Origin of the sequence: Pseudomonas sp. PA-7-1E, assembly GCF_021605325.1 — a bacterium.
GTDB classification, from domain to species: domain Bacteria; phylum Pseudomonadota; class Gammaproteobacteria; order Pseudomonadales; family Pseudomonadaceae; genus Aquipseudomonas; species Aquipseudomonas fluorescens_BV.
Map to the genome: position 1 here is coordinate 1 of NZ_WKFA01000009.1, position 112758 is coordinate 112758.

The 112758-nt window shown below is 59.8% G+C and carries 110 protein-coding genes (1 of these 110 only partly in view); 59 read left to right on the forward strand and 51 right to left on the reverse strand.

Annotated elements, in window-relative coordinates; translation table 11 throughout:
- The 3 genes from GIW79_RS08120 to GIW79_RS08130 form a co-directional block, all read right to left on the reverse strand.
- The coding region (locus tag GIW79_RS08120; protein WP_442968583.1) for a DUF6531 domain-containing protein at positions 1 to 2171 on the reverse strand (2171 nt) is incomplete at its 3' end.
- Between the two features lie 222 nt (positions 2172 to 2393).
- Positions 2394 to 3863, reverse strand: coding sequence for a methyl-accepting chemotaxis protein (locus tag GIW79_RS08125; RefSeq protein WP_197900869.1), 1470 nt, complete (start codon positions 3861 to 3863; stop codon positions 2394 to 2396).
- Positions 3864 to 3959: 96 nt separating this feature from the next.
- Complete coding sequence (locus GIW79_RS08130) at positions 3960 to 4766, reverse strand: TatD family hydrolase (protein ID WP_054897912.1); 807 nt, start codon at positions 4764 to 4766, stop codon at positions 3960 to 3962.
- A 236-nt stretch (positions 4767 to 5002) separates the two neighbouring features.
- Between GIW79_RS08130 and GIW79_RS08135 the strand changes: the two genes are divergently transcribed.
- From GIW79_RS08135 to GIW79_RS08145, 3 genes are all read left to right on the forward strand, one after another.
- A complete protein-coding gene (locus GIW79_RS08135; RefSeq protein ID WP_034126720.1) occupies positions 5003 to 6424 on the forward strand; it encodes a transglycosylase SLT domain-containing protein in 1422 nt (473 codons plus the stop codon).
- Between the two features lie 104 nt (positions 6425 to 6528).
- Entirely contained in the window at positions 6529 to 6963 is a 435-nt protein-coding gene (locus GIW79_RS08140; protein ID WP_003189852.1) for a DoxX family protein, read from the forward strand.
- Positions 6964 to 7222: 259 nt separating this feature from the next.
- The gene (locus tag GIW79_RS08145; RefSeq protein ID WP_034126721.1) at positions 7223 to 7531 is read left to right on the forward strand and encodes a hypothetical protein; all 309 of its coding nucleotides are present in this window, start codon (positions 7223 to 7225) and stop codon (positions 7529 to 7531) included.
- Here GIW79_RS08145 and GIW79_RS08150 read toward each other — a convergent pair.
- From GIW79_RS08150 to GIW79_RS08160, 3 genes are read right to left on the reverse strand one after another with little or no spacing between them, the layout of a single operon-like run.
- Positions 7518 to 9278 (reverse strand): Gldg family protein, encoded by a 1761-nt coding sequence (locus GIW79_RS08150; RefSeq protein WP_181124408.1) that lies wholly within the window; start codon positions 9276 to 9278, stop codon positions 7518 to 7520. The two genes, GIW79_RS08145 and GIW79_RS08150, sit on opposite strands and share 14 nt — an antisense overlap.
- Positions 9279 to 9294: 16 nt before the next feature.
- The gene (locus GIW79_RS08155) at positions 9295 to 10020 is read right to left on the reverse strand and encodes an ABC transporter permease (RefSeq protein ID WP_054920162.1); all 726 of its coding nucleotides are present in this window, start codon (positions 10018 to 10020) and stop codon (positions 9295 to 9297) included.
- Positions 10017 to 10943: an ABC transporter ATP-binding protein gene (locus GIW79_RS08160; protein ID WP_057976642.1), complete on the reverse strand. Its 927-nt coding sequence runs from the start codon at positions 10941 to 10943 to the stop codon at positions 10017 to 10019. Before GIW79_RS08160 ends, GIW79_RS08155 begins: the two co-directional genes overlap by 4 nt.
- A 240-nt stretch (positions 10944 to 11183) precedes the next feature.
- Between GIW79_RS08160 and GIW79_RS08165 the strand changes: the two genes are divergently transcribed.
- Positions 11184 to 12224: a hypothetical protein gene (locus GIW79_RS08165; RefSeq protein ID WP_054897906.1), complete on the forward strand. Its 1041-nt coding sequence runs from the start codon at positions 11184 to 11186 to the stop codon at positions 12222 to 12224.
- A gap of 126 nt (positions 12225 to 12350) precedes the next feature.
- Positions 12351 to 12830, forward strand: coding sequence for a transcription elongation factor GreB (gene greB / locus GIW79_RS08170; protein WP_054897905.1), 480 nt, complete (start codon positions 12351 to 12353; stop codon positions 12828 to 12830).
- 37 nt (positions 12831 to 12867) lie between these two features.
- On the opposite strand, the gene GIW79_RS08175 is transcribed toward greB, so the two are convergent.
- Entirely contained in the window at positions 12868 to 15378 is a 2511-nt protein-coding gene (locus GIW79_RS08175; protein ID WP_236453392.1) for an ABC transporter permease, read from the reverse strand.
- Positions 15378 to 16061, reverse strand: a complete 684-nt coding sequence (locus tag GIW79_RS08180) for an ABC transporter ATP-binding protein (protein WP_003189864.1) — start codon at positions 16059 to 16061, stop codon at positions 15378 to 15380. The genes GIW79_RS08175 and GIW79_RS08180 overlap by 1 nt, the downstream gene beginning before the upstream one ends.
- A 10-nt stretch (positions 16062 to 16071) precedes the next feature.
- Between GIW79_RS08180 and GIW79_RS08185 the strand changes: the two genes are divergently transcribed.
- The 3 genes from GIW79_RS08185 (at position 16072) to GIW79_RS08195 (ending at position 18073) form a co-directional block, all read left to right on the forward strand.
- Positions 16072 to 16677, forward strand: a complete 606-nt coding sequence (locus tag GIW79_RS08185) for an arylesterase (RefSeq protein WP_034126728.1) — start codon at positions 16072 to 16074, stop codon at positions 16675 to 16677.
- 58 nt (positions 16678 to 16735) lie between these two features.
- On the forward strand, positions 16736 to 17029 hold the full coding sequence (locus GIW79_RS08190; protein ID WP_003189866.1) for a hypothetical protein: 294 nt from the start codon (positions 16736 to 16738) through the stop codon (positions 17027 to 17029).
- A gap of 78 nt (positions 17030 to 17107) precedes the next feature.
- Complete coding sequence (locus GIW79_RS08195; protein ID WP_003189867.1) at positions 17108 to 18073, forward strand: L,D-transpeptidase family protein; 966 nt, start codon at positions 17108 to 17110, stop codon at positions 18071 to 18073.
- Positions 18074 to 18245: 172 nt separating this feature from the next.
- On the opposite strand, the gene oprI is transcribed toward GIW79_RS08195, so the two are convergent.
- Positions 18246 to 18497 carry an outer membrane lipoprotei OprI gene (oprI, locus tag GIW79_RS08205; RefSeq protein WP_003172710.1) on the reverse strand — a complete coding sequence of 84 codons (252 nt, stop codon included), beginning with the start codon at positions 18495 to 18497 and terminating at the stop codon, positions 18246 to 18248.
- A gap of 612 nt (positions 18498 to 19109) precedes the next feature.
- Between oprI and GIW79_RS08210 the strand changes: the two genes are divergently transcribed.
- Entirely contained in the window at positions 19110 to 19391 is a 282-nt protein-coding gene (locus GIW79_RS08210; RefSeq protein ID WP_003189869.1) for a GNAT family N-acetyltransferase, read from the forward strand.
- A 69-nt stretch (positions 19392 to 19460) separates the two neighbouring features.
- Here GIW79_RS08210 and GIW79_RS08215 read toward each other — a convergent pair whose 3' ends face one another.
- Together GIW79_RS08215 and GIW79_RS08220 are read right to left on the reverse strand one after the other, a co-directional pair.
- A complete protein-coding gene (locus tag GIW79_RS08215; protein ID WP_003189871.1) occupies positions 19461 to 20537 on the reverse strand; it encodes a 3-deoxy-7-phosphoheptulonate synthase in 1077 nt (358 codons plus the stop codon).
- A gap of 130 nt (positions 20538 to 20667) precedes the next feature.
- Positions 20668 to 21102 carry a hypothetical protein gene (locus GIW79_RS08220; protein WP_057976648.1) on the reverse strand — a complete coding sequence of 145 codons (435 nt, stop codon included), beginning with the start codon at positions 21100 to 21102 and terminating at the stop codon, positions 20668 to 20670.
- On the opposite strand from GIW79_RS08220, the gene GIW79_RS08225 reads away from it, so the two are divergent.
- The 5 genes from GIW79_RS08225 to cysB all read left to right on the forward strand — a co-directional run bounded on the left by GIW79_RS08225 (position 21101) and on the right by cysB (position 25006).
- Complete coding sequence (locus GIW79_RS08225) at positions 21101 to 21487, forward strand: hypothetical protein (RefSeq protein WP_034126730.1); 387 nt, start codon at positions 21101 to 21103, stop codon at positions 21485 to 21487. The two genes, GIW79_RS08220 and GIW79_RS08225, sit on opposite strands and share 2 nt — an antisense overlap.
- Positions 21484 to 22446, forward strand: coding sequence for a putative 2-dehydropantoate 2-reductase (locus tag GIW79_RS08230; RefSeq protein ID WP_236453386.1), 963 nt, complete (start codon positions 21484 to 21486; stop codon positions 22444 to 22446). Before GIW79_RS08225 ends, GIW79_RS08230 begins: the two co-directional genes overlap by 4 nt.
- Before the next feature lie 15 nt (positions 22447 to 22461).
- Positions 22462 to 23379 carry a 5'-nucleotidase gene (locus GIW79_RS08235; RefSeq protein ID WP_198790752.1) on the forward strand — a complete coding sequence of 306 codons (918 nt, stop codon included), beginning with the start codon at positions 22462 to 22464 and terminating at the stop codon, positions 23377 to 23379.
- Positions 23380 to 23427: 48 nt separating this feature from the next.
- Positions 23428 to 23928: a universal stress protein gene (locus GIW79_RS08240; RefSeq protein ID WP_034126733.1), complete on the forward strand. Its 501-nt coding sequence runs from the start codon at positions 23428 to 23430 to the stop codon at positions 23926 to 23928.
- Between the two features lie 103 nt (positions 23929 to 24031).
- The gene (gene cysB, locus GIW79_RS08245) at positions 24032 to 25006 is read left to right on the forward strand and encodes an HTH-type transcriptional regulator CysB (RefSeq protein WP_003189876.1); all 975 of its coding nucleotides are present in this window, start codon (positions 24032 to 24034) and stop codon (positions 25004 to 25006) included.
- 123 nt (positions 25007 to 25129) lie between these two features.
- On the opposite strand, the gene GIW79_RS08250 is transcribed toward cysB, so the two are convergent.
- Together GIW79_RS08250 and GIW79_RS08255 are read right to left on the reverse strand one after the other, a co-directional pair.
- Positions 25130 to 25612: a GreA/GreB family elongation factor gene (locus GIW79_RS08250; RefSeq protein ID WP_034127037.1), complete on the reverse strand. Its 483-nt coding sequence runs from the start codon at positions 25610 to 25612 to the stop codon at positions 25130 to 25132.
- 14 nt (positions 25613 to 25626) lie between these two features.
- The gene (locus GIW79_RS08255) at positions 25627 to 25995 is read right to left on the reverse strand and encodes a hypothetical protein (protein ID WP_054920156.1); all 369 of its coding nucleotides are present in this window, start codon (positions 25993 to 25995) and stop codon (positions 25627 to 25629) included.
- Positions 25996 to 26127: 132 nt separating this feature from the next.
- On the opposite strand from GIW79_RS08255, the gene earP reads away from it, so the two are divergent.
- Together earP and GIW79_RS08265 are read left to right on the forward strand one after the other, a co-directional pair.
- Positions 26128 to 27261, forward strand: a complete 1134-nt coding sequence (earP, locus tag GIW79_RS08260) for an elongation factor P maturation arginine rhamnosyltransferase EarP (protein WP_236453383.1) — start codon at positions 26128 to 26130, stop codon at positions 27259 to 27261.
- Positions 27262 to 27310: 49 nt separating this feature from the next.
- Positions 27311 to 27883, forward strand: coding sequence for an elongation factor P (locus tag GIW79_RS08265; protein WP_032892737.1), 573 nt, complete (start codon positions 27311 to 27313; stop codon positions 27881 to 27883).
- Positions 27884 to 27948: 65 nt separating this feature from the next.
- On the opposite strand, the gene GIW79_RS08270 is transcribed toward GIW79_RS08265, so the two are convergent.
- The 3 genes from GIW79_RS08270 to GIW79_RS08280 all read right to left on the reverse strand — a co-directional run bounded on the left by GIW79_RS08270 (position 27949) and on the right by GIW79_RS08280 (position 30541).
- Positions 27949 to 28368, reverse strand: coding sequence for an organic hydroperoxide resistance protein (locus tag GIW79_RS08270; protein WP_034126737.1), 420 nt, complete (start codon positions 28366 to 28368; stop codon positions 27949 to 27951).
- Positions 28369 to 29056: 688 nt separating this feature from the next.
- A complete protein-coding gene (locus GIW79_RS08275; RefSeq protein ID WP_060764714.1) occupies positions 29057 to 29509 on the reverse strand; it encodes a MarR family winged helix-turn-helix transcriptional regulator in 453 nt (150 codons plus the stop codon).
- Between the two features lie 81 nt (positions 29510 to 29590).
- Complete coding sequence (locus GIW79_RS08280) at positions 29591 to 30541, reverse strand: LysR family transcriptional regulator (protein WP_089042688.1); 951 nt, start codon at positions 30539 to 30541, stop codon at positions 29591 to 29593.
- A gap of 108 nt (positions 30542 to 30649) precedes the next feature.
- Here GIW79_RS08280 and GIW79_RS08285 point away from each other — a divergent pair, with 108 nt between their 5' ends.
- The gene (locus tag GIW79_RS08285; RefSeq protein ID WP_236453380.1) at positions 30650 to 31399 is read left to right on the forward strand and encodes a sulfite exporter TauE/SafE family protein; all 750 of its coding nucleotides are present in this window, start codon (positions 30650 to 30652) and stop codon (positions 31397 to 31399) included.
- Here the strand turns inward: GIW79_RS08285 and GIW79_RS08290 are convergent.
- Positions 31389 to 32270 carry a LysR family transcriptional regulator gene (locus tag GIW79_RS08290; RefSeq protein ID WP_072448173.1) on the reverse strand — a complete coding sequence of 294 codons (882 nt, stop codon included), beginning with the start codon at positions 32268 to 32270 and terminating at the stop codon, positions 31389 to 31391. The genes GIW79_RS08285 and GIW79_RS08290 overlap by 11 nt on opposite strands.
- 70 nt (positions 32271 to 32340) lie before the next feature.
- On the opposite strand from GIW79_RS08290, the gene GIW79_RS08295 reads away from it, so the two are divergent.
- Entirely contained in the window at positions 32341 to 32547 is a 207-nt protein-coding gene (locus GIW79_RS08295; protein WP_236453377.1) for a DUF1127 domain-containing protein, read from the forward strand.
- A gap of 45 nt (positions 32548 to 32592) precedes the next feature.
- On the forward strand, positions 32593 to 33822 hold the full coding sequence (locus GIW79_RS08300; RefSeq protein WP_236453375.1) for a winged helix-turn-helix domain-containing protein: 1230 nt from the start codon (positions 32593 to 32595) through the stop codon (positions 33820 to 33822).
- Between the two features lie 97 nt (positions 33823 to 33919).
- Here GIW79_RS08300 and GIW79_RS08305 read toward each other — a convergent pair whose 3' ends face one another.
- The gene (locus GIW79_RS08305; RefSeq protein ID WP_054897897.1) at positions 33920 to 35266 is read right to left on the reverse strand and encodes a class II 3-deoxy-7-phosphoheptulonate synthase; all 1347 of its coding nucleotides are present in this window, start codon (positions 35264 to 35266) and stop codon (positions 33920 to 33922) included.
- A 123-nt stretch (positions 35267 to 35389) separates the two neighbouring features.
- Here GIW79_RS08305 and GIW79_RS08310 point away from each other — a divergent pair, with 123 nt between their 5' ends.
- On the forward strand, positions 35390 to 36145 hold the full coding sequence (locus tag GIW79_RS08310) for a spermidine synthase (protein ID WP_034127149.1): 756 nt from the start codon (positions 35390 to 35392) through the stop codon (positions 36143 to 36145).
- A 127-nt stretch (positions 36146 to 36272) separates the two neighbouring features.
- On the opposite strand, the gene GIW79_RS08315 is transcribed toward GIW79_RS08310, so the two are convergent.
- Entirely contained in the window at positions 36273 to 37064 is a 792-nt protein-coding gene (locus GIW79_RS08315; protein WP_236453372.1) for a crotonase/enoyl-CoA hydratase family protein, read from the reverse strand.
- A 423-nt stretch (positions 37065 to 37487) separates the two neighbouring features.
- Here GIW79_RS08315 and GIW79_RS08320 point away from each other — a divergent pair, with 423 nt between their 5' ends.
- On the forward strand, positions 37488 to 39161 hold the full coding sequence (locus GIW79_RS08320) for a DEAD/DEAH box helicase (protein WP_014717677.1): 1674 nt from the start codon (positions 37488 to 37490) through the stop codon (positions 39159 to 39161).
- Positions 39162 to 39354: 193 nt separating this feature from the next.
- Here the strand turns inward: GIW79_RS08320 and GIW79_RS08325 are convergent, their stop codons facing one another.
- Positions 39355 to 40122, reverse strand: a complete 768-nt coding sequence (locus GIW79_RS08325; protein ID WP_236453369.1) for a DODA-type extradiol aromatic ring-opening family dioxygenase — start codon at positions 40120 to 40122, stop codon at positions 39355 to 39357.
- Positions 40123 to 40225: 103 nt separating this feature from the next.
- On the opposite strand from GIW79_RS08325, the gene GIW79_RS08330 reads away from it, so the two are divergent.
- Complete coding sequence (locus tag GIW79_RS08330) at positions 40226 to 40882, forward strand: thiopurine S-methyltransferase (protein WP_236453366.1); 657 nt, start codon at positions 40226 to 40228, stop codon at positions 40880 to 40882.
- A 197-nt stretch (positions 40883 to 41079) separates the two neighbouring features.
- Here GIW79_RS08330 and htpX read toward each other — a convergent pair whose 3' ends face one another.
- Both htpX and GIW79_RS08340 read right to left on the reverse strand, forming a co-directional pair.
- Positions 41080 to 41967 (reverse strand): protease HtpX, encoded by an 888-nt coding sequence (gene htpX, locus GIW79_RS08335; RefSeq protein WP_003189904.1) that lies wholly within the window; start codon positions 41965 to 41967, stop codon positions 41080 to 41082.
- Positions 41968 to 42271: 304 nt separating this feature from the next.
- A complete protein-coding gene (locus tag GIW79_RS08340) occupies positions 42272 to 43483 on the reverse strand; it encodes a pyridoxal phosphate-dependent aminotransferase (RefSeq protein WP_044273990.1) in 1212 nt (403 codons plus the stop codon).
- Between the two features lie 202 nt (positions 43484 to 43685).
- Between GIW79_RS08340 and msrB the strand changes: the two genes are divergently transcribed.
- Together msrB and GIW79_RS08350 are read left to right on the forward strand one after the other, a co-directional pair.
- Positions 43686 to 44078, forward strand: a complete 393-nt coding sequence (gene msrB, locus GIW79_RS08345; RefSeq protein WP_034127154.1) for a peptide-methionine (R)-S-oxide reductase MsrB — start codon at positions 43686 to 43688, stop codon at positions 44076 to 44078.
- A gap of 150 nt (positions 44079 to 44228) precedes the next feature.
- A complete protein-coding gene (locus tag GIW79_RS08350) occupies positions 44229 to 44714 on the forward strand; it encodes a glutathione peroxidase (RefSeq protein WP_034127155.1) in 486 nt (161 codons plus the stop codon).
- Positions 44715 to 44735: 21 nt separating this feature from the next.
- Here GIW79_RS08350 and GIW79_RS08355 read toward each other — a convergent pair whose 3' ends face one another.
- Positions 44736 to 47045, reverse strand: a complete 2310-nt coding sequence (locus GIW79_RS08355) for a hybrid sensor histidine kinase/response regulator (protein ID WP_034127156.1) — start codon at positions 47043 to 47045, stop codon at positions 44736 to 44738.
- 163 nt (positions 47046 to 47208) lie between these two features.
- Between GIW79_RS08355 and GIW79_RS08360 the strand changes: the two genes are divergently transcribed.
- Both GIW79_RS08360 and GIW79_RS08365 read left to right on the forward strand, forming a co-directional pair.
- Positions 47209 to 48099, forward strand: a complete 891-nt coding sequence (locus GIW79_RS08360; protein ID WP_034127157.1) for an ATP-binding protein — start codon at positions 47209 to 47211, stop codon at positions 48097 to 48099.
- Positions 48096 to 48578, forward strand: coding sequence for a GAF domain-containing protein (locus GIW79_RS08365; RefSeq protein ID WP_054897893.1), 483 nt, complete (start codon positions 48096 to 48098; stop codon positions 48576 to 48578). Before GIW79_RS08360 ends, GIW79_RS08365 begins: the two co-directional genes overlap by 4 nt.
- 69 nt (positions 48579 to 48647) lie before the next feature.
- On the opposite strand, the gene GIW79_RS08370 is transcribed toward GIW79_RS08365, so the two are convergent.
- From GIW79_RS08370 to GIW79_RS08400, 7 genes are all read right to left on the reverse strand, one after another.
- Positions 48648 to 52283 carry a transporter substrate-binding domain-containing protein gene (locus GIW79_RS08370; protein ID WP_106117824.1) on the reverse strand — a complete coding sequence of 1212 codons (3636 nt, stop codon included), beginning with the start codon at positions 52281 to 52283 and terminating at the stop codon, positions 48648 to 48650.
- 8 nt (positions 52284 to 52291) lie between these two features.
- A complete protein-coding gene (locus tag GIW79_RS08375) occupies positions 52292 to 52918 on the reverse strand; it encodes a response regulator transcription factor (RefSeq protein ID WP_034127160.1) in 627 nt (208 codons plus the stop codon).
- Positions 52919 to 53167: 249 nt separating this feature from the next.
- Positions 53168 to 53569, reverse strand: coding sequence for a response regulator (locus tag GIW79_RS08380; RefSeq protein WP_034127161.1), 402 nt, complete (start codon positions 53567 to 53569; stop codon positions 53168 to 53170).
- Positions 53570 to 53730: 161 nt separating this feature from the next.
- Entirely contained in the window at positions 53731 to 55062 is a 1332-nt protein-coding gene (locus tag GIW79_RS08385) for a deoxyguanosinetriphosphate triphosphohydrolase (protein WP_034127162.1), read from the reverse strand.
- Between the two features lie 164 nt (positions 55063 to 55226).
- Positions 55227 to 55568 (reverse strand): hypothetical protein, encoded by a 342-nt coding sequence (locus GIW79_RS08390; RefSeq protein ID WP_034127163.1) that lies wholly within the window; start codon positions 55566 to 55568, stop codon positions 55227 to 55229.
- Positions 55565 to 55969, reverse strand: a complete 405-nt coding sequence (locus tag GIW79_RS08395; RefSeq protein ID WP_005786473.1) for a phage holin family protein — start codon at positions 55967 to 55969, stop codon at positions 55565 to 55567. Before GIW79_RS08395 ends, GIW79_RS08390 begins: the two co-directional genes overlap by 4 nt.
- A 2-nt stretch (positions 55970 to 55971) precedes the next feature.
- Complete coding sequence (locus GIW79_RS08400) at positions 55972 to 56286, reverse strand: DUF883 family protein (RefSeq protein WP_003189926.1); 315 nt, start codon at positions 56284 to 56286, stop codon at positions 55972 to 55974.
- Between the two features lie 345 nt (positions 56287 to 56631).
- Between GIW79_RS08400 and GIW79_RS08405 the strand changes: the two genes are divergently transcribed.
- On the forward strand, positions 56632 to 57840 hold the full coding sequence (locus GIW79_RS08405; protein WP_034127164.1) for an ammonium transporter: 1209 nt from the start codon (positions 56632 to 56634) through the stop codon (positions 57838 to 57840).
- Here GIW79_RS08405 and GIW79_RS08410 read toward each other — a convergent pair.
- Entirely contained in the window at positions 57827 to 59563 is a 1737-nt protein-coding gene (locus GIW79_RS08410; protein WP_034127165.1) for a cation:proton antiporter, read from the reverse strand. The two genes, GIW79_RS08405 and GIW79_RS08410, sit on opposite strands and share 14 nt — an antisense overlap.
- Positions 59564 to 59801: 238 nt before the next feature.
- Here GIW79_RS08410 and GIW79_RS08415 point away from each other — a divergent pair, with 238 nt between their 5' ends.
- The 3 genes from GIW79_RS08415 (at position 59802) to GIW79_RS08425 (ending at position 61408) form a co-directional block, all read left to right on the forward strand.
- Positions 59802 to 60038 (forward strand): glutaredoxin family protein, encoded by a 237-nt coding sequence (locus GIW79_RS08415; RefSeq protein WP_034127166.1) that lies wholly within the window; start codon positions 59802 to 59804, stop codon positions 60036 to 60038.
- 74 nt (positions 60039 to 60112) lie between these two features.
- Complete coding sequence (locus GIW79_RS08420; protein ID WP_003189932.1) at positions 60113 to 60448, forward strand: hypothetical protein; 336 nt, start codon at positions 60113 to 60115, stop codon at positions 60446 to 60448.
- Between the two features lie 69 nt (positions 60449 to 60517).
- Complete coding sequence (locus GIW79_RS08425; protein ID WP_054920131.1) at positions 60518 to 61408, forward strand: pseudouridine synthase; 891 nt, start codon at positions 60518 to 60520, stop codon at positions 61406 to 61408.
- 55 nt (positions 61409 to 61463) lie between these two features.
- Here GIW79_RS08425 and GIW79_RS08430 read toward each other — a convergent pair whose 3' ends face one another.
- Both GIW79_RS08430 and mobA read right to left on the reverse strand, forming a co-directional pair.
- Positions 61464 to 61685 carry a YgdI/YgdR family lipoprotein gene (locus GIW79_RS08430; protein ID WP_003189935.1) on the reverse strand — a complete coding sequence of 74 codons (222 nt, stop codon included), beginning with the start codon at positions 61683 to 61685 and terminating at the stop codon, positions 61464 to 61466.
- A gap of 79 nt (positions 61686 to 61764) precedes the next feature.
- Complete coding sequence (gene mobA, locus GIW79_RS08435; protein ID WP_236453354.1) at positions 61765 to 62367, reverse strand: molybdenum cofactor guanylyltransferase MobA; 603 nt, start codon at positions 62365 to 62367, stop codon at positions 61765 to 61767.
- Between the two features lie 76 nt (positions 62368 to 62443).
- On the opposite strand from mobA, the gene moaB reads away from it, so the two are divergent.
- Positions 62444 to 62983, forward strand: a complete 540-nt coding sequence (moaB, locus tag GIW79_RS08440; protein ID WP_034127168.1) for a molybdenum cofactor biosynthesis protein B — start codon at positions 62444 to 62446, stop codon at positions 62981 to 62983.
- Entirely contained in the window at positions 62967 to 64193 is a 1227-nt protein-coding gene (locus GIW79_RS08445) for a molybdopterin molybdotransferase MoeA (RefSeq protein ID WP_057976687.1), read from the forward strand. Before moaB ends, GIW79_RS08445 begins: the two co-directional genes overlap by 17 nt.
- 315 nt (positions 64194 to 64508) lie before the next feature.
- On the opposite strand, the gene GIW79_RS08450 is transcribed toward GIW79_RS08445, so the two are convergent.
- The gene (locus tag GIW79_RS08450) at positions 64509 to 64838 is read right to left on the reverse strand and encodes an EscU/YscU/HrcU family type III secretion system export apparatus switch protein (protein WP_034127170.1); all 330 of its coding nucleotides are present in this window, start codon (positions 64836 to 64838) and stop codon (positions 64509 to 64511) included.
- Positions 64835 to 66412 (reverse strand): flagellar hook-length control protein FliK, encoded by a 1578-nt coding sequence (fliK, locus tag GIW79_RS08455; RefSeq protein WP_236477365.1) that lies wholly within the window; start codon positions 66410 to 66412, stop codon positions 64835 to 64837. Before fliK ends, GIW79_RS08450 begins: the two co-directional genes overlap by 4 nt.
- 200 nt (positions 66413 to 66612) lie before the next feature.
- Between fliK and ccmA the strand changes: the two genes are divergently transcribed.
- The 11 genes from ccmA (at position 66613) to phnN (ending at position 74998) form a co-directional block, all read left to right on the forward strand.
- The gene (gene ccmA / locus GIW79_RS08460; RefSeq protein ID WP_236453351.1) at positions 66613 to 67248 is read left to right on the forward strand and encodes a cytochrome c biogenesis heme-transporting ATPase CcmA; all 636 of its coding nucleotides are present in this window, start codon (positions 66613 to 66615) and stop codon (positions 67246 to 67248) included.
- Positions 67245 to 67913, forward strand: coding sequence for a heme exporter protein CcmB (gene ccmB, locus GIW79_RS08465; RefSeq protein WP_014717701.1), 669 nt, complete (start codon positions 67245 to 67247; stop codon positions 67911 to 67913). Before ccmA ends, ccmB begins: the two co-directional genes overlap by 4 nt.
- Before the next feature lie 87 nt (positions 67914 to 68000).
- Positions 68001 to 68756: a heme ABC transporter permease gene (locus tag GIW79_RS08470; RefSeq protein ID WP_096142955.1), complete on the forward strand. Its 756-nt coding sequence runs from the start codon at positions 68001 to 68003 to the stop codon at positions 68754 to 68756.
- Positions 68753 to 68929: a heme exporter protein CcmD gene (gene ccmD / locus GIW79_RS08475; protein ID WP_034127174.1), complete on the forward strand. Its 177-nt coding sequence runs from the start codon at positions 68753 to 68755 to the stop codon at positions 68927 to 68929. The genes GIW79_RS08470 and ccmD overlap by 4 nt, the downstream gene beginning before the upstream one ends.
- The gene (gene ccmE / locus GIW79_RS08480; protein ID WP_014717703.1) at positions 68926 to 69384 is read left to right on the forward strand and encodes a cytochrome c maturation protein CcmE; all 459 of its coding nucleotides are present in this window, start codon (positions 68926 to 68928) and stop codon (positions 69382 to 69384) included. The genes ccmD and ccmE overlap by 4 nt, the downstream gene beginning before the upstream one ends.
- A gap of 3 nt (positions 69385 to 69387) precedes the next feature.
- Positions 69388 to 71376, forward strand: coding sequence for a heme lyase CcmF/NrfE family subunit (locus GIW79_RS08485; protein WP_032892675.1), 1989 nt, complete (start codon positions 69388 to 69390; stop codon positions 71374 to 71376).
- A complete protein-coding gene (locus tag GIW79_RS08490; protein WP_236453348.1) occupies positions 71373 to 71909 on the forward strand; it encodes a DsbE family thiol:disulfide interchange protein in 537 nt (178 codons plus the stop codon). The genes GIW79_RS08485 and GIW79_RS08490 overlap by 4 nt, the downstream gene beginning before the upstream one ends.
- Entirely contained in the window at positions 71906 to 72379 is a 474-nt protein-coding gene (locus GIW79_RS08495) for a cytochrome c-type biogenesis protein (protein ID WP_020301388.1), read from the forward strand. The genes GIW79_RS08490 and GIW79_RS08495 overlap by 4 nt, the downstream gene beginning before the upstream one ends.
- The gene (gene ccmI, locus GIW79_RS08500) at positions 72372 to 73562 is read left to right on the forward strand and encodes a c-type cytochrome biogenesis protein CcmI (RefSeq protein ID WP_054920117.1); all 1191 of its coding nucleotides are present in this window, start codon (positions 72372 to 72374) and stop codon (positions 73560 to 73562) included. Before GIW79_RS08495 ends, ccmI begins: the two co-directional genes overlap by 8 nt.
- Before the next feature lie 16 nt (positions 73563 to 73578).
- The gene (locus tag GIW79_RS08505; protein WP_034127179.1) at positions 73579 to 73986 is read left to right on the forward strand and encodes a lipoprotein; all 408 of its coding nucleotides are present in this window, start codon (positions 73579 to 73581) and stop codon (positions 73984 to 73986) included.
- A gap of 439 nt (positions 73987 to 74425) precedes the next feature.
- Positions 74426 to 74998 carry a phosphonate metabolism protein/1,5-bisphosphokinase (PRPP-forming) PhnN gene (phnN, locus tag GIW79_RS08510; RefSeq protein WP_236455147.1) on the forward strand — a complete coding sequence of 191 codons (573 nt, stop codon included), beginning with the start codon at positions 74426 to 74428 and terminating at the stop codon, positions 74996 to 74998.
- Between the two features lie 291 nt (positions 74999 to 75289).
- Here the strand turns inward: phnN and GIW79_RS08515 are convergent, their stop codons facing one another.
- From GIW79_RS08515 to gcl, 9 genes are all read right to left on the reverse strand, one after another.
- The gene (locus tag GIW79_RS08515) at positions 75290 to 76495 is read right to left on the reverse strand and encodes an MFS transporter (RefSeq protein WP_054898370.1); all 1206 of its coding nucleotides are present in this window, start codon (positions 76493 to 76495) and stop codon (positions 75290 to 75292) included.
- Between the two features lie 251 nt (positions 76496 to 76746).
- Entirely contained in the window at positions 76747 to 77748 is a 1002-nt protein-coding gene (locus GIW79_RS08520; protein ID WP_034127182.1) for a sulfate ABC transporter substrate-binding protein, read from the reverse strand.
- A gap of 93 nt (positions 77749 to 77841) precedes the next feature.
- A complete protein-coding gene (locus tag GIW79_RS08525) occupies positions 77842 to 78666 on the reverse strand; it encodes an ion transporter (protein WP_014717713.1) in 825 nt (274 codons plus the stop codon).
- Between the two features lie 31 nt (positions 78667 to 78697).
- On the reverse strand, positions 78698 to 79573 hold the full coding sequence (locus GIW79_RS08530) for an urea transporter (RefSeq protein WP_089042703.1): 876 nt from the start codon (positions 79571 to 79573) through the stop codon (positions 78698 to 78700).
- Between the two features lie 131 nt (positions 79574 to 79704).
- The gene (gene pyk, locus GIW79_RS08535) at positions 79705 to 81120 is read right to left on the reverse strand and encodes a pyruvate kinase (RefSeq protein ID WP_014717715.1); all 1416 of its coding nucleotides are present in this window, start codon (positions 81118 to 81120) and stop codon (positions 79705 to 79707) included.
- On the reverse strand, positions 81110 to 82390 hold the full coding sequence (locus GIW79_RS08540; RefSeq protein ID WP_197901431.1) for a glycerate kinase type-2 family protein: 1281 nt from the start codon (positions 82388 to 82390) through the stop codon (positions 81110 to 81112). Before GIW79_RS08540 ends, pyk begins: the two co-directional genes overlap by 11 nt.
- A gap of 157 nt (positions 82391 to 82547) precedes the next feature.
- Positions 82548 to 83438 (reverse strand): 2-hydroxy-3-oxopropionate reductase, encoded by an 891-nt coding sequence (locus tag GIW79_RS08545; RefSeq protein ID WP_034135176.1) that lies wholly within the window; start codon positions 83436 to 83438, stop codon positions 82548 to 82550.
- Between the two features lie 126 nt (positions 83439 to 83564).
- Positions 83565 to 84347 (reverse strand): hydroxypyruvate isomerase, encoded by a 783-nt coding sequence (gene hyi, locus GIW79_RS08550; protein ID WP_014717718.1) that lies wholly within the window; start codon positions 84345 to 84347, stop codon positions 83565 to 83567.
- Positions 84348 to 84357: 10 nt separating this feature from the next.
- Positions 84358 to 86133, reverse strand: coding sequence for a glyoxylate carboligase (gene gcl / locus GIW79_RS08555; protein WP_003189987.1), 1776 nt, complete (start codon positions 86131 to 86133; stop codon positions 84358 to 84360).
- A gap of 256 nt (positions 86134 to 86389) precedes the next feature.
- Here gcl and GIW79_RS08560 point away from each other — a divergent pair, with 256 nt between their 5' ends.
- A complete protein-coding gene (locus GIW79_RS08560) occupies positions 86390 to 86830 on the forward strand; it encodes a GlcG/HbpS family heme-binding protein (protein WP_236455149.1) in 441 nt (146 codons plus the stop codon).
- 131 nt (positions 86831 to 86961) lie between these two features.
- Here GIW79_RS08560 and GIW79_RS08565 read toward each other — a convergent pair whose 3' ends face one another.
- Complete coding sequence (locus GIW79_RS08565; protein ID WP_054898376.1) at positions 86962 to 87420, reverse strand: REP-associated tyrosine transposase; 459 nt, start codon at positions 87418 to 87420, stop codon at positions 86962 to 86964.
- 203 nt (positions 87421 to 87623) lie between these two features.
- Positions 87624 to 88229: a TetR/AcrR family transcriptional regulator gene (locus GIW79_RS08570; RefSeq protein ID WP_032897537.1), complete on the reverse strand. Its 606-nt coding sequence runs from the start codon at positions 88227 to 88229 to the stop codon at positions 87624 to 87626.
- A gap of 134 nt (positions 88230 to 88363) precedes the next feature.
- Here GIW79_RS08570 and GIW79_RS08575 point away from each other — a divergent pair, with 134 nt between their 5' ends.
- Positions 88364 to 89278 carry a DUF808 domain-containing protein gene (locus GIW79_RS08575; RefSeq protein WP_034127188.1) on the forward strand — a complete coding sequence of 305 codons (915 nt, stop codon included), beginning with the start codon at positions 88364 to 88366 and terminating at the stop codon, positions 89276 to 89278.
- Between the two features lie 56 nt (positions 89279 to 89334).
- Here GIW79_RS08575 and GIW79_RS08580 read toward each other — a convergent pair whose 3' ends face one another.
- Both GIW79_RS08580 and GIW79_RS08585 read right to left on the reverse strand, forming a co-directional pair.
- Positions 89335 to 90123 carry an MlaA family lipoprotein gene (locus tag GIW79_RS08580; RefSeq protein WP_054898378.1) on the reverse strand — a complete coding sequence of 263 codons (789 nt, stop codon included), beginning with the start codon at positions 90121 to 90123 and terminating at the stop codon, positions 89335 to 89337.
- Positions 90116 to 91414 (reverse strand): serine/threonine protein kinase, encoded by a 1299-nt coding sequence (locus GIW79_RS08585; RefSeq protein WP_032892643.1) that lies wholly within the window; start codon positions 91412 to 91414, stop codon positions 90116 to 90118. Before GIW79_RS08585 ends, GIW79_RS08580 begins: the two co-directional genes overlap by 8 nt.
- Before the next feature lie 233 nt (positions 91415 to 91647).
- Between GIW79_RS08585 and GIW79_RS08590 the strand changes: the two genes are divergently transcribed.
- Positions 91648 to 92016: a hypothetical protein gene (locus tag GIW79_RS08590; RefSeq protein ID WP_014717724.1), complete on the forward strand. Its 369-nt coding sequence runs from the start codon at positions 91648 to 91650 to the stop codon at positions 92014 to 92016.
- Between the two features lie 106 nt (positions 92017 to 92122).
- Here GIW79_RS08590 and GIW79_RS08595 read toward each other — a convergent pair whose 3' ends face one another.
- Entirely contained in the window at positions 92123 to 93676 is a 1554-nt protein-coding gene (locus GIW79_RS08595) for a glycoside hydrolase family 17 protein (RefSeq protein ID WP_236455151.1), read from the reverse strand.
- Positions 93677 to 94008: 332 nt separating this feature from the next.
- On the opposite strand from GIW79_RS08595, the gene GIW79_RS08600 reads away from it, so the two are divergent.
- The 3 genes from GIW79_RS08600 (at position 94009) to GIW79_RS08610 (ending at position 97059) form a co-directional block, all read left to right on the forward strand.
- The gene (locus tag GIW79_RS08600; RefSeq protein WP_003233255.1) at positions 94009 to 94860 is read left to right on the forward strand and encodes a glycine betaine ABC transporter substrate-binding protein; all 852 of its coding nucleotides are present in this window, start codon (positions 94009 to 94011) and stop codon (positions 94858 to 94860) included.
- A gap of 232 nt (positions 94861 to 95092) precedes the next feature.
- On the forward strand, positions 95093 to 95404 hold the full coding sequence (locus GIW79_RS08605) for a DUF485 domain-containing protein (RefSeq protein WP_003190001.1): 312 nt from the start codon (positions 95093 to 95095) through the stop codon (positions 95402 to 95404).
- Positions 95401 to 97059 carry a cation acetate symporter gene (locus GIW79_RS08610; RefSeq protein ID WP_236455153.1) on the forward strand — a complete coding sequence of 553 codons (1659 nt, stop codon included), beginning with the start codon at positions 95401 to 95403 and terminating at the stop codon, positions 97057 to 97059. The genes GIW79_RS08605 and GIW79_RS08610 overlap by 4 nt, the downstream gene beginning before the upstream one ends.
- Before the next feature lie 246 nt (positions 97060 to 97305).
- Here the strand turns inward: GIW79_RS08610 and gltA are convergent, their stop codons facing one another.
- Positions 97306 to 98595, reverse strand: a complete 1290-nt coding sequence (gene gltA, locus GIW79_RS08615; protein ID WP_014717728.1) for a citrate synthase — start codon at positions 98593 to 98595, stop codon at positions 97306 to 97308.
- Positions 98596 to 98960: 365 nt separating this feature from the next.
- On the opposite strand from gltA, the gene sdhC reads away from it, so the two are divergent.
- The 10 genes from sdhC to brnQ all read left to right on the forward strand — a co-directional run bounded on the left by sdhC (position 98961) and on the right by brnQ (position 112080).
- Positions 98961 to 99335, forward strand: a complete 375-nt coding sequence (sdhC, locus tag GIW79_RS08620) for a succinate dehydrogenase, cytochrome b556 subunit (protein ID WP_014717729.1) — start codon at positions 98961 to 98963, stop codon at positions 99333 to 99335.
- Positions 99329 to 99697, forward strand: a complete 369-nt coding sequence (gene sdhD / locus GIW79_RS08625; RefSeq protein WP_003172805.1) for a succinate dehydrogenase, hydrophobic membrane anchor protein — start codon at positions 99329 to 99331, stop codon at positions 99695 to 99697. Before sdhC ends, sdhD begins: the two co-directional genes overlap by 7 nt.
- Positions 99698 to 99700: 3 nt before the next feature.
- On the forward strand, positions 99701 to 101473 hold the full coding sequence (gene sdhA / locus GIW79_RS08630) for a succinate dehydrogenase flavoprotein subunit (protein WP_010211741.1): 1773 nt from the start codon (positions 99701 to 99703) through the stop codon (positions 101471 to 101473).
- Positions 101474 to 101484: 11 nt separating this feature from the next.
- Positions 101485 to 102189, forward strand: coding sequence for a succinate dehydrogenase iron-sulfur subunit (locus tag GIW79_RS08635; protein WP_003172807.1), 705 nt, complete (start codon positions 101485 to 101487; stop codon positions 102187 to 102189).
- 262 nt (positions 102190 to 102451) lie between these two features.
- Complete coding sequence (locus tag GIW79_RS08640) at positions 102452 to 105283, forward strand: 2-oxoglutarate dehydrogenase E1 component (RefSeq protein ID WP_034127191.1); 2832 nt, start codon at positions 102452 to 102454, stop codon at positions 105281 to 105283.
- A gap of 44 nt (positions 105284 to 105327) precedes the next feature.
- Complete coding sequence (gene odhB, locus GIW79_RS08645; protein ID WP_034127192.1) at positions 105328 to 106551, forward strand: 2-oxoglutarate dehydrogenase complex dihydrolipoyllysine-residue succinyltransferase; 1224 nt, start codon at positions 105328 to 105330, stop codon at positions 106549 to 106551.
- A 98-nt stretch (positions 106552 to 106649) separates the two neighbouring features.
- Complete coding sequence (lpdA, locus tag GIW79_RS08650) at positions 106650 to 108086, forward strand: dihydrolipoyl dehydrogenase (RefSeq protein ID WP_003190010.1); 1437 nt, start codon at positions 106650 to 106652, stop codon at positions 108084 to 108086.
- Positions 108087 to 108290: 204 nt separating this feature from the next.
- Positions 108291 to 109457: an ADP-forming succinate--CoA ligase subunit beta gene (gene sucC, locus GIW79_RS08655; RefSeq protein WP_003190011.1), complete on the forward strand. Its 1167-nt coding sequence runs from the start codon at positions 108291 to 108293 to the stop codon at positions 109455 to 109457.
- The gene (gene sucD / locus GIW79_RS08660; protein WP_003190013.1) at positions 109457 to 110338 is read left to right on the forward strand and encodes a succinate--CoA ligase subunit alpha; all 882 of its coding nucleotides are present in this window, start codon (positions 109457 to 109459) and stop codon (positions 110336 to 110338) included. Before sucC ends, sucD begins: the two co-directional genes overlap by 1 nt.
- A gap of 428 nt (positions 110339 to 110766) precedes the next feature.
- A complete protein-coding gene (brnQ, locus tag GIW79_RS08665) occupies positions 110767 to 112080 on the forward strand; it encodes a branched-chain amino acid transport system II carrier protein (protein ID WP_197900603.1) in 1314 nt (437 codons plus the stop codon).
- Positions 112081 to 112169: 89 nt separating this feature from the next.
- Here the strand turns inward: brnQ and GIW79_RS08670 are convergent, their stop codons facing one another.
- Positions 112170 to 112758, reverse strand: partial view of a dermonecrotic toxin domain-containing protein gene (locus GIW79_RS08670; protein WP_236455670.1) — the final stretch only. 3173 nt of this gene lie beyond the right edge of the window; 589 of the gene's 3762 nt are visible here — the last part of the coding sequence; its start codon lies off the right edge, out of view; it ends in the stop codon at positions 112170 to 112172.

Sequence of the window (112758 nt, forward strand, 5' to 3'; positions counted from 1 at the left end):
GGGTCTTGCTCGACGGTCAGCCGGCCCTGGTCGTCGTAGGATTTAAAGTGCGTGGCGCCGTCCGGATCAATCCTCTGCACCAGCCGCGCCCGCTGGTCATGGACATACACCTCCTGGCTACCATCGGAGTTATGCACCGTGACACGCCCGTCATCGCCCCAGGCATAGCGCGTGTCCATCTGCGAAAAACTCGCCCAATGCCGAACGCAGCGCGCCGCCTTGCCCGCGTGTTCCCATTCCCAATAGAAACTCGCGCCTCCGGCCAACTGCCGCTCGAGAATGACGTGCTGATCGTCGTACCGATAACGCTCGCTTTCACCGACGGCATTGGTCGCACACACCAGTCGGCCAGCTTCGTCATAGGCGTAGGAAACGATGTTCTGCTCGGTTTCCCAAACGTAGGGCTCACGCCCTTTGGCGCGATGCACCTGGTAGTCCACCGCGACAATGCGATCCAGCTCATAACGCAACAGCAACGAGCGCCCCGCGCCGTTATCCAGCCGTTCAATCCGCCCAGAACGATCCCGGCAAAGGCGCAGCCGGTTGTCATACGCATCGCTGATGGTTGTCAGCACACCGTCGCGGAAGTGGTAGAAACGCGAGGCTTGGGCCAGCACCAGTTCATCAGGCGAGGCTCCCAAATAGATCGCCGCTTCGGCCAGGCTATTGGTGATCGCCGGCCGAGAAACGGTGGGCAAGGGCAGGGTAGTCGAGCGGTTCTCATGGTCGGTCCACACCACCGAATCGCCCGACACCACCAGCCGATGAGCCAGCCCATGACTCCAGCCAAACCCCAACCCACACTCGACTTCCACCGCACTGGTGCGGTACAACCGCGTCCACTCAAACGGCAAGATCCCATCCAGCGCGCCGTCGGTAAGGGTCAGCAATTCCTCGCCGGTGACCATCGACACCGGGCAACCGTGGGTGACGGTTTTATCCGCTGGCGCCGCCGCATCCCCCTTCGGGTTCGACGCCACAGCCGGCACATCATCGACAGGCTCCTGACGAACCAACGTGGTGCGCTGGGTCTTGCCGCGCACCATCGACACCGGGTTCGAAACCAGCGTGTCGCCTGCCTTCAACGGCACCACTGGCACCGCCTTGACCGGCGTCGCCGCACTGCTCAGCAACACCGGCTTTGCGGCCTCCACATGGGGCTCCAGCCGAGGCCCCGCCACCTGCTTGGCCAGCAATTCCAACAACGCCCGCGCCCGCCCGGACTTGACGCCACTAAGCATCTGAGCACCCAGGCGCAGCTGCACCCCAATGCCTCGCGTGGCCCAGATCAGCAGCAAGTTGATCAGCACTTCGCCGGTGATTTCACCCAGCAGTTCATATATGTCGGGCGGCGGCAGCATGCGTATCCAGGCCACCAGTGCCGATAGATAGATGAACAACAGCGGCTCATCACTGAGTACCAGCAACCCCTTGGACAGCGTGTCTTTGCCCAGCTTGAGCAGCGCATTCAGCTCGGCCTCGGACAGGTATTTCAGCAACGTTTCGCTGTTGGTCTTGAGGTTGGCGAGCAGGTCGTACAGCTCGGTGATGTTGTCCCACAGGTTATAAAGCGCGTTGCCCAGCCCGGCAGCAAAGGCCACGCCCTGTAAGGCACTGCGCTTGTAAGCCGGCGCTTTGGCAAAGTCTGCCCATCGAGGCTTGAAGTGCTCGGCCCATGCCGTGCGCAAATCCGTTTCCAGCCCGGCGATCACAGACTCATAGGACGCATACAGCGCCTGGACGTGAACCTTGGAAACAGTGGGATAAAAGGTGATTTCGTACTGTTGGTCGCGGCTACAGTCGCTGACTTCAAGAATGCCGCTGGGGCCAATGGTCCGATGCAGTGGCGCGCCTACCGGGCTGCCGTCCTGTGCAACGGCTTGCAGCCTCACGGGCGTGTTGCCGATAGGCACGAACTGCGTGCTTTCGAACAGATGCACCAGCGTCAGCCCACCCTGGGCTTTGCATTGAGCGACGGTGCGGCTGGGTTTGTCGGAAGAGATCGGCGCGACCAGTGCGACGTCTTCCCCAACCTTGAACACCTGCTCCACGCTAAGTGCCGAACCACTTAAAAAGCTGTCGGTCCACTTATCAAAGGTATTCAGGCAGGTGCGGAAGTCCGCGAATACGCGCTCAACCTTCGGCGCTTCGGGATCCATCGGCACCAGCATCAGGTTGGCCAGCACCGAGATCAAGAGACAGCCCCATTCATCAGGGCTCTAACGAACACCAGCATCTGCAATCCCTCGCACTGTTTGATCAGGCGAGGGACTTTGCAGCGGATGTCAGGTAAAAGAAGTCGGCGTTATGCGCGAAAATAGCGAGGAAATTTCGTCTTAACTTCAGTTAAACCGAGGCTTGGTCGTAGGAGTCGGATTACAGCTGGAACAGTCTTACAACTTCAACTGCCCAATCGCCTTGCTCAACTCCCCGGCCAACGTCGCCAGTTCATTGCTGGTAGTCGCCGATGCCACGGTTTGATGTACGGTGTTTTCGGTCACATCGCGAATGCTCACCACGGCGCGGTTCATCTCTTCGGCAACATGGCTTTGCTGCTCGGCGGCCACGGCGATCTGGGTGTTGCTTTCGCGCATCTGTGCCACGGCCCCGGTGATTTCAGCCAAGGCCACACCAGCTTCCTGGGCCTGCTGGACGCAGTCATCGGCCTTGAATGAGCTTTCCTGCATGAAGTCCACGGCGTCGCGGGTGCCGGCTTGCAGCGCCGAGACCATGCGAGTGATTTCGTCGGTGGAGCTTTGCACACGCTTGGCCAGGTTGCGCACTTCGTCGGCGACTACCGCGAAACCGCGACCCATTTCCCCGGCGCGGGCGGCTTCGATGGCGGCATTGAGGGCAAGCAGGTTGGTCTGTTCGGCGATGCTGTGGATCACACCGACCACGCCGTTGATTTTCTGGCTGTCTTCGGCCAGTTTCTGGATCATTTCGGCGGTCTGCTGTACCCCACTGGACAGCCCGGCGATCGAACGCTGTACCCGGGTGACCACTGCCTGGCCGCTGCCGGCGAGGGTGTCGGCGGACTGCGACAAGTCACGGGTGGCGCCCGCGTGCTGGGCGATGTGGTAGACGGTGGCGGTCATTTCGTTGATGGCGGTGGCGGCCTGGTCGGTTTCGCTTTGCTGGCCCAGCATGCCGTGTTGCACCTCGTTCATGCTGCTGGCCAGGCGTGCGGCGCCGTCGTCCAGTTGCCGGGCGGTGCGTGCCACGGTATTGACCACGCGCTGGTAACCGGCTTGCATGGCGTTGAAGGCGCTGGCCATCTGGCCGACTTCATCCTTGCAGGCCAACGGCACCCGCGCCGACAGGTCACCAGTTTTTTCAACGTGCAGCATTACATCCTTGAGGGTGTTGAGCTGACTGAGCAGGAAGCGGATCAACAACTGCGAGGCGCCGAGCATGGCCAGCATCAGGACTGCCACGGCAACGGCGTAATTGGCGAAGCGTTCACTGAACACCTGGCTCAGGCTCGGCGCGTAGGCGAGGACTGCGACCTGCTGGCCGTCGGCCCGGCTGATCACCTCGGCGCCGATCAGCGGGTTTTCACCGAACAACGGCATAGGGTTGAGTTCAGTCCAGCCGTTGGCAGTGTTCAGGGCGGGCAGGTCCTGGGGGATCTGGCCTTTGGAAAATGCGAGCCAGTGCTCACCAGTGGGCAAGGTTCTGTCGGCTGGCCAGGCGCTTAGCAAGCGTCCCTGAGCCTGGGCCGATGCCTGTGACGCCTGGCTACGCGCCTGTTGTTCCAGCTGTACCGCGTACAGCACCAGCAGCAGGGTGGTGATGAAGGCGACCGCATTGACGGCCCAGAATTTGTATTTGAGCGAGATATTGCTAAGCCAGGCACCCATGGAAGGTTTTCTCTGATAGCGGAAACGGTATTGGCAAGGTGCCATTATTGTGCCGCTATTCAGAACAGCGCTTTTGATATGGGTCAATGCGCCGCATCAATCGATGGCAGGCAAGCCGAAAAAGCGCCGGGCGCACGCGGTGCTGTGCAGCGCCAGGTCTTCCATTGTTTCGTTACGGTGCAAGGCCACTTCGCGCAGTACTTCGGGCAGGTAAGCCGGTTCATTGCGACCATTCTTCGGCTTGGGGCGCAGGGTGCGTGGTAGCAGATAGGGCGCATCGCTTTCCAGCATCAGACGGCCTCGGGGAATATCCCTGACCAGTGAATGCAGGTGGGTGCCACGGCGTTCGTCGCAGATCCAACCCGTGATGCCAATGTGCAAATCCAGGTCCAGGTAGCTGAACAGTGCTGCCTGTTCGCCAGTGAAGCAGTGCACCACGGCGGCTGGCAGGTGGTCGCGGTAGTCCTTGAGGATCTCCAGCAGACGCTGGTTGGCATCGCGCTCATGGAGAAACACCGGCAGTTGCAGCTCGACGGCCAGGGCGAGGTGTTCTTCGAGGACTTTTTCCTGCTGGGGGCGAGGGGAGAAGTCCCGGTTGAAATCCAGCCCGCATTCACCCACGGCGCGCACTCGGCTGTCGCCCAGCAAGCTGCGCAGGCGTTGGGCGCTGTCGCTGTTCCAGTCGCTGGCAGAGTGAGGGTGAATACCGGCGGTGCTGAACAGGCGCTGGCCGCTTTCGTCGAGCTTTACACACAGTTGCAGGGCCTGTTCGCTGCCCTCGACGCTGGTGCCGGTGAGTACCAATTGCTGCACGCCAGCGGCGTAAGCGCGTTCGAGAACGGCCGTGTGCCTCTCGTCGAAACTGGGGTTGGTCAGGTTGACGCCAATATCAATGAGTTGCATGGTGCTATCTCCGCCTGCGGCCGGAAAGCATATCAGAGCTGTAGATTGATAAGAAAAACCAAGAACTACAACGCGTTAACGCTGTCTTTGAACGTCGCAAGCGACATTGTGGTGGGCCGATTGCCTACCACCGTGGCGCCGTTGCACGCCTTGCCAGCGCATAAAGCGCTCTGTTTCTGACCACCAGCACGTCGTTATTCGCGAAGGTGCTGGCCAGTTTTCTTTTCGGAGAGCGGATGATCCGACCCTCGGCGTTGCTTATGTTGTGCCTGACGTTGCTGCTGCCCATGGCGGCGGTCGCACGTCTGGATGGGCCGCTGCAAGTGGCCAAGCCCGGCAAGGTCCGCGACCTCGCGCAAATTCGCTCCAGCCGCACTCTGCGCGTATTGGTCAACCAGAGCCGCAACAGTTCCGGTGAAGTGCAGGGCCAGGCCATCGGTGTCGAATACCATCGGTTGCGTGCCTTCGAGCAGTACCTCAATGGCCATGCCCGTGATGGGCAGGCCATCAATCTCAAGATCATCCCCAAGGCCAAGGACCAGTTACTCGGCGCGCTGGCCCGTGGCGAGGGCGACCTGGTGGCGCCCGGTGAGTTGCTGGACGTGAAGGGCGTGCACAAGGTCAGCGCCAGCGACCCGATTGTCAGCGATGTGCCGTTGTGGCTGGTGGGCGTCAAGGGTGAACGACGCTTTACCAGGCTGGAGCAACTGTCAGGTCGCACGCTGACGCTGACCACGGGCAGTGCGGCGGCGGATGCCATCAGTCAGGTCAATCAAAAACTGGCTCTGCACAAGCGCCCCCCCGTGAAAGTCGAATGGGTTGACCCCAGCCTGGCGGTGGAAGACGTCCTGGAGATGGTGCAGGCCGGGATTTTTCACCTGACGATCGTGGAAAAACCCATTGCCCAACGCTGGTCGAAAATTCTGCCCAAGTTGCGCTTTGACAAGCAGGTGGTGATCAGCGAGCCGGGCGACGAGTTCTGGTTTGTGCGCCAGGATGCCTCGATGCTGCGCGCCAGCATTGATCGGTTTCTCAAGACCTATCACACGCCTTCCGACCAGGATGTGGCATTCCAGCGTATCTATCGACGCCTCTACCAGGTCCGTAACCCGTTGGCGCGGGCTGACCGCCAGCGCCTGGAAAAACTGCGCCCGGTCCTGCAAAAACATGCACGTGAGCAAGGTATGGACTGGCTGAACCTGGCGGCGTTGGCGTTCAAGGAGTCTTCCCTGGACCCAGGCGCACGCAACAGCGGCGGCCCTACCGGCCTGATGCAGATCACGCCGTCGGCGGCCCAACGGGTGGGGGTCAACAATATCGAGACGCTCGACAATAATGTGCAAGCGGGGGCACGTTACCTGGCGATGATCCGCCGCAAGTTTTTCGCCAGCCCCAAGCTCAATGAGCGTGAGCGCATGGCCTTTATGCTAGCGGCGTACAACATGGGGCCGGAGCGAGTACAGGGCATGCGCACCGAGGCCAAGCGCCGTGGGCTTAACCCCAATCAGTGGTTCTTCCAGGTTGAACGCATTGCCATGGAGCAGGTAGGGATGGGCGGCGTCAGCTATGTTAATAGCGTCAACAAGTATTATTTGGCGTTCGATCGGCAGCGGGAGTCCTTGGAGCCGCCCGCGGCTAAAATTGCATCGCGTAAATAATCGAATTTTTAGATGTCAATTAGGCAATATTTTGGCTTTTATCATTGTTTAAACTGATTAATATAGCGGCCAACCAACCCCTACCTGGAAAAGGATTTACCCCCATGAGCCCAATGATTACCCGTGTACTGTCCACTCGCGCCGGTTATGGCCTGACTATTCTGCGAATTTTCGTCGGCATCATCTTCGCTGCCCACGGTTCGCAAAAACTCTTCGGCTGGTTTGGCGGTGGTGGCCTGGCGGGCACCGCACAATGGATGGAAAGCATCGGCCTGGCGCCGGGCACGCTGATGGCGCTGCTGTCGGGCGGTACCGAGTTCTTCGCCGGCCTGGCCCTGATCATCGGTTTGTTGGTTCGCCCTGCCGCATTGGGCCTGACCTTCCTGACACTGGTGGCGATTTTCTCTGTACACATCCACAACGGGCTGTTCATGGCCAACAACGGTTATGAGTTCGCACTGGCGTTGCTCGGCGGCGCGTTGGCGGTGTTGTTGGAAGGTGCGGGCAAATTGTCTGTCGACCGCGCGATCACTCACTGATCGTTTAGCAAGCTGTACAGAAGGCCCGCTGATGCGGGCCTTTTCGTTGCCCGGGATTCTTGACACTGCCCCACCGGCTTCTCTAGGATGCTGCTCATGCGCCGATTTAAACAGCTAATTGCGGGGCGCCACTGGGACTCAATGCAGCCCGACAGAAGCACGCTTGCTCACGCAGGGCGTTCTTCGAAATACCGCTAAAGCGCTGGTTCGGTGTTGCCTCTCACCTGCCCGCAGACTTTTGAGGCAGAGACACGACACGATGAATGCACTACGCCCTCTCATACGCCTGGCCCCGATCACCGCGGACCTGACTCAACGCAATCCGAAAATCCTTCTGGGCGGTAAGCACCAGCCGACGCTGCTGCGTTATCTGGACGGCTGGCCACGCCGTTCCGGTCGACCTTCGGCGTTCCTGATCCAGTTTGTTGAAGACGGCGATTCCCTGGCCCGTTTTGCCAGCGATAGTTTCGACCTGGCAGTGATCCAGGCACCGAATGCCAGCAACGCCGTTGAGGTGATCCATCAACTGACACGCATTGCCCGCCAAGGCCTGATTACTCGTCGCTGAGCGAGTGGTGATAGGCCGCCAACGTAGATGTTCGACGCCTTCGCTGGTATAGGAAAAGTACCCAGGCAATCAGGCACAGCAGCAGCGGTATTGTGGCGACCATCAGCCATTGCAGATATCGTTCGAAACGCAGCAGCGGGGCGTATGCCTGGGTCTTGAGCGCCTGCAACTCGATAGGCAATTGCAGGCGCTCTTTGTTGAGTGCCTGCAACTGGGTAGTGGTATCCACGGCTTGGGTCATGAGGCTGGTGTGGGGTGGGTTCAACCTGCGCCATGCTTGTTCTGTCTGCTCAAGTCGTCGCTCCATCGCAGTCGCACTTTTGCGATAAGCCTGTGCGGCTTTGTCGCGCATGTGTTCTAGCCTGCGCAGTGGTTGGCGCATCACACGGGATTGAATATTTCTGAGTGCCTCGGGCGCCGCCAGATTATCCAACGTGTTCAATACAAACTGCGCGTTGCCGTTGGGTAGGGCGTTGTTGAGCGTGTCCGCGAGCAAGTCCGTGTCGGCCACGATCACCATCTGGATCTGTTCTGCCCTCTGCAGCCCGGGCGGCTGGCCCTCCAGGCCGTCGGGAAACGCTGAATAAGCGGGCCCGTCAAGGCGGGCGGCGATGACATGGCGCTGTCCTGAAGTCGCTGATTCATCTATGAGTGAGTCGAACGTGGTAGCGGAAGCAAAGCGTTCTGCGTCCACCAATGCCGATTGGCGTGAGCTCAGCAGAAGCGGGGTCAACAGCGAGCGGCTTTTGGGGGCCAAGGAGAGCGCGCCGCTGCTCGATACGATGACCGAATGCAGTCCCCAGGTGCTGATATCCGACCTGGTCATTGCCTGCCTTGGCAGATGTAGCCTGGCCGGGTGCAGTACCGCGGGCATTCCGGTGTCGGGCGTTGCTGATGAGGCATAAAGATTATCGACCAGCAACTTGTCCGCAGGCATCTGGATACCCCATGCGGTCAGCAGCGCATCCAGCCTGGCGTTTGTGGATATGGCGTCGGCGCCTATCTCGCTCACCGGGTCGATGAACATCATCAGCTTGCCGCCTTTGAGTACCCATTGCTCAAGGGCATATAGGGCTCGACCAGATAGAGCGTGTGGCTGTACAACCATCAGTGTGTTCATGGAGGGCGGTACTTGGGTGATGTTCGCTGCCAATTCCACCACACTGAATTGCTCGCGCATCAACTCCAGTAACCCACCGGCCGATTTGTCCAAGGGCAGTCCCGACAGTAGGCCAACAGTGGGGCGATCAGGGTGCATCAACTTGTAGATCAGGTGGCTGATTTCATACTCGAGCAATGATTCATGCTCAGGGCTGAACGCTTGGATGCGTTGGGCGCCCTGGCCGGCACGCGTACCGATAAGGCCAAGGAATCCTTGTGTGTCATCAAGGCCAAACAAGCTGGCTTTATAGGCGTCCTCAGAGAACGGGGTGGGGTTGATAATATGTAAGTTGATCATGCCGTTGGCAGCTTTTTCGAATTCCTTGAGCAAGTCTTCCACGCGCCGGCCATAACGTTTCAATACCGGTTTTTTTTGCGGTGCATTGAGGGTGTTGAAGAAATATAAGTCCAGTTGGCTTTCAAGTGAAACGAGTAATTGCCGCGCCGATGGCGATAGGGTGTGGGTGTTTTCTTGGGAAAAGTCCCAACGGACAGTTGGCAGTTTGGGTACCCAGACTAAATTGAATGCCAGAAACAGTAGTGATATGACGATCAATGTCATACCCGCGCGAAAAGCGGATCCCATCAGTGGCGTTCCTATGTCAGCTGTTTCTGTAGTTGAGTGTGAGGGTGGTCGCAAACAGAAAAGCCAAGATCATGCTTATGAAGTACAGGCAGTCATGCAATGTCAACTTGCCGTTATCCATCGCGCTGAAGCGGGAAATCGGATCAAGGGATATCAAACTGTCGATAATCCATATGGGGGTCTGCTGTTCCAGTGCATCCAACATTGAAGATATCCCACTGGCGGCCAGCAACAAGCACAGCGTCAAGAGGGAAATCATAACGCGTTGGTTCGTCAGCACACAGGCAAAGCAACCTACAGAGAGATAGCTTCCCGCCAATAACCAACTGGCGAAGAACTGTGATGCGATAACGGTATTGTCGGGGGTGCCAAGGTAATTGACAGCCATCACCCAAGGGAAATTAAGCATCAAAGCGATGCCACAGACGATCCATGCCGCCATAAACTTTCCAACCACTCGCTGCGTCGGAGTGACGGGTAAGGATTTCAATGTGTCGCAAAAGCCGGTATTGGATTCGTCTGACCATAACTGCGTCGATAAAATCGGTACCAGTAGCAGATAGAGCCAAGGATGCAGTTCGAAGAACGCCTGCAAATCGCTGCTGTTTTGTTCCAGCCAGTGATGGCTGTGCAACCCCAGCGTCGCACCCAGCACGAGAAAAACCGCCACACTCAGATAAGTGCTCGGTGACGAGGCAAAGCTGGCGAGTTGTCGTTTGAAAATGATGGCTAGCAGTCTCAAGGATTTACCTCATGGCTCAGATGGTGAACGACATCGTTCAGGCGACCCGGCTCCAGATTCATTGACGTTATGTTCCAGCCACGGTGGGTAATGAGCGCGTTGATTGAAGGGAAGATGGAGTGCCCGGGCATGGCCAGAACAGTCACCTTGCCGGGGGCATGCCGGTCTTCTTCGATGCCTGCGACGCCAGGTAATACGGCAAGCGCCAGCAAATCCAGCGGGGTGTCCGCCGCCAGGGTCACCGCTTGGAAATGCCGGGAGCTGCGTTGCAGATCCGGCAGTGAAGCGTCGGCCACCAGGCGGCCGTCGGCGATGACTAAGGCACGGGTGCAGGTATCCGCTAACTCTTGGTAACGGCGGGAGGCGATGATGATCGTCATTTCCTCGGTCAGGGATTGGATGAGTGCCCTGAACTTGAGCCGTTGATCAGGACATAGTCCCTCCGTAGGCTCATCCAGCAGAAGCAGGCTTGGGGAGTGCAGGAGTGCCTGGGCCATTGCGACTCTGCGCTTCAAGCCAAGTGGAAGCACATCGATCGGGCAGTTGAGCACGGGCAGCAGTTCCAGTCGCGTGACTACTTGCTCGACTCGACTGCGCTTTTCAACACCGCTCAAACCGCGAATAGCGGCAATAAAATTGAGCATATGCCTGACGGACATCCTGTGATGATTGAGGCCGTCCTGGAGTTGATAGCCAACGACTTTTTTGGCTTGGAGTGAATGGGTCTGGGTACTGAAGCCTTGGATAGTGATTTGTCCTGAAGTAGGTTTGATTGCCCCGGCAATCAAACTCAGCAGTGCTGTTTTTCCTGCACCACTCTCTCCCAGCAGGGCCACACACTCCTGGCGCTGGGCGCAGAAGGAGAGGTTGGTGATAACGCTTTTTTTGCCCAGCTGTTTTGTCAAGTTGCTTATCTCGATCATATTTTTACCGAATAAGTTTTGCAGGGCGTGTGAGAGGTGCCGGCCGTATGGGAGAGAGCTTTAAAAAGGGTACGTTCAATAAAGTGGCTTGGGAACGCGAGGCGTAACTAATAAGAAGAATCCTACGTTCGGCTCGATAATTCGCTGAAACAATTGTTTTGTTTGGAAGACTTATTAAAGCTCGGATGTTTATCTGGTGTTTATATAAGGTTTTTTCTTTTGTAATGAGGCCTGATTGCCATGATGCTTCTACGTACTCTTGTTCTTGAACGTAACGACGAAGACGCGCCCGTTAACGGCGCGTTGCTGTGTGGGTTCGCTGTCACGCAAACCGGGTCCAACTTTCTCGTGTATAGCCTGGATGAGGAGACCGAACCCGGTCACTCCCGGGTCTATATCGCGGTATTACGTAAAAAGCTCGAACGCTATTTTCTGGGGGGGGTTGATTCAAAAGAGGACCTGCAATCAGCGATGCAGGTCTTCAAGCAGATCCTGATGATGGCGGCCGCGTCAGGTTCGAAGGCAAGCTCGATTGGCGACGCTGAGGTTCCCTTTCACTTTATTGACTTGAAGGGCTGCCGGCTGCCGCCTGCCAGGCCCGAGGATCATCACTCGGTGATCATCAAGAAGGCATTGGTCATGAAGGTGATCACCTTGGGTATGTCTGCGCCGGCGTTGCCTGCGATCGAAAGCAGCGCAGTGATCGTGCCGTCCATTCGCTTTTCGTCGCAAATGGTTGCGCCTCCCCGAAATCCGCGCGCACCCACGGCTGTGCCGCAGCCTGTGGATGAAGACACCTTTGAAGAGCCGGCGCAGTCGCTGGCCGCGATACCGCAGTTGCAGGTCAAGACCAGTGCGCCGCCTGTCCCGGATGAACAAAATGACAGTCAGTTTGAGCCAAACAACCTGCGGCTGGAGCCACCCGAGCCCGACCACTTGGACCCGCCTGCCCACCTGGAACATACCTCTTTGCTTGAAATGGACAGCGCGCTGAGCAATCTGGCCAAGGTCGCCCAAGAGTTGACGCAAAAAAAATGCGCCGTCCTCGAGAAAGAACAAATGCTTGAACAGTGGCAGGCGTCCCTGCAACAGCAGCAGAGCCAACTGGATGAAAAAGGCCGTGAACTTGAGCAGCGCCATACCTATTTGCAGAAGCAGGGGTTGGAGGTCAGTCAGAAAGCCGAAAAGCTGACAATGATGATGTTGCAGTTGTCCGGCATGCGCCAGCGCATGCAGGGCATGCTGCTTGAGTTGGATCAAGTCCTGGAGGGCCATGGGTGAGGTTACAGGGGGCGCCGGCCTGGATACTTTCCAGGGTTCATTTATCATCAGTCCCAGCCAGCCGCTGCCTGGGCATGATGCCCTGGCGTATCGGCATCATTAGACATTGCCTGGGGATGTGAGCGTTTGAGTACCAAGCTGATTACCAAAGAGGGTCATGAAGCGCTGAAAAAAGAGCTGGATTACCTATGGCGTGAAAAACGTCCGGATACCACGCGCAAAGTGACCTGGGCAGCCTCCCTGGGAGATCGCAGTGAAAACGCCGATTACCAGTACAACAAGAAGCTGCTGCGCGAGATCGACCGACGGGTGCGTTACCTGCGCAAACGCCTGGAAGACATGCGGGTGGTGGAGTACATGCCCGAGCAGGAGGGCAAGGTGTTTTTCGGCGCATGGGTCGAAATCGAAAACGAACAGGGCGAGGCCAAGCGTTTTCGCATCGTGGGTTATGACGAGATCTACGACCGTATGGATTACATCTCCATCGACTCACCCATGGCACGGGCCCTGCTGCGCAAGGAGGTGGATGACGAGGCAGTCGTACAGACCCCAGGCGGAGAGGTGTGCTGGTGGATCACCAAGATCGAATATGTAAAGCCGGCCTGATGGCACGTACCCTTGGCAGAGTACGCGCCATCGGGGGTCAGCTTTCGCGCAGAACGGTCAGCGGGCTGGCATTCAGTGCGCGGCGCGTGCCAAATACCCCGGCAGCGCCAATCAGCAAGGCACCGATTACGGGCAGCAGTAACAACCACGGGTGGGGATGCCACGCCAGGTCAAATGCATAGCGGTACAGCACCCAGGTCACCAGTTCGGTGCCCAGTGCCGCCAACAAGCCGCTGACGGCGCCCAGCAGGCCGAACTCAATGCGTCGGGCCTTGACCAGCAACTTACGCTCGGCACCCAAGGCGCGTAGCAATGCACCTTGGCGGATTCGTTCATCCAGGGTGGCCTGCAGGCCAGAGAACAACACCGCCATGCCCGCCGCGAGGACAAACAACAGCACGTATTCGACTGCCAGCGTTACTTGGGCAAGGATGCTGCGCAACTGCTCCAGCAGGGCCTCGACCTGCAGGATAGTGACCGCCGGGAAGGCCCGTGACAGGTCGACGATCTGTTGGTCATGGCCGGGAGCCAAGTAGAAGCTGGTCAGGTAGGTCGCTGGCAGATCCTTCAAGGTGCCCGGTTGGAAAATCATGAAGAAGTTGGGCTGGAAGTTATCCCAGTTGATGGTACGCAGGCTGGTGACCCGCGCTTCACGATTTTCCCCGCCGATGGTGAACAACAGATGGTCGTTGAGCTTGAGCTTCAAGCTCTCGGCCACTTTGGCTTCCACCGACACGCCATGAACCCCGTCAGTGGGTTGCGCCGACCACCAGGTACCTGCCGTCAGGACGTTACCCGCTGGCAAGTCGGCCGCCCAAGTCAGGCTCAGGTCACGTTGAGTGGCACGGTCGCCACTGGAGTCCTTGCTGACAATCTCCTGCACGGGTTCGCCATTGATGCTGATCAGGCGCCCTGGCACCACCGGGTAGAGCGGCGCTGCTTGTGCCTGGACGTCCAGCAGGCGGGCGCCAAAGGCGTCCTTGTCGGCTGGCAGGATATTCAGGGCGAAGTAGTTGGGCGCATCCTTGGGCAACTGGTTTTGCCAGGTGTCGAGCAATTCGCCCCGCAACAGCGCGATCAACCCCATGGACAACAGGATCAAGCCAAAGGCCAGGGATTGGCCCGCTGCCGCCAACGGGTGACGCAACAATTGGCCCAGGCCCAGGCGCCACGGCAGGGGGGCGCGAGCCAGTAGCCGCCGCAGGCTCTGTAGCAACAACAGCAGCAAGCCACCCAGGAGCAGCGCAGCGACTACACCGCCACCGAGTAACGCGAAGGTCAATACCAGGTCCAGGCTCAGGCGCCACATGATCAGGCCCAAGGCAAACAGTGCCGCGCCGTAGACCATCCAAGTACTTGAAGGAATAGGCAGCAAATCGCGGCGCAATACCCGCAGCGGTGGTACCCGCCCCAGTGCGGCCAGCGGCGGGAGGGCGAAGCCGGCGAGGGCCACCAGCCCGGTGCCGATCCCGGCGACAGCCGGCAGCAACCCGCCTGGCGGTACGTCGGCGGGCAGCAGGTCGTGCAGGAAGTAGAACAGGCCAAATTGCGCCAGCCAGCCGAGCAGGGCGCCGGCCAGGCTTGCCAGCAAGCCCAGCACGCTCAGTTGCAGGCTGAACAGCAGCATGGCTTCACGGCGCGACAGGCCCAGGCAGCGCAACAACGCGCTGGCATCGAAACGTCGACTGGCGAATCGGTTGGCCGACAGCGCCACGGCCACGCCAGCCAGCAGCACGGCCACCAGGCTGGCCATGTTCAGGTAACGTTCGGCCTTGCCCAGCGCGCCGCCGATTTGCTGGTTGCCATCGCGGGAGTCCTGCAGCCGCTGGTTGGCAGCCAGGCCCGGTTTGACCAGGTCGCGATAGGTTTGCAGCGCAGTGCTGCCTTGTGGCGCACGCCATAGTTCGCGGTAGCTCACACGGCTGCCTGGCTGGACGACACCGGTGGCGTCCAGGTCCGCCAGGTTGATCATGACCCTGGGCGTGAGGCTGTAGAAGTTCCCGGCCCGGTCGGGCTCGTAGGTCAGGATGCGCGCCAGGCGCAGGGTCTTCATGCCGACATCGATGCTGTCGCCGATTTTCAGGCCCAGCGCCGTCAGCAATCGTGCTTCCACCCAGGCGTCACCGGGTTTGGGACCACCGCCAGGGGTTTGCGTACCGAATGGCTCGGTGCTGCTTTTAAGCTCGCCGCGCAAGGGGTACTGCTCGTTGACCGCCTTGATGCTGGAGAGCTGGATGCCATTATCGGTGGCGATAACGCTGGAGAACTCCACGATACGAGCGTGATCCAGGCCCAGTTCGGTCCCGGATTTGATTTGCTCGGTACGGGCCGGCGAGCTGCCTTCGAGCACCAGGTCGGCGCCGAGGAATTCGGTGGCGCGCAGCAGCATGGCGCCGTTGAGGCGCGCACCAAAGTAGCCGATGGCGGTGCTTGCAGCCACGGCCACCAGCAGGGCAAAGAACAGCACGCGCAATTCGCCGGCGCGGGCATCGCGCAGTAACTGACGCATGGCAAGGCTGAACAGACGCAATAGCGGCAAACGTGCCATCAAGGCTCCAGGGGCGCGACCATCAGGCCGGCTTCAAGGCGGATCAGGCGTCGGCAACGGTGGGCCAGGCGCTCGTCGTGGGTGACCAGTACCAGGGTCGTACCGCTCTCTTTATTCAACTCGAACAGCAGATCGCTGATGCGCTCGCCAGTGTGGCTGTCGAGGTTGCCGGTGGGCTCGTCGGCAAACAGCACGTCCGGTTCGGCGGCAAACGCGCGGGCTATCGCCACGCGTTGTTGTTCGCCACCGGACAGCTGACGGGGCGAGTGGGTCAGGCGCTGGCCCAGGCCTACGCGCTCCAGCAGGTGTTTGGCTCGCTCGCGGGCGTCCTGGCGACCGTCCAGCTCCAGCGGCAGCATCACGTTTTCCAGTGCATTCAAGCTGTCGAGCAATTGGAAGGATTGGAATACGAAGCCCACATGTTCGGCACGGATGCGTGCGCGCTGGTCTTCGTCGAGGGTGCTCAGGGCTTGCCCGGCCAGGGTGACTTCGCCGCTGCTGGGCAGGTCGAGGCCGGCCAGCAGGCCCAGTAGCGTGGATTTGCCGGAACCGGAGCTGCCGACGATAGCCAGGCTATCGCCCTTGTTCAGTTCCAGGCTCAGTTCGTGCAGGATAGTCAGTTCACCTTCCGCGCTGGGAACCACTTTGCTAAGGTTTCGCGCGGTGAGAATGCTTGCGCCCATGGAGAATCCGATGCGAGTGTGGTTTTTGAGTGCTGGCCTGGCCTTGATGTGCATGGCCCAGAACGCAGCGGCGGGTACAGTCCTGATCGTTGGCGATAGTATCAGTGCCGGTTTCGGCCTGGATACCCGCAAAGGGTGGGTCGCGTTGCTGGAGCAACGGCTCAAGCAGGAGGGTTTTGACGATAAAGTGGTCAATGCTTCCATCAGTGGCGACACCAGCGCGGGAGGCCTCGCGCGGCTGCCAGCGGCGCTTGCAACGCACAAACCGGACGTTGTGGTGATCGAGTTGGGTGGCAACGATGGGTTGCGCGGCCAGCCGCCTGCGCAATTGCAACAAAATCTTGCTTCGATGATCCAGCAGTCCCGGGACAGCGGCGCCAAGGTGCTGCTGTTGGGCATGCAGATTCCGCCCAATTACGGCAAGCGCTATGTCGAAGCCTTTGCCAAGGTATTCGGTGATGTGGCACAGAAAGAAAAGGTGCCGTTTGTGCCGTTTTTCCTCGAGGGCGTGGGTGGCCATCCGGAGTTGATGCAGGCTGACGGGCTACACCCGGCAGTCGCGGCGCAAGACAAGTTGCTGGAAAATGTCTGGCCAACGCTAAAACCGCTGTTATGACGCTTTTCTACCGGCAGGCTTTCGGCTAAGGTGGCGCCCCCCCGATTTGGAGCCCTCGATGTCGCGCCCTGCCTGGTCCCTGTTTAACTACCAACTGATCGAGCCGGACGAGCAGCTGGACCTGTTCGCCTGCCAGGAAGTGCGGGTGCATTTGGTGGCGCGTCAATTGGAACTGGGCGGCTCGATCGATCGCACGCTCTGCGGCACTCTATTGCCGGCACAGCCACGCTGGTCATCGGTCAACCGCTCGATTTTCCAAGACCAGCGACTCTGCCCGTTATGCCGGGCAATTCTCGAATCGCAAAAGCGCGGCACGCCTCCGATCTGGCCGGAGCTGCGCTTCGAGCTGTAAAACAGCTTGAAGCTTGGCACTGCGAAGCCGTATACAATCAATTTTTCCCCACCCGTCGTCTTGCGAAGGATTTTCCGGATGTTGTCGCGCCTTTCCGTCGTCACCTGCTGCCTGTCTCTTGCTGCGCTTTGTGCGGCGGGTTCGGCGGCGGCCTTGCAGTTGCCCTTGCCGCCGCCCGGTGAGGACATTGTTGGCCAGGTCCAAGTGATCAAGGCCAAGTACGAAGACACCTTTGCCGACCTTGGCACCACCTACGACCTGGGCTATTCGGAAATGGTTGCGGCCAACCCGGGTGTCGATGCCTGGTTGCCGGGGGCGGGCACCGAGATTGTGCTGCCGACACGCTTTATCCTGCCGCCCGGGCCGCGGGAAGGCATTGTGATCAACCTGGCGGAATACCGGCTCTACTACTATCCAAAAGGCCAAAACGTCGTCTATACCTTCCCCCTGGGCATTGGCCGGGAAGGCTGGGGTTCGCCGATCGCCCATACCAGTATCATCGCCAAGACGCCGAACCCGACCTGGACGCCACCGGCCTCGATCAAGGCCGAACACGCCGCCAACGGTGATCCGCTGCCCAACGTGGTGCCTGCCGGCCCGGACAATCCGCTGGGGCCCTTCAAGTTCACCCTGGGCACGCCGGGTTACCTGATTCACGGCTCCAACATGAAGTTTGGTATCGGCACGCGCACCAGCCACGGTTGCTTCCGCATGTTCAATAACAACGTGTTGGAAATGGCGGGCATGGTGCCGGTAGGCACGTCAGTGCGCATCATCAATGATGCGTACAAGTTCGGCAGCAGTGGTGGCAAGGTTTACCTTGAGGCTCACACGCCGTTGAACGATGACGGTACGCCCTCGGTGGTCGACAAGCACACCGCGGTCATCAATGCGTTGCTCAAGCGCGAAGACCTGTCCAATAACCTGCGGGTCAACTGGGACCAGGTGCGTGATGTGGTCGCCGCCGAGGATGGCTTGCCGACCGAAATTGGAGTGCCAGGCGCGGCGCCCGTGGCCTCAAGTACCCCAGCCGACCTGCTGTAGGAGCGAGCTTGCTCGCGAAAAACCTGAGGGCGCCGCTGACATTCAGGACGCCCGCGTTATCGTTGACCATCTTCGCGAGCAAGCGCGCTCCTACAGGTGGCGCGGGCCAAATCAAAGGCAAAAAAAAGCCGACCCATAAATGGATCGGCTTGATAACAACCCCGAAGGATTATTACTTGCGGCTTGCTTTTTCAAGCATGCGCAGAGCGCGCTCGTTAGCTTCGTCAGCAGTCTGTTGTGCTTTTTGAGCAGCAGCCAGAGCTTCATCAGCTTTACGGTAGGCTTCGTCTGCACGGGCCTGGGAGCGAGCTGCTGCGTCTTCAGTTGCAGTCAGACGAGCTTCGGTTTCTTTGGAGACGCTGCTGCAACCGGTAGCCAGAACTGCGGCCAGAGCCAGAGCAGAGAATTTCAGAACGTTGTTCATCGTGTTCCCCTTCAAGGACTTTCAATTTAATGGCTACTTTCTCAGAGTGAGCTAATAGCCGGCGTACATACTACCCATTACTTGTAGTAAGTAAACTGACGTTGCGCAAGAAGCAAAAAAAATTCTTGTGCTGAATCTATTTTGGCTAATCTTTTGGCGGTCTGTATGAAAACTGTCCAGATTTTTGCACCTCGACGAACATTGGATCCAGGCTGAAAGGGCCGGCCCGCATGTGTTAAGCCTTGTAAACAGATGAAATTTTATATAACGAAGCGGGGCACTTTGGTTGCGCTTGGCTTTACTGCGCAAGGCATCTTTCGCGCATCTAGAGGTGACTTTAAGTGCGCCAGTTCGTCTCAAGGTTCAACTGCCGGCAATGTTCAGGCTATCGGTCACCGGTTGATCGAGGCCCTTTCTATATCCACCAGCGGCAGGGGATGACGAGTGCGCCTTGAGCAATTTCAGGATTGGTGCCTACTATTCCCTATGTGCTGGTTGTGAGCGCTCACGGTTTTCTCGCTGTCGAAACCGGCACGGGGTGGCGTAGATGTTCCTTCGCCGGAAAAACATCGGTAAGGTAGGGTCGTTAATTCAGACCCGCGAGGAGTAGTGATGAGCGAGGCGTTGTCCATCCACCATGACCAGGCTGGTCATCAGTTCGAGACCAATGTGGACGGTCATCGTGCCTACCTGACCTACATGGACCTCGGGAAGCAGACCCTGGATATCTATCGCACCTTCGTGCCCAACGCACTGCGGGGGCGAGGCATTGCGGCTGCGTTGACCGAGGAAGCCTTGAAGTTTGCCGAAGAGGCTGGCTACACGGTGATCCCCTCATGCTCCTATGTCGAACGCTATATGGAGCGCCACCAGCGCCATGCTGCGAAGCTGTAACTGACCAGTTGCCAATAAAAAACGCCGGGCTTGGCCCGGCGTTTTTGTGTGCGCGAAACAGGTATTGGCTCAGGTGCGTTTGCGCTGGGGCAACACGTCCTTGAGTTTGGCATGCATGCTGCGCAGGGTGGTTTCAGTGGCCGACCAGTCGATGCAGGCATCGGTGATCGACACGCCGTATTGCAAATCGGCCAAGTCTTTTGGAATCGCCTGGCAACCCCAGTTCAAATGGCTCTCGACCATCAAGCCGATGATCGACTGGTTGCCCTCCAGGATCTGGTTGGCGACGTTCTCCATCACCAACGGCTGCAACGCCGGGTCTTTGTTGGAGTTGGCGTGGCTGCAGTCAACCATGATGTTTGGCTTGATCTTGGCCTTGTTCAGTGCCTGTTCGCACAATGCGACGCTGACCGAGTCATAGTTGGGCTTGCCATTGCCGCCACGCAGCACCACGTGACCGTAGGCGTTGCCCTTGGTCGTCACGATGGACACGCCGCCTTCCTGGTTGATACCCAGGAAACGGTGAGGGCTGGAGACCGATTGCAGCGCATTGATCGCCACGGTCAGGCCGCCGTCGGTGCCGTTCTTGAAGCCTACGGCCGAGGACAGGCCGGACGCCATTTCACGGTGGGTCTGGGATTCGGTGGTACGTGCGCCGATGGCCGACCAGCTGATCAGGTCCTGCAGGTATTGCGGGGAGATCGGGTCGAGGGCTTCGGTTGCGGTGGGCAGGCCCATTTCAGCCAGGTCCAGCAGCAGCTTGCGACCGATGTGCAAGCCATCCTGGATTTTGAAGGAGTCGTCCAGGTATGGGTCGTTGATCAAGCCTTTCCAGCCGACGGTGGTACGCGGTTTCTCGAAATACACGCGCATGACCAGGTACAAGGTGTCGGACACCTCTGCCGCCAGCACCTTGAGGCGCTCGGCATATTCGTGGGCGGCCTTGAGGTCGTGGATAGAGCAGGGCCCGATCACCACGAACAGGCGGTGGTCGGTGCCGTCGAGAATGTCACGGATGACTTCGCGGCCCTTGGTGACGGTCTGCAGGGCAGCGTCGCTCAGGGGGATTTCGCGCTTGAGCTGATCGGGGGTGATCAGGGTCTCGTTGGATTCAACGTTAAGGTCATTGATCGGTAAATCAGCCATCGTGTTACTCGCCAGGGTCACGGGTGCCGGCCGCCAGCTATCCCCGTGCGGCGGGCACAGCATGATTTGAATGCAGGGGGGAGGAACCTTAGCGCGTAACACGGGCCCGCGACAATGGGCAAAGCCCGGTTTAATCCAGCGCTGGCTGCACAATCGCCTCATGGGAGAACTCGCCAGCATGGCGCGACACCCAGTCACGGGCCATGGCTTCAAGTTGCGCAGGCGTTGGCTCGGCATCTTCGTGCAGGCGGCAGTAACGCTCGATCTGGCACACTTGCTCACCCATTCGCGCACCGAACAAGGCGTGTTCATCGGTAAAGCAAATACCGATGCGATAGCCCTGTTCGACTTTGCGGCACCAGGCGACATAGCCCGGATAACGGGCGCTGGGCCCCAGGGAAGGGATATGCAGATCAACCGCCGTGCCGGCGCGCCAGGCACGTGGCCAATTGCAGGCGACGCCGCCGCGGCCGATAGTATGCAGGCGTTGGCGGGGCAGGGCGGGAGAGGGACGTTGGATCAACTCGACAGCGACATCATCAGGGTGAGGTAAAAAACGACCCATGTACACGGACTCCGAGCGCCGTCCAGTTGACGGCAATGGCAGCAGTATAGTGAAGGAACTGGAATTGACCGACCTGGATATTGACCAGCAATTGCTGGGATTGCCAGGTATTTCGCTGGTAGTGTTCACCAGTGTCGGTTGTGCCAGTTGCCGCTGGGCACGCCAGCAGTTGCCTGGCTGGCACTTGCCGGTGGACCGCGTGTGCTGGGTGGATGCCGGGCACAACGGCGGTGCGGTGGAACGCTACCAGATCTTTCATTTGCCGGCGTTGTTCTTGGTGTGCGAGGGTCAATTCCTTGGGCAATTACAGGCACGTCTTACAGCATCCGACCTCGCTGAATGCGTAAACCAGGCGCTCAATCGAATACCAGAGGATTTGCCATGACAGCAGTTGCAGCCCCGTCGCCACGCATTGGCATTATCGGTACCGGTGCCATTGGTGGTTACTACGGACTGATGCTGGCGCGTGCCGGCTTCGATGTGCATTTCCTGTTGCGCAGCGAATATGCCGCGGTGAGCAGGCATGGCCTGCACGTCAACAGTACGGTGCATGGGCAACTGCATCTGCATCCGGTGCAGGCCTATGCCAGCGCCGCCGACATGCCGCCGTGCGACTGGCTACTGGTGGGCACCAAGTCCACCGGCAATGTGGACTTGGCGCCAACCATCGCCCAGGTGGCGGCGCCGGACGCCAAAGTGGTGCTCTTGCAAAACGGCCTCGATGTGGAAGACAGCCTGCGTGAACACCTGCCGCCGTCGCTACATCTGTTGGGCGGCCTGTGCTACATCGGTGTGCACCGCTCGGCCCCCGGTGTGGTCGAGCATCAGGCGCTGGGCCGGGTCAACCTGGGCTATCACAGTGGCACGGCGGCCAACGATGAGGTGCGGCAACAGGCGATTGTCGAAGCCGGCGCCGGGCTGTTTCATCAAGCTGGCATCGAGTCCCAGGCCATGGCCAATGTGGATCTGGCGCGTTGGCACAAGCTGGTCTGGAACGTGCCGTTCAATGGCCTCTCTGTGTTGCTGGGTACGGGCACCACGGCCATGATGGCAGATGAGTCCAGCCGCGAGTTGATCCAGGCGCTGATGGCCGAGGTGGTGCAGGGCGCTCATGCCTGCGGGCATGAAATTCCTGCCAGTTACGCTGGGCAGATGTTCGCCATGACAGAAACCATGGACGACTACCTGCCCAGCATGTACCACGACCATCTGCACAAGCGGCCGCTGGAGCTGGCGGCCATCTACGCCCGCCCCTTGGCCGCTGCCAAAGCGGCCGGTTGCGAACTGCCACGCATGCAGGCGCTCTATCAGGCCTTGAGTTTTATTGATCGGCACAACCGCTGATTGGGGGGAACTACCATGGTGAAGGGATTGGCTGACAAACTGGTGCTGGCGATTTCCTCACGAGCGCTGTTCGACCTGAGTGACAGCCACAAGGTTTATCTGGCTGAAGGGGTCGAGGCTTACCGCAAATACCAGATCGAGCACGAGGAAGAAACCCTCGAGCCTGGCGATGCCTTCCCGCTGGTCAAGAAGCTGCTGAGCCTGAATGCCAGCCTGGGGCGTGCGCGGGTCGAGGTGGTGTTGGTGTCGCGCAACAGTGCCGATACCGGGCTGCGGGTGTTCAACTCGATCCAGCATTACGGCCTGGATATTTCCCGCGCCGCTTTTGTAGGCGGGCGTAGTCCCTATCCCTATTTGGCCGCCTTCGGTTGTCATCTGTTTCTCTCCACCCATGCTGAAGATGTGCGCAGTGCCCTCGATGCCGGGTTTGCGGCCGCGACGATTTTGTCCGGCGGCCCGCGCCGCGCTTCCAGCGAAGAGCTGCGCATCGCATTCGATGGCGATGCCGTGCTGTTCTCCGATGCGTCCGAGCGTGTCTACCAGGCCGGCGGGCTGGCAGCCTTCCAGGCCAGCGAGCGAGAGTCGGCGCGCCAGCCTTTGCACGGCGGTCCGTTCAAGGGCTTCCTGGCGGCACTGAACCTGTTGCAACGCGAGTTTGCCGATGAGGCCTGCCCGATCCGTACCGCATTGGTCACCGCACGTTCGGCACCGTCCCATGAACGCGTGATCCGCACGTTGCGCGAGTGGGATATCCGCCTGGACGAGTCGCTGTTCCTCGGTGGCCTGGAAAAATCCGCGTTTCTGGAAGCCTTTGCCGCCGATGTGTTTTTCGATGACCAGGCCGGCCATTGCGAGAAAGCCAGGGAGGTAGTGGCCACCGGGCACGTGCCCCATGGCATCAGCAATGAGTTGAGAATCCAGACCGAGAGCTAGCTGCTAAGCTCATTCAATTCCCGCCATCCTGGCAGTCCAGGAGGTTTTATGATTCGCTCGATGCTGTTTGCCACGGACCTCGGTCTGTATGCACCCTATGTGATGCAACATGCAGTGGCGCTGGCGCGAACGTTCAAGGCTGACCTGTATGTGATCCACGTGGTCGAGCCCATTGGCTTGTTCGCCGAATCGGTGTTGCAGAGCTACCTTGATGAAACCGCCTTGAGCGAATGGCAGAGCAAGGGGCTGAGCACGGTGATGGCGACGATTGAACAGCGCGTGCTGGACAGCTTTCGCGAGGAGTGGGAGGAAGGGGAACAGGACCTGCAATGGATTCGCTCGGTCAAGGTTATCCAGGGGGACCCTTGCGAGGTGATTCTCGACCAGTTGCGAAAACTGTCCGTCGACTTGCTGGTCGTAGGCAGTCATAGCCAGGCAACCGGCGTGGCCGTCCCCCTTGGGCGTACCGCCGCACGGGTGTTGCAGTTGTCCCCGGTGCCGGTTTACCTGGTGCCGTCGCTGCAGCGTCGGCGCAGTGACGATAGTTGATCGGTAAAAACGATAAAAAGTTCTAGATTTATCCGTTAAACCTTTAATATAGTTATATACCGTCGCTGATACCCGTGGCGTCTATCTGCTTTGAGGGATTCATATGAAGCTTCAACAACTGCGCTACATCTGGGAAGTGGCGCACCACGACCTCAACGTTTCCGCTACCGCTCAAAGCCTCTATACCTCGCAGCCTGGTATCAGCAAGCAGATCCGCCTGCTCGAAGACGAGTTGGGCGTCGAAGTCTTCGCACGCAGCGGCAAACACTTGACCCGCGTCACTCCAGCTGGCGAGCGCATCATCACCACCGCCGGCGAGATCCTGCGTAAAGTCGAAAGCATCAAGCAGATCGCCCAGGAGTTCTCCAACGAGAAGAAAGGCACCTTGTCGATCGCCACCACTCACACCCAGGCGCGCTATGCATTGCCGCCGGTGATCCGTGATTTCATCAAGCAATACCCGGACGTAGCGCTGCACATGCACCAGGGGTCGCCGATGCAGATTGCCGAAATGGCCGCTGACGGCACCGTCGATTTTGCCATCGCCACCGAGGCCCTGGAATTGTTCGGCGACCTGGTAATGATGCCCTGCTACCGTTGGAACCGCTGCGTGGTTGTGCCCCAGGGGCACCCTTTGGCCAAGCTGCCGAAGCTGACCCTGGAAGCCTTGGCTGAATACCCGATCGTGACCTACGTGTTCGGCTTTACCGGCCGTTCCAAGCTCGACGAAGCGTTCAGCCATCGCGGCCTCACGCCCAAGGTGGTGTTCACCGCTGCCGATGCCGACGTGATCAAGACCTATGTTCGCCTGGGCCTGGGCGTCGGGATCGTCGCCAAGATGGCGGTCGACACCAACCTGGACAAAGACCTGGTGGTGCTGGATGCCAGCGAATTGTTCGAGTCCAGCGTGACCAAGATCGGTTTCCGTCGCGGTACCTTCCTGCGCGGCTTCATGTGCGACTTCATCGAGAAGTTCGCACCGCACCTGACCCGTGAAGTGATGGCCAAGGCGATCCAGTGCCACAACAAGCAAGAGCTGGAAGAGTTGTTCGACGGCGTTGAATTGCCCGTCCACTGACCGCGATGACCCTGTAGGAGCGAGCTTGCTCGCGAAGATCGCCAACGTTAACGCGGGGCGCCAGGTAGCATGCAGCGCCCTTGCGTTTCTTCGCGAGCAAGCTCGCTCCTACAGGGGTGTAGGTTATCTGGCCTCGGTAACCGTAAAGTGCTGCCGAGCGCCGGCCACCAGAATCTCCACCTCTTCATCGATACGCTTGCCCAGCAGGCCTTTGCCCAACGGCGAGCGCGGCGTGATGACGGTCACCGGTTGCCCGACCACATCCACTTTCAAACCCGCTGCATCCGGCGCCAGGAACAGCCATTGCTGGCGACCGTCCTCGTCTTCCAGGCCCACCAGCGTGCCTATCTCTATCCCGCGTCGATCATCGTATGCACGTAGCTGCAGTTGCTGGCACAGTACCAGCGATTGCTTGATCTCCTCCACTCGCCGGGCCTGCCCGGTGGCCAGGTACGAAGCCTCCAGGCCGAGGGTGTCGTATTTGTTCTCGGCAATGTTTTCTTCGTGGGTCGCGGTTTCGTAGGCGGTCTGCGCGGCGCGTTGGACGATGTCGAGGTCGACGGTGAGCTTTTCCAGGATCAACTGGAGCACGGCGTGTTTATTCATGGCGGTATCTGGCATCAATCGCAGAATTGCAGGACATTGGCCCGCGTCTTTTCATTGGGGGCGTTCTGGTCTTGTTGCAGCCAGAACTGGCATTTGGGGTTGGACAGGTTACGCGCGTTGCTTCGGGCCTGGTCCAGGGCCTGTTGTTGTGCCTGTTTTTGCAGGTTCTGTTGGTACTGTTCGAACAGACGGTTCGGTGGCTGCGGCTCAACCATCGCCGGTTTGCCCAATTGCTGAACCGCCTGTGCCACCGGCGCCAGGCTCTGGGGGAACAGGTAGCGAGACGCCAGCCAGGTGGTCAGCGCAATGGCGATAAACCCTAGCCACACGCCTGCGGCAATCGCGATGCAGAGTTTGAGCAGCGATAACGGACGGTCAGACATAAGAGCCTCCTGGCAGGCATTGACGGCATGACGGTGATTGTCGCACAGCCTCCGTGCAGAATAATCGCGATCAAGCCTTCTGCATCCACGCATTTATGCGGACAATCGAACCTTTGATCGATGGAGCCCGGAATGAAAGCCCGCTGGGATATTTTTTGCAGTGTCGTCGACAACTACGGCGACATCGGCGTGACCTGGCGCCTGGCCCGGCAGTTGGTGGTGGAGCATGGCTGTGACGTGCGCTTGTGGGTCGATGACCTGCGGGCCTTCGAACGCATGTGCCCGGACATTGATGTGCAGGTGGGCCAGCAATGGCAAGAGGGCGTCGAAGTGTGTCACTGGCCGGCCGAATGGCCAGGCGCGCACCCGGCCGATGTGGTGATTGCTGCGTTCGCTTGCCAGCTACCGCCTCAGTACATGGACCGCATGGCCGAGTGTGAACGTGCGCCATTGTGGATGAACCTGGATTACCTCAGCGCTGAAGACTGGGTGGTGGGTTGTCATCGCTTGCCTTCGGTGAAGTACAAAGGCGTGCAGAAATACTTTTTCTTCCCCGGGTTTCGCCCTGGCACTGGCGGCCTGTTGCGTGAAGCCGGCTTGTTGGAGCGACGCCAGGCGTTTCAACAGGACGCCGCCGCGCAGCAACAGTTCCTGCAAAGCCTGGGCGTTGCTCCGACGGCCGGCGCGCGTTTGATGTCGCTGTTTGCCTATGAGAATGACGGGTTGGCCGGCTGGCTGGACGTGCTGGCAGCCGATGGGCGTGGGACGCACTTGCTGGTGCCGGAAGGGCGCATTCTGGGGGATGTGCAACGCTGGCTGGGGGTGAGCAGTTTGTCGGCGGGAGACATTCAGGTGCGCGGCGCGCTGACCGTTCAGGTCATTGCATTCGTGCGTCAGGAGCAATATGACCGATTGCTATGGTGCTGCGAATTCAACGCCGTACGGGGCGAAGACTCGTTCGTGCGTGCCCAGTGGGCGGGGAGGCCAATGCTATGGCACATCTACCGCCAGGACGAAGACATCCACCTGGACAAGCTCGATGCCTTCCTGGAACTGTACACTGCCGCACTTTCACCGGCCGCCAAGGCTGCCGTCTTCACGCTTTGGCAAGCCTGGAACGCTGATGGCGATATGGCTCAGTCCTGGAAAATGCTGCTGGAACACTGGCCCGAGCTCACCCAGCACGCTGAGAAGTGGTGTCTGGAACAAGGCTTGCAGGCCGATCTTGCGACGGCGCTGGTACAGTTTTATGAAAGTTGGATATGATACGCCACCTTGATTTTTGTCAATCCCATCCAAATTTCGGATATACGCAATGAAAACTGGTAAAGAACTGAAACCCGGTACAGTGATCCGTCTCGAAAACGACCCTTGGCTGGTTCAGAAAGCTGAGTTCACCAAGTCTGGTCGTAACAGCGCAATCATGAAGACCAAGCTGAAGAACCTGCTGACCGGTTACAAGACCGAGATCGTCTACAGCGCCGATGACAAACTGGACGACGTAATCCTCGACCGCAAAGAAGCGACCCTGTCCTTCATCAGCGGCGACACCTACACGTTCATGGACACTACCGACTACACCATGTACGAGCTGAACGCTGAAGATATCGAAGCCGTTCTGCCGTTCATCGAAGAAGGCATGGAAGACGTCTGCGAAGCTATCTTCTTCGAAGATCGCCTGGTTTCCGTAGAGCTGCCGACCACCATCGTGCGTCAGGTTGACTACACCGAAGGTTCCGCTCGCGGTGACACTTCCGGCAAGGTGATGAAGCCTGCCAAACTGAAGAACGGTACCGAGCTGAGCGTTGCAGACTTCATCGAAATCGGCGACATGATCGAGATCGACACCCGTGAAGGTGGTTCGTACAAAGGTCGCGCCAAGAAGTAATTCTGGCCCCGGCGATACGAAAAAAGCCCGACTTTGAGTCGGGCTTTTTCATGGGCGTCTGTTTTTCAGACCGTTACATGCAAGCGCACATCAACGTTGCCACGGGTGGCGTTGGAGTACGGGCAGACCTGGTGCGCGGCGTCGACCAGGCTTTGCGCGTCATCTTGGGCCAGGCCCGGCAGGCTGACATGCAGGTCGATATCCAGGCCGAAGCCGCCAGGGATCTGGCCGATGCCAACGTGGGCGGTGATCGAAGCGTCATCCGGGATTTTGCGTTTGGTCTGGCTGGCAACGAATTTCAGTGCGCCGATAAAGCAGGCGGAGTAGCCGGCAGCAAACAATTGCTCGGGGTTAGTGGCCTGGCCACCGGCGCCACCCAACTCCTTGGGAGTCGACAGTTTGACGTCGAGGATATTGTCGCTGGAAACGGCGCGACCATCACGGCCGCCAGTGGCGGTGGCTACTGCGGTATAGAGCGTTTGCATGGGGCGTTCCTCTGTATGTTTAGCGCTAAACATTTGCGCGCTAAGTAGTTGGTGAGGTAAATGTATAGCGCTAATGTTTAGTGCGCAAGTTAATTTTTCAGTTTTTTGGCTGATTGAAAAAATTGAGGGCACCGCAGAGCAAAAAGTGGGAGCTGGCTTGCCTGCGATTGCGGTGTGTCAGTCAATGCATTGTTGACTGATGTACCGCAATCCCAGCATAGGTATCTACATAACTCTGTTAGCTCAACGGTAACCACGATGCGAAGCGAGCCGCTCTTTATCTTGATCTGCTTTTGATCTTAGGCGCCCCGTTAAACCACGCTGGCGGATTACAGGCACACCGAGCCTGGGCGAGGTGCCGAGTGGTGGGGCAAGAGCGTTTTGCTTACTTTTGTCTGGGCCGGCATTCCGGCTTTTCAAAAGTGAGCCGCTGTAAAAGCGGAACCCTAAGTGGCCGTTACCGCAGGAATGGATATGTACACGGTCCAACTGTGTTGACTGTCAGGCCGTCTTCGCAGGCAAGCCAGCTCCCACATTGGATCGCGGGGCATCAGTTATATCTGTGTCGGCTGCCAGGCCGTCACGGGAGCAAGCTCCCTCGCCACAGATTTAGCGTCGTGCCGAAGTTGTGTAGATACCTATGGCCATCGCAGGCAAACCAGCTCCCACTTTTTAGGTGTGTGTTGCGTCAGAGGCTGGTTTGCAGATTGGCGCGCAACGCGATCAGGTCTCCTTGCAGCTTGCGCAATTGCTCCAGCGCCATCCCGCTGGCGCCCAGGATGCATTGCGGAACATCCTTGGCCTTCTCCTGCAAGGCGCGCCCGGTGTCGGTCAGTTCCACGACTACCACTCGTTCATCTTCGCGGCTGCGGGTACGGTTGAGCAGGCCCTCGGCTTCCAGGCGCTTGAGCAGTGGCGTCATGGAGCCTGGGTCCGTCAGCAGGCGGCTGCTGATTTCGCTGACGGTCAATTCATCCTCTTCCCACAGCACCATCATGGCCAGGTATTGCGGGTAGGTCAGGCCGATGGCTTGGAGCAGCGGCTTGTAGACCTTGGTCATCAGCAATGAAGTAGAGTGCAGGGCGAAGCACAGCTGGTTGTCCAGCAACAGCGATTCGCAAGGATCAGGGTTTTTGCTCATGGTGGCGTCTCGAAAAAGCATGTCTGGCCTGGAATCTAGCGGGCAAATCTTTAATGCGCCAGGTAATTCTTGCCGGAGGCGTCAGACCAAGCCACTTTGCAATGCCTGATCCCAGGGCGGCACCGGGCTGAAACGGGATTTGAGATATTCAAGCAACAATCGGCTGCGCGCATTGGGCTGTTGCTCCAGGCGCAGCGCATAAATGCCGGCGGTTTCCGGGCTCGGCAAACCGTCTTCACAAAACAGCGGCAACAGTTCACCGCGTACCAGGTATTCACTGGCCAACCAGGTCGGCAGGTGAGCGATGCCCAGCCCGGCCAGTGCACCCGAAAGCAGGGCTTCGGCATTGTTGGCGCTCATGCGGATGCGCCGGGGGCGATAGGTGGTGCGACGCCCGTCCAGTTCGAAGCGCCAGGCGAACATTGGCGCCAGCCCGTCCCAGTCCAGGCCATCATGTTCGCTCAGCTCTCGAGGATGGGCCGGCGTGCCACGGCTTTTCAGGTACGCGGGGCTGGCGCAGGCGATACGCACAATGCTCGCCAACGGCGTAGCGACCAGCCGGGTATCGACAATATGCCCAGCGCGCAGAACCAGATCGACCTTGCCCAGATGCGCGCCCTGCATATCGACAAAGCTGTCGATCAAGTGCAGGTGCACGTCCAGTCCTGGGTACAGGTTTAAAAAGTCCGCAATGACCGGCGCCAGATGCCGGCGGCCGAATGCTGCGGGCGCATCGACCCGTATCAACCCCTCCGGCGCATGGCTCAGCGAGACCGCTTCAGCCCGCGCCAGCTGCAACTCGCTGACAATCCGTCGTGCCCGCTCGGCAAAGGCCAGGCCCGCCGAGGTGGGCACCACCGCATGGGTGCTGCGTTGGAACAGGCGGCTACCCACGGAGCTTTCCAGGCTGTCGATGCGCCGGGCCACGGCGGAAGGTGTCAGCGGATGGCGGCGTGCGGCGGCGGAAAAGCTGCCGGCTTCCAGCACATCCAGAAACAGGCTGAGTTGGTCGGTCAAGGTGTTGGGGTTCATGGCTCGACGCTTATGCGAGATTGGCACAGCCATTGTGCGTTGCTGTGCGTTTCCGCGCCAGAGCCGACTGCGTAGCATGCAAAGCTTGGAATTGCGGAGTAGCGAGCGGTGTGGGATCTAGTGATGTACTTGGCATTGGGTGCGGCGTTGGGCACCGTGGGTGGGCTGTTTGGCATCGGCGGCGGGCTGATTGCTATCCCGGTACTCGGCGTGTTGTTCGGGCTGGATCAGCAAATTGCCCAGGGCACCGCTTTGGTCATGGTCGTGCCGAACGTGATGCTCGCCCTGTGGCGCTATCACCAACGTAACCGCATCGAGTTGCGTCACGCCTTACCCTTGGGTGTGACCGGCTTTTGCTTTGCCTGGCTGGGATCGATCTGGGCGGTGGGGCTGGATGCGGGCGCCATGCGCATTGGTTTTATTGCGTTCTTGGTGGCGCTGTCTGCCTACAACCTGCTGCGCATGTTTACCCGCAACGCGCCGCCCACCACGCAAATGCGTTATTCCTGGCCCTGGCTTGGCGTCTTGGGCGCGGTATCCGGCTCCATGGGCGGGCTGTTCGGGGTCGGCGGCGCGGTGGTGGCCACACCGGTACTCACCAGTGTGTTCGGCACTACTCAAGTGGTTGCCCAAGGGTTGTCGTTGGCCTTGGCGTTGCCCAGTACCGGTGTGACCCTGGTCACCTATGCCTGGCACCACGAGGTGGACTGGATGATCGGCCTACCGCTGGCGGTGGGTGGCCTGCTGAGTATCAGTTGGGGCGTGAAAGTGGCTCATGCCTTGCCGGAGCGCCTGTTGCGCGGCCTGTTCTGTGGCTTTTTGGTGGTGTGCGCGGTGATGCTTACCTTTAAAGTTTGAAGCCTTCGACGATGTAGTCCGCCAGGCACTCGGTGATCGGCGAGGTCATCTGCGGGTTACGCAGCAAGCGCAGGTTCATCGACGGCAAAGTCGGGAAGCCTTCGTCGCTGCCGAGCACTCGCAGGTCGTCGGTGACCAGGCTTTCCATGCTGACCATCGCCGCCAGGCCCGCACTCACCACCGCCAGGATCGCTGCTCCGTTAGAGCTGTGATAGGCCAGGCGATAATCTCGCCCGGCCGCGTCCAATGCCGCACGTGCCCAATGGGTGTACAGGCACTCGTCGCCGGACACCGCCAGAGGCAGGGCATCGTGCTCCTCCACACAAAAGCACGGTGATGCTGCCCATACCATGCGTTCGGTACGCAACAACTCACCCAGATCATTGCCGGGCTCGCGGCTGATTACGGTCAGCGCCAAGTCCCGCCGTTGCATCAATACGGTCGATGCTTCGCAGTGCATTTCGATTTGAATCAGTGGGTAGGCTTTGGAGAACTGTTTCAGGATCCCTGGCAGAAAGCGCATCACATAGTCATCCGGCGTGCCGATGCGCACCAATCCCACCATATGCGGCTCGCGCAGGGTATTGAACACTTCACTGTGCAATTTCAGGATGCGCCGCGCATAACCCAGCAGCACCTGGCCTTCGGGCGTGAGCCGTACCTGCCGGCCATCGCGCTCGAACAGTTTGCGCTGCAACACGTCTTCTTCCAGACGCTTCATCTGCATGCTAACCGCCGATTGAGTGCGATTGACCGTCTCGCCGGCACGGGTGAAACCGCCCTGGTCGGCAATGGCGACGAAGGTGCGCAGCACGTCTGTGTCGATGCTGGGATAGGCGGACAATTGATCAATCTCTGAGATGTAATGCATAAGAAACATTCGTTGGATTGATCATAATGCCAAGCACACACTGTCGTCATCCCCACTGGAGGGCGAGAAGATGAAAGGTCAAAAAGGTTTCATATCGACGGATAACTGGCTGTTTGCTGGGCTTTTTCACACATTCGCGCGTTGGCAGCTGTTGCATCAGGAGCGGCAGATGCTGGCGACCCTGAGCGATGACGCACTCAAGGACATCGGACTCAATCGCGCCGACGTCGAGCAGGAAAGCCATCGGCATTTCTGGGAAGATCCGCTGCGAAAATAAGCCCGGATGCAGTAGGGTAGGGGGCGAGGTTCTATGGAGATTGCCATGCCCGCCGACCTGTGTATTTCACTCAAGCAAGCTCGACGCATGGCGCTGGCTGCCCAAGGGTTTTCCGGGCGCCAGGCGCCTGCACAGATAAAGGCCACGCACCTCAACCGCTTGATCGAACGCCTGGGCGTTTTACAGATCGACTCGGTCAATGCGCTGGTGCGTTCCCACTACCTGCCCGTGTTTTCCCGCCTTGGTTCTTATTCCCCATCGATTCTTGAGCAGGCGGCCTGGAGCCAGGGGCGGCGGCGTTCTCTGTTTGAATACTGGGGGCATGAGGCGTCACTGCTGCCCTTGGCGCTGTACCCGTTGATGGGTTGGCGCATGGAGCGCGCCCGGCAAGGGCAGGGGATCTATTCGCAGATGGCACGTTTTGGCCGTGAGCAACAGGCGACGATTCAGCGCGTGTTGCGCACCGTCGAACAGCAGGGCGCCGTGGGGGCGGGTAGCTTGTCGACCCGCGAGGAGCGTGCCGGTCCCTGGTGGGATTGGAGTGATGAAAAGCACGCGCTGGAATGGCTCTTCGCCGCTGGCCTGGTCACGGTTGCCGGTCGTCGAGGGTTTGAGCGGCTTTATGATCTGCCCGAGCGTGTTATTCCCGCAGAGGTGCTCAGGGTCTCCATGAGTGAAGGTGAAGCGCAGCGTGGCTTGCTGTTGCACAGTGCGACTGCATTGGGTGTCGCCACTGAAAAAGACCTGCGCGATTATTTTCGCCTCGACCCCGCCGACAGCCGCAACCGCTTGGCCGAGCTGGTTGAGGATGGGCAACTGCTGGCGTGCCAGGTGCGGGGCTGGAAACAACCAGCGTATTGCCTGGCGGCGCCCAAACTGCCGCGCAACGTGCCGGCCAGTGCATTGTTGTCGCCGTTCGATTCGCTGATATGGGAGCGCAGCCGCACCGAGCGCTTGTTCGACTTTCGCTATCGCCTGGAGATCTACACTCCGCAAGAAAGACGCGTGTACGGCTATTACGTCCTGCCGTTTCTCCACAACGAACGCATTGCCGCACGCGTCGACCTGCGGGCCGAGCGTGCCCATGAGCGCCTGGCCGTGCATGCCGTGCACGAGGAAGAACCTGGGCTGGATGAGGAAGGTATGTTGGCGCTGGCCTTGAACCTGCGAAAGATGGCCGACTGGCTAGGGCTGGAACAGATCCAGCTCAATTGCCAGCGGCCCAGTGCTGCCCGGTTGAGGGCTGCGATGCTGAACCGGGATGTCAGCCTTTAAGGCCCCTATCGCGGGCAAGCCCGGCTCCCACAGAGAAACGCGTTCAAATGTGGGAGCCGGGCTTACCCGCGATGGCGTCATCCCCGTCGATAAAACGTCAGCGCTTTACCTGTTTCAAGGTCTCGGCAATCAGGAACGCCAACTCCAGCGACTGATCGGCATTCATCCGTGGGTCGCAATGGGTGTGGTAGCGGTCTGACAGGCCATCTTCGGTGATCGGTCGTGCGCCGCCGATGCATTCGGTGACGTTCTGCCCGGTCATCTCGATATGGATCCCGCCGGCATAGCTGCCTTCTGCCTGGTGCACCTGGAAGAAATCCTTCACTTCGCCAAGGATCTGCGCAAAGTCGCGGGTCTTGTAGCCACTGCTGGCCTTGATGGTATTGCCGTGCATTGGGTCGCAACTCCACAGCACCTGCTTGCCCTCGCGCTGCACGGCACGGATCAGGTTGGGCAAATGGTCGCCGACCTTGCCTGCACCCATACGGGCAATGAGGTTGAGGCGGCCGGGGTCGTTATCCGGGTTGAGGATGTCGATCAGGCGGATCAGGTCCTCCGGGTTCATGCTCGGTCCGACTTTCACGCCGATCGGGTTGTTCACCCCGCGCAGGAACTCGACATGGGCGCCGTCCAACTGACGGGTACGGTCGCCGATCCACAGCATATGCGCCGAGCAGTCGTAGTAATCGTTGGTCAGGCTGTCGCGGCGTACGAAGGCTTGTTCATAGTTGAGCAGCAACGCTTCGTGGGCGGTGAAGAAGCTGGTTTCGCGCAATTGCGGCGAGCTGTCCATGCCACAGGCGCGCATGAAGGCCAGGGTTTCGTCGATGCGGTCGGCCAGTTGGCTGTACTTTTCGGCGAGGGCGGAGTTGGCGATGAAATCCAGGTTCCATTTGTGCACTTGGTGCAGGTCGGCAAAACCGCCCTGGGCAAAGGCGCGCAGCAGGTTGAGGGTGGCGGTGGACTGGTGGTAGGACTGCAACAGGCGGTCCGGGTCTGGCACGCGGCTTTTTTCGTCGAAGCCGATGCCGTTGACGATATCGCCACGGTAGGCGGGCAGGGTGATGCCGTCGATGGTTTCATCGTTGGCCGAACGTGGCTTCGCGAACTGGCCGGCCATGCGCCCGACTTTCACCACCGGGCAACCGGCGGCGAAGGTCATGACAATGGCCATCTGCAGCAGCACCTTGAAGGTGTCGCGGATCTTCGCGGCGGAAAACTCGGCGAAGCTCTCGGCGCAATCGCCACCTTGCAGCAGGAAGGCACGACCCTGGGTCACTTCGGCAAACTGACGGCGCAATTCGCGGGCTTCGCCGGCAAACACCAGGGGCGGGTAGCTCGCCAGGCTCTGCTCCACTTGCTCCAAGTGCGCGGCGTCCGGGTATCGGGGTTGCTGCTGGATCGGCAGGGCTCGCCAGCTATCGGGACTCCAGGGGTGGCTCATCATGAACTCGTTTGCAGGTGGATGTTAGGGCGTCAATGTTAGCAGCAATTAGTGCGTGACCTGTGGTTGCCGCTTGGCCGACAATCGCGCCTTTGTCGTGCGGTAAACCCTTTAGGAGTAGTGATGAGCGAGGAGCGTGTCGAGCGCCTGCTGGCCGAAGTCCATGATGAATTCGGCATGATCCGTGTGCTTGAAGTGGCTGATTACCGCTTTCTCGAATTTGGCGACGCCATCGAGCAAAGCTGTGTGTTCACCGCTGACCCGAGCTGGCTGGAGTACGACTACACCCGCGCGATGCTGATCGGCGCGTTGTGCCATGAACAGCCGGAAAGTGCGTTGTTCCTCGGCCTGGGCGCGGGCACGTTGACCCAGGCATGCCTCAAGTTCCTGGCGCTGGAGGATGTCGAAGCCATTGAGCTGCGCCCCGATGTGCCGCGCCTGGCGATTGAATATCTGGGGCTGGATGACGATCCGCGCTTGTACATCCGCATTGGTGACGCGCTGCAATTGCTCGACAGTGCTGAATCGGCCGATCTGATTTTCGTCGACCTCTACACCGATGTCGGCCCGGGCGTGGGGCATCTGGCCTGGACCTTCCTGGAAAACTGTCAGAAGAAACTCAACCCCGGCGGCTGGCTGGTGATCAACCAGTGGGCCACCGATGACGGCAAACCGCTGGGGGCGGCGTTGCTGCGTGGGTTGTACCACAGGCATTACTGGGAGCTGCCGGTGAAGGAGGGCAATGTGATTCTATTGGTGCCTTCGGAGCTGGATCAGGTGCTGGACCTGGATGCGCTGTCAGCCCGCGCCGAAGCCTTGGCGCCGCGATTGGGGTATTCGTTGCAGCCGTTGATCAAGGCGATTCGGCCAGCAACTTAGTTGTCAGTTCGGACGCTTTCGCGGGCAAGCCCACAGTCGAATTGCACTCTGTGTTGAAATGCAATCCCCTGTGGGAGCGGGCTTGCCCGCGAAGAGGTCCTCACTGCCGACGGCTAATTCAGTTTGTTCAAATCCCCTTGAACACCCCGGGCCGATTCTCGATCATCGCCCGAACTCCCTCCTTGGCATCCTCACTGTTGAGCAGTTTGTCCACCATGGGCGGTAGCGCGGCGGCTGCGACGGCCTCACCCTCCATACGCGCCAAGCGTGCCGACATCAACGTTGCCTGCACACCCAGCGGCGCCTGGCGCGCAATGCGGTTGGCCAATTCAATGGCACGGGGCAACAGGTCTTCACTGGCCATCACTTCCTGCACCAACCCCAGGCGCAGGGCCTCATGGGCGTCGAATTCGTCGCCGGTGAGCAGCCAGCGCATCGCATTGCCCCAGCCGGCAATCTGATGGAAGCGCAATGTCGCGCCGCCAAACGGAAAGATGCCGCGTTGCACCTCCATCTGGGCAAAGCGGGTATTGCTGGCGCAGAGGTTGATATCCGCCGCCAGCATCAACTCGATACCAATGGTCAGGCAGTAACCTTGGACGGCGACGATCACCGGTTTGCTCACGCGCGGGCCGGCAAACACCCCCCACGGGTCGCACCCTCCCAGCGGCGGTTGCCAGCCGCCGGCCATTACGCCGCTGACATTGGCCAGGTCCAGCCCTGCGGTGAAGTGATCGCCATGGGCAAACACCACGGCCACCCGTGCGTCATCGTTTCGATCAAATTCGCCATAGGCCAGGCTCAGTTCATTGAGCAAATCCAGGTCAAAGGCGTTGCGCTTGGTCACGCGGTCCAGGCCTAGCAATAGAACATGGCCCTCAAGTGCGCGGCTGACACGGCTACTGCTGGCTTGATTCATCGGGTGTGCCCTCGGGGCGCAGGTGAGGTTTCAGACCAAAGGGTCTCAATGGGTGGGTGAACCGTTTAAGCTCGATGACCAACAGGGCCGGGCCTTTGAAAAATAGACCCTGGCGCACGGATCTGCAAAGCGCGTGACCCAGTGCGGTTTATCGGCGCCTGGCGATAAAAAAAGCTCCCTTTTTCAGCTATTTCCGGTATAGTGCGCGCCGGCCTTTAACCGGGCCGCGTTTAGGTAGCGCAATTCCCCGAAGTCAGCTTCGGCTGCACGTCCGCACAGCGGACTCTTCCTTGACGAATCTTTTTCATTCATTCGTTTTCGCAAATCCCCGCCGACAAAGCAGCCAGGGCGACTCTTGAGTCTCAACACGGCATGCGCAGCTTTGGAGCATGGGTCTTTGCGGATGCACTTAGAGGCAGACCCATGACCCAGGAAACCGGCGGCTTCGCCGCTTTTAATCTTAACCCGAATATTCTTGCAGCCGTCGCAGCGACCGGCTACGAAGAACCTTCGGCGATTCAGCAGCAATCGATCCCGATCATCATGGCCGGTAAGGACATGATTGGTCAGGCGCAAACCGGTACCGGTAAAACCGCCGCGTTCGCCCTGCCTATTCTGCATTGCATCGATCCTGCCAAGCGCGAGCCGCAAGCCCTGATCCTGGCGCCAACCCGTGAGTTGGCGCTGCAAGTAGCAACCGCCTTTGAAACCTACGCCAAGCAAATGCCGGGTGTAACTGTTGTGGCCGTTTACGGCGGCGCGCCTATGGGCCCACAACTCAAGGCAATCCGCAATGGCGCACAGATCGTTGTCGCCACTCCGGGCCGTCTGTGCGACCACCTGCGTCGTGACGAAAAAGTCCTGTCGACCGTGAACCACCTGGTTCTGGACGAAGCTGACGAAATGTTGAAGCTGGGCTTCATGGATGACCTGGAAGTCATCTTCAAGGCGCTGCCAGCGACCCGTCAGACCGTACTGTTCTCGGCTACCCTGCCGCAGTCCATCCGTGCCATTGCCGAACGCCATCTGCGCGATCCGGAGCACGTGAAGATCCAGACCAAGACCCAGACCGTTACCGCGATCGAACAGGCTCACCTGTTGGTTCACGCTGACCAGAAGACCTCGGCTGTATTGAGCCTGCTGGAAGTCGAAGACTTCGACGCCCTGATCATGTTCGTGCGCACCAAGCAAGCGACCCTGGACCTGGCCAGCGCCCTGGAAGCCAAAGGCTACAAAGCCGCTGCGCTGAACGGTGACATTGCCCAGAACCAGCGTGAGCGCGTGATCGACTCCCTCAAGGATGGCCGTCTGGACATCGTTGTGGCGACCGACGTTGCTGCCCGTGGCCTCGACGTTCCACGTATCACCCACGTGTTCAACGTTGACATGCCTTACGATCCAGAGTCCTACGTTCACCGTATCGGCCGTACTGGCCGTGCCGGCCGCGAAGGTCGTGCGTTGCTGCTGGTGACTCCACGTGAGCGCCGCATGCTGCAAGTGATCGAGCGTGTTACCGGCCAGAAAGTTGCCGAAGTCCGCCTGCCGGATGCCCAGGCCGTTCTCGATGCGCGCATCAAGAAACTGACCAACAGCCTGGCGCCACTGGTGGCTGACGCTGAATCGACCCACGGCGACCTGCTGGACCGCCTGACCGCCGATATCGGTTGCACCCCGCGTGCCCTGGCTGCAGCCCTGCTGCGCAAAGCTACCAATGGTCAGGCCCTGACCCTGGCAGCCATCGAAAAAGAACGTCCACTGGTTCCGAACAGCGCGCCACGCGGTGATCGTCCAGAGCGTTCCGGTGACCGTCCAGACCGTGGTGACCGTGAGCGTCGTGCTCCAGTGCCATTGGCTGAAGGCCGTGCTCGTTGCCGTACCGCGCTGGGTGCGCGTGATGGTATCGCTGCCAAGAACCTGCTGGGCGCTATCCTCAACGAGGGTGGCCTGGCACGTGAAGCCATCGGTCGCATCCAGGTGCGTGACAGCTTCTCCCTGGTGGAGTTGCCGGAAGACGGCCTGGAAAAACTGCTGGCCAAGCTCAAAGACACTCGCGTTGCCGGTAAGCAGCTCAAGCTGCGTCGCTACCGCGAAGATTGATCCGCCCTTGGGCTGATTGATCGCACATAAAAAATCCCCGACTGGTTCGGGGATTTTTTTTGCCTCATGTTTTAGTCTCCGAGGCGATCAACTGTGGGAGCTGGCTTGCCTGCGATAACGGTGAGTCAGCAAGCCAGTGTGTGACTGATACACCGCTATCGCAGGCAAGCCAGCTCCCACAGGTGTGGCGGTGTCAGCCAAAACGATAGATGTCCATGCCCAGGGCGCCCAGTGTGAAGCCCTGGTGCGCTACGCTGAAATCTGCGCCCGCACCTCGCGCAAAGTACAGCGGCAGCAAATGCTCATCGCTGGGATGGCTGCGCACGGCATGTGGCGCCTGGCGCCGATAGTCATGCAAGGCGGCGTCGTCATTGGTCGCCAGTTTGTCGACCACCCAGTCGCGAAACTCCCGCGCCCACGGGGTGATCGTTTCCGGCCCTGCGCGCCAGTCCAGTTCGCCCAGGTTATGGGTGATGCTGCCGGAGCCAATCAGCAGCACACCCTGTTCGCGCAGGCTGGCGAGCGCATGCCCCACGCGGGTTTGCAGGGCGGGGCCCAGGCGGCTGGGCAGCGAGACTTGCACCACCGGAATGTCCGCTGCTGGGTACATCAGCGACAGCGGGACCCAAGTGCCATGGTCGAAGGGCCGATGTTCATCAATGCTGACAGCCAGACCGTCGGCGTGCAGCAGCTCGACGATCTCACTGGCCAGCTGTGGGTCACCCGGCGCGGGGTATTGCACCGCAAACAACTCGCGCGGAAAGCCACCGAAGTCGTGCCAGGTTTCGGGGGCAGCACTGCCGCTGACTAGCAGGTCCGGGCTTTCCCAATGCGCCGACGCCACCACAATGGCTTTGGGCCGTGGCAGTTCGGCAGCCAGGCGCTGCAGCGCAGGACCGCTGGCACCGGGTTGCAAGGCCAGCATGGGCGAGCCGTGGGAGATAAACAGGCTGGGGAGCATGAGCAGAGTCCTGAGGGTTAAGATGGAGCCATCTTCAATCAGATCATCGATCTAAATCTAATATAAGTTTTAGCGCCTTTTGATCGAATTTTCGGAGTGATTCATGCAGCCTGAATTTTGGCAGGACCGCTGGGCGAGCAATCAGATCGGCTTCCATCAGCACGAGGTCAATCCCTATCTGCAACGGCACTGGCCCGTGCTGGGGTTGCCCGAGGGGGCAAAGGTGCTGGTACCGTTGTGTGGCAAAAGCCTGGACTTGGTATGGCTCAAGAGCCAGGGGTACCCGGTAATGGGCGTGGAGCTGTCGGAGCAGGCGGTTGAGGCGTTCTTCAGCGAGCAGGAGCTTGTGCCGCACATCAGTCAGCAGGGCGCCTTCAAGGTCTATCAGGCGGGCCAGATCGAACTGTGGTGTGGCGATTTCTTCAGCCTGAATGCGCAGGCGCTGGTCGGTTGCCGCGGCGTATATGATCGTGCCGCGTTGATCGCATTGCCCCCGCTGATGCGTGCGCAATACGCCGAGCACCTGAATGCCTTGCTGCCCTCAGGCTGCCAGGGGTTGCTGATTACCCTCGATTACGACCAGGCGCAGAAGGCCGGCCCACCCTTTGCTGTCACGGACGAGGAAGTGCAGGTGCTATTTGCACTGCATTGGGCGTTGGAGCGGCTGGAGGAGCGGGACATCCTGAGGGAGAGCGGAAAGTTCCTGCAGGACGGTGTTACTCGCCTTGAAGAGCGTGCTTATCGGCTGACCAGGCGCTAAAAGGGTTTTTCCTTTTGAAGGAGCGAGGGTGACGCCTAGTTCTTGCTCGCGAAAGACGTCAACGATAACGCGTGCTTGCTAAATGAACGCGGCGCCTGCGAGTTTTTCGCGAGCAAGCTCGCTCCTACAGAGAGCGGTGAAATCAGCAGGCACAAAAAAGGGGCGATCAGATCGCCCCTTGTCGAGTCATCCGGCTATCAGCCCCGGCGACGCAGTGCGTCAATCCGCTCTTCCAGCGGCGGGTGGCTCATGAACAGGCGAGCCAGGCCCTGCTTGATGCCGCCGTTGATGCCGAAGGCGGTCAGGCTGTCGGGCATATGCACCGGCAGGCCCTGTTCGGAGCGCAAGCGTTGCAGCGCGCCGATCATTGCGCTGGTGCCCGCCAGGCGTGCGCCGGCTTCATCTGCGCGGAACTCGCGTTTGCGCGAGAACCACATCACGATGGCGCTGGCCAGGAAGCCCAGGACCAGCTCGGCGAAAATGGTCGCCACGAAGTAGGCAATACCACGGCCTTCTTCGTTCTTGAAGATGACCTTGTCGACGAAGTTGCCGATGATCCGCGCAAAGAACATCACGAAGGTGTTCACCACGCCCTGTACCAGCGCCAGGGTGACCATGTCACCGTTGGCCACGTGACCGATCTCGTGGGCCAGCACCGCCTTGACTTCGTCGGGCGAAAACCGCTCCAGCAGGCCCTGGCTCACGGCCACCAGCGCGTCGTTCTTGTTCCAGCCGGTCGCAAAGGCGTTGGCCTCATAAGCCGGAAAAATCCCGACTTCGGGCATTTTGATGCCTGCTTCTTGAGACAACTGCTCCACGGTTTGCATCAGCCATTGTTCATGGCGAGTGCGGGGTTGTGTAATGATCTGGGTGCTGGTGCTCATCTTTGCCATCCACTTGGAGATGAACAGCGAGAACAGCGAACCGGCAAAACCAAAGACTGCACAGAAAATCAGCAGCTGATTGAGGTTCAGATCAACCCCATTGGCCGCCATGAACCCGTTGAAGCCAAAAAGGCTCAGGGTGACGCTGGCAATCAGTACGACTGCCAGGTTAGTGGCCAAGAACAGCAGGATGCGCATCATGGTTGTAGAATTCTCCTCATGCTTAATATGTCGCTCACTGCGGGGTATATAAGGTGCGGCATGGGGTGATTCAACCGGGGGACTATTTCAAACTGTGTCCTACACCGTTGGCGTAGGGCCTTGAAGGGATTTTCCGACCTGTATTGTCAGCCCTGATCGACCCGATGCTACCCTGTCGCCCCGTGATTATAGGGGGCACGTCATTGGCAGGGGCCAAATGAAGTACAACCGCAAGTAAGTGACACAGAAGTGTTGCCAGATAATCGCTGTACGACTCTTTGTGAGTCGCACAGCGTCAATTGCCTTACTGGCGATAGGACTTCAGGAAGTTACCGATGCGACCAATCGCCATCTCCAGGTCATCCACACGTGGCAAGGTCACCACGCGAAAGTGATCCGGCCACGGCCAGTTGAAGGCGGTACCTTGCACGACCAGCAGTTTTTCCGACAGCAGCAGGTCGAGCACGAACTTCTCGTCGTTGAGGATCGGGCAGACTTTCGGGTCGATCCGCGGGAACGCATAAAGCGCGCCCATGGGCTTCACACAGCTCACGCCGGGGATAGCGTTGAGCAACTCCCAGGTGCGGTTGCGTTGCTCCAGCAGGCGACCTTGGGGCAGGATCAGGTCGTTGATGCTCTGGTAGCCGCCGAGGGCGGTCTGGATCGCGTGCTGGCTCGGTACGTTGGCGCACAGGCGCATGTTGGCCAGCATGTCGATGCCTTCGATGTAGCTTTGCGCATTGTGCTTGGGGCCGGAGATGGCGATCCAGCCGGAGCGGAAACCCGCCACGCGGTAGGACTTGGACAGGCCATTGAAGGTCAGGCACAGCAGGTCCGGGGCCAGGGAGGCGGTGCAGATATGCACGGCGTCATCGTAGAGGATCTTGTCGTAGATCTCGTCGGAGAACACCACCAGGTTGTGCTGACGCGCCAGTTCCAGCATGCCCAGCAATACTTCCCTGGAGTACACGGCGCCAGTGGGGTTGTTCGGGTTGATGATCACCAGGGCCTTGGTGTTGGGCGTGATCTTGGCCTTGATGTCGGCCAGGTCCGGGAACCAGTCGGCGCCCTCATCACACAGGTAATGCACCGGGTGGCCGCCCGCCAAGGTCACGGCGGCGGTCCACAGCGGGTAATCCGGGGCTGGCACCAGGACTTCATCGCCATTGTTGAGCAACGCCTGCATGGACATCACGATCAGCTCGGACACGCCGTTGCCCAGGTAGATGTCCTCGATGCCGACGCCTTCGACCTGCTTCTGCTGGTAGTACTGCATCACCGCCTTGCGCGCGCTGAACAGGCCCTTGGAGTCGCTGTAACCCTGGGCGGTCGGCAGGTTGCGGATCACATCCTGGAGGATTTCGTCCGGCGCTTCGAAACCAAACGGCGCCGGGTTGCCAATGTTCAGCTTGAGGATGCGATGGCCTTCCTCTTCCAGGCGTTTGGCGTGCTTGAGCACCGGGCCGCGAATGTCATAGCAGACGTTGGCGAGCTTGTTCGATTTGCTGACCTGCATGGCGATGTGATCCTGAAAATGAACGATCCCGACGGCGTAGGCACTACCGTAGGGTGAAGCCTGCACGGCCCGCACCCACAAATACGTTTGAATGCCGATGGCGCGGGTGCCAGACTGGCGTTTTGAAGAGGCGCAATCATACGTGCCGCCTGATCCATGGAAAAGACACAGATCAGGGTTTTTCAGTTGCCGAGGTGTACCGATGGATAAGTTGCAGAAAACTGTAGATGAATGGAAGGCGATGCTCGACCCGGAGCAGTACAACGTGTGCCGTCTCAAGGGTACCGAGCGACCGTTCAGCGGCAAGTACAACGCCACCAAGACCGACGGCGTCTACCACTGCATCTGCTGCAACGAGCCGCTGTTCGATTCCAAGGCGAAGTTTGATTCCGGCTGTGGCTGGCCCAGCTTCTATGAGCCGATCGCCGACAGCGCGATGGTCGAGATCCGCGATGTCAGCCACGGCATGATTCGCACCGAAGTCACCTGCGCCAAGTGTGATGCACACTTGGGGCATGTGTTCCCGGACGGCCCACCGCCGACGGGCCTGCGCTACTGCATCAATTCGGTATGCCTGGAGCTGGTGCCGCGCTAGGCTTGCATGGTCCCTGTAGGAGCGAGCTTGCTCGCGAAAAACGTCAACGATACGGCGGGTTTCCTGAATGAACGCGGCGTCTGATAGTTTTTCGCGAGCAAGCTCGCTCCTACAAATAAGGCTCTTCTTTCCCTGACTTGAGGCATTGCCATGAGCGACTCCCTGCTGAGCATCCCTTGCACAACTATCAAGGGTGAGCAAAAGACCTTGGCCGACTTTGCCGGCAAGGCCATTCTGGTGGTCAACACCGCGAGCAAATGCGGCTTCACACCGCAGTACAAGGGCCTCGAGCAACTTTGGCAGCAATACAAGGACCAGGGCCTGGTGGTGCTCGGCTTTCCCTGCAACCAGTTCGGCAAGCAGGAACCCGGCAATGAAGGCGCGATATCCGAGTTCTGCGAGCTGAACTTCGGCGTCAGTTTTCCGCTGTTCAAGAAAATCGACGTCAATGGCAGCGATGCCCACCCGTTGTTTGTGCAGTTGAAAAAACAGGCCCCGGGGCTGCTGGGTTCCAAGAACATCAAGTGGAACTTCACCAAGTTTCTCATTGGCCGTGATGGCAAGCAGGTCAAGCGTTTTGCGCCAACCACCAAGCCCCAGGACTTGACCCAGGAGATCGAAGCCCTGCTCAAATGACCGCAATATTGCGGGTACCCATCAGAGGCTGGTTGTCTTCGGTACCCACAGTTCCAGTAAGGCGTTGAGTTCTTCACGGCGAAACGGCTTGGCCAGGTAATCGTTCATTCCAGCGGCCCGGCAACGCTCGCGTTCTTCGGCCATCGCGTTGGCGGTCAAGGCAACAATGGGCAAGTCCGGCCAACGCCCGCTCCGGCGAATTTGTCGGCTGGCCTCATAGCCATCCATCACAGGCATGTTGCAGTCCATCAACACCAAGTCGAAGCGCTGGTCCTCCAGAAGCTTGAGGGCTTCGCCGCCATGGGCCGCGACGATTACCTCACACCCGAGCTTGCTGAGCATGCCCTTGGCCACCAGTTGATTGACCGCGTTGTCCTCCACCAGCAGGATGCGCGCGCGGTGCGCAAGCGGTGCGGTTTCTATCTGGACCGGGTCGAGCACCAGTTGCGCGCCGCTGCGCAGGTTGCGTTGCAGGATCTGGTACAGCGCGTTGCGGCTCAATGGGCGCGCTTGTTGCTGCAGCGGCGCCAGGGCCGTGACTTCTTCGCTGGGCAAAAAGTTACCATAGGCGGTAACCAGCAGAATCGGCGCGCTGATGCCCGGGCGCAAGCGGAACAAGCATTCAGGGCAGTCGGTGATCAACAGGTCGGGCGCCAGTCCGCTCAAATCATCGTCCTGGGAATAGCAGCGCGGGGTCAGCCCCCAAGAGGGCAATAGCGTGGTGAGCAGCTCCGTCAGCCCGCCGCCGGCGTTGGTGATGGCGATCACCTCGCCCGTGAGCGGTGCATAGCGCATGGCAGGCAAATGCGCGGGCAGTGGGAGGTCGGCGCAGAACTGGCTGCCAAAGCCCACCTCCGAGCTGATACTCAAGCGGCCTTGCATGGCTTCGCACAGGTTATGAGTCAACGCCAGGCCCAATCCCGTCCCGCCAAACTGGCGGGTAATGCCAGCGCCGGCCTGGGTGAACGGCTGGAAGATTTTCACCTGGGCTTCCTGGGCGATGCCAATGCCGGTATCGCACACTTCAATGCTGACCCGACCTTCCAAGGCGCGCAGGCGCACATCGACGCGGCCAAAGCGGGTGAACTTCAAGGCGTTGGAGAGCAAGTTGCTGACGATCTGCCGCACACGGGTAGGGTCGCCGACCACCTGGGCGGGAAATTGCGGGTCGATCAGGCAGGTCAGCTCCACGCTCGGAGCGGCATTTTGCGAGAGCAGGTTGGCGGTATCTTCCACCAATGAGCCCAGGTCGAACGGGATATGCTCCAGTTCCAGCTGGCCGGCGTCGAACTTGGACAGGTCAAGAATATCGTTGAGCAACTCCACCAGCACTTTGCCTGAGTCATGGGCAATGGACAGTTGCTGGCGCTGTTCGGCGGTCAGCGGGCTATCCAGTGAGAGGGCAATCATGCCCAGCAACCCATTGAGCGGCGTACGAATTTCATGGCTCATATTGGCCAGGAATGCTGCCCGTGCCTGAGCCATGCCCAGCGCAGTCATTTTCGCCGCCTCCAGCTCATCGTTGGACTGGCTCAAGCGTTGGTTGCTGGCCTTGAGTTCGAGGGTGCGCGCAGAAACGATATTTTCCAGTTGCCCCAAATACTCCGTGAGGCGATCTTCGGCATGGCGCCGTTGCTGGATCTCGGTTTCCATGTTTTCGAATTGTTGGTTGGCGACGCTGACCAGCACGCCGATTTCATCGTGTTCATGCCCCGGTGGGCAATCCAGGCGCGCCTGTTTGCGTGTGCTCAGCTCGCGGATAATGCGCACCAGCGGTTGGGTGAGCATTACGTAGAACAGGCCGAGCAAAATCCCGGTGAGCAGCAGGCTGCGGGCGAAGCCGTTGAGCAGAGTGATCTCGGCGCGATGCAGGAAACGGCTGCCAAAGGCATAAGTATCGACGTCCAGGCGTAACACACCAAGGGAGTCGTTGGGCATATGGCTGAGAAACAGTCGGTCTTCGAATTGGCGATTGGCACCAAACAGAAAATCGCTGACCGGCCGATAGTTGCTTTCCTTGCGCGGACGGTTGACGTCGGCCAGCACCACGCCATTGTTGTCGATCAACTGCGCGCGGATGATGGCGGGGGAGTGCAGCAGGCCCAAGGTCAGTTCCTGGGCGAGTTCGGCATCGATGTTGTAGGCGATTCTTGACGCCGGGTTATGGCTGATTTCAATCAGTGAGCGTATTTCACGGTTGATGGATGCGTCTTCACTGGCATAATCAATGCCGATTTGGATCAGACTGAGCAGGGTTCCCAAGACGAAACCGACCAGCACAGTCAATCTGGCTTGTTTATAAGACAAGCGGTGGGCGAACTTGATATCCATCGAGTGTTGAACCACTTAGCGTTTCCCTTCGCCCGGCAAGCATAGCTGAACATCCACAAGCTTTGGCTCGCCCGGCATGAATCGTTTGTTTGATGCAGCCCTACAGTTTGCCGCAGGGTTGCCAATACGCCATCTTTTGCAAGAAGTTGCCAGAGGAATAGCTGTGGATTCTCGATTGAATGCCTTTCTTGAGCGCGCCGATGCGGTGCTGGCTCGCCTGGAACCGTTGTTACCCGCCCCACGCCAGGCGATCGACTGGCACCAATGCCTGGCCGCCCGCTGGCAGCGCGAAGGTCGCAATGGCTTCCTGTTACCGTTGGAAGTGAGCCTGGACATGCGCCTGTCGGACCTGATCGGTGTCGACAAACAACGTGAACAACTGGCGCGCAACACCCAACAGTTCCTTGATGGGTTACCCGCCAACCACGCCCTGTTATGGGGTTCGCGTGGCACCGGCAAGTCTTCCATGGTCCGGGCCTTGCTCGCCCAGCACGCTAACGCCGGCCTGCGTCTTATCGAGATCGAGCGTGACCACCTGGCTGACCTGCCGCGGGTGGTCGAGCAACTGGTCAAGCTACCACAACGCTTCATTTTGTTTTGCGATGACCTATCGTTCGAGGCCGGCGAAGGTGACTATCGCGTGCTCAAGAGCGTGCTGGATGGTTCCCTGGAACAGGCGCCGGAAAACGTGCTGCTGTACGCCACGTCCAACCGTCGCCACCTTGTGCCGGAAAACCAGAGCGACAATGACAACTGGAAACGCGTGGACGGCGAATTGCACCCGAGCGAGGCGGTTGAAGACAAGATTGCCTTATCGGATCGTTTTGGCTTGTGGTTGTCGTTCTACCCCTTTACCCAGGAGCATTTCCTGGATGTGGTGGAACACTGGATCGGTGAGTTGGCCAGCAAGGCCGGCTTGCAGTGGCAGCGCGATGAGCAGCTTGACGTTCTCGCGGTGCGTTGGGCCACTGGGCGCGGCAACCGCAATGGCCGGTGCGCCTATCAATTCGCCCGTTACTGGGTGGGTCTTAAATTGCTGGAACGTCAACCATGATCGATTTACAACAGGCCGGCAGCGGCCTTGATGGCTATGCCATGCTCTGCGCGCAACTGGAGTCATTGCTGGCTGATGAGCGCGATTTTATTGCCAACAGTGCGCAGTTTTCCGCGTTCCTGTTCAACCAGTTGGATGACTTGAACTGGGCTGGCTTTTATCTCAATCGTAACGAAGAGCTGGTGCTTGGGCCCTTTCAGGGGCAGATCGCCTGTGTGCGCATTCCGTTTGGTCGCGGCGTGTGTGGTGCGGCTGCGGCCTCACGGAAAACCCAGCGCGTGGAGGACGTGCACGCGTTCCCAGGCCATATCGCCTGCGACAGCGCTTCGAACAGTGAATTGGTGGTGCCATTGGTCAAGGACGGCCAACTGATTGGTGTCCTTGACCTCGACAGCCCATTGCTGGGCCGCTTTACCCCTCAGGACCAGGAGGGGATTGAGCGGCTGGCGGAGATTTTCCTGCAGTTGACCGACTGCTGAAGCGGTGGGTACTTATGCTGGTCGCGGTAGGAGCGCATTTGCTCGCTCCCGCCACGACGGGCTTTGGTGCTATTGGGCTTGCAGTTCATTGAGTTGAACCCGCAGCATCTTCTCCAATTCCAGCATGAGCTGTTCCAGGGCCCTGATGCCGCTTTCGATCACGGCCCACTCCTCATTGCGAGAACAGGTTTGCTCCAAGGCTTCGCATTGCCCCGCCAACGAATGGGCTTGAACGATGCGGGCGGCACCCTTGATCTTGTGGGCTTGCTCAATGATGTCCGAGGGGGGCGCGTGTCGATCCCGCAGTTCGATAAGGACCTTGCGGTCGTGAAGGCTGCTGCTCAGCAGCTCCTCCAGCAAGCGTCGACTCAACTGTGGATCACCGCCGGTCAGCGCTTCCAGGCATTCCAGGTCCAGCCGTTGGGGCACGGTTTCAGGGGCGATATGTGCCAGTTGGCGCTCTAATACGGTAAGGCTGATGGGTTTGAACAGGCAGTCATCCATGCCGGCTTGCACGCACCGTTGCCTTTCCTCCGGCTGGGCGTTGGCGGTAAAGCCCAGTACCACGCAGGGCACCAATTGTTCGCGTTGCTCATATTCACGGATTGAACGACTCAGTTCGTAGCCATTCATGATGGGCATGTTGCAGTCGGCAATTACCAGGTCGAAATGCTCTTTACGCCAGGCCTGGAACCCTGCGGCTCCGTGCTCGGCAGCGATGAATTTATGCCCCAGGTAGCCCAATTGCTGGCACATCAGCAGGCGATTCGCCGGATGGTCGTCTACCACCAGTACGTTAAGCACCCGTGCGGTGGCCGGCGTTGGCGGCGTGTGTTCACCCACCGCCTGGATCGCTTGCAGGCGAGGCATGCTCAGGTTGACGTGCACCTGGGTGCCGACCATGGGCACGCTGCTCAGGCTCAATTGGCCGCCCATCATCGCGCACAGGCTGCGGCAGATCACCAGACCCAGGCCCGCGCCACTGCGCGCCAGTTGCCCGGAGTTGTCCGCCTGGGCAAAGGGTTCGAACAGGCGCTGTTGGTCATCCCGGCTGATGCCGATGCCGGTGTCTTCCACCACCAGTTTCAGCTCGATCTGCTCCGGGGCCTGGGTAGGCTGCAGCTCGACCTTGATCTTGACCTGCCCTTGTTCGGTGAACTTGATCGCGTTGCTCACAAGGTTCGATAGCACCTGCTTGAAGCGCAGCGGGTCTATCAGCACCTCGATATCGTTCAGGTCGGGTTTGAACTCCAGCAGCAGGCTGAGGGTTTTCTGCCGTGCGAGACCGTCGAAGACGCGCACCACTGATTCAATTACCTCCCGCAGGTTGACGCGCTCCGGCGCCAGGCTGAGGCGGCCGGACTCGATACGCGCGATGTCGAGAATGTCACCGATCAGCTCCAGCAGGTCTCTGGCCGAGTTGTACGCCACCTCGATCGCCGGACGGTCAAGGTGTCCTTGGTCGGCGCGCTTGAGCGTCAGTTCGAGCATGCCGATCACAGCGTTCATCGGGGTACGAATCTCGTGGCTCATGGTAGCCAGGAACGTGCTCTTGGCGCGGTTGGCTTCGTCGGCGCGCTCCTTGGCAGCGCGTAGTTCATCGAATAGCTGGCGTCGGTCACTGATATCGATCCAGCCACCGATGATGCCCTGGACTTCACCCGTAGAGTCGCGGTAGGGAAGGATCCAGTGATAGATGGTCAGTTTCTTGTCGTGGATATGCAGGCTGCGATCGAGGATCAGCGGGTTACCCTCGGCCACCACACGCAGATAGTCAGCATGATACTGGGCTGCCTCCGACGCCAGCGCCATGGTCATCTGGGTCACGCTTTTGCCGATCACCTCTTCGCGCTTGACGTCGAACACCTGCAGGTAGCTGTCGTTACAGGTCTGCAACAACCCATTGCGGTCGCGCACGTAGATCGGATGGGGCGTCTCATTGACCAGTGCACGCATGAACTCGAACTGATCGTTGAGGGCACGTTCGGCCATTTTTCGATGCTTGATCTGGCGACGCATGTAGGCGTTCCAGGCTAGGGATATCAACAGCAACAGCCCGGTGCCGATGATGATTCGCGCGATCAGTTGATGGTAATTACGCCAGTAGCTGTCCGATGCGGCGGTGTAGCCACGCCAGCGACTGTTGATTACGCCCATTTCATCCGGGGCAATGCTGAGCAGCGCCTTGTCGAGTATCGAGCTCAATTCCGTGGCTTGGCGCGAGGTAGCAAGAGAGAAGGTCGCTGGGGTCGTGCCGATGCTGGCGCTTATTTGCAATTTATCCTGGAAGACCTGGGATGACAGGAAATAGTTGGCGATCACCAAGGTATTCACTGCCCCATCCACTTGTCCCTGTGCTAGCAGCTCCGATGCTCTGAACGTATCACTGGTTTCCACCAGTTGAACCTGCGGGAAGTCTTTGCTCAAGGTCGCGGCCAGTGGGTTGCCTCGGGTGATTGCCAGACGCTTTCCTGCCATCTGCTCCATGTTCGAGGGGGCACCTTGCTCTCTGCGTGTCAACAATACATAGGAGTTTTCCAGGTAGGGGCGGCTGAAATTAAGCTGCGAATCTCGTTCGTTGCTGGGCACGATGGCACCGATCATATCGACTTTCTGGGTCGCGACCTGGTCGATCATCGCGCTGACATCGCGCCCGCGCTGCACCGAAAAACGCAGGCCGGTGCGCAAGCGAATCAACTCCAGCAAGTCGGCGGTGATGCCGCGAAAGTTGCCGTCTGCATCGAAGAACGTCAGGGGCGCGAAAGTTTCGTTGACCACTACGGTGACCACCGGATGCTCTTTGAGCCAGCGCTCTTCGCGCTGGGTCAGTTGCAGCTTCTTGTCAGTCAGCAGGATGTCGCTGCCGGCGCTCCAGCGCTTGGCAATACTGTCCCTTTCGTTGATGGGCACTGAGGCCAGGGCTGAATCGACAATGCTGAGGAGCATCCGGTTGTCCTGGCGCGTGGCAAAACTGAAACCATAAGCTTCATGTTTGCCGAAGTTGGCCATGCGAATGTTTTTGAGATAGCCCTTGTTGATCATGTAATGGGTGGAAATGGTGTCACCGAGAAACACATCCGCCTGGTCGAAGGCCACTGCATTCAAGGCATTCTGATAGGACGGGTAGGCGCGGATGCTCGCCTTGGGGTACAGCTTCTCCACCTCATTGAGCGGCAGGTAGTGATAGACAAGGCTCAGGCGCAGCCCATCGAGGCCTTCGCTGAGGCTGCGGGTTTCTCCCTCGCGCGTGACCAGCACCGGCTGGTCCACGGCATAAGGTTCGGAGAGGATAAGATTTGGCGTCGCAGCTTCAAACCCGTTTGAGGAGCCCAGCAGGTCAATTTCCCCGTCTTCCAGGGCGCGAATGGCCGCCGCTCGGGAGGGGTAGCGCATCACATTGATTGGCAGGGAGAGTGCCTTGGCCAGTAATCCTGCGTAGTCGGCGGTAAGGCCTTCGTAGTCATGGCCGCTGGAAGTGAGGTCGAAGGGCGGGTAATCAGGTGTGGATGTCCCCAGCGTGAGTTCACGTTTGTTCTGCAGCCACTGGCGCTGGGCCTTGTCAAAATGAGTGTCCAGTTGAACAGCTCCCGCACGACTCAAGAGGGTGAAACGTTCCGGGCTGGTTTGGTGCTCCGCCAGCACGGTAGTGCTGAAGTACAAACCGGCACTTAATATAATCAGATAGTCCTTTATACGCCTGGGCATCCGCTTTCTCACACTAGCGCGTTTCGTTTTGCCATCTCGATGAGTTCTACCAAGGATTTGGCTTTGAGTTTCTGCATGAGTCTCTTTTTATAAGTACTGACCGTCTTGTTGCTTAAAAACATACCTTTGGCAATTTCCTTGTTAGTGCGACCTTGCGCAAAAAGTTGCAGGACCATCAACTCTCGGTCATTAACTGACTTGAACAGTTCCAGCTCCTGGACATCCATGCCTTCGGCTCCGGGGCCACTCAATGCCTGGCTGGGGAAGTAGTTGTAGCCGGACAGGACAGCGCGAATGGCGCTCAGCAATTCGCTCAGGTCACCCTCCTTGCACACATAGCCTTCGGCGCCCGAGCGCATGCACCGCGTAGCAAATAGCGTTGGGCACTGGGCCGTGAGCACCAGGGTCTTCATGGAGGTGTTCATGGCATTGAATCGGCAGAGCACCTCGAGACCGTCGAGTTTCGGGATGCTGATATCCAGAATCACCAAGTCTGGAAGGCACTCACGGACCATTTGTATGGCATCGCACCCGTTGTCTGTTTCGCCGACGACCTTGTAACCTTCGTGCTCAAGCAACATTCGAATAGCAAGCCGGATAACGGGGTGGTCATCGATAATAAAAACTGAGTTCATAATCACATTCCATGCAGGTGCAAATAAAGCGGGCACATTAGCTCAGAAGATAAGGGCACGGCATGAAGCGCACGAGCAGTAGATGCAAAACAGGAAAGTTCCTACAATTAAAAAGGTATACGCCTACAAGTTGATGGGTAGTCGTGACAGAGCATGTGAGCGTTTCAAACGCAATCGTGGCATGGTGATAGGCTTGAGTTTTTACGGCGGGCTTCGTAGCGTATTTCGTCGAAGAAGATGTTTAAAGTCCTACGTAGGGGGGGTAAAAGTTAAGCCGATTAACTTTTCAAGTTCGTCCTTGTTCAACGGTTTTGATAAATAGCCAAGAAGCGGAAGACTTCGTTGCGAGGCTTGTTTTGTCAGGCTCATCAGTTCTGGCGTGGGTAACCCGCTTAGCAGAATAGCGCTGGTAATGAAGCGCCGACGGCTGGCGATTTCCACTAGTTCAAGTCCGGGCAGGTCGGGCAGGCATTGGTCGCACAACATCAGGTCAAAGGGATGTTCGGACTGGCTCATTGTGCGTATGGCCTGCTCTGCGTTTTCCACCGCAGTCAGTTGATCGAAGCCGAAGCTGTTGAGCAGGCATTGGGTGGCCAGAAGTTGAAACGGGTGATCCTCCACCAAAAGAATACGAAGAGAGTATCTGGGCATAGAAAGCACACAGTGAGGCAAGCGTCGATGGGGGCAGTAGAATTGCTCGGTCGGTTGGGAACGCGTGATTATTCTTCGGATGCTTGTACGAATTCGATCAGTCCGCTCTGTTCCCATCGTAGGGCAATTCGTTTCAGGGAACAGGCGGTCGGATGCAAGCGTTACTGAGGGCTGGAACGCCCAGTCATTTCCCGTGCCATTTCGGTGGCGTAGCTGTCGGTCATACCGGCAATGAAGTCGATCATTCGCAGGAACGAGGCGTGCAGTGGCCAGGCGGGGTCCGGCGCGCTGTTGCCCAGCAAATCGAGAATGCGCCGATTCTTGAACGACGGTGTTCGCCCGCCATGTTGTTCAAGGGCCGCGCCGCAGAACGCGTTCAGCAGGATTTCCAAGGTGGTGTAAGCGCCGATTTCATGCAATGTCTTGCGCTTGTCCTGGAAAATTTTCTTGCGCGCCATGTCTTTGGCATCCAGCACGCAGCGCTTTGCCGGGCCGTGCATATGTTCCACCAGATCTCCCTGCAGCGTGCCGGCCAGCAGGGCGTCCTGCTGTTCGACAAACGCCTGCGCAGCCGCATTGGTCAGGTGCTCGATGGCTTTGCCACGCAGGATCGCCAGCTTGCGTCGGCGAGAGTCCAATGGGCCCAGCTGGCGATAGGTTTGTGGCAGGTCATCACCGACCAGGTCGAGCAACAACGACTCCACTTCGCTGTACTGCAGAAGCTCCATTTCCAGGCCATCTTCCAGGTCGATCAACGCGTAGCAGATGTCGTCGGCTGCCTCCATCAGGTAGACGAGCGGGTGACGCGCCCACCGTTGTTCCTCTAACTGGGGCAAGCCAAGCTTGTGGGCGATCTGCTCAAGAATTGGCAACTCGCTCTGGTAACAGCCGAACTTGTGTTTCTTGTAGCCCAGCGAGTCGGCGTGACGGGCAGTCCAGGGGTATTTGAGGTACGTGCCCAAGGTGGCGTAGGTCAGCCGCGTGCCGCCGTCGAACTGGTGGTATTCAAGTTGGGTGAGTACCCGAAAGCCCTGGGCATTGCCTTCGAAGTTAAGGAAGTCATTGCGTTCGGCGCTGCTCATGCCATCCAGCCAACCTCGCCCGGCGGCCTGTTGGAACCAATGGCGAATGGCGTCTTCGCCGGAATGCCCGAATGGCGGGTTGCCGATGTCATGGGCCAGGCAGGCCGATTGCACCACCATGCCCAGGTCGCTGGGGTCGCACCAGTCGGGCAGGGCGCTGCGCAGGGTTTCGCCCACGCGCATGCCGAGTGAGCGCCCCACGCAGCTGACTTCCAGGGAGTGGGTCAAGCGTGTGTGGATATGGTCGTTGCTCGAAACCGGATGCACTTGGGTCTTGCGTCCCAGGCGCCGGAATGCGCCGGAGAAAATAATGCGGTCGTGATCTTTGTGGAAGGGGCTGCGGCCCAGTTCTTCAGGGCTGTGCAGGGGTTTTCCAAGACGTTCGCGGGTTAGCAGGGTGGGCCAATCCAAGGCGCAGGCTCTCCGTAGTGTGAATGACAGTTCCAGCTTCCCGGTTCGGCCTTCAAGGGCAGGCGAATCCAGCGGTCGGCCGCGTCGGTATCAATTAACAGGCAGCGCAAAAAACCGCAATGACCAGCAGGTGTCTGGTCATTGCGGTCATCGGCTCACGAGGGTCAGCTTTTGCGCGAAGAGCCTTGCATGGCCAACTTGATCAGGGGGATCAAGCCGGCACCCAGCCGCACCAGGCGCGTGATGCTGCTGATACTGCCGCCCTTGGCGCCCTTGCCGGTAAAGAAGCCCATCAGCGTAACCGCCGCCACACCCCACAACGGCGCGTGCTTGATGCCCAGGCTGTCCTGCCAGTTGTGGCGCATGTTGCGCATTTTGTGCAGGGGCGCCATGAGTTGTTGGGACTCATGACGGATTTCCTGGCGGTGCATTTCCATGCGCAGGCGAATCAAGGCTTTGCGCATTTCCCGGCGAGAAGTATTTTGCGGGATTTCAGTCATGCTCATGGCAGCAGGCGCTCCCGGTCATTGGCCAGTTCTTCGAGCGTGGCGTGGAAGGGCGTGGACTCATCGAATACCGCCGCCTTCAAGCGCACACCGCAGAACGCAGCGGCCAGGCTGTAGAACACGCAGAGGCAGATGATGCCGGTCAGGCGATAGCCCGTGTCCCACACCAGGATCATCACCAGCGTCGACAACCCCACCAGCAACAGCAGGGCAAACACCAATGCCAGGCCGGCAAATAGCAAAAGGCTGACGGTACGGGCCTTTTGCTCTTGTAATTCAATGCCGAACAACTCGACATGACTGTGCAGCAAGCCCAGCACAGCTGCGCCCAGGCGTCGGGAAGTTGAACCGCTTGCTGAGGAATGTGCGCTCGTGGATGAGCTGGATTCGCCGATAGACATGGTTAGCGCCTTGTAGCCAATAGACCGATCAAAAAGCCTACGCCGGCAGCAATGCCGACTGACTGCCATGGGTTGGCTTGCACGTAGTCTTCGGTGGCGGTGATTGCCGCCTGGCCGCGCTCGCGCAATGAGTCTTCGGTCAGTTGCAGGGTCTCGCGGGCCTTGAGCAGGCTCTCGTGGATCTTGGTGCGCAACTCGTCAGCCTGGTCACCGGCCAGCACGGCAGTGTCGTCCAGCAGCTTTTCGGTATCGCTGACCAGGGTTTGAAAATCCTCCATCAGTATCTCTTGAGCAGTCTTTGCTGTTTTACCGGCCATGGTTATCTCCGTGGGTAGCTGATCTGTACGTGTGGTTTCGAGTCGCGGCGTTCGCTGAAGGTTCATTGCAATTGTGTGGTACAGCTTTTGCTTTGCCTTGGTGCGCAGGCCTTGGAGCCTGCGCTGAATCCGGGCGGTCGAGGTGAAAACCTTGGAAAACCTTACCCTAAATCACTTAATTTCGCGGAAAAACCCTTTCGGCAACGGCCTGTTGTGTTGATCGCTGCGCTAAAGCGGTTCACGCCCTCTGAAGAAAGGCGGAGCCGGTGGTGCCAATTTAGTGCGCTTAACCCTGGCTTGAACCGCTTTGGTGCTTTTTGCCTTGATGCAGGCCTGCCAACCTCCATGGAAAACTTGCAAAGCGCGGTGGACACCCTCGTCCACAGCTCCAATACCTTGTTCATTCTGATTGGCGCGGTCATGGTGCTGGCCATGCACGCCGGCTTTGCCTTCCTTGAAGTTGGCACGGTACGGCAGAAGAACCAAGTCAACGCCTTGTCGAAAATCCTCAGTGATTTCGCGATTTCAACGCTGGCCTATTTCTTTATAGGCTATTGGATCTCCTACGGGGTGAGCTTCCTGCAACCGGCCGCGGTGATCAGCGCCGATCATGGCTACGGCCTGGTGAAGTTTTTCTTCCTGCTGACGTTTGCCGCGGCGATTCCGGCAATTATTTCCGGCGGGATTGCCGAGCGTGCGAAGTTTGCCCCGCAACTGTGTGCCACCGCGCTGATCGTGGCGTTTATCTACCCGTTCTTCGAAGGCCTGGTATGGAACGGCAACCTTGGCCTGCAAGCATGGCTGCTCGCAACCTTTGGCGCCAGCTTCCACGACTTTGCCGGTTCCGTGGTTGTTCACGCCATGGGCGGCTGGCTGGCGCTGGCGGCGGTGTTGCTGCTGGGCCCGCGCAATGGGCGTTATCGTGAAGGGCGCCTGGTGGCGTTTGCGCCGTCGAGCATTCCTTTCCTGGCGCTGGGCTCGTGGATTCTGATCGTGGGCTGGTTCGGCTTTAACGTGATGAGCGCGCAAACCCTCAATGGCGTCAGTGGTCTGGTGGCCGTCAATTCGCTGATGGCCATGGTCGGCGGCACCGTGGCTGCCCTGGTAATTGGCCGTAATGATCCCGGTTTTCTGCACAACGGTCCGTTGGCCGGGTTGGTGGCAATCTGCGCCGGTTCCGACCTGATGCATCCGGTGGGCGCGCTGGTCACGGGCGTGGTCGCTGGCGGCTTGTTCGTGTGGTGCTTTATCGCTGCCCAGGTGCGCTGGAAGATCGACGACGTGCTGGGCGTGTGGCCGTTGCATGGCTTGTGTGGCGTGTGGGGCGGCATTGCCTGCGGCATCTTCGGGCAGGCTGCCCTGGGTGGACTGGGCGGCGTGAGCCTGATCAGCCAGTTGATCGGCACCGGGCTGGGCGTGGCGGTAGCATTTGGCGGCGGCTTGCTGGTGTACGGCGTGATCAAGCGCGTGCAAGGGCTGCGCTTGAGCCAGGAACAGGAGTATTACGGTGCGGACCTGTCGATCCACAAGATCGGCGCGGTCAGTCAGGACTGATCGGCGCGTCTTCGTCAGTGTGTGGCGGTGGGTAGAAACCGTGCAGCAGGCGATAGTGGTTGCGCCGTACTTCATTCACTCGCGCCTGCACCTGTTGGTCCGGCAGGCCCAGCAGGATCAGGGCGTGGGAGGCGAGCATCAGGCTCGACTCCAGCAACTCGGGCACCACCTCGCTGGCGCCCGCGGCCTTGAGTTCAGCCAACTGGCTGTCATCGCGTGTGCGCACCAGGATCGGCACGTCTGGGTTGATCTGCCGCGCCTCCTTGAGCACCACCAGGGCGACATCGCTGTTGTCCACCGCGATCACCGCCAACCGCGCCCGTTCCAGGCCGACGGCGCTGAGCAATGCACCACGGCGGCAGTCGCCGTAATGCACACTGCTGTCCTCGGTGGCGGCTTCCTGCACCCGTTCGGGGTCATCATCCAGGGCGATAAACGCCTGTTGTTCGCGGCGCATAAAGCGCCCGATGGACTGGCCTACCCGGCCATACCCGCAAATCACCACGTGTCCGTGCAATTGAGCGTTGAGCGCGGTGATGTGTTCCAGTTGCACTTGCTGGTTGGGCTTGCGATGCAGGCGCAGCGCGATGGCCGGTGCCGCACGTAACAGCAGCGGTGTCAGCAGCATCGAGCAGAAGGTGGCAGCCAGTAGCAGGCCGTTGAACTCATCGGGAATCAACCGGCTCTGCTGCATCTGCGCCATCAGCGCAAAACAGAACTCGCCGCCCTGGGCCAGCGCCAGACCGCTGCGCCAGGCTGTTTCGGTGTCACTGTTACGCCACTTGACCAGCGCCGCGACGACGCTGCCTTTGACCAGCATCAGCGTGAGCGTCAGGCCGAGGATCAACAGGCTGTGGCTGACGAACAACTGCAGATCGATGAGCATGCCGATGCTGACAAAAAACAGCCCCAGCAGGATGTCGCGAAACGGGCGGATATCGGCTTCGATCTGGTGTCGGTAATGACTTTCCCCCAGCAGCATGCCGGCCAGGAATGCACCGAGGGCAGGGGACAGGCCCAGCAGGTGGGTGAGCCAGGCGGTGAGCAAGACAATCACCAGCGCCAGCAGCACAAACAGTTCCGCCGAATGAGACGCGGCGACTTCACGGAACAGGCGTGGCAGCAACCAGCGGCTGGCGAACAACAGGCCCACGAACAGCACCACGGTCTTGCCCAAGGTCAGCGGCAGCGCCCAGTACCAGGCTTGGTCGCTGCTGCCGGCAAATACCGGTACCAATGTCAGCAGCAACACCGCTACGACATCCTGGAACAGCAACACGCCGATCGCATTCTGCCCATGACTGCTGAAGACTTCACCCAGGCTGGTCAACTCCTTGCTGACAATGGCGGTGGACGATAACGCCAGCCCTGCGCCCAGTAACAACGCGACGCCAGGTGCGAGGCCAAAGCTCATCAATAACGCGCCCAGCAATGCCCCGCACCCCAGCACTTGCAGGCTGCCCAGGCCAAATACCACGCTGCGCAGCGCCAACATTCTCGACAGGGAAAACTCAAGCCCCAGGGAAAACAGCAGGAACACCACACCCATCTCGGCCAGGTCCGGCAGGTCTTCGTTGTCATTGACCCAGTCCAGCGCGGTGGGGCCCACTGCCAGGCCTACGCACAGGTAGCCCAGCACGGGCGGCAGCTGCAGCCGGCGAAACAGTGCAATCACCACCAGGGATGAGGCCAGAATAATCAGCAGGTTGGCGAACACAGGCATCTCCGTTGCGGGGCGAGCGGCAAAAAGCCGCAAGAATCGCTGAATCAGTTATAGGCCATGGTGATCTGGATCAGGCTTTTTGCACCGTAGGAGCGAGCTTGCTCGCGAAAAACGTCAACGATAACGCGGGGTTCCTGAGTGAACGCGGCGCGCGGGAGTTTTTCGCGAGCAAGCTCGCTCCTACAGGGGCTTGTTGGGATTAGAATGGACGTTCGTTTCTTGTTCGAGTCTTTTCATCATGCTTCCTGAATGCCAGCTGTTCGGCACCCTGGGTTGCCATCTGTGTGAGATTGCCGAAGCCGAAGTCATGCCGCTCGTCGAGCACGGGTTGTTGGTGGAGTTGGTGGATATCGCCGATCCGGAGGACCTGACAGACGTCTACGGCCTGCGGATTCCGGTGCTTCGCCGCACGGACACCGGGGCGGAACTGGACTGGCCGTTCGACACCGCGCAGGTGGTTACCTTCCTGCGCTGAGATTTATGCGATGGCGGCTTTCCAAATATTAAGTTACTGTATATTCGTACAGCGATTGAATAGAGGGAACGCCCGTGGTGAATGTTGAACAACTTAAAAGCAGCGTCAATCGCATGTCCGCCGATGTGGTGCGTGACGCGGTGAACGAACTGCGCCTCGATGGCCTGGTCACGGAAGGCAAGACGCCGTTTAACAAAGTGCATTTCAACACCTGCTTCGCGGAAATCGAGGCGCTGTTCCAGCGCGCCGGTTATCACAAGCAGCTGGATGTGGTGGGTTATCAGGGCTTGCTCTACGCGTTGTATGACCCGGGTCGTTGGGAAGCGGTGGACGTGCTGCGCTGGCTCAAGGAATTCACCGAGGCGGCAAGCGCCTCGCCAGTGCTGCGAGCTCAACTGGCCAAGGCCTGAGATAGGCCCTAGGCAATCGCGCGCCATGGGCGATAATGCCCGCCTGTTTTCCAGGCTTTGAGCGTCGGCATGTCCACTTCCGTTTTTTCCCCCTCCCAGCACCAAGCCAGCACCCTGTACTTGCCGCCGGGCTCCTGGGTGACGGTGCTCGATTGCCTGTGCGCACACTTTCCGGCCATCGGCCGCGAACAATGGTTGGACCGCATTGCCCGCGGCCGGGTGCTGGATGTCAATGGCAGCCCGATCAGCCTGGGCCTGGGCTACAAGGAAGGCTTGTGCATCTATTACTTTCGCGAAGTGCCCAACGAGAAAGTGATTCCGGTGCTGGAAAACATCCTGTACGCGGATGAGCACCTGGTGGTGGCGGACAAACCGCATTTCCTGCCAGTGACACCCGCTGGCGAATACGTCGAGCACACCTTGTTGCGACGCTTGATCCGGCGCCTGGACAATCCCGCCCTGGTGCCCCTGCATCGCATCGACCGACATACGGCGGGGTTGGTGCTGTTCTCCGCCAACCCGCACAGCCGTTCGGCCTATCAGCAATTGTTTCCCACGCGACGTATCGACAAATTCTATGAAGCCATCGCTCCGGCCTTGCCGCACCTCAGCTTCCCGTTGGTGCACAAAAGCCGTTTGGTGGATGGCGAACCTTTCTTTCGCATGCAGGAAGGGCCGGGTGCCAGCAACACCGAGACGGCGGTAGAGGTGCGCGAGAAAAACGCTGATCTATGGCGCTACGGCCTGTTCCCGGTGACCGGCAAGAAGCACCAGCTGCGCGTGCATATGACGGCGCTCGGGGCGAGCATCTGTAATGACCCGTTCTACCCCGAAGTGATCAAGGATGCCGAGGACGATTACGCCAAGCCACTCAAGCTACTGGCCCAGGGCGTGCGCTTTATCGACCCGGTAAGCGGTGAACAACGCAGCTTTCGCAGCCAGATCACCCTGGACTGGTAAACCCCAGGAACAACAAGGCCCGCGCTAGGCGGGCCTTGTGTGCAAGCGCTGAGGCTTACAGGTCTTTAACGGTGCGAACCTGATCTTTATTGATACGGGTGTGCTTGCCGTCCAGTTGTTCGAATTCGTAGAAGCCCGAATCTTCATCGTACTTCGGGGTGTCGACGGCCTGGATTTCGCGACCGTCATTCAGGGTGATCACTGTTGGCGAAGCGCAACCGGCGAGGGTGGCGAGGCCCAGTGCAAGCATGAGAGCGGCGATGGTCCGTTGAGTCATGAGTTTGTCTCCGAGAGAATACTTTTAAATTGCTGACCTTGTGACGTACGGGACGCCGGCAAAGTTCCTTGTGCAGGGTTCATTCTGACATGCCAGCCCCGGGGTGCAACAGCTCGGGCGTATTAAGATTGGCCAGGCGCGGGTCATCGGCCGGACATTCCAGCGCCACGGCACCCAGTTGCAGCCACAGCTTGCGCGGGCTGCGCTCCCCCGCTTGCCACGCCTGTTCCACCTGGTTTTTCAGGCGAGTGGGGATGACGCACAGCAAGGGTTCCCAGAAGTCACCCTGGCGCACCATCACCGGTAGCTGCCGATTGCGTCGTGCGGTCGCACGCAGGTCGGTGAGCAGTCGCGCATCGATCTGCGGCACATCGCAAGGCAATATCAGCAGATGCTCATGGCGTGCGGCGAAGAGTCCTGCACGGATACCTGCCAGCGGGCCGGGGAAGTCCGGGTTGTCATCGCTCACCTGTTGGTCGGCATAGAGCGCGTAGCGTTCATGGTTGCGGTTGCACGAGATGATCAGGTCATCGGTGAGCGGCCGGGCCAACTGGTGCAGGTGGGCGATCAAGGGCTGACCTTGCCATTCCAGCAGCCCTTTGTCCTGCCCGCCCATGCGTTGGCCGCGACCACCGGCCAGCAACAGGATCGAACACGGCAGGGAAGAAAATTCAAACGTCATGGTGGTTGCGCTGCGGCAGGGAAACAGGGGCCTGTGATATAACATCGGGCTGTTCCTTCGACAACCGGACCGTGCCATGAAAGCCAAGGCCGATGCGCCCTTTGTACCCCTGAATATTGCTGTATTGACGGTCAGCGACACCCGCACCCTGGAGACCGACACCTCCGGCCAGGTCTTCGTCGATCGTCTTGCCGCCGCCGGCCACCGCCTGGCCGAGCGCGTGCTGCTCAAGGACGACCTTTACAAGATTCGCGCCCAGGTGGCCCACTGGATCGCCGAAGACGTGGTGCAGGTGGTGCTGATTACCGGCGGCACCGGCTTCACCGGTCGCGACAGTACCCCTGAAGCAGTGAGCTGCCTGCTCGACAAGCAGGTCGATGGTTTTGGCGAGCTGTTCCGCCAGATCTCCGTGGCCGATATCGGCACCTCCACCGTGCAATCGCGCGCCTTGGCGGGGTTGGCCAATGGCACTCTTGTGTGCTGCCTGCCAGGGTCCACCAATGCCGTGCGCACCGGTTGGGACGGCATCCTCGCCGAGCAGTTGGATAACCGTCACCGCCCATGCAACTTCGTTCCGCATCTGAAGCTGGCCGAACCTTGTGAATCCCGTGGATAAGCCCGGCAAGACCGGCGCCCTGATGCCGGTGGAAGCAGCCCTGCAGCGTTTGCTCGACATGGCCGCCGCCGCGCCGATCCGCGAGCAGGAAGTACTGCCTCTGGCTGAGTGTGATGGCCGGGTATTGGCCCTGGATCTGATCTCCACACTCGACCTGCCACCGTGGCCCAACAGTGCCATGGACGGCTACGCCGTGCGCCTGGCGGATTGGACCGGCGAGCCCTTGGTGGTGAGCCAGCGGATTTTCGCCGGCACTGCACCTGAACCCTTGGCGGCCGGCACCTGTGCACGCATCTTTACCGGCGCGCCGGTGCCCCAAGGCGCTGACTGCGTGCAGATGCAGGAAAACGCCGTGGTGCATACCGACCAGCGCGTGAGTTTCACCGAGCCATTGCAGATGGGCGACAACATCCGGCCTCAGGGCCAAGAGACCACGGTCGGTGAGACCGTACTCAGTGCCGGCACCCGCCTGGGCCCTATCGAACTCGGTTTGGCCGCGTCTCTTGGACGTGATCGACTCGAGGTGGTGCGGCGCGTACGCGTGGCCGTGTTGTCGACCGGCGACGAACTGATCGAGCCAGGGTTGCCGCTCGGCCCTGGGCAGATCTACAACAGCAACCGTCGCGTGCTGTGCAGCTGGCTGGTGCGCATGGGCTGCGAAGTGATCGATGCCGGGATTCTACCGGATGATCTGGAACAGACCCGCGCGCGCCTGGCGGGGCTGGGCAGCGTAGACCTGATCCTCTCGACCGGCGGTGTGTCGGTGGGCGAAGCGGACTTCCTCGGCATTGCCTTACGGGAAGAGGGTGAGCTGGCGCTGTGGAAGCTGGCGATCAAACCGGGCAAGCCGCTGACCTTCGGGCATTTTCGTGGCGTGCCGGTGATCGGTCTGCCTGGAAACCCGGCCTCTACCCTGGTGACTTTTGCGCTGCTGGCGCGCCCGTATCTGCTGCGCCGTCAAGGGGTGCAGGAGGTGCAGCCGCTGCGCTTCGAAGTGCCGGCAGGGTTCGTCTGGCCCAAGCCCGGCAACCGCCGCGAGTACCTGCGCGGGCGGATCGAACAGGGCAAGGCGATCATCTACCGCAACCAAAGCTCCGGGGTGCTGCGCAGTGCGGCGTGGGCTGAAGGCTTTGTGGAGGTGCTGGAAGGGACCACGCTGGCCATCGGCGACCGGGTCAACTTCATTCCTTTGAGCGAAGTCCTTAACTGACCGCGCGCTAAAAATGTGGGAGCTGGTTGGCCTGCGATAGCCATAGGTATTTACACAACCTCTGAACGACGCAAAACCTGTGGCGAGGGAGCTCGCTCCCGTGACGACCGACCAGCCGACGCTTATTTACCTGCCGCCCCGCGCTCCCACATTTGGATCGTGGTGCGTCAGGGAGATTTGCGTCGGTTGGTAGGCCGTCACGGGAGCAAGCTCCCTCGCCACAGATCCAGCGTCGCGCCGAAGTTGTGTAGGTACCGATGGCTATCGCAGCCAAGCCGGCTCCCACATTTGGATGTGTATGTGCCCTATGAGCAATCAGTAATCGTCACCCTGCTCAGTGACATCCCGCTCCACCGGCCCCGCCTCCGGGTCGTAGCCGGCCGGGAACTTGCCCTTCAACGTCCAGGCAAACGCAATGATCTCGGCAATCGTGCGGTACAACTCTTCCGGAATGCTGTCCCCCAGTTCCATGCGCGCCAGCAGCTTCACCAACTCGGCGTTTTCATAGATCGGTACTTCATTCTCCCGTGCCAGCTTGAGGATGGCTTCGGCCAGGGCATCATCGCCTTTGGCTGTCAGGGTAGGGGCCTGTTGGCCGTCGTACTTGAGGGCGATGGCCTGGCGGGGCGGGTCGGCGTTTTTCATGCGGTTTCGTCCACCCAGCGTTGCTCCAGTCCGGTTTTTGGCCCGCGTGGCGGGGTGCCTAGGTGGCAATCCAGGTCGCCGACGTTGAGCCCGGATGAGACCAGGCGCTCACGCAGGCTGCCCAAGTGGCTTTCGATCAGGCTGGCCGTGAAAGGGCGGCTGGCCCATAGCTGGCTGGACAGTTTGCCTTGAGACAGCTGCGCCTGAACTTGCAACGGCCCCAGCGGCTCCATGTCAAAGGCCAGTTCGACGCGCCAAAGCATTTGTTTCGGATCTTTTTTATCCTTGCGCTCGGGCTGGTCCTTGTCTGGCGCGGGCTCCTCGCATTGGAATTTGACCTGCAGCGGCACGATGTCTTGCAGGGTGCGCATGGGGATCTCTAACTGCCAGGTCGTTTGCAGGCGGCCGTCGGCGGTGGTGCCGGTCTGTTCCAGGCTCGACAGTTGATGGCTCTGCAAGCGCGAGATCGCCCCAGCGGCCAGGCGTAGCAGGTTTTCCAGGTCGCCTTCACCTTCCAGTTTTGCCATCAGTCTTTCGGGCAGCGGGAAGCCGGCGGGTATCTGCCGGGCGCCGACCTGGCCGAGGGTGTTCAGCGGGCTGCGCACAAAGTGCGGCAACACCTGGGCCAGGGTATTGGCGGCGAGGATCGCATTCAGGTTGGTGCTGGCGGGCAGGGCGGGCAGCAGGTCTGCCACCAGGCGTAACAGCGCGCCTTTCATGTCCAACGGTGGGATTTGCGGGTTCTGGCCGGCGAGCAGTTTGGCTTCCAGAAAGGCGCCGCTGTTCTGCACTACCTGGGCCAGCACCTTGGGATTGCTGACCTGTGCCAGATCGGGCAAGGCCGCCAACAATCGCTCGGCGGCGGCCCGCAGTTCGGCCGATGTGCTGTCGCCACGGGGCAGGTTTTGCAAGGCGGTGAACACCGCATCCAGCGAGCCTTGGCGACTTTGCTGAGTGGCAAGTTGCTGCGTCACGGCCAGTTGGTCCTTCAGGCCGCTTAGCGGTACGAAGTTCAGGGTCTGCGCGTTCTGCACCACAGCACTGAGCAAGCTGCCCACCCTTAGCGGTTGAGGGCTTTCCAAGGTCAGGGTGGCACCGGCCAGGGCGTTATTGAGCACACTCACCAGCGAGCGATAGATCGCCGGTTGCGCCGTGCCCTGGGGCAGCATCTGCGTGGTCAGCACCTTGGCTTGCAACAACGTACCCACCGGCATCTGGTGGGTGTCGAGGCGAGTGAGAGCGGCCACGTTGGCACTCATGGCTTGCTGCAAGGTAAGGGCCAGGTTGCCCGCAGGCGTCTGGCTCACCGCCACATTGCTGCCCAGAGGCAAGGGCTGGGCACTGCTGGCCTGCACCAGCGCCTGGCGACCGCCTTCGAGGGTCAGTTTGAGCAGTAACTGAAAGGCCTCGCCGCCTTGTTTAAGCGCGATGACCTCAGCGTTCACGGTTTTCCCCGGCTCGATCAACCCGGCCTGCGGCTCCAGCAGTTTGAGCAATGCGCCGGCCCCAGGCAGCGGAGTGGGCCCGGGTGCGGAGGTTGGCGGCAGTGGAGGAAGGTTGATCTCGCCGGTCATCGTGCGCATCGTCTCTGGGGAAATTGCCCTCTTTAGAGTAGGGCATCGCATGTATAATGCCGCCCGTCTGCAAAGAGAGCGGTAAAAACCTCACAACTATTTGATCCAGCTCTCTAAAATCGGTCGCCAAAGCCGTTATTGTGCATCTCTCTATAACGGCCGCTGCACCGCCGACTTGAACCGTAAAGGCCCGTGATCTTTTGACCAGCCCTCTTCTTGAAGCCGTAGCGCTTGCCTGTGAACGCGACCTGCGCCTGCTGTTCGAGCAACTCGACCTGCGGCTGACGGGTGGGGACATGGTGCAAATCAGTGGCCCCAATGGCAGCGGCAAGACCAGCCTGCTGCGCCTGCTGGCCGGGCTGATGCAGCCGACGGCCGGCGTGGTACATCTCAACGGCAAGCCCTTGAACGAACAGCGTAGCGAGCTGGCGCGCAACCTGATCTGGATCGGCCACGCCGCCGGCATCAAAGACGTACTCACTGCTGAAGAAAACCTCAGTTGGCTCAGCGCCCTGCATCATCCTGCTTCCCGTGACGCCATCTGGCAGGCCCTGGCCGCGGTGGGCCTCAAGGGCTTTGAGGACGTTCCCTGCCACACCCTGTCCGCCGGCCAGCAGCGCCGCGTGGCCTTGGCCCGCTTGTACTTGCCCGGCCCGCCGTTGTGGATTCTCGACGAACCTTTCACCGCCCTCGACAAACAAGGCGTGGTTCAACTCGAAGCACACCTGGCCCAGCACTGCGAGCAAGGCGGCCTGGTGGTGCTCACCACCCACCACACCTTGGGGCGTATGCCTGCTGGCTACCGTGAGCTGGACCTGGGGCGGTGGTCGCTATGAGTGTGTTCGCCCTGTTGGTCGCCCGCGAAGCCCGGCTGTTGTGCCGTCGCCCCGCCGAACTGGCCAACCCGCTGGTGTTCTTTGCCATCGTGATCGCGCTGTTCCCGCTGGCGGTTGGCCCGGAGACTAAACTGTTGCAAACCTTGTCCCCAGGACTGGTGTGGGTCGCCGCGCTTTTATCGGTTCTGCTCTCGCTGGACGGGCTGTTTCGCAGTGATTTCGAAGACGGTTCCCTGGAGCAGTGGGTCCTTTCGTCGCACCCGTTGCCACTTCTGGTACTGGCCAAGGTGCTGGCACACTGGGTTTTTTCCGGCTTGGCGCTAGTCTTGCTCTCGCCACTGCTTGCCATGATGCTTGGGTTGCCCGTTGAATGCCTGCCGGTGCTGCTCCTGTCTTTGTTACTCGGCACGCCGGTGCTCAGCCTGTTGGGGGCGGTGGGCGCAGCGTTGACGGTCGGCTTGAAGCGTGGCGGGCTGTTGCTGGCCCTGTTGATTCTGCCTTTGTATATCCCGGTGTTGATCCTGGGCAGTGGCGCGTTGCAAGCCGCGCTCATGGGTATGCCGGCGACCGGTTACCTCTTGTGGCTGGGTAGCCTGACCGCCCTGGCGGTAACCCTGACACCTTTTGCTATAGCCGCCGGCCTGAAAATCAGCGTCGGTGAATAATGAGGTCTGACCCGGCGTCAATGACGCTGAGTCAGTAAAGACCCTGAGCTTTTCGCCACGACGAAAAGCACCGTGATGGAAACAGCAATGAACTGGACCTGGTTTCACAAGCTCGGCTCGCCCAAATGGTTTTATGGCATCAGTGGCAAGCTGCTGCCGTGGTTGAGTATCGCCGCCATCCTGCTGATCGGCACTGGCCTGGTCTGGGGCCTGGCCTTTGCGCCGCCGGACTATCAGCAAGGCAACAGCTTTCGCATCATCTATATCCACGTACCTGCGGCGATGCTGGCCCAGTCCTGCTATGTGATGCTGGCGGTGTGTGGCATCGTCGGCCTGGTATGGAAGATGAAGCTGGCCGACGTGGCCCTGCAATGCGCCGCGCCGATCGGTGCATGGATGACCGCCGTGGCACTGGTGACCGGTGCGATCTGGGGCAAACCGACCTGGGGCTCGTGGTGGGTGTGGGATGCGCGCCTGACCTCGATGCTGATCCTGCTGTTCCTGTATTTCGGCCTGATTGCCCTGGGCAACGCCATCAGCAACCGTGACAGCGCCGCCAAGGCTTGCGCGGTGCTGGCGATTGTCGGCGTGATCAACATCCCGATCATCAAGTACTCGGTGGAGTGGTGGAACACCCTGCACCAGGGCGCCACCTTCACCCTCACCGAAAAACCGGCGATGCCCGTGGAGATGTGGGCGCCGTTGCTGTTGATGGTGCTGGGCTTCTACTGTTTCTTCGGCGCCGTATTGCTGCTGCGCATGCGCCTTGAAGTGCTCAAGCGTGAAGCCCGTACCAGTTGGGTGAAAGTCGAAGTGCAAAATTGCCTGGGAGCACGTGGATGAGTTTTGCTTCTTTCAGCGATTTTCTCGCCATGGGCCACCACGCCCTGTATGTCTGGACGGCCTATGGCATCTGCCTGGCGGTGCTGGCCCTCAACGTCGCCGCGCCGATCCTGGCCCGCAAGCGTTACCTGCAACAAGAGGCGCGACGTCTGCGCCGGGAGACCGAAAAGTGAATCCGCTGCGTAGAAAGCGTCTGTTGATCATCCTTGCCATCCTGGCCGGCGTCGGCATTGCCGTGACCCTGGCCCTGAGCGCCCTGCAGCAGAACATCAACCTGTTCTACACGCCCACCCAGATCGCCAATGGCGAGGCACCGGTCGATACGCGCATCCGCGCTGGCGGCATGGTAGAGCAGGGCTCGTTGAAGCGTTCCGGCGATTCGTTGGACGTGACCTTCGTCGTCACCGATTTCAACAAGGCCGTGACCATCACCTATCGCGGCATCCTCCCGGACCTGTTCCGGGAAGGCCAGGGCATTGTCGCCCTGGGCAAGCTCAACGCCGATGGCGTGGTAGTGGCTGACGAAGTGCTGGCCAAGCACGATGAAAAATACATGCCGCCCGAGGTCACCAAAGCCTTGAAAGACAGCGGCCAAACCGCTCCCGCCACCCCAGTCAAGGAGGGCTGAGCCATGACGTCCGCACTGTTTATTCCGGAGCTGGGCCAGTTGGCGATGATCCTCGCGCTGTGCTTTGCCGTGGTCCAGGCCGTGGTGCCCTTGCTCGGTGCCTGGCGCGGCGACCGCCTGTGGATGAGCCTGGCGCAGCCGGCCGCCTGGGGCCAGTTTGCCTTCTTGCTGTTCGCCTTTGGGTGCCTGACCTACGCCTTCATGACCGACGATTTTTCGGTCGCCTACGTTGCCAACAACTCCAACAGCGCTTTGCCCTGGTACTACAAGTTCAGCGCCGTGTGGGGTGCCCACGAAGGTTCATTGCTGTTGTGGGCCTTGATCCTCGGCGGCTGGACCTTCGCCGTCTCGGTGTTCTCGCGCCAATTGCCGCAAGTGATGCTGGCGAGGGTGCTGGCGGTGATGGGCATGATCAGCATCGGCTTCCTGCTGTTCCTGATCATGACCTCCAACCCGTTCACCCGCATCCTGCCGCAGATCCCGGTGGACGGTCACGACCTCAACCCGTTGCTGCAGGATATCGGCCTGATCGTGCACCCGCCGATGCTCTACATGGGTTATGTGGGGTTCTCCGTGGCCTTCGCGTTTGCCATCGCCGCCTTGCTCGGCGGTCGTCTCGACGCCGCCTGGGCGCGCTGGTCACGGCCATGGACCATCGTTGCCTGGGCCTTCCTCGGTATCGGTATCACCCTGGGCTCATGGTGGGCCTACTACGAACTCGGCTGGGGCGGCTGGTGGTTCTGGGACCCAGTGGAAAACGCCTCCTTCATGCCGTGGCTGGTGGGTACCGCGCTGATTCACTCCCTGGCCGTCACCGAAAAACGTGGCGTGTTCAAGAGCTGGACGGTACTGCTCGCCATCGCGGCGTTTTCCCTCAGCCTGCTCGGCACTTTCCTGGTGCGCTCGGGCGTGCTGACCTCGGTGCATGCGTTTGCCTCAGACCCTGAGCGCGGCGTGTTCATCCTGATCTTCCTGCTGTTTGTCGTCGGCGGCTCGCTCACCTTGTTTGCCCTGCGCGCGCCGGTGGTCAAGAGCCAGGTCGGTTTCAACCTGTGGTCGCGGGAAACCCTGTTGTTGGGCAACAACCTGGTGCTGGTGGTAGCCGCGTCGATGATCCTGCTCGGCACCCTCTACCCGCTGGTGCTGGACGCCTTGAGCGGCGCCAAGCTGTCCGTGGGGCCGCCGTACTTCAATGCGTTGTTCATCCCGCTGATGGGCCTGTTGATGGTGGTGATGGCGGTCGGCGTGCTGGTGCGCTGGAAAGACACCCCGGTGAAATGGCTGGCGGGCATGCTGATGCCGGTGCTGCTCGGCAGCGTGGCCCTGGCGGTGATCGCCGGGTTTGCCTACGGCGACTTCAATTGGGCGGTACTCGCGACGTTCCTGCTGGCAGCCTGGGTGTTGCTCGCGGGGGCGCGGGACATCGTCGACAAAACGCGCCACAAGGGTTTGCTCAAGGGCCTGCCCACCCTGACCCGCAGCTATTGGGGCATGCAGATCGCCCACATTGGTATCGCGGTGTGCGCCCTTGGGGTAGTGCTGTCCAGCCAGAACAGCGCCGAGCGCGACCTGCGCCTGGCGCCGGGCGAGTCCATGGACCTGGCCGGTTACCACTTCATCTTCGAAGGTGCCAAGCACTTTGAAGGGCCGAACTTCACCTCCGACAAAGGCACGGTGCGCGTAGTGCGCAATGGCAAGGAAATCGCCGTGCTGCACCCGGAGAAACGCCTGTACACCGTGCAAAGTTCGATGATGACCGAGGCTGGCATCGACGCCGGTTTCACCCGTGACCTGTATGTGGCCCTCGGTGAACCCTTGGGCGATGGCGCCTGGGCCGTGCGAGTGCATGTCAAACCGTTCGTGCGCTGGATCTGGTTCGGCGGCTTGCTCACCGGGTTCGGCGGGTTGCTCGCAGCGCTGGACCGGCGCTATCGGGTCAAGGTCAAGAGCCGGGTGCGGGAAGCGCTTGGCCTTTCGGGAGCTGCGGTATGAAGCGTTGGTTGATGGTTGTGCCGCTGGCGTTGTTCCTGCTGGTGGCGGTGTTCCTGTATCGCGGGTTGTACCTGGACCCTGCCGAGCTGCCTTCGGCGATGATCGGCAAGCCGTTCCCCGCCTTCAACCTGCCAACGGTGCAGGGTGACAAGACCCTGACCCAGGCAGACTTGCAGGGCAAGCCGGCCCTGGTCAACGTGTGGGCCACCTGGTGCATCTCTTGCCGCGTCGAACACCCGGTGCTGAACAAGTTGGCCGAGAAGGGCGTGGTGATCTACGGCATCAACTACAAGGACGACAATGCGGCGGCCGTGAAGTGGTTGGCGGAATTTCATAACCCGTACCAGCTGGATATCCGCGACGAAGACGGCAACCTGGGGTTGAACCTGGGTGTGTACGGCGCGCCGGAAACTTTCTTCATCGACGCCAAAGGTGTGATCCGCGACAAGTACGTCGGCGTGATCGACGAAACGGTGTGGCATGAGCAACTGGCCGCCAAGTACCAGGCCCTGGTCGATGAGGCCAAGCCATGAAGCGTTGGTTGACCGCTGCCGTTTTAGCCCTGGGCCTGGCCGGCGTGGCCCACGCCGCCATCGACACCTATGAATTCGCCAACGACGCGCAGCGTGAGCGTTTCCGCGACCTGACCAAGGAACTGCGCTGCCCCAAATGCCAGAACCAGGACATCGCCGACTCCAACGCCCCGATCGCCACCGACCTGCGCAGAGAGATTTTCCGCATGCTGGGGGAGGGCAAGGACGACCAGCAGATCATCGACTTCATGGTCGACCGCTACGGTGATTTCGTACGCTACAAACCGGCACTCACCGGCAAGACCGCGCTGCTGTGGTTTGGCCCGGCCGGGCTGTTGCTGGCCGGCGTGGTGGTAATGGCCGTGATCGTGCGTCGGCGCCGTGTCGCACCGATTGATGGCGCCGATGCGCTGTCCCCTGAAGAGCGTAAACGCCTCGACCAATTGCTGGACACCAAGACTGATGATTGATTTCTGGCTCGCAGCCGGTTTGCTGCTACTGATTGCCCTGAGTTTCCTGTTGATCCCTGTGTTGCGTGGCCGTCGTGCCCAGCGTGAAGAGGATCGCACCGCGTTGAACGTGGCGCTGTACCAGGAACGCGTCGCCGAGCTGCAAGCGCAGCAGGACGAAGGTGTGTTGAATACCGCGCAGCTCGACACCGGCCGCGCCGAAGCGGCCCGTGAGTTGCTGGCCGACACTGAAGGTGTGGAAAAGCCCCGCGAATCGCGGTTAGGCAAACCGCTGCCGTTTTTGGCGGCGTTTCTGGTGCCTGTGCTGGGCGTTGCGCTGTACCTGCATTATGGCGCGAGCGACAAGGTTGAACTGACCCGTGAGTTTTCCCAACCGCCGGTGTCCATGGCCGACATGACCCGCCGCCTGGAACGCGCCGCCGCTGCACAACCGGATTCGGCAGAAGGTTTGTACTTCCTTGGGCGCGCCTATATGGCCCAAGACCGTGCCGGCGATGCCGCCAAAGTCTTTGAACGTACGGTTGCGTTGGCCGGGCGCCAACCGGAACTGCTCGGGCAATGGGCCCAGGCGCAGTACTTTGCTGACAACAAACAATGGTCGCCTCAGGTTCAGGCGCTGACCGACGAAGCCTTGAAGCTCGATCCCAAGGAAGTCACCAGTCTTGGCCTGTTGGGTATCGCTGCCTTTGAGGGCCAGCGTTATCAGGAAGCCATCGACTACTGGAACCGCCTGCTCGCGCAACTGCCGCCAGAAGACAATTCCCGTGTCGCCCTGCAAGGCGGGATTGATCGCGCGGCAGAGAAGCTCAAGGAGAGCGGTGGCAGCGTCGCCCAGGCGCCCAAGGCGCTACTGACCGTGCGGGTGGACTTATCTGCCGAAGTGAAGGCCAACGTCCTGCCAGGCGACAGCGTGTTCATCTTTGCCCGCGCCGTAAACGGCCCCCCGGCGCCCTTGGCTGCCAAGCGTGTGACCGTCGACGCATTGCCGGTCACCGTCGAACTGGGCGATGCCGACGCGATGATGCCGCAGTTGAAACTGTCCAACTTCCCCGAAGTCCAACTGGTTGCGCGCATATCCCGGGCCGGCCAACCGACCACTGGCGAATGGATCGGCCGCAGCCAACCGTTGGCCAGCAGCACCACTGCGTTGCAGCAACTGACCATCGACACTCCGGACCAGTAATTCTGAGGACACACCCATGACCGCATTTGCACGCATCACCTTGCTCAGCCTGGTACTCGGCCTGAGCGCCTGTGCGGTCCACCGCCCACCTCCGGCGCCGACCGGCCCGACTATTCCACCGTCTGGCCCCTCGACCCAGCCGAACACCAAGCCCAGCACCAAACCTTCCGGCCCGGTGACGCCACCGGCCAAACCCCTGCCAAGCAAGTCGCCGACCTTTGCCCCACCGCCGGGCGCCGCCAGCCACTGGGACGGCAAGATGCAGGTGTACGTGCTCGACGATCAGCCTGACACCTTCTACCGCCAGCGCACTTACTACCGTTGGAGCAACGGCTGGAGCCGCTCCATCAGCCCCAACGGGCCATGGGAAGAGACCAACGTGCAAGGCGTGCCGCCGGGGTTGAGCAAGCAGTACGCGCAATGACAAAAGGCGGCCTGAGGGTTAATGCCAGTCAGTTAAGACAGAATCGGTAACTGTGGCGAGGGAGCTTGCTCCCGCTGGGGCGCGAAGCGGCCCCAAAAATGGGACTGCTACGCAGTCCAGCGGGAGCAAGCTCCCTCGCCACAAGTCACTGGTTGTCTGCTCTAGCTCTTAACTGACTGGCATTAGGCCTGAGGGTCGCCTTTTTCATGGCTTTCAAACGCACTGTGTAGATCACGGTAGGGCCAAGCAATTAAAGCCCGACGCATGCGCCGAATGCGCAGTGCGCTGTAGTGATGTGGCTATCGCTGGCCTGGCGTGGGAAGGATTGCTAGGTATACTTTCCTGCGGCTACTACGACGCGGCTCCCCGGGTGCAAACCAGGCGCCGCGCAGTGGTCCCGGGGATGTACCGGTGTGGGGACAAGCGAAGAGGGTTTTTAATGGCAGGCAGGTTGATCTATCTCATCGGGCCATCGGGTTCGGGCAAAGACAGTCTGCTGGATGCCGCACGCCCACGTCTGGTTGAGCGTGGGTGCCGCATGGTGCCACGGGTGATCACTCGGTCCGCGGAGGCGGTGGGCGAAGCGGCGCAAGGTGTTAGCCCCGAGCAGTTTGCGGCCATGGAGGCCGAGGGCGCATTTGCCTTGAGCTGGCAGGCTAATGGCTTGTCCTACGGCATCCCCAGGGAAATCGACGATTGGCTGGCCGCGGGGGACGACGTTCTGGTCAACGGTTCCCGTGCGCACCTGGCGCAAACCCGTGAGCGTTATCCGACCTTGCTGGTATTGCTGCTCACGGTGGACCAAGCGGTGCTGCGCCAGCGTCTGATTGCGCGTGGGCGGGAGTCATTGGCGGATATCGAGGAGCGCCTCGCGCGCAATGCGCGGTTCACTGCCGAATTGATTGCCGGTCATGGCGCGGGGTTGTTCGTATTGGATAATTCCGGCCCGTTGGCGCATACCGTCGAACGCTTGCTGTGTTGCCTGGAGCACGGGCATATCGTGAACACCTGACCCAGTAGTGCATGGGTAATGCCAGCGCTCAGATGAAACCCGGAGACGGAGCTCATATTTCTCAATACGCACCCATGCCGACTTGTTGGTGGACTTCAATACGGAGAAGACAAGATCGACCTGTCGCAAATGGCACGCGACGGCAAGATAGCGTTGAACTTCGTTGAAAACTATACAGGGGCGGCAGGGGGCACGATTGTTTGACGCAACGCGGGGCGGGACTTACTCAATGGTTGATTAAGTCCCGCCCCTTTGTGCGTTGTGAAAAGTTTTTATGAGCCGAAGGCCCCGTCAGGACGCTTGGGCAGTGGCCAACGCGGCTTTACGTGACGCACTCAGGAAGCGCAACAAGGCCACCAGCGCAAATGCGCTGCCCACCAGCATGACGGCCAACCAGCCGCCATGTTCATACACGCTGCTGGCAATCGCCGAACCGAACGCACCGCCGATAAAAATGCTGGTCATGTACAGCGCGTTCAGGCGGCTGCGGCTGTTGGCATCGAGGGCGTAGATGGCGCGCTGGCCGAGGACCATATTCATCTGCACGCAGAAGTCCAGAACCACACCGGTGACTGCCAGGCCGATCACGCTGTAGAGCGGGTGTACCAATGCCGGGAGGAAACTCAGCGCGCCAAACAGCATCGCCAGCAACGAGGCGCGGTGGGTATGGCCGGCATCGGCCAGGCGACCGGCCATGGGCGCGGCGATGGCGCCAAGGGCACCGACCAGGGCAAACAGTGCGATCTCGCTTTGGCTCAGGCCGTGGTTACGCGCCAGTTCCAGTGGTACGGCAGTCCAGAACAGGCTGAAGGCAGCGAACATGCAACCCTGGTAGAACGCCCGCTGGCGCAACAGCGGTTGCTCACGCAACAGGGTGCCCAGGGAGCGCAGCAACTGGCCGTAGCTGGCACTGTGATCGGGCTGGCGCTTGGGGATTGTCAGCATCAGCACCACGCTGATAAACGCCATCAGTGCGGCGGCCGCCATGAACATCGCACGCCAGCCGAAGTGGTCGGCCACCACGCTCGACACCGGCCGTGCCAGCAGGATGCCCAGCAGCAGGCCGCCCATGATGCTGCCGACCACCCGGCCCCGGGATTCGGCCGGCGCCAGGTGTGCGGCCAGCGGAATCAGGATCTGCACCGAGACGGAACTGAAACCGATCAGCAGCGACACCAGCAAGAACAGGTTCGGCTGTTCGATAAACGCCGCACCCAACAGGCTGGCGATCGCCACGACGGTGGTGGTGATCATCAGCTTGCGGTTTTCCAGCAGGTCGCCCAGAGGCACCAGGAAAAACAGGCCCAGGGCATAGCCGATTTGCGTGAGGGACACGATCAGGCTGGCCATTGCCGGTGTCAGGCCAATGTCTGGGGCAATCAGCTCGATGATCGGTTGCGCGTAGTAGATGTTGGCGACGATGGCGCCGCAGCAAAACGCGAACAGCATGACCATGCCCCGGGTCATGGTGCCTGCAGCGTGAGAGGTTGCGTTCATGGTGTACTCATAAAGGCGAAGGACGATGGCGTGAGAGAGTAAAGACAAGGCTCTCAAGTGAGTAGGCTGATTGTGGTGATATCACTTATGCCGGCTGATGATACATTCAGACACATCTGCCCTACGCAAAAAAGTGGGAGCTGGCTTGCCTGCGATGGCGGTGCACCAGTCACCAGAAATATGACTGATAGATCGCTTTCGCAGGCAAGCCAGCTCCCACAGGTTTGACCGAGTTGATTCAGTCAGATGGGTTATTGGCCAGAGTAGATCTGGTCAAACACCCCGCCATCATTGAAATGGGTCTTTTGCACTGTGCGCCAGTCGCCGAAGGTCTTCTCCACCGACAGGAAGTCCACCTTGGGGAACCGGTCGGTGTACTTTGCCAGCACCTTCGGGTCCCGTGGGCGCAGGTAGTTGTTGGCCGCAATTTCCTGGCCTTCGGGCGACCACAGATACTTGAGGTAGTCCTCGGCCACGGCACGGCTGCCTTTTTTCTCGACCACTTTATCCACCACCGACACCGGCGGTTCGGCTTCGGCGGAAACGCTTGGATAGACCACTTCGAACTGATCACGGCCAAACTCGCGGGCGATCATTTCTGCTTCGTTTTCAAAGGTCACCAGCACGTCGCCAATCTGGTTGGTCATGAAGGTGGTGGTGGCGGCGCGGCCACCGGTGTCCAGCACTGGCGCTTGCTTGAACAACTTGCCAACGAAGGTCTTGGCCTTTTCTTCATCGCCGCCGTTCTTCAGCACGTAACCCCAGGCCGACAGATAGGTGTAGCGGCCGTTACCCGAGGTCTTAGGGTTGGGCACGATTACCTGCACGCCGTCCTTGAGCAGGTCGGGCCAGTCTTTCAACGCCTTGGGGTTACCTTTGCGCACAATAAACACCGTGGCTGAGGTGAATGGCGCACTGTTGTTCGGCAGGCGTGTCACCCAGTTGTCCGGCACCAGCTTGCCGTTGTCGACCAGGGCATTGATATCGGTAGCCATGTTCATGGTGATCACGTCGGCGGGCAGGCCGTCGATCACTGAGCGCGCCTGTTTGCTGGAGCCGCCGAAGGACATCTGCAGCGTCAGCTTGTCGTCCGGATGCTCGGCTGCCCAGTGCTTCTGGAAAGCGGCGTTGTAGTCCTTGTAGAAGTCGCGCATCACGTCGTAGGAGACGTTGAGCAGGGTGGTCGCTGCCTGGGCGGAGCCCGCCAAGGCCAGGCCGGCGGCCAGTAGAGAGGCGCTGAGGATTTTTTTCACTGCTCATTCCTTGTTGTTCGAGAAGAGGGAGGCAATTTGCCAGCGACTATAGCCGGGCCTGCATAGAGCTTTAAAGATTAAAACGAACTTTGCTTATTCCAGTTTGCGAAACAGATTGCTGCCACAGCGCGCGCAAAACGCGGCGTTGGGTTCATGGCTGTCCTTCTTGCACACTGGGCAGTCGGTATGCAGCTGTTCGCCGCGCATGGCACTGGCCAGTTCAGCGGTAAAAATACCCGTCGGCACGGCGATGATCGAGTAACCGGTGATCATCACCAGCGAAGAAATCACCTGGCCCAAGGGCGTCTTGGGCACGATATCGCCGAAGCCCACGGTGGTCAGGGTGACGATCGCCCAGTAGATGCCCTTGGGAATACTGGTAAAGCCATGTTCCGGGCCTTCGATCACGTACATCAAGGTGCCGAACACCGTCACCAGGGTGCACACGCTGACCAGGAACACCACGATCTTCTGCTTGCTGCCGCGCAGCGCCGCCATCAGGTAGTTGGCCTGCTTGAGATACGGGCTGAGCTTGAGCACGCGGAAGATGCGCAGCATCCGGATGATGCGGATGATCAGCAGATACTGGGCGTCGCTGTAGTACAGCGCGAGGATGCCGGGGACGATGGCGAGCAGGTCCACCAAGCCATAAAAGCTGAAGGCATAGCGCAGCGGCTTGGGCGAGCAATACAGGCGCAGGCCGTACTCGATGGCGAAGATCAGCGTGAAGCCCCACTCGATATAGGCCAGCACGTCGGCGTAGTTCTGATGGATTGTGTCGATGCTGTCGAGCATCACGATCACCAGGCTGGCGAGGATGATCAGCAGCAGGATGCCGTCAAAGCGCCGCCCGGCGACGGTGTCGCTTTGGAACACCATGATGTAGAGGCGCTGGCGCCAGTCGTTGTTGCTGTCCATAAACCCTGCCTGAAACGAATATCGAGCAAGCCTAGGGCGATTCGAACGGGCTGTCCATGTGAGGCTTGTGCAGCATTCGCTGACCGGCGCGCACCAGCCAGCACGCGAGGATAAATGGCGCGGTCAGCGCGGGCAGGTGCAGGCCGCAAAAGCCAGGGGTGAGCAGGATGGCCAGGCCGATACCCAGCAGTGGCAACCAAGGCTGGCGACGCGACGAGCACAGGGCCAGCCCGGCCAGCGCGGGGTTATAGCTGTGCAGGCCGAGCAGGGCGCCAGTGGGGTCGTTCAACCACAGGCCGGCCAGCATGCCGAGAGTGGCGCCGCCCAAGGCCCACGCGACGGCGCGACGGTCGGCCAGCAGCAAGCCCAGGGCGATCAGCACACCCGCCAGGGGCTGGTCCAGCAGCATGATTTGCCCAAGGCCGGTGAAGGGTGCGGCCAGTACAGCGACAGTGTCGGGCTCGCTCAGCGCAAGGGTGTTCTGCGGGGCCTGGCCGAGCAGCAACCAGCCCAGGCCAACAAAGGGCGCGGTGTACGCTGGCAAATCCAGGGGTTGGGTCGCGTGTTTCAACCAGTGCCGGGTGAGGATGGCACTCAAGCCGCCGCACGCCAGGATCAGCGGCGGCACCAGCGCCGACCAGGCAAAGTGCTGGCTGATCAACAGGCCCAGCAACACGCCGTTGTAGCTATACAGCCCGGCCTGGCGCTCGGCCTTGGGATACCCCCGGCGCTGGGCCGTGAGCAACCCTGCGACGCCCCCCAGCAAGGCACCGCCAAGCAAGGCCGGGGCACCGATCAGGATCGCCAGCAGGCACAGCAGGCCGCACAGCGGGTGGCGCTGCAGGAAGATTTGGCTGAAGCCGTTGAGCAGGGCTTCGGCCCAGTCGGGGCAGGTTGGGTTGTGCATTTGGGTTGAGTCAATAAGACCGAGTTGCCCTCATCGCAGGCAAGCCAGCTCCCACATTTGATTGATGTTCGACATGCAAACTCGATCAAAGGTGGGAGCCGGGCTTGCCCGCGATGAGGCCCTGACAGGCGCTAAATCAGCGTCTCTATACGCAGCGAATTGGTGGACCCCGGCTGCCCGAACGGCACCCCTGCGGTAATCACCAAGGTATCGCCACGCTGCGCCATGCCCTGGGCCTGGGCAATTTCCAGTGCGGTGGAACACACCTCATCCACCTGGCGCAGCCGATCATTGACCACCGAGTGCACGCCCCACGCCACGCTCAGGCGTCGCGCCGTGGACAGGTTGGGTGTGAGGTTGAGGATCGGCGCCACGGGCCGTTCCCGCGCCGCGCGCAAGCTGGAACTGCCGGACTCGCTGTAGTTCACCAGCACCGCCACCGGCAGGATGCTGCTGATACGGCGGATCGCACAGCTGATGGCGTCCGACACGGTGGCATCTGCCTTGGGCCGGCTGACATCCAGCTGTGCCTGGTAGTCCGGGCCGTTTTCCACCTGGCGGATGATCTTGCTCATCATCTGCACCGCTTCCAGCGGGTACTCGCCCGAGGCGGTTTCCGCCGACAGCATCACCGCGTCGGCACCTTCAGCCACCGCGTTGGCGACATCGGTGACTTCGGCGCGGGTGGGTGCCGGCGAGAAGCGCATGGATTCGAGCATCTGCGTGGCCACCACCACCGGCTTGCCCAGTTGGCGGCAGGTGCTGATAATGTCTTTCTGGATCTGCGGCACGCTCTCGGCCGGCACTTCCACGCCCAGATCACCCCGGGCCACCATGATCGCGTCACTCAGTTCGGCGATTTCACGCAGCCGTTGCACCGCTGACGGCTTTTCGATCTTGGCCATCAAAAACGCTTTATCGCCGATCAGCTCGCGGGCTTCGCGGATGTCTTCCGGGCGCTGCACAAACGACAGCGCCACCCAGTCCACACCCAGCTCCAGGCCGAAGCTCAGGTCGCGGCGGTCCTTGGCGGTGAGTGGGCTCAGTTCCAACAGCGCTTGTGGGACGTTCACACCTTTGCGGTCAGACAGTTCGCCGCCATTGAGCACGGTGGTGTCGATGGCGTCGGCATGCTTGGTGATCACGCGCAGGCGCAGCTTGCCGTCGTCGAGCAGCAGGTCCATGCCCGGCTCTAGGGCCGCGATGATTTCCGGGTGGGGCAGGTTGACCCGCCGTTGGTCCCCCAAGGTTTCATCCAGGTCCAGGCGCAGGGCCTGGCCGCGCACCAGTTGCACCTTGCCTTCGGCAAAGCGTCCCACCCGCAGCTTCGGCCCTTGCAGGTCCATGAGGATACCGAGCGGGTAGTTGAGCTGGCGCTCGACCTGGCGAATCCACTGGTAGCGCTGGGCATGGTCGGCGTGGTCGCCGTGGCTGAAGTTGAGACGGAAGATATTTACCCCGGCCTCCACCAGCTCGCGGATGTCGTCGATACCGTCGGTGGCCGGGCCCAGGGTGGCGAGGATTTTGACCTTCTTGTCAGGCGTCATGGTTGGCAGTCTCAAGGATCAGGATGGCGCGGAAGTCGTTGACGTTGGTGCGCGTCGGCTCGGTGACGATCAAGTCGCCCAGGGCGGCGAAATAGCCGTAGCCATTGTTGTTGTCCAGCTCATCACTGGCCGACAGGCCCAGGGCTTCGGCACGGCGGTAGCTGCAGGGGGTCATGATCGCGCCGGCGTTGTCTTCTGAACCGTCGATGCCATCGGTATCGCCGGCCAGGGCGTACACGCCGGGCAGGCCCTTGAGGCTGTCGGTGAGGCTGAGCAGGAATTCCGCATTGCGCCCGCCACGGCCGTTGCCGCGTACGGTGACGGTGGTTTCGCCCCCCGAAAGGATCACGCACGGTGCCGCCAGTGGCTGGCCGTGCTGCACGATCTGCCGGGCGATGCCGGCGTGTACCTTGGCCACATCGCGGGCTTCGCCTTCCAGATCACCGAGGATCAGCGGGCTGAAACCGGCCTGGCGCACTTTGACCGCCACCGCTTCCAGGGATTGCTGCGGGCGGGCGATCAATTGGAAGTGGCTGCGGGCAAGCACCGGATCGCCAGGCTTGACGGTTTCCGAGGCCGGGTTCTGCAACCAACTGCGCACCGAAGCGGGGGTGTCGATGTGGTAACGCTTGAGGATCGCCAGGGCCTGTTGCGAGGTGCTAGGGTCACCGACGGTCGGGCCCGAGGCAATCACCGTGGCCTGGTCGCCCGGTACATCGGAGATCGCGTAGGTGTACACCGTGGCCGGCCACGCAGCCTTGGCCAAGCGCCCGCCCTTGATGGCCGAGAGGTGCTTGCGCACGCAATTCATCTCGCCAATGGTGGCGCCGGATTTAAGCAGGGCTTTGTTGATGGCTTGTTTGTCCGCCAGGGTGATGCCCTCGGCGGGCAGGGCGAGTAGTGCCGAGCCACCGCCGGAGAGCAGGAAAATCACACGGTCGTCTTCACCCAGATGGCTGATCAGTTCCAGCACGCGCTGGGCTACGGCCAGGCCGGCCGCATCCGGAACCGGGTGGGCGGCTTCGACCACTTCGATTTTTTTGCATGGCGCGCCATGGCCATAGCGCGTGACCACCAGGCCCGAGACTTCGCCCTGCCAACAATCTTCCACGACCAATGCCATGGCGGCCGCGGCTTTACCGGCGCCGATCACGATCACACGGCCACTGCGGTCGGCAGGCAGGTAGGGTTCAAGGACTTGCCGGGGGTGGGCGGCATCGATGGCTGTGGCAAACAGCTCGCGAAGCAGGTGTTGCGGATCGACCGACATAAGCGGGCTCCCGGGGGATTCTTGTTATTAGAGGTGCAGCGATCGTTCCCACGCTCTGCGTGGGAATGCAGTCCGGGACGCTCTGCGCCCAAAGCGTGACGCGGAGCGTCACAAGAGGCATTGCCACGCGGAGCGTGGGAACGATCAGCGGTGTGGGTTATTTATCGCGAATCGAGAAATTCGCCATATGCTCCAGGCCCTTGATCAGTGCCGAGTGGTCCCAGTTGCCGCCGCCAATTGCCGTGCAGGTGCTGAACACTTGCTGGGTGCCGGCGGTGTTCGGCAGGTTGATCCCCAGTTCCTTGGCGCCGGCGAGGGCCAGGTTCAGGTCCTTCTGGTGCAGGTTGATACGGAAGCCCGGATCGAAGGTGCCCTTGATCATGCGCTCGCCGTGCACTTCCAGGATCTTGGACGATGCAAAGCCACCCATCAGCGCTTCACGCACTTTGGCCGGGTCGGCGCCGTTTTTGGAGGCGAACAACAACGCTTCGGCCACCGCCTGGATGTTCAGGGCAACGATGATCTGGTTGGCCACCTTGGCGGTCTGGCCATCGCCATTGCCGCCTACCAGGGTGATGTTTTTGCCCATGCTCTGGAACAGCGGCAGCGCGCGTTCGAACGTCTGCGGTTCGCCACCGACCATAATGCTCAAGGTGCCGGCCTTGGCACCGACTTCACCACCGGACACCGGGGCGTCCAGGTACTGCGCGCCGGCCTGGTTGACCTTGGCGGCGAATGCTTTGGTGGCAGTAGGGGAGATCGAACTCATGTCGATCACCACCTTGTTCGGCGACAGGCCCGCAGCCACGCCGTCGGCGCGAAACAGCACGTCATCGACTTGTGGGGTGTCGGGCACCATGACGATGATGAACTCGGCTTCCTGGGCCACTTGTTGCGGGTTGGCCAGCGCCACGGCGCCGGCGCTGATCAGTTCAGCCGGAGCCTTGCCGTGATGTTCGGAGAGAAACAGTTGATGGCCTGCTTTCTGCAGGTTGGCGGCCATGGGTTGGCCCATGATGCCGGTGCCGATAAATCCGATTTTAGCCATGATCAAAAACCTCTTTTAGTGTGTGCGCTGGCTTGCCTGCGATGGCATCACCCCCGTATGCCTGATACAGCGAGGTGTCTGCATCGCAGGCAAGCCAGCTCCCACATTGTTTTGTTTTGTGTTGTGTCAGATGGCGTTGTGGGTTTTGAGCCAACCCAAACCCGCCTCGGTAGTGGTCAACGGCTTGTACTCACAGCCGACCCAACCCGCGTAACCAATGCGGTCCAGATGCTCGAACAGGAAGCGGTAGTTGATCTCGCCGGTACCTGGTTCGTTGCGCCCAGGGTTGTCCGCCAGCTGAATGTGATTGATCTCGCCGAGGTGCGCCGCCATGGTCCGCGCCAGGTCGCCTTCCATGATTTGCATGTGGTAGATGTCGTATTGCAGGAACAGATTGGCGCTGCCCACTTGCTCGCGAATCGACAGGGCCTGCGCCGTGTTGTTGAGGTAGAAGCCGGGAATGTCGCGGGTGTTGATCATCTCCATCACCAGCTTGATACCCGCCGCTTGCAGCTTCTCGGCGGCGTACTTGAGGTTGGCGACAAAGGTCTTTTCCACGGTCTCGTCATCGACGCCTTGTGGCCGGATTCCCGCCAGGCAATTGACCTGGGTGTTGCCCAAGACCTGGGCATAGGCGATTGCCAGTTTGACCCCGGCACGGAACTCCTCGACCCGGTCCGGGTGGCAAGCCAGGCCGCGCTCGCCCTTGGCCCAGTCACCTGCAGGCAGGTTGAACAACACCTGGGTCAGGCCGTTGGCGTCCAACTGCGCCTTGATGTCGGCAGAGCTGAACTCATACGGGAAGAGGTACTCCACGCCCTGGAAGCCGGCATCGGCAGCCGCTTTGAAGCGGGCAAGGAAATCCTGTTCGGTAAACAGCATGGACAGGTTGGCAGCAAAGCGCGGCATAGGGTTCTCCTTAATCGAGCAGGGAAATGGCAGTCGGCGCGTCGTTGCCGACCAGGGCCAGGTCTTCGAATTCATTGACGGCGTTGATCTCGGTGCCCATGGAAATATTGGTCACCCGTTCCAGAATAATCTCAACGATCACCGGCACCTTGAATTCTTCGATCATCTCTTGGGCGCGGCGCAAGGCTGGTTGGATCTGGCCTGGCTCGAACACACGCAGGGCCTTGCAGCCCAAGCCCTCGGCAACCGCCACATGGTCGACGCCATAGCCGTTGAGTTCGGGGGCGTTGAGGTTGTCGAAGGACAGCTGCACGCAGTAGTCCATCTCGAACCCACGCTGGGCCTGGCGGATCAGGCCCAGGTATGAGTTGTTCACTACCACATGGATGTACGGCAGCTTGAACTGTGCGCCCACCGCCAGTTCTTCGATCATGAACTGGAAGTCATAGTCGCCCGACAAGGCCACCACTTTGCGGCTCGGGTCGGCCTTGACCACGCCCAGCGCCGCGGGAATGGTCCAGCCCAGTGGGCCAGCCTGGCCGCAGTTGATCCAGTGGCGTGGCTTGTACACATGCAAGAATTGCGCGCCGGCAATCTGCGACAGGCCGATGGTGCTGACGTAGCAGGTGTCTTTGCCGAACACCTGGTTCATCTCTTCGTAAACGCGTTGCGGCTTGACCGGCACGTTGTCGAAGTGAGTCTTGCGATGCAGAGTGGCCTTGCGTTGTTGGCAGTCATGCAACCAGGCGCTGCGGTCCTTGAGCTTGCCGGCGGCTTTCCACTCGCGGGCCACTTCAATGAACATCGTCAGCGCGGAGCCGGCGTCGGAAACGATGCCCAGGTCCGGCGTGAACACGCGGCCAATCTGGGTCGGCTCGATGTCGACATGAATGAATTTACGGCCTTCGGTGTACACCTCTACCGAACCGGTGTGACGGTTGGCCCAGCGGTTGCCGATGCCCAGCACCACGTCTGACTTGAGCATCGTCGCGTTGCCGTAGCGGTGCGAGGTTTGCAGGCCGACCATGCCCACCATCAGCGGGTGGTCGTCCGGGATAGTGCCCCAGCCCATCAGGGTCGGGATCACCGGGATGCCGGTCAGCTCAGCGAACTCCACCAGCAACTCGCTGGCGTCGGCGTTGATCACGCCGCCACCGCTCACCAGCAATGGGCGTTCGGCTGCGTCGAGCAGAGCCAGGGCTTTTTCCACTTGCACACGGGTCGCCAGCGGCTTGGCCAGAGGCAGCGGCTGGTAGGCGTCGATGTCGAACTCGATCTCGGCCATCTGTACGTCGAACGGCAGGTCGATCAGCACCGGGCCGGGGCGGCCGGAGCGCATTTCATAGAAGGCCTTCTGGAACGCGTAAGGCACTTGGCCGGGTTCCAGCACCGTGGTTGCCCACTTGGTTACCGGCTTGACGATGCTGGTGATGTCCACGGCCTGGAAGTCTTCCTTGTGCATCCGGGCGCGGGGGGCTTGGCCGGTAATGCACAGGATCGGGATCGAGTCGGCCGAGGCGCTGTACAGGCCGGTGACCATGTCGGTACCCGCCGGGCCCGACGTGCCGATGCACACGCCGATGTTGCCGGCCTTGGTACGGGTGTAGCCCTCGGCCATGTGCGAGGCGCCTTCAACGTGGCGAGCAAGGACGTGATCGATGCCACCCACCTTCTGCAAGGCCGAATACAGCGGGTTGATCGCGGCGCCTGGGATACCGAAGGCGGTATCCACACCTTCACGGCGCATCACTAGGACGGCGGCTTCGATTGCTCTCATTTTGCTCATGGTTTTGGTGCCTCTTGCGTTTTGTAATTGTATACAAGTGGTTTCTGTCCAAAGTGTATTCACGGCGAGCGGCGTTGGTCAATGCCTTTCGTAAACTGACCTTTGCGTTCGTCGGAAGCGCTTTTTTCGACGTGTGGAGCCTTTGTTGGAAAATATTGTATACAAAAATAAACATCATTGTGTTCTATTTGTGTGATCGAGCATCTGATCAAACAGACCTCACCGCATTACCCATAACAAGATAAGGACGGCACCTATGAGCGCTTTAACCTTGAAACTCGCCACCCAACTGGCCACCCAGGCCCTTACTGCAGGCCGCACCATTTCGGCTGCGCCACTGACCATCGCCGTGCTCGACAGCGGCGGCCACCTGGTCACCCTGCAACGCGAAGACGGCGCCAGCCTGCTACGGCCGCAAATCGCCATCGGCAAGGCCTGGGGCGCCATTGCCCTGGGCAAGGGTTCACGTTTGCTGGCGCTGGACGCCCAACAGCGCCCGGCGTTTATCGCGGCGTTGAACAGCCTGGGGCAGGGCAGCGTCGTGCCTGCGCCGGGTGGGGTGTTGATTCGGGATCATAGCGGCATGGTGCTGGGCGCGATCGGGATCAGCGGGGACACGTCCGATATTGACGAGCAGTGTGCGATCACGGCGATAGAAGGAGTGGGGTTGATGGCGGATGCGGGGGTGTCGGCTTGAATCGTTCTGACTGTGAGTAAGCTATCGCAGGCAAGCCAGCTCCCACATTGGCGGTGTTCACAAATTCAACTGTGTGAGTGCAATCAGTGTGGGAGCTGGCTTGCCTGCGATGCAGTCGACTCGGTCTCCAGTCAAACCCAAATGGCATCCCACAGCGGATAGTCACCAAACTTCTTTACCAGCCCGGCCCTGAGTGGATTGGCTACGATGTAACGTGCAATCCCCTCAAGGCTGTCCTCTCGACGCACGGCATGGTCATGAAAGCCCGGTTGCCAGAGGCGACCTTGGCGGCCAGCCACCGCATTCACCACTCGGGTGCTCTTGGATTTAACTTGTCGCATCAAGTCGGCAAGTGAACCTTTCTCCAGAGAAACAAGCCAATGGAAATGGTCAGGCATTACCACCCAGGCCAATGATGTTGCGAGCCCTTTATATTGGGCGATCCTGAATTGTTGTACGACCAGGCGGCCGAGTCTGAAGTCGCTGAAGATGGGCTCGCGTTCAAGGGTGTTGGTGGTGAGCAGGTAAATGCGGTTGGACTCGTTATAGCGGCCGATGCGCAGGCGTTTTGAAGCAGGTAAATCAGGCATTCCGTGGCCTCTCTTCAGATGGTGTTCTGAGAGGCTAGACTGAGGGGCGAAGGCTGATCGGCGGGCTTTTAGCAGGATGTGTCTGGATGGGCGCTATCGCGGGCAAGCCCGCTCCCACAGGGGATTGTGACCATTTTACATTTTGTGTCCGGCGCAAATCCGTGTGGAAGCTGGCTTGCCTGCGATAGCCTCGCCGCGGTCTATCAATCCGGCTCACATCCCTTGAGCACCAACCGAATAATCGTCTGCGCCGCCGCCTCATAATCGGCCTCATCCAGCTTGGCCTTGCCGGTTACCGCCGAGATCTGCCAGTCGAAATCGGCATAGGTCTGGGTGGCTGCCCAGATGCTGAACATCAGGTGGTTGGGGTCGATCGCGGCGATCAGGCCACGGTCAACCCAGCTCTGAATGCAGTCGATATTGTGCTTGGCCTGAGCGTTGAGCTGCTCAACCTGGTCGGCGCTCAGGTGTGGGGCGCCGTGCATGATTTCGCTGGCGAACACCTTGGAGGCGAACGGCAGGTCGCGGGAGATGCGGATTTTGGAGCGGATGTAGTTGCTCAATACTTCCTTGGGCTCGCCTTCGGGGTTGAACGGCGTGGAGGCGGCCAGGATCGGCTCGATAATGCTTTCGAGCACCTCGCGGTAAAGGTTGTCCTTGGACTTGAAGTAGTAATAGACGTTGGGCTTGGGCAGCCCGGCCTTGGCGGCGATGTCGCTGGTTTTGGTCGCGGCGAAGCCCTTGTCGGCAAACTCCTCGCTCGCCGCCCGCAGGATTTTTTCTTTGTTGCGCTCGCGAATGCTGCTCATAAACCAGACGTTTCCTTGCCATGACAGGCGGTTGCGCATGGTAGCACCGGCCATCCGCAAGCCTCAACAATCTGCCCGCAAGGCCTTGCGCCGCGCTATGCTCGCGCCATCTCTCTCTAACGGAAGTCCGGTTCATGGCAGGAAGCAGCTTGTTGGTGTTGATTGACGATATCGCGGCGGTACTCGATGACGTCGCGCTGATGACAAAAATGGCCGCCAAGAAGACATCGGGCGTGCTGGGCGATGACCTTGCACTGAACGCCCAGCAGGTCTCCGGCGTGCGCGCCGAGCGAGAAATCCCGGTGGTGTGGGCGGTGGCCAAGGGCTCGTTTATCAACAAGCTGATCCTGGTGCCGACGGCCCTGTTGATCAGCGCCTTTGCACCCTGGGCGGTGATACCACTGTTGATGCTTGGCGGTGCCTATCTGTGTTTCGAGGGCTTCGAAAAGCTCGCGCACAAATTCCTGCACAGCAAGGCTGAAGATCAAGCCGAACACGCACAGTTGGCTGAAGCGGTGGCCGACCCGGCAACCGATCTGGTGGCGTTCGAGAAAGACAAGATCAAGGGCGCGATCCGTACCGACTTCATTCTGTCCGCCGAAATCATTGCCATCACCCTCGGCATCGTCGCCGACGCGCAGCTCACGCAGCAGGTGATCGTGCTGTCGGGTATCGCCATTGTCATGACCATCGGCGTATATGGATTGGTGGCCGGTATCGTCAAGCTCGACGACCTGGGGCTGTGGCTGACGCAGAAGCCGGGCCAGGTGGCGCGCAGTATTGGTGGCGCGATCCTGAGCGCGGCCCCCTACATGATGAAGAGCCTGTCAGTGATTGGCACGGCGGCGATGTTCATGGTTGGTGGCGGTATCCTCACCCATGGCGTGCCCGTGGTGCATCACTGGATCGAAACCGTGAGCCAGAGCACCGGCGCGTTGGCGTGGCTGATGCCAACGCTGCTCAATGCGGTGGCGGGGATCATTGCCGGCGCTGTCGTCCTGGCAGTGGTCAGCGTGGCAGGTAAAGGTTGGAAAGCACTGCGAGGGTGAAACCGCAGGCATAAAAAAGGCCATTCAATCGAATGGCCTTTTTTTATCGCTGCTGTTTACTCGGCAATCTGCAACTTGCGCGATTCGGTGTAGATATACCGCACCTTCTCATACTCGAACGGCGAGTTCATCTGGCCGTAGCGGAAGCTGGTCTGGTAGCGCTTGTCCACGGCGCGCAGGGCCCAGACTTCCGGATGGTTGGAGCTGACTTCAGACACGTTGAGGAAGTTGATCTGCGATTCGGCGCTGTAGTCCACCAGCAGGCCGCCGGTGTCACGCAGGTTCGATGGGCCGAAGATAGGCAGCATCACATAGGCGCCACCCGGTACACCGTAGAAGCCCAGGGTCTGGCCGAAGTCTTCGCTCTGGCGCGGCAGGCCCATGGCGGTGGCCGGGTCCCACAGGCCCGCGATGCCAATGGTGGTGTTGACCAGCAGGCGCCCGGTGGTTTCCAGCGAGCGGTGGCCCTTGAGCTGCAACAAGCTGTTCATCAGGTTGGGCACATCGCCCAGGTTGTTGAAGAAGTTGCTCACGCCGGTGCGCAGAAAGCTCGGCGTAACATAGCGGTAACCGTTCACCACCGGCAGGAACACCCACTGGTCGAAGCGATAGTTGAAGTGGTATACGCGGCGGTTCCACGACTCCAGTGGGTCGTAGACGTTGAGCGCGGTGAGCGTGGAACGCTCGAATTCGCGCTGGTCCAAGCCTGGGTTGAACTTGAGCTTGGTCAGCGGCTCCTTGAAGCCGTCGGCATCGACCTTGACGGGTTCTTGGGCCTTGCTGTTGTCGGCATTGGCCACGCCTGCGCACATCAGTGCGGCGAGCAGCAGAAGATATTTAGCCACGGAAGAACTCCAGCATGGCGTCGGCGTTGACGCGGTAATTGAGGTTGCCGCAGTGGCCGCCCAGCGGGTAGACGGTCAAGCGATCGCCGAAGGTTTTACGCAGGAAACCCAGGTCGCCAGGGCCGAGGATCACGTCGTCGGCGTTATGCATCACGGCGATTTTCGGGCTGTCGCGCAGGTAGTCCTTGAGGGCGTAGAGGCTGACCTGGTCGATCAGTTGCAGCAGGCTGCCGCCATCGGAACGCGCGCGCCACATCGGGATCACTTGTTCGGTGAGGTAGCAGTCGAAGTCACACTGCAGGGCACGCTTGAGGAACGGCGTGAGGCTGGTGCCTTCGGTAATCGGGTACTTGGGCGGAATAATCAGGCCACGTCGGTTGATCAAGTCCGAAGTGAAGGCAATGTCGGCGGCCGAGAAGCGGAACGAGGTGCCGATCAGCATGGCCATCTGTTCGTTGGTCAGGTGCTGCTTGGACTGCTGGAAGTCATAAAGCAGGGCATCGTTGAGGTCGATGTAGCCTTTTTGCTGGAAGTAACGCGTCAGTTTGCTCAGCACCAACTCATAGAAGGTGGTGCTGTTGTTGATGCCCTTGACCTCGGTCTGTACCAGCTTGTCGAGGTTGGTGATCGAGGTGTAGAGGTTGACCGGCGGGTTGAGCAGCAGCACTTTCTTGAAGTTGAAGCTGCGGCGGGTCTCATCCAGCTTGCTGACAAACGCCGCATCCAGGGCGCCCAGGCTGTAGCCGGTGAGGTAGAAATCGGTCACGGGCAACGAGGCGTTCTGCGCGCGTACGGCTTGCATCACGCGGTACATGTCTTCGGCGTCTTCCTGGGTGATGCCCGGGGTGGCGAAGCGCGAAGCGGCGCTGATGAAGTCGAAGCTGGTTGGCGAGGAGAGCTGCACCACATGGTAGCCGGCCTGGTAATACAGCTTTTTCAGGTATTCGTTGATGCTGCTGTCAAAGCGTGCACCGGTGCCGGCGATCAGGAAGATCAAAGGCGCGGCGCGGTCCTGCTTGGCAATGCGGTAGGTGAGTTTCTTCACCGCCCAGAAATTGTCCGGCAGGCTGAACTCGCGCTCGGGGCGCATCGTCAGGGTGTAGTCGGACTGGGTGATCTCGTCATCGGTCGGCAGGGTTGGCCGCAGATCGGGAGGTGTGGTGGCGATGGTCGCTTCGAACGGGTTGGTCAAAGGGTAGCCATAGCTGGCTTGGTCGATATCGACGGCCAGTGCTGACGCACTCAAAAATAGGCTGCCCAGCAAGGCAGCACAGCGCAAGGAACGGAGCATGACTTAATCCCTAAGAGGAACGGGCTGAATGAAGTTCGCAGGCTATGACCACCGCCTTGTCACCGAAGTGCCAGCACTCGGCACGAAAAGTCGGAAAAAACGTCGGAATCGGGGTAATAGTAGCGAGACGATACACTTTGCCATGCTTTGTTGAACAGATATCTGTGCGAACACCTTGCTAACGGCCGCCGTGGGATTAAGCTGGGCGCCGTTTTTGCCTATCGGAGTGCCCCATGTCCCGTCGTTTGCCGTTGATCCTGCTGCTTATTGCCCTGCCGTTATGGCTGGCCGCCAGTTATGCCGCACGCTATGGCTTCATGGAGGATGGGCAATGGGTTGGCATCTGCGCTGATGAGGCCAGCCGCTGGGAATGCCAGGTGCGTTCGAACCTGGGTTTGATGATTCATTTCAAGCTGCTGGGGTGGGCGGCGTTGATCACTTCGGTGCTGGGCTTTTTTGTACCGGGGCGTGCGGGGTGGGCGTTGGCGGTGGTGGGGTTGGTGTTCGGGTTGCCGGCGCTGGCGCTGTACAACACGACGTTTGCGGTGTTCGCGGTGGTGATTGCGGGGTTGCGGTTGGTCAGGAAACCGCGCGGCGCCTGATGTGGCCTCATCGCAGGCAAGCCAGCTCCCACATTTGACCGTGCTCACAGATAGAAATGTGTGAACACAATCATCTGTGGGAGCTGGCTTGCCTGCGATAGCGGTGTTACGCCTTGCGCACTCGCAAGCAACGCCACAAAGCCGCAACCATCAGCACGCTGACCACTGCCCAACCCCAGGCCTGCTGATTCAACAGCCCTTCACGGTACAACTGCGGCGCAACGCCGGCACCGATGATAAAGGCCAGCAACGCAATCTCCCGACGTGGCCCGGTCACCGGGCGTATCAGGTACACCAGGGCCGGCAACACCAGCGCCGCGCTTGGAAAGCTGCGATAGCGCGGGTCAAACACCAGCGCCAGCATCATCACCGCACCGGCAAACCCGGCGATTGCCATCAACCAGCCGGCGCGCTGCTCCAGCCAGTTGAACCCGCGCTCACGCCAGCCTTGCCGGGCGCTGAGGGCCAGGGCGGCATGAGCCAGCACCAGCAGGTTCAAGACCACCAGCAAGCCTGCCCATAGCCATTCATCGTTGAAACGCGCAGTGACGCGGGTCAGTTCGGCCCAACTGCCGATGGAGCACGCTGCGACGGCCCCTAGCAACGGCAGTATTAACGCAGAGCGAGTGCTGCGAACGCGGCCGCCGAGCACCAGGGTGCCCAGCAGGATGAGCCCGCCGACGCCCAGCCACAGCCGCCAGTACGGCACATTGGTCACCGCGCCGGCGAGGATACCTTTGTCCTGACGGTCTGCATCGAACAGCCCCCAGTAACCACCCACAGCCCCTTCACTTGCACGTTTCCATGGCTGGTCAAAGGCTTCGATCAGGTTGTAGCGCCAGCCATTGGCTTCGGCCATGGCCACGAAGCCGCGCATGAACCTGGCCTCATTGACCCGGCTGGGCACGGCGGTTTCGCGCTGCCGGCCTTCGCTGGGCCAGCCGGTTTCGCCGATCACGATGTCCTTGGGCGCGAATTTATGGCCGAAGGTCTGGCGCACATCGCCCACGTGCTTGAGCGCCTGGTCGATGCCGGACGGCTCATCTTCCCAATACGGCAACAGGTGAATGGTCAGGAAGTCCACCGCAGGCTCGATTTCCGGGTGTTGCAACCAGAACTCCCAGACATCGGCATAGGTGACGGGCTGCTTGATCTGGCTTTTAACCTGATGGATCAGCGCCACCAGTTGCTTGGCGGTGACTTCCTTGCGCAGCAGGGCTTCGTTGCCGACGATCACCGAGGTCACCACGTCCGGGCTGGCGTTGGCCGCCGCGATCAACTCGTTGATCTCTTTTTCGGTCGCCACGGGGTCGCTGCTGACCCAGGCCCCGGCCATCACTTTCAACCCATGCTTGCGCGCCATGTCCGGCAGGGCCTCCAGGCCGGTCATGGAGTAGGTGCGAATGCATTCAAAGCGCGTAGCCAGTAGCGCGAGGTCGGCGTCCATGCGCTCGGGGCGCAACGCGAACGGTTGATCGAATGGGGATTGGTCTTTGTCGAACGGTGTGTAGGACGCACATTGCAGCTTATGGCTGGCGCTGGCGACGTCTGGCAACACCACGGGCCGGCCGAGGCCGTACCAATAGCCGACAAGGGCAAGCACGCCGAGGATCAAGGCGAAGAAATAGGGCAGGGCAGGGAAGCGGGCAGTCGCGGGCATGGTCGGCTTATCTGGGGGAGCAAAGGCGCGCATCTTACCCGGATTTGCCGCAGCCCTGTGGGGCTGCATAATTTTGACATGCAAACTTCGGGCGGGATTCTGGCGATAACGCCTACAAAGCATCCTGCTGGCGATGTGATGTCGTTTCCTGCTCAACCAAGGTCGCTGACAGAGCAGGGCAAATGCCTACGCAGGTTGAAGATAAAACTGTCAGTACTCCACTGATGCCTCAGCAACCGGATCGATGCGCGTGAAGGGGGCGCGGTGCACCCTATAACAACAGTTTGACGTCGCTCGGCATCCGTCGGGCGCAGCACTTTCGGGGAAGTACTATGAAGATGCGACGACTCTTGGGCGCAGCTGCCACTCTGGTAGTTGCGATGGGCTCCACACTGGCCAGTGCCGACAGCAAGACCCTGAGCATCGGCTACGTGGACGGCTGGTCCGACAGCGTGGCCACTACTCATGTGGCGGCAGAGGTGATCAAGCAAAAGCTCGGCTACGACGTAAAACTGCAAGCGGTTGCCACCGGGATCATGTGGCAGGGCGTCGCCACCGGCAAGCTCGATGCCATGCTTTCCGCCTGGCTACCTGTAACCCACGGTGAATACTGGACCAAGAACAAGGACAAGGTGGTCGACTACGGCCCCAACTTCAAAGACGCCAAGATCGGCCTGATCGTGCCTGAATACGTCAAGGCCAAGTCCATTGAAGACCTCAAGACCGATACCACCTTCAAGAACAAGATCGTCGGCATCGACGCCGGTTCAGGCGTAATGCTCAAGACCGACGAAGCTATCAAGCAATATGGCCTGGACTACAAACTGCAAGCCAGCTCGGGTGCGGCGATGATTGCCGAACTGACCCGCGCCGAAGACAAGCAGGAGTCGATTGCGGTCACCGGTTGGGTGCCGCACTGGATGTTCGCCAAGTGGAAACTGCGTTTCCTGGACGACCCAAAAGGGATTTATGGTGCTGCTGAAACCGTCAACAGCATCGGCAGCAAGGGCCTGGAGAAGAAAGCGCCGGAAGTCGCAGCCTTCCTGAAGAAATTCCAGTGGGCCTCCAAGGATGAAATCGGTGAAGTCATGCTGGCGATTCAAGAAGGCGCCAAGCCGGACGCCGCGGCCAAGGACTGGGTAGCCAAGCACCCCGAGCGCGTCGCCGAATGGACTGCTAAATAACCCCGCCCCAATTGTAGGAGCGAGCTTGCTCGCGAAGAACGCACAGGCACCGCGATCATCCAGAATGAACGCGTTATCGTTGACGTTTTTCGCGAGCAAGCTCGCTCCTACACTTTTTACAAATCCTCGCTAAGCTCGATCTACTACTAAGGTCGTCTGGAACCCATTGCGCAGCCGCATACAGTGGATACGTTCCAAAATAATAAAAAGCTGTGCTGCGAGGATAAAAACAATGAACGACAGCATTTACCTCTCGATTCAAAACAGCCCGCGTTTCAAGGAGCTGGTCAGGAAAAGGGAAAGGTTCGCCTGGATTCTCTCGGCGATCATGCTAGGGCTTTACTCCGCTTTCATCCTGTTGATTGCCTACGGGCCACAAGTGCTGGGGGCCAAGATCAGCCCTGGTTCCTCGATTACCTGGGGCATTCCCCTGGGCGTCGGGCTGATTGTGTCGGCCTTCATTCTCACAGGCATCTACGTGCGTCGGGCCAACGGCGAATTTGACGACCTGAACAATGCGATTCTCAAGGAGGCTGCGCAATGATCCGGCGTCTATTGGCTCTATTCGGTGCTTCGCTGTTGGCTCCGGCCGTTTGGGCGGCGGACGCATTGACCGGTGAAGTGCACAAGCAACCGCTGAACATCTCGGCCATTGTGATGTTCGTCGCGTTTGTCGGCGCCACCCTGTGCATCACTTATTGGGCGTCCAAGCGCAACAAGTCGGCGGCGGACTACTATGCGGCGGGCGGCAAGATCACCGGTTTCCAGAACGGTCTGGCGATTGCCGGTGACTACATGTCGGCGGCGTCCTTCCTGGGGATTTCCGCGTTGGTGTTCACCTCCGGTTACGACGGCTTGATCTACTCGATCGGCTTCCTTGTGGGCTGGCCGATCATTCTGTTCCTGATCGCCGAGCGCTTGCGTAACCTGGGCAAATACACCTTTGCCGACGTGGCGTCCTATCGCCTGGGGCAAACCCAGATCCGCAGCCTGTCGGCGTGTGGCTCGCTGGTGGTGGTGGCGTTCTACCTGATCGCGCAGATGGTTGGCGCGGGCAAGCTGATCCAGCTGCTGTTTGGCCTTGATTACCATGTGGCGGTGATCCTGGTGGGTATCCTGATGTGCCTGTACGTGCTGTTCGGCGGCATGTTGGCGACCACCTGGGTGCAGATCATCAAGGCGGTACTGTTGCTGTCCGGTGCCTCGTTCATGGCGCTGATGGTGATGAAGCACGTCAACTTCGACTTCAATATGCTGTTCTCCGAGGCGATCAAGGTTCACCCCAAAGGTGAAGCGATCATGAGCCCCGGCGGCCTGGTGAAAGACCCGATCTCGGCATTCTCCCTGGGCCTGGCACTGATGTTCGGTACCGCTGGCCTGCCGCACATCCTGATGCGCTTCTTCACGGTGAGCGACGCCAAGGAAGCGCGTAAGAGCGTACTGTACGCAACCGGCTTCATCGGCTACTTCTATATCCTGACCTTCATCATCGGTTTCGGTGCGATCCTGCTGGTCAGCACCAACCCGGCGTTCAAGGATGCAGCGGGCGCCTTGCTTGGTGGTAACAACATGGCGGCGGTGCATCTGGCCAGCGCGGTGGGTGGCAGTATCTTCCTGGGCTTCATCTCGGCCGTGGCGTTTGCCACCATCCTGGCGGTGGTTGCCGGCTTGACCCTGGCGGGTGCTTCGGCGGTGTCCCATGACCTGTATGCCAGCGTGATCAAGAAAGGCAAGGCCAACGAGAAAGATGAGATTCGCGTGTCGAAGATCACCACCGTAGCCTTGGGTGTATTGGCCATCGGCCTGGGTATCCTGTTCGAAAGCCAGAACATCGCGTTCATGGTCGGCCTGGCGTTCTCTATCGCTGCCAGCTGTAACTTCCCGGTGCTGCTGCTTTCCATGTACTGGAAAAACCTCACCACCCGTGGTGCCATGATTGGCGGTTGGCTGGGCTTGATCAGCGCCGTAGGCCTGATGATCCTCGGTCCGACCATCTGGGTGTCGATCCTGCACCATGAAAAGGCGATCTTCCCGTACGAGTACCCGGCGCTGTTCTCGATGATCATTGCGTTCGTCGGCATCTGGTTCTTCTCCATCACCGACAAGTCGGCGGCGGCAGAGAAAGAGCGTGCGCTGTACTTCCCGCAGTTCGTGCGTTCGCAGACTGGCCTGGGGGCGAGTGGGGCAGTTAATCACTAAGTCGTCAGCTGCATAAGAGATACCCCGGTCGCAAGGCCGGGGTATTTTTTTGCTTGGCTTTTTTGTGTCGCCTGGGCTGGCCTCATCGCGGGCGAGCCCGGCTCCCACGCTGGGCCGTGTCCTTTTGTTGGAATGCGGTCCAATGTGGGAGCTGGCTTGCCTGCGATGACGGTAGATCAGGCCACACCAACAAAAACGGCCTCCACTAAGGGAGGCCGTTCTCAATGCAGCTAAGCAGTTGAATGCTTACTTGCGGTCTTCCAGCTTGGTGATGTCACGCGACTCGTAGCCGGTGTACAGCTGGCGCGGGCGGCCAATCTTGTACGGGCTGGAGAGCATTTCTTTCCAGTGGGAGATCCAGCCCACGGTCCGCGCCAGGGCGAAGATCACGGTGAACATGCTGGTTGGAATGCCGATCGCCTTGAGGATGATCCCCGAGTAGAAGTCGACGTTCGGGTACAGCGAGCGTTCGATGAAGTACGGGTCGGTCAGGGCGATCTCTTCCAGGCGCATGGCCAGTTCGAGTTGCGGATCGTTCTTGATGCCCAGTTCCTTCAACACTTCGTCGCAGGTCTGCTTCATGACGGTAGCGCGCGGGTCGCGGTTTTTGTAGACCCGGTGACCGAAGCCCATCAACTTGAACGGATCGTTCTTGTCCTTGGCCTTGGCGATGAAGGTGTCGATGTTGGACACATCGCCGATTTCATCGAGCATGGTCAATACGGCTTCGTTCGCACCGCCGTGGGCAGGGCCCCACAGTGCGGCGATACCGGCGGCAATACAGGCGAACGGGTTGGCACCCGAAGAGCCCGCCAGGCGCACGGTAGAGGTGGAAGCGTTCTGCTCGTGGTCGGCGTGGAGGATGAAGATCCGGTCCATGGCCTTGGCGAGCACTGGGCTGATCGGTTTGATCTCGCACGGGGTGTTGAACATCATGTGCAGGAAGTTTTCCGCGTACGTCAGGTCGTTGCGCGGGTACATCATGGGTTGGCCCATGGAGTACTTGTAAACCATTGCGGCCAGGGTAGGCATCTTGGCAACCAGGCGGATCGCGGAAATTTCGCGATGCTGCGGGTTATTGATGTCCAGGGAGTCGTGATAGAAGGCCGACAGGGCGCCTACTACACCGCACATGACGGCCATCGGGTGGGCGTCGCGACGGAAGCCGTTGAAGAAGGTCTTCAACTGCTCGTGAACCATGGTGTGGTTCTTCACGGTGCTGACGAACTGGGCTTTCTGCTCGGCTGTTGGCAATTCGCCATTTAGCAGCAGGTAGCAGGTTTCCAGGTAGTCCGACTTTTCAGCCAGTTGCTCGATCGGGTAGCCGCGATGAAGCAGAATGCCATTGTCACCATCGATATAGGTGATCTTCGACTCGCAGGAAGCGGTCGACATGAAGCCTGGGTCGAAAGTAAAACGGCCCGTGGCCGTCAGGCCCCGTACGTCGATAACATCGGGACCAACGGTGCCGGTTAAAATGGGCAGCTCGACGGGGGCTGCGCCCTCGATGATCAACTGCGCTTTTTTGTCAGCCATGTGGCCTCCTATTTATGCTTCAAATCATCAGACAGACCCCCCACGCAGGGCCCGCACCACTATATTGATATAAATCCAGATGTCAATTTGCCTAAAGTCTTGCGCCAGAAGGCTTTAACCGTACTTTTTCGTCGAAATTGACTGCCATTTACGCCTTTTATCCCGCCAGCGCAATCAGCTATTAGGGTGAGGTGTGCGCGTTGTCATTAGTAACCTAACTGTCTATACTCGGCCACCGACCGCCAAGGGCTTTTGGGCTTGCTTTCATTGGGGGTCGCACTCCCTGGGTGGTGCTTACCTGACCAGTCGCACTCCCCAACAACTTTGCCCTGATTGTTAGGGGCTCTTCAGTGTGAAAAAAAGCCGTGAATAGCCAACGACCTGTAAACCTAGACCTAAGGACCATCAAACTCCCCATCACCGGCGTTACGTCGTTCCTGCACCGTGTTTCCGGCATCATCCTGTTCCTGGGCTTGGGCATCATGCTTTATGCATTGAGCAAATCCCTGGGTTCCGAGGAAGGATACGCCGAGGTGAAGGCATGCTTGACCAGCCCGCTGGCCAAGTTCGTAGCATGGGGCCTCCTGTCCTCTCTTCTGTATCACCTGGTAGCCGGTGTGCGCCACTTGATCATGGACATGGGCATCGGTGAGACGCTGGAAGGCGGCCGCCTGGGCTCGAAAATCATCGTCGCCATTTCCGTGGTGCTGATCGTTCTGGCAGGAGTTTGGATATGGTAACCAGCGTAACGAATCTGTCGCGTTCGGGCCTCTATGACTGGATGGCACAGCGTGTGTCTGCGGTCGTTCTCGCGGCTTATTTCATTTTCCTGATCGGATACCTCGTCGCAAACCCGGGCATCGGCTATGAGCAATGGCACGGCCTGTTTTCCCACAATGCGATGCGAATCTTCAGTCTGCTGGCCCTTGTAGCCCTGGGCGCTCACGCCTGGGTTGGCATGTGGACCATCGCGACTGACTACCTGACGCCGATGGCGCTGGGCAAGTCCGCGACTGCAGTACGTTTCCTCTTCCAGGCAGTATGCGGCGTTGCGATGTTCGCTTACTTCGTCTGGGGTGTGCAGATTCTTTGGGGTATCTGATTCATGGCTAACATTCCAACTATTTCATTCGACGCCATCATTATTGGTGGCGGCGGTGCGGGCATGCGCGCTGCGCTGCAGCTGGCTCAGGGCGGTCACAAGACTGCCGTGATCACCAAGGTGTTCCCGACGCGCTCGCACACCGTATCGGCCCAGGGTGGCATCACATGCGCCATCGCCTCCGCCGACCCGAACGATGACTGGCGCTGGCACATGTACGATACCGTCAAGGGTTCCGACTACATCGGTGACCAGGACGCTATCGAATACATGTGTCAGGAAGGCCCGGCCGCGGTGTTCGAGCTGGACCACATGGGTCTGCCGTTCTCCCGTACCGAGCAAGGCCGTATCTACCAGCGTCCATTCGGCGGCCAGTCGAAGGACTACGGTAAAGGCGGGCAGGCTGCCCGTACCTGCGCTGCGTCCGACCGTACCGGTCACGCGCTGCTGCACACCCTTTATCAGGGCAACCTGAAAGCCGGTACCACGTTCCTGAACGAGTACTACGCGGTAGACCTGGTCAAGAACGCACAAGGCGAGTTCGTCGGTGTGATCGCCATCTGCATCGAAACCGGTGAAACCACCTACATCCGCGCCAAGGCTACTGTGCTGGCGACCGGTGGTGCAGGTCGTATCTACGCGTCGACCACCAATGCCCTGATCAACACCGGTGACGGCGTCGGCATGGCTCTGCGTGCTGGCGTACCGGTACAAGACATCGAAATGTGGCAGTTCCACCCGACCGGCATCGCCGGCGCCGGTGTACTGGTGACCGAAGGTTGCCGTGGTGAAGGTGGTTACCTGATCAACAAGCACGGCGAGCGTTTCATGGAGCGTTATGCTCCGAACGCCAAAGACTTGGCGGGTCGTGACGTTGTGGCTCGTTCGATGGTTAAAGAGATCATCGCCGGTAACGGCTGTGGCCCGAATGGCGACCACGTACTGCTCAAGCTCGATCACCTGGGCGAAGAAGTGCTGCACAGCCGCCTGCCTGGTATCTGCGAGCTGTCCAAGACCTTTGCCCACGTTGACCCGGTAGTTGCTCCGGTTCCGGTGGTTCCAACTTGCCACTATATGATGGGCGGCGTGCCGACCAACATTCACGGCCAGGCAATCACCCAGAACGCCGAAGGCGAGGACGAGATCATCCATGGTCTGTTCGCGGTAGGCGAAGTGGCTTGCGTATCGGTTCACGGTGCCAACCGCCTGGGCGGCAACTCGCTGCTTGACCTGGTGGTATTCGGTCGCGCGGCCGGCCTGCACCTGGAAAAAGCGCTGACTGACGGCATCGAATACGATGACGCCACCGACGCCAACATCGAAGCTGCCCTGGCGCGTCTGAACGCTCTGAACGAGCGCACTGATGGCGAAGACGTAGCAACCCTGCGTCGCGAGCTGCAAAGCTGCATGCAGAACTACTTCGGTGTGTTCCGTACCGGCGAATACATGCAGAAGGGCATCGCCCAGTTGGCTGACCTGCGCAAGCGCATCGCCAACGTCAAGATCAACGATAAGAGCCAGGCGTTCAACACCGCTCGTATCGAAGCCCTTGAACTGCAAAACCTGCTGGAAGTGGCTGAAGCGACGGCGATCGCCGCCGAGGTTCGTAAAGAATCCCGTGGTGCTCACGCTCGTGAAGACTTCGAAGATCGCGACGACGAAAACTGGTTGTGCCACACCCTGTACTTCCCGGGTGACAAGCGCGTAACCAAGCGTGCCGTGAACTTCTCGCCGAAGACGGTGCCGACGTTTGAACCGAAGATTCGGACTTACTAAGGGTGGCTGCCATGTTGAAAGTCAGTGTTTATCGCTACAACCCTGATCAGGACGCTGCGCCGTTCATGCAGGAATTCCAGGTCGATACCGGTGGTAAAGACCTGATGGTGCTGGATGTACTGGCACTGATCAAAGAGCAGGACGAGGGTTTCTCCTATCGTCGCTCTTGCCGTGAAGGTGTGTGCGGTTCCGACGGCATGAACATCAACGGCAAAAACGGCCTGGCGTGCATCACGCCGCTGTCCGCCGTGGTCAAAGGCAACAAGCTGATCGTTCGTCCGCTGCCAGGTTTGCCGGTTATCCGTGACCTGGTCGTCGATATGAGCATCTTCTACAAGCAATACGAGAAAGTTAAGCCGTTCCTGCAGAACGACACGCCGGCTCCGGCCATCGAGCGTCTGCAGTCCCCGGAAGAACGTGAAAAGCTCGATGGCCTGTACGAGTGCATCCTGTGCGCTTGCTGCTCGACATCCTGCCCGTCCTTCTGGTGGAACCCGGACAAGTTCCTGGGTCCAGCTGCGCTGCTGCAAGCCTACCGCTTCCTGGCAGACAGCCGCGACACCAAGACGTCCGAGCGTCTGGCTTCGCTGGATGACCCGTTCAGCGTATTCCGCTGCCGCGGGATCATGAACTGCGTCAACGTATGTCCTAAAGGCCTGAACCCGACTAAGGCCATTGGTCACATCCGTAACATGCTGCTGCAGAGCGGCGTGTAACTGACGTTGTAGTAAAAGCAGGACCGTTGTGCCCGTAAATGCTACGGCGCAGGCTTCAACCGGCGCCGTAGTTTTAACTTGAGCAGCGACTTACAAAGCCGCGGCTCTTATTTTGAAGAAATGAGACAAGCAGGGGCATTCGGGTTGGTACCCGAACTATCAGCGTGATCCTAAGTGGCTTGTTTTGGTCGCTGCACTTGGCCTTTTGCAAGCAGACTCGGTGTTTTCGCCGGTGGTGTCCCCAAATCGAGGGTGACCAAGCATGCAAGAAAGCGTGATGCAGCGCATGTGGAACAGCGGCTATCTTTCAGGTGGTAACGCTGCCTATGTGGAAGAGCTTTATGAGCTCTACCTGCACGACCCTAACGCTGTGCCAGAAGAATGGCGCACCAAATTTCAGACGTTGTCTTCAGACGGCAACGCTGCCACCGATGTATCGCACGCAACAATTCGCGATCAGTTCGTGCTGCTGGCAAAGAACCAGCGCCGCGCCCAACCGGTTTCCGCCGGCAGCGTGAGCAGTGAGCACGAGAAGAAGCAAGTTGAAGTACTGCGACTGATCCAGGCCTACCGTATGCGTGGCCACCAGGCAGCCCAGCTTGACCCGCTGGGGCTGTGGCAGCGTCCTGCACCTGCAGACCTGTCGATCAATCATTACGGCTTGACCAATGCCGATCTTGATACGACCTTCCGTGCCGGCGACCTGTTCATCGGCAAAGAGGAAGCGAGCCTACGCGAAATTCACGAAGCGTTGCAGCAGACATATTGCCGCACCATCGGCGCTGAATTCACGCACATCACTGATTCCGAGCAGCGCCAGTGGTTCCAGCACCGCCTGGAAGGCGTGCGTGGCCGTCCGGTATTGTCCGCCGATGTGCGCGGCCACCTGCTGGAGCGTGTGACCGCGGCCGAAGGCCTCGAAAAATACCTGGGCACCAAATACCCAGGCACCAAGCGTTTCGGCCTGGAAGGCGGCGAAAGCCTGATTCCGATGCTCGACGAGCTGATCCAGCGTTCCGGTTCCTATGGCACCAAGGAAATCGTGATCGGCATGGCTCACCGTGGTCGCCTGAACGTGTTGGTCAACACCTTCGGCAAGAACCCGCGTGAGCTGTTCGACGAGTTCGAAGGCAAGAAGAAGGTCGAGTTGGGTTCCGGTGACGTTAAATACCACCAGGGCTTCTCGTCCAACGTGATGACCACCGGCGGTGAAGTTCACCTGGCCATGGCATTCAACCCCTCCCACCTGGAAATCGTTTCGCCAGTGGTCGAGGGTTCGGTGCGTGCTCGCCAGGATCGTCGTAACGACGCCACCGGTGAGAAAGTGCTGCCGATTTCCATCCACGGTGACGCGGCATTTGCCGGTCAAGGCGTGGTCCTGGAAACGTTCCAGATGTCGCAGACTCGCGGCTTCAAGACCGGCGGTACCGTTCACATCGTCATCAACAACCAGGTGGGCTTCACCATCAGCAACCCGTTGGATGCGCGCTCCACCGAGTACGCCACCGACGTTGCCAAGATGATCCAGGCGCCGATCCTCCATGTGAATGGCGATGATCCGGAAGCCGTGCTGTTCGTGACCCAACTGGCTGTCGACTACCGCATGCAGTTCAAGCGTGACGTGGTCATCGACCTGGTTTGCTACCGCCGTCGCGGTCACAACGAAGCGGACGAGCCAAGCGGCACCCAGCCGTTGATGTACCAGCAGATCACCAAGCAGCGCACCACCCGTGAGCTGTACGCCGAAAGCCTGACCAAGGCCGGCGTGGTTGACGATGCGCGTGTTCAGGCGAAAGTCGACGAATACCGCAACGCGCTGGACAACGGCCTGCATGTAGTGAAAAGCCTGGTCAAGGAGCCGAACAAAGAGCTGTTCGTTGACTGGCGCCCATACCTGGGTCACACCTGGACTGCCCGTCACGATACCTCGTTCGATTTGAAGACGTTGCAGGAACTGTCCGCCAAGCTGTTGGAAATTCCCGAAGGCTTCGTCGTACAGCGCCAGGTTGCGAAGATCTACGAAGACCGTCAGAAGATGCAAGCCGGCGGCCTGCCGATCAACTGGGGTTACGCCGAAACCATGGCGTACGCGACCCTGGCGTTCGAAGGTCACCCGATCCGCATGACCGGCCAGGACATCGGCCGCGGTACGTTCTCGCACCGTCATGCTGTATTGCACAACCAGAAAGACGCGGGCACCTACATCCCGTTGCAGAACCTTTACGAAGGCCAGCCACGTTTCGACCTGTACGATTCGTTCCTGTCCGAAGAAGCCGTACTGGCGTTCGAATACGGTTACTCGACCACCACGCCGAACGCGCTGGTGATCTGGGAAGCCCAGTTCGGCGACTTCGCCAACGGTGCCCAGGTGGTTATCGACCAGTTCATCACCAGCGGCGAGCACAAGTGGGGCCGTCTGTGCGGTCTGACCATGCTGCTGCCACACGGTTATGAAGGTCAGGGCCCGGAGCACTCCTCGGCCCGTCTGGAGCGTTACCTGCAACTGTGCGCCGAGCACAACATTCAGGTGTGCGTGCCGACGACCCCGGCCCAGATCTACCACTTGCTGCGCCGCCAGGTGATCCGTCCGCTGCGCAAGCCGCTGGTGGTGCTGACGCCGAAGTCGCTGTTGCGTCACAAACTGGCCGTTTCGACCCTGGAAGATCTGGCCCAAGGTTCGTTCCAGACCGTGATTCCAGAGATCGATACGCTGGACGCCGCCAAGGTCACTCGCCTGATCCTGTGCAGCGGCAAGGTCTACTACGATCTGCTGGAAAAACGCCGTGCCGAAGGCCGCGAAGACATCGCCATCGTGCGTATCGAGCAGCTTTATCCGTTCCCGGAAGATGACCTCATGGAGATCATCGCGCCTTACACCAACCTCACGAACGTAGTGTGGTGTCAGGAAGAACCGATGAACCAGGGCGCCTGGTACAGCAGCCAGCATCATCTGCGTCGCAGCATCGGCAACCACAACAAGGCCTTGGTCCTTGAGTACGCCGGTCGTGATGCTTCTGCTGCACCTGCCTGTGGTTATGCGTCGATGCACGCCGAGCAGCAGGAAAAACTGCTGCAAGATGCTTTCACTGTTTAACGCCTTCGCGCTGACTGAAACCGAATTTTAAGGACCTACAGATAATGGCTATCGAAATCAAAGCCCCGTCATTCCCGGAATCGGTTGCCGATGGCACCGTTGCCACTTGGCACAAGAAACCAGGCGAGGCCGTCAAGCGTGACGACCTGATCGTCGACATCGAGACCGACAAAGTCGTTCTGGAAGTATTGGCCGAAGCTGACGGCGTGCTGGGCGCGATCGTTGCTGAAGAGGGCGCTACCGTTCTGTCGAACCAGGTACTGGGCTCGATCGAAGAGGGCAGCGCTGCTGCAGCGCCTGCTCCTGCCGCTGCTGCACCGGCTGCTTCGGCGCCTGCCGCTGCGCCGGCAGCCGGTGGCGAAGATCCAATCGCTGCTCCGGCTGCGCGTCAACTGGCTGAAGAAAACGGCATCAACCTGGCTTCCATCAAGGGCACCGGCAAAGATGGCCGTGTGACCAAGGAAGACGTGGTTGCCGCAGTTGAAGCCAAGAAGAACGCTCCGGCTGCCGCACCTGCCAAGGCTGCAGCGCCTGCTGCCGCTGCGCCTGTGTTTGCCGCTGGCGACCGCACCGAGAAGCGCGTACCGATGACTCGCGTACGTGCCACCGTGGCCAAGCGCCTGGTTGAAGCTCAGTCGAACATGGCGATGCTGACCACCTTCAACGAAGTCGACATGACCGAAGTCATGGCCCTGCGTTCGAAGTACAAGGATCTGTTCGAGAAGTCCCACAACGGCGTGCGCCTGGGCTTCATGTCGTTCTTCGTGAAAGCGGCCACCGAAGCGCTGAAGCGCTTCCCGGCAGTCAACGCTTCCATCGACGGCGGCGACATCGTTTACCACGGCTACGCAGATATCGGCGTTGCCGTCTCCAGCGACCGTGGCCTGGTGGTTCCAGTCCTGCGTAACGCCGAGCTGATGAGCCTGGCCGAAATCGAAGGCGGCATCGCTGGCTTCGGCAAGAAAGCCCGTGACGGCAAGCTGACCATCGACGAGATGACCGGCGGTACCTTCACCATCACCAACGGTGGTACCTTCGGTTCGATGATGTCGACGCCGATCGTCAACCCACCGCAAGCCGCGATCCTGGGCATGCACAACATCATCCAGCGTCCGATGGCCATCAACGGCCAGGTCGTGATCCGCCCAATGATGTACCTGGCACTGTCTTACGATCACCGCCTGATCGACGGTAAAGAAGCCGTGACGTTCCTGGTGACCATCAAGAACCTGCTGGAAGACCCGGCTCGCCTGCTCCTGGATATTTGATTGGAGCAGCTTCAAGTTGCGAGCTGCAAGCTGCAAGTAAACGCAGTTTGGCTTGCAGCTTGTGGCTTGACGCTTGAAGCTAATAGAGGATCTATTTCATGACACAGAAATTTGACGTTGTAGTGATTGGTGCAGGCCCTGGCGGCTATGTTGCCGCCATCAAGGCTGCGCAACTGGGCCTCTCCACTGCTTGCATCGAAAAATACACCGACAAGGAAGGCAAACTGGCGCTGGGCGGTACTTGCCTGAACGTGGGTTGCATTCCGTCCAAGGCGCTGCTGGACAGCTCCTGGAAATTCCACGAAGCCCAAGACGGCTTCGCGATCCACGGCATCAACCATGCTGGCGTGACCATGGACGTACCAGCAATGGTCGGCCGTAAAGCCAACATCGTCAAAGGCCTGACTTCCGGCGTTGCGACCTTGTTCAAGGCCAACGGCGTTACTTCGATCCAAGGCCACGGCAAGCTGCTGGCCGGCAAGAAAGTTGAAGTCACCAAGCCAGACGGTTCGGTTGAAGTCATCGAAGCCGAAAACGTGATCCTGGCGCCAGGTTCGCGTCCAATCGACATTCCGCCTGCTCCTGTTGATAACAACGTGATCGTTGATTCGACCGGCGCCCTGGAATTCCAGGCTGTGCCTAAGCGCCTGGGCGTGATCGGCGCTGGCGTCATCGGTCTGGAGCTGGGCTCGGTATGGTCGCGCCTTGGCGCTGAAGTCACCGTGCTGGAAGCCCTGGACACGTTCCTGCTGGCGGCTGACACTGCAGTCTCCAAGGAAGCGCTGAAAACCCTGACCAAACAAGGTCTGGACATCAAGCTTGGCGCCCGTGTTACCGGTTCCAAGGTCAACGGCGAAGAAGTCGTGGTGACCTACACCGATAAAGACGGCGAGCAGACCATCACCTTCGACAAGCTGATCGTTGCCGTTGGTCGCCGCCCAGTGACCAATGACCTGTTGGCTTCCGACAGCGGCGTGAACATCGACGAGCGTGGTTTCATCCACGTTGACGATCATTGCGCTACCACCGTGCCTGGCGTCTATGCCATTGGCGACGTGGTTCGTGGCATGATGCTGGCCCACAAGGCTTCCGAAGAGGGCATCATGGTTGTTGAGCGCATCAAGGGTCACAAGACCCAGATGAACTACGACCTGATCCCATCGGTTATCTACACCCACCCGGAAATTGCATGGGTCGGCAAGAACGAACAGCAGTTGAAAGCTGAAGGCGTTGAAGTTAACGTCGGCACCTTCCCGTTTGCCGCTTCTGGCCGTGCCATGGCAGCCAACGACACCGGTGGTTTTGTCAAAGTCATCGCTGATGCCAAGACTGACCGCGTTTTGGGCGTCCACGTGATTGGCCCAAGCGCTGCAGAACTGGTTCAGCAAGGCGCGATCGGCATGGAATTCGGCACCAGTGCCGAGGACTTGGGCATGATGGTCTTCTCCCATCCGACCCTGTCCGAAGCGTTGCACGAAGCAGCGTTGGCAGTGAATGGCGGCGCCATCCACATCGCCAACCGCAAGAAGCGCTAAGCGAGATAATAAGAAACCACGGCGGAGTTGCCCGTCGTGAGCCTTGCGCGCAAGACTCACCGCGGAATATCCGCTGGACGCAGCCTTGCGCAGCTTTACGGGCCATAAGCCCCGCAAGTTGCGCAAGCAGCAGTCACAGGTGGCGCGGCACTCATAATGAGCGCAGCGCCGAATGCGCAGTACCTAACGAAGACGGTAAAAAGCATGAATCTTCACGAGTATCAGGGTAAGCAGCTGTTCGCTGAATACGGCCTGCCAGTTTCCAAGGGCTACGCAGTAGACACCCCGGAAGCAGCAGCAGAAGCTTGCGACAAAATCGGCGGCAGCGAGTGGGTTGTCAAAGCCCAGGTCCACGCCGGTGGTCGCGGTAAAGCGGGCGGCGTCAAGCTGGTTCGCAGCAAAGAAGACGCCAAGGCCTTCGCACAGCAGTGGCTGGGCAAGCGTCTGGTGACTTACCAGACTGATGCCAATGGCCAACCAGTCACCAAGATCCTGGTTGAATCGTGCACTGATATCGCTAAAGAGCTGTACCTGGGCGCTGTCGTTGACCGTTCGAGCCGTCGCATCGTGTTCATGGCTTCCACCGAAGGTGGCGTGGACATCGAGAAAATCGCTCACGAAACCCCAGAAAAAATTCTGAAGGCCACTATCGATCCACTGGTTGGCGCTCAGCCATTCCAGGGTCGCGAGCTGGCTTTCCAGCTGGGCCTGGAAGGCAAGCAAGTTGCCCAGTTCGCCAAGATCTTCGTAGGTCTGGCCAAACTGTTCCAGGATCACGATCTGGCCCTGCTGGAAGTGAACCCGCTGGTGATCAAGGCTGACGGCGATCTGCACTGCCTCGATGCCAAGATCAACATCGACGCCAACGCCATGTACCGTCAGCCTAAGCTGAAGACTTTCCACGATCCGTCGCAAGACGATCCGCGCGAAGCGCACGCTGCCAAGTTCGAACTGAACTACGTAGCCCTGGAAGGTAACATCGGCTGCATGGTCAACGGTGCCGGCCTGGCCATGGGTACCATGGACATCGTCAACCTGCATGGCGGCAAGCCAGCCAACTTCCTCGACGTAGGTGGTGGCGCTACCAAGGAACGCGTTACCGAAGCGTTCAAGATCATCCTGTCCGACTCCAATGTCGCCGCAGTACTGGTCAACATCTTCGGCGGCATCGTTCGTTGCGACATGATTGCCGAAGGCATCATCGGTGCAGTGAAAGAAGTCGGCGTTAAAATCCCGGTTGTTGTTCGCCTTGAAGGTAACAACGCTGAACTGGGCGCTAAAGTACTGGCAGAAAGCGGTTTGAACATCATCGCGGCTACCAGCCTGACCGACGCTGCTCAACAAGTTGTCAAAGCTGCGGAGGGCAAGTAATGAGCGTCCTGATCAATAAAGACACCAAAGTTATCTGCCAGGGTATTACCGGTTCGCAAGGTAGTTTCCACACCCAGCAAGCCATCGAATACGGCACCCAGATGGTTGGCGGCGTAACACCAGGCAAAGGCGGCACCGAGCACCTGGGCCTGCCCGTGTTCAACACCGTGAAAGAAGCGGTAGAAGCCACTGGCGCCACTGCCAGCGTGATCTACGTTCCAGCTCCTTTCTGCAAGGACTCGATCCTGGAAGCGGCCTTCGGCGGCATCAAGCTGATCGTCTGCATCACCGAAGGCATTCCTACCCTGGACATGCTGGACGCTAAAGTTAAGTGCGACGAGCTGGGTGTAGTCCTGATCGGCCCTAACTGCCCAGGCGTGATCACCCCAGGCGAATGCAAGATCGGCATCATGCCAGGTCACATTCACTTGCCAGGTAAAGTCGGTATCGTTTCCCGTTCCGGCACCCTGACCTACGAAGCTGTAAAGCAGACCACTGACGCCGGTTTCGGTCAGTCGACTTGCGTCGGCATCGGCGGTGACCCGATCCCAGGCTCCAACTTCATCGACATCCTGAAGCTGTTCCAGGAAGACCCGAAGACCGAAGCGATCGTGATGATCGGTGAGATCGGCGGTTCGGCTGAAGAAGAAGCGGCTGCCTACATCAAGGCACACGTGACCAAGCCGGTTGTTTCCTACATCGCTGGTGTGACTGCCCCTGCGGGCAAGCGCATGGGCCATGCTGGCGCAATCATCTCTGGCGGCAAAGGCACTGCAGACGAGAAATTCGCTGCACTGCAAGACGCAGGCGTTAAAACCGTGCGTTCGCTGGCAGACATCGGCAAGGCCCTGGCCGAGCTGACCGGTTGGGCTGTCAAGTAAGCCTCGCGCTTAGCTGACGCTTCACCACACAAAGGCCACCTTCGGGTGGCCTTTGTGCATTCTGGATATAGCCAGATTGACGAATGTGCTCGGTTCAATGTGGGAGCTGGCTTGCCTGCGATACAGACAACTGGGTGCATCAGCCAAACCGAGTCGATGCCATCGCAGGCAAGCCAGCTCCCACAGGGTTCTGTGTTGCCCAATTAAGTATGAAAACGCGACATTCAAATGTCGCTTATCGGACAGTTCGCCCCGCAACAGTGCGTTTGTCAGCCTGATTCTGTACTCTAGCCGCCTCTTTATGCGTCCGCGTCCCAAAAGGAAGCTGCGCGCTAGACCGGTCGGTCCCCACAAGGGCCGGCAGCATTTCCCTCATCCATAGGGAAGCCCTCTCTAAATTCCGATTCAGTAGTGTGGTATTTCCTCAAATGAAAGTGTTGAAAAGCCAGGATATCCTGGCGCTGGGCTTTATGACCTTTGCCCTGTTCGTGGGCGCCGGCAACATCATCTTCCCGCCTATCGTGGGTTTGCAGTCCGGGCCGCATGTGTGGATGGCGGCGCTGGGCTTCCTGATCACCGCAGTCGGTTTGCCGGTGGTCACCGTGATCGCCCTGGCCAAGGTCGGTGGTGGCATGGACGCGCTGAGCAGCCCGATTGGCAAGATTGCCGGTGGCCTGCTGGCGGCAGCGGCCTACCTGGCAGTGGGCCCGCTGTTTGCGACCCCACGCACCGCAACAGTATCGTTTGAAGTGGGCCTGGCGCCCTTGACCGGTGAAAGCCCGTTGGCGTTGTTCCTCTACAGCTCGGTGTATTTCCTGGTGGTGTTCTTTGTCTCCCTGTATCCAGGGCGACTGCTGGACACCGTGGGCCGTTTCCTGGCGCCGCTGAAGATCATCGCCCTGGCTATCCTCGGCATCGCTGCGTTTGCCTTGCCCGCCGGTGAGGTGGGGGTTGCCACCCCGGAATACGTTGTCGCGCCGTTCTCCCAAGGCTTTATCAATGGTTACCTGACCATGGATACCCTGGGCGCCTTGGTGTTCGGCATTGTGATCGTCAACGCTATCCGCTCCCGTGGCGTCGAGTCGCCCAAGCTGATCACCCGTTACGCGATCATTGCCGGGCTGATTGCCGGCGTGGGCCTGGCACTGGTGTACGTCAGCCTGTTCCGTCTGGGTTCGGGCAGCCATGCCGTGGCCGCGGGTGCCAGCAATGGCGCGGCGGTACTGCACGCCTATGTGCAATACACGTTCGGCTCCCTGGGTAGTGGTTTCCTCGCCGTGCTGATTTCCCTGGCATGCCTGGTGACCGCCGTGGGCCTGACCTGTGCCTGCGCCGAGTACTTCAGCAAGATCCTGCCGCTGTCCTACAAGACCCTGGTGGTGATCCTGGCACTGTTCTCGCTGTTTGTGTCCAACCTGGGCTTGACCAAACTCATTGCCTTCTCGATCCCGGTGCTGACCGCGATCTACCCGCCGTGCATCGTGTTGGTGGCCTTGAGCTTCTGCAAAGGGTTCTGGCAGGAACAGGGCCGTATTGTCGGCCCGGTGATGCTGGTGTCGTTCATCTTTGGCTGCATCGACGCACTCAAGGGTGCGGGCCTGGCGGGTTGGATGCCTACGCAACTGGTAAACCTGCCGTTGAGCGAACAAGGCTTGGCGTGGCTGGTGCCGTCGGTGATGACGCTGGTCGTGGCCGTGGTGATTGACCGTATGCTGGGCAAGCGCAGCGAAGCGATCGCTTAAAACCGCTGACTTATACGCTGCAATTAAAAAGCCCCGGATCAAATGATCCGGGGCTTTTTTGTACGCAGTGCCAAGCCAGGCTGCCTGTTTCAGGGTATCGGGAACTTGCTCTTTGTCGAATCCACTCCCATGTTCCTCAAATATTCCTGGGCGGGCCTTAAATCGCTTTTTTTGGGTAGATAGTGTCCAGAGACATCGGAAAGGTGGAATTTCCCGAAGGCGTCTTTCCTTATATAGCCTGCGCTGACTACCTTTTCTGATTGGCCACTGCCAGCACCGATTTCCGCGATGGCAGGATGTGATAACCATTTTGGCGGTGCACTTTTGTCGATAGTACCGATGATCAGTTGGTTGTCTTGAGTGAAGACGAACTTGCTGACTGTGTCGGGTTTCAATACAACCTTCAGGTCATCCGGCTTTGTGATGCGAACCAGTTCCGCTCGGGCCGCTCGGGGGTTCAATGCCGCTCCGGCCAGATGCAGCTCGGCGTTCAGGTCACGAGCCCTGGTATTGACCAGCACTGCAAGTGGTTTTCGAATGGGCGGCTCTATTCGCGAGCTGCCGGAGGTGGAGGAGCTGCTTGCAGGCACTAGGTTTTCCGCCGAGGAGGCAGAATGAGGCTGCGGTAGGGGGGCTAGCGTTTGAGGTAGTTTGGCGCCTCCCGGCAAACCGGTTAGC

Bases quoted from the DNA above. Each gene is read 5' to 3' on its own strand.
- GIW79_RS08125 (WP_197900869.1), bottom strand. From the start codon at position 3,863: ATGGGTGCCTGGCTTAGCAATATCTCGCTCAAATACAAATTCTGGGCC.
- GIW79_RS08130 (WP_054897912.1), bottom strand. From the start codon at position 4,766: ATGCAACTCATTGATATTGGCGTCAACCTGACCAACCCCAGTTTCGAC.
- GIW79_RS08135 (WP_034126720.1), top strand. From the start codon at position 5,003: ATGATCCGACCCTCGGCGTTGCTTATGTTGTGCCTGACGTTGCTGCTG.
- GIW79_RS08140 (WP_003189852.1), top strand. From the start codon at position 6,529: ATGAGCCCAATGATTACCCGTGTACTGTCCACTCGCGCCGGTTATGGC.
- GIW79_RS08145 (WP_034126721.1), top strand. From the start codon at position 7,223: ATGAATGCACTACGCCCTCTCATACGCCTGGCCCCGATCACCGCGGAC.
- GIW79_RS08150 (WP_181124408.1), bottom strand. From the start codon at position 9,278: ATGGGATCCGCTTTTCGCGCGGGTATGACATTGATCGTCATATCACTA.
- GIW79_RS08160 (WP_057976642.1), bottom strand. From the start codon at position 10,943: ATGATCGAGATAAGCAACTTGACAAAACAGCTGGGCAAAAAAAGCGTT.
- GIW79_RS08165 (WP_054897906.1), top strand. From the start codon at position 11,184: ATGATGCTTCTACGTACTCTTGTTCTTGAACGTAACGACGAAGACGCG.
- GIW79_RS08175 (WP_236453392.1), bottom strand. From the start codon at position 15,378: ATGGCACGTTTGCCGCTATTGCGTCTGTTCAGCCTTGCCATGCGTCAG.
- GIW79_RS08180 (WP_003189864.1), bottom strand. From the start codon at position 16,061: ATGGGCGCAAGCATTCTCACCGCGCGAAACCTTAGCAAAGTGGTTCCC.
- GIW79_RS08185 (WP_034126728.1), top strand. From the start codon at position 16,072: ATGCGAGTGTGGTTTTTGAGTGCTGGCCTGGCCTTGATGTGCATGGCC.
- GIW79_RS08190 (WP_003189866.1), top strand. From the start codon at position 16,736: ATGTCGCGCCCTGCCTGGTCCCTGTTTAACTACCAACTGATCGAGCCG.
- GIW79_RS08195 (WP_003189867.1), top strand. From the start codon at position 17,108: ATGTTGTCGCGCCTTTCCGTCGTCACCTGCTGCCTGTCTCTTGCTGCG.
- oprI (WP_003172710.1), bottom strand. From the start codon at position 18,497: ATGAACAACGTTCTGAAATTCTCTGCTCTGGCTCTGGCCGCAGTTCTG.
- GIW79_RS08210 (WP_003189869.1), top strand. From the start codon at position 19,110: ATGAGCGAGGCGTTGTCCATCCACCATGACCAGGCTGGTCATCAGTTC.
- GIW79_RS08215 (WP_003189871.1), bottom strand. From the start codon at position 20,537: ATGGCTGATTTACCGATCAATGACCTTAACGTTGAATCCAACGAGACC.
- GIW79_RS08225 (WP_034126730.1), top strand. From the start codon at position 21,101: ATGTACACGGACTCCGAGCGCCGTCCAGTTGACGGCAATGGCAGCAGT.
- GIW79_RS08220 (WP_057976648.1), bottom strand. From the start codon at position 21,102: ATGGGTCGTTTTTTACCTCACCCTGATGATGTCGCTGTCGAGTTGATC.
- GIW79_RS08230 (WP_236453386.1), top strand. From the start codon at position 21,484: ATGACAGCAGTTGCAGCCCCGTCGCCACGCATTGGCATTATCGGTACC.
- GIW79_RS08235 (WP_198790752.1), top strand. From the start codon at position 22,462: ATGGTGAAGGGATTGGCTGACAAACTGGTGCTGGCGATTTCCTCACGA.
- GIW79_RS08240 (WP_034126733.1), top strand. From the start codon at position 23,428: ATGATTCGCTCGATGCTGTTTGCCACGGACCTCGGTCTGTATGCACCC.
- cysB (WP_003189876.1), top strand. From the start codon at position 24,032: ATGAAGCTTCAACAACTGCGCTACATCTGGGAAGTGGCGCACCACGAC.
- GIW79_RS08250 (WP_034127037.1), bottom strand. From the start codon at position 25,612: ATGAATAAACACGCCGTGCTCCAGTTGATCCTGGAAAAGCTCACCGTC.
- GIW79_RS08255 (WP_054920156.1), bottom strand. From the start codon at position 25,995: ATGTCTGACCGTCCGTTATCGCTGCTCAAACTCTGCATCGCGATTGCC.
- earP (WP_236453383.1), top strand. From the start codon at position 26,128: ATGAAAGCCCGCTGGGATATTTTTTGCAGTGTCGTCGACAACTACGGC.
- GIW79_RS08265 (WP_032892737.1), top strand. From the start codon at position 27,311: ATGAAAACTGGTAAAGAACTGAAACCCGGTACAGTGATCCGTCTCGAA.
- GIW79_RS08270 (WP_034126737.1), bottom strand. From the start codon at position 28,368: ATGCAAACGCTCTATACCGCAGTAGCCACCGCCACTGGCGGCCGTGAT.
- GIW79_RS08275 (WP_060764714.1), bottom strand. From the start codon at position 29,509: ATGAGCAAAAACCCTGATCCTTGCGAATCGCTGTTGCTGGACAACCAG.
- GIW79_RS08280 (WP_089042688.1), bottom strand. From the start codon at position 30,541: ATGAACCCCAACACCTTGACCGACCAACTCAGCCTGTTTCTGGATGTG.
- GIW79_RS08290 (WP_072448173.1), bottom strand. From the start codon at position 32,270: ATGCATTACATCTCAGAGATTGATCAATTGTCCGCCTATCCCAGCATC.
- GIW79_RS08295 (WP_236453377.1), top strand. From the start codon at position 32,341: ATGAAAGGTCAAAAAGGTTTCATATCGACGGATAACTGGCTGTTTGCT.
- GIW79_RS08300 (WP_236453375.1), top strand. From the start codon at position 32,593: ATGCCCGCCGACCTGTGTATTTCACTCAAGCAAGCTCGACGCATGGCG.
- GIW79_RS08305 (WP_054897897.1), bottom strand. From the start codon at position 35,266: ATGAGCCACCCCTGGAGTCCCGATAGCTGGCGAGCCCTGCCGATCCAG.
- GIW79_RS08310 (WP_034127149.1), top strand. From the start codon at position 35,390: ATGAGCGAGGAGCGTGTCGAGCGCCTGCTGGCCGAAGTCCATGATGAA.
- GIW79_RS08315 (WP_236453372.1), bottom strand. From the start codon at position 37,064: ATGAATCAAGCCAGCAGTAGCCGTGTCAGCCGCGCACTTGAGGGCCAT.
- GIW79_RS08320 (WP_014717677.1), top strand. From the start codon at position 37,488: ATGACCCAGGAAACCGGCGGCTTCGCCGCTTTTAATCTTAACCCGAAT.
- GIW79_RS08325 (WP_236453369.1), bottom strand. From the start codon at position 40,122: ATGCTCCCCAGCCTGTTTATCTCCCACGGCTCGCCCATGCTGGCCTTG.
- GIW79_RS08330 (WP_236453366.1), top strand. From the start codon at position 40,226: ATGCAGCCTGAATTTTGGCAGGACCGCTGGGCGAGCAATCAGATCGGC.
- htpX (WP_003189904.1), bottom strand. From the start codon at position 41,967: ATGATGCGCATCCTGCTGTTCTTGGCCACTAACCTGGCAGTCGTACTG.
- GIW79_RS08340 (WP_044273990.1), bottom strand. From the start codon at position 43,483: ATGCAGGTCAGCAAATCGAACAAGCTCGCCAACGTCTGCTATGACATT.
- msrB (WP_034127154.1), top strand. From the start codon at position 43,686: ATGGATAAGTTGCAGAAAACTGTAGATGAATGGAAGGCGATGCTCGAC.
- GIW79_RS08350 (WP_034127155.1), top strand. From the start codon at position 44,229: ATGAGCGACTCCCTGCTGAGCATCCCTTGCACAACTATCAAGGGTGAG.
- GIW79_RS08355 (WP_034127156.1), bottom strand. From the start codon at position 47,045: ATGGATATCAAGTTCGCCCACCGCTTGTCTTATAAACAAGCCAGATTG.
- GIW79_RS08365 (WP_054897893.1), top strand. From the start codon at position 48,096: ATGATCGATTTACAACAGGCCGGCAGCGGCCTTGATGGCTATGCCATG.
- GIW79_RS08370 (WP_106117824.1), bottom strand. From the start codon at position 52,283: ATGCCCAGGCGTATAAAGGACTATCTGATTATATTAAGTGCCGGTTTG.
- GIW79_RS08375 (WP_034127160.1), bottom strand. From the start codon at position 52,918: ATGAACTCAGTTTTTATTATCGATGACCACCCCGTTATCCGGCTTGCT.
- GIW79_RS08380 (WP_034127161.1), bottom strand. From the start codon at position 53,569: ATGCCCAGATACTCTCTTCGTATTCTTTTGGTGGAGGATCACCCGTTT.
- GIW79_RS08390 (WP_034127163.1), bottom strand. From the start codon at position 55,568: ATGAGCATGACTGAAATCCCGCAAAATACTTCTCGCCGGGAAATGCGC.
- GIW79_RS08395 (WP_005786473.1), bottom strand. From the start codon at position 55,969: ATGTCTATCGGCGAATCCAGCTCATCCACGAGCGCACATTCCTCAGCA.
- GIW79_RS08400 (WP_003189926.1), bottom strand. From the start codon at position 56,286: ATGGCCGGTAAAACAGCAAAGACTGCTCAAGAGATACTGATGGAGGAT.
- GIW79_RS08405 (WP_034127164.1), top strand. From the start codon at position 56,632: ATGGAAAACTTGCAAAGCGCGGTGGACACCCTCGTCCACAGCTCCAAT.
- GIW79_RS08410 (WP_034127165.1), bottom strand. From the start codon at position 59,563: ATGCCTGTGTTCGCCAACCTGCTGATTATTCTGGCCTCATCCCTGGTG.
- GIW79_RS08415 (WP_034127166.1), top strand. From the start codon at position 59,802: ATGCTTCCTGAATGCCAGCTGTTCGGCACCCTGGGTTGCCATCTGTGT.
- GIW79_RS08425 (WP_054920131.1), top strand. From the start codon at position 60,518: ATGTCCACTTCCGTTTTTTCCCCCTCCCAGCACCAAGCCAGCACCCTG.
- GIW79_RS08430 (WP_003189935.1), bottom strand. From the start codon at position 61,685: ATGACTCAACGGACCATCGCCGCTCTCATGCTTGCACTGGGCCTCGCC.
- mobA (WP_236453354.1), bottom strand. From the start codon at position 62,367: ATGACGTTTGAATTTTCTTCCCTGCCGTGTTCGATCCTGTTGCTGGCC.
- moaB (WP_034127168.1), top strand. From the start codon at position 62,444: ATGAAAGCCAAGGCCGATGCGCCCTTTGTACCCCTGAATATTGCTGTA.
- GIW79_RS08450 (WP_034127170.1), bottom strand. From the start codon at position 64,838: ATGAAAAACGCCGACCCGCCCCGCCAGGCCATCGCCCTCAAGTACGAC.
- fliK (WP_236477365.1), bottom strand. From the start codon at position 66,412: ATGACCGGCGAGATCAACCTTCCTCCACTGCCGCCAACCTCCGCACCC.
- ccmB (WP_014717701.1), top strand. From the start codon at position 67,245: ATGAGTGTGTTCGCCCTGTTGGTCGCCCGCGAAGCCCGGCTGTTGTGC.
- GIW79_RS08470 (WP_096142955.1), top strand. From the start codon at position 68,001: ATGAACTGGACCTGGTTTCACAAGCTCGGCTCGCCCAAATGGTTTTAT.
- ccmD (WP_034127174.1), top strand. From the start codon at position 68,753: ATGAGTTTTGCTTCTTTCAGCGATTTTCTCGCCATGGGCCACCACGCC.
- GIW79_RS08485 (WP_032892675.1), top strand. From the start codon at position 69,388: ATGACGTCCGCACTGTTTATTCCGGAGCTGGGCCAGTTGGCGATGATC.
- GIW79_RS08490 (WP_236453348.1), top strand. From the start codon at position 71,373: ATGAAGCGTTGGTTGATGGTTGTGCCGCTGGCGTTGTTCCTGCTGGTG.
- GIW79_RS08495 (WP_020301388.1), top strand. From the start codon at position 71,906: ATGAAGCGTTGGTTGACCGCTGCCGTTTTAGCCCTGGGCCTGGCCGGC.
- ccmI (WP_054920117.1), top strand. From the start codon at position 72,372: ATGATTGATTTCTGGCTCGCAGCCGGTTTGCTGCTACTGATTGCCCTG.
- GIW79_RS08505 (WP_034127179.1), top strand. From the start codon at position 73,579: ATGACCGCATTTGCACGCATCACCTTGCTCAGCCTGGTACTCGGCCTG.
- phnN (WP_236455147.1), top strand. From the start codon at position 74,426: ATGGCAGGCAGGTTGATCTATCTCATCGGGCCATCGGGTTCGGGCAAA.
- GIW79_RS08515 (WP_054898370.1), bottom strand. From the start codon at position 76,495: ATGAACGCAACCTCTCACGCTGCAGGCACCATGACCCGGGGCATGGTC.
- GIW79_RS08525 (WP_014717713.1), bottom strand. From the start codon at position 78,666: ATGGACAGCAACAACGACTGGCGCCAGCGCCTCTACATCATGGTGTTC.
- GIW79_RS08530 (WP_089042703.1), bottom strand. From the start codon at position 79,573: ATGCACAACCCAACCTGCCCCGACTGGGCCGAAGCCCTGCTCAACGGC.
- pyk (WP_014717715.1), bottom strand. From the start codon at position 81,120: ATGACGCCTGACAAGAAGGTCAAAATCCTCGCCACCCTGGGCCCGGCC.
- GIW79_RS08540 (WP_197901431.1), bottom strand. From the start codon at position 82,390: ATGTCGGTCGATCCGCAACACCTGCTTCGCGAGCTGTTTGCCACAGCC.
- GIW79_RS08545 (WP_034135176.1), bottom strand. From the start codon at position 83,438: ATGGCTAAAATCGGATTTATCGGCACCGGCATCATGGGCCAACCCATG.
- hyi (WP_014717718.1), bottom strand. From the start codon at position 84,347: ATGCCGCGCTTTGCTGCCAACCTGTCCATGCTGTTTACCGAACAGGAT.
- gcl (WP_003189987.1), bottom strand. From the start codon at position 86,133: ATGAGCAAAATGAGAGCAATCGAAGCCGCCGTCCTAGTGATGCGCCGT.
- GIW79_RS08560 (WP_236455149.1), top strand. From the start codon at position 86,390: ATGAGCGCTTTAACCTTGAAACTCGCCACCCAACTGGCCACCCAGGCC.
- GIW79_RS08565 (WP_054898376.1), bottom strand. From the start codon at position 87,420: ATGCCTGATTTACCTGCTTCAAAACGCCTGCGCATCGGCCGCTATAAC.
- GIW79_RS08570 (WP_032897537.1), bottom strand. From the start codon at position 88,229: ATGAGCAGCATTCGCGAGCGCAACAAAGAAAAAATCCTGCGGGCGGCG.
- GIW79_RS08575 (WP_034127188.1), top strand. From the start codon at position 88,364: ATGGCAGGAAGCAGCTTGTTGGTGTTGATTGACGATATCGCGGCGGTA.
- GIW79_RS08585 (WP_032892643.1), bottom strand. From the start codon at position 91,414: ATGCTCCGTTCCTTGCGCTGTGCTGCCTTGCTGGGCAGCCTATTTTTG.
- GIW79_RS08590 (WP_014717724.1), top strand. From the start codon at position 91,648: ATGTCCCGTCGTTTGCCGTTGATCCTGCTGCTTATTGCCCTGCCGTTA.
- GIW79_RS08595 (WP_236455151.1), bottom strand. From the start codon at position 93,676: ATGCCCGCGACTGCCCGCTTCCCTGCCCTGCCCTATTTCTTCGCCTTG.
- GIW79_RS08600 (WP_003233255.1), top strand. From the start codon at position 94,009: ATGAAGATGCGACGACTCTTGGGCGCAGCTGCCACTCTGGTAGTTGCG.
- GIW79_RS08605 (WP_003190001.1), top strand. From the start codon at position 95,093: ATGAACGACAGCATTTACCTCTCGATTCAAAACAGCCCGCGTTTCAAG.
- GIW79_RS08610 (WP_236455153.1), top strand. From the start codon at position 95,401: ATGATCCGGCGTCTATTGGCTCTATTCGGTGCTTCGCTGTTGGCTCCG.
- gltA (WP_014717728.1), bottom strand. From the start codon at position 98,595: ATGGCTGACAAAAAAGCGCAGTTGATCATCGAGGGCGCAGCCCCCGTC.
- sdhD (WP_003172805.1), top strand. From the start codon at position 99,329: ATGGTAACCAGCGTAACGAATCTGTCGCGTTCGGGCCTCTATGACTGG.
- sdhA (WP_010211741.1), top strand. From the start codon at position 99,701: ATGGCTAACATTCCAACTATTTCATTCGACGCCATCATTATTGGTGGC.
- GIW79_RS08635 (WP_003172807.1), top strand. From the start codon at position 101,485: ATGTTGAAAGTCAGTGTTTATCGCTACAACCCTGATCAGGACGCTGCG.
- GIW79_RS08640 (WP_034127191.1), top strand. From the start codon at position 102,452: ATGCAAGAAAGCGTGATGCAGCGCATGTGGAACAGCGGCTATCTTTCA.
- odhB (WP_034127192.1), top strand. From the start codon at position 105,328: ATGGCTATCGAAATCAAAGCCCCGTCATTCCCGGAATCGGTTGCCGAT.
- lpdA (WP_003190010.1), top strand. From the start codon at position 106,650: ATGACACAGAAATTTGACGTTGTAGTGATTGGTGCAGGCCCTGGCGGC.
- sucC (WP_003190011.1), top strand. From the start codon at position 108,291: ATGAATCTTCACGAGTATCAGGGTAAGCAGCTGTTCGCTGAATACGGC.
- sucD (WP_003190013.1), top strand. From the start codon at position 109,457: ATGAGCGTCCTGATCAATAAAGACACCAAAGTTATCTGCCAGGGTATT.
- brnQ (WP_197900603.1), top strand. From the start codon at position 110,767: ATGAAAGTGTTGAAAAGCCAGGATATCCTGGCGCTGGGCTTTATGACC.